The organism is Corynebacterium evansiae (assembly GCF_027570065.1).
Classification (GTDB): domain Bacteria; phylum Actinomycetota; class Actinomycetes; order Mycobacteriales; family Mycobacteriaceae; genus Corynebacterium; species Corynebacterium evansiae.
Map to the genome: position 1 here is coordinate 56,224 of NZ_JAKMUT010000002.1, position 115,343 is coordinate 171,566.

General features: G+C 64.9%; 104 protein-coding genes and 1 tRNA gene (2 of these 105 only partly in view). 28 read left to right on the top strand and 77 right to left on the bottom strand.

Annotation, left to right across the window (positions count from 1 at the left end):
* The 7 genes in view from L8V00_RS02210 to L8V00_RS02240 are tightly spaced (at most 13 nt apart) and all read right to left on the bottom strand, a layout consistent with a single transcriptional unit that may run on beyond the window.
* Positions 1–495 carry the 5' portion of a WYL domain-containing transcriptional regulator gene (locus tag L8V00_RS02210; protein WP_269944111.1) on the bottom strand. The gene continues 474 nt to the left of window position 1, outside the view, so the window shows 495 of its 969 coding nt (coding positions 1–495); the start codon lies at positions 493–495; the stop codon falls past the left edge of the window.
* Positions 492–1,427, bottom strand: coding sequence for a helix-turn-helix transcriptional regulator (locus L8V00_RS02215; RefSeq protein ID WP_269944112.1), 936 nt, complete (start codon positions 1,425–1,427; stop codon positions 492–494). The genes L8V00_RS02210 and L8V00_RS02215 overlap by 4 nt, the downstream gene beginning before the upstream one ends.
* A complete protein-coding gene (gene pafA / locus L8V00_RS02220) occupies positions 1,424–2,827 on the bottom strand; it encodes a Pup--protein ligase (RefSeq protein ID WP_269944113.1) in 1,404 nt (467 codons plus the stop codon). Before pafA ends, L8V00_RS02215 begins: the two co-directional genes overlap by 4 nt.
* Positions 2,824–3,018: a ubiquitin-like protein Pup gene (locus L8V00_RS02225; protein ID WP_005294680.1), complete on the bottom strand. Its 195-nt coding sequence runs from the start codon at positions 3,016–3,018 to the stop codon at positions 2,824–2,826. The genes pafA and L8V00_RS02225 overlap by 4 nt, the downstream gene beginning before the upstream one ends.
* Before the next feature lie 2 nt (positions 3,019–3,020).
* Complete coding sequence (gene dop, locus L8V00_RS02230; RefSeq protein WP_269944114.1) at positions 3,021–4,544, bottom strand: depupylase/deamidase Dop; 1,524 nt, start codon at positions 4,542–4,544, stop codon at positions 3,021–3,023.
* Positions 4,545–4,557: 13 nt separating this feature from the next.
* Positions 4,558–6,102: a proteasome ATPase gene (gene arc, locus L8V00_RS02235; protein WP_269944115.1), complete on the bottom strand. Its 1,545-nt coding sequence runs from the start codon at positions 6,100–6,102 to the stop codon at positions 4,558–4,560.
* A 13-nt stretch (positions 6,103–6,115) separates the two neighbouring features.
* Positions 6,116–6,949 (bottom strand): tRNA (adenine-N1)-methyltransferase, encoded by an 834-nt coding sequence (locus tag L8V00_RS02240; protein ID WP_269944116.1) that lies wholly within the window; start codon positions 6,947–6,949, stop codon positions 6,116–6,118.
* A 54-nt stretch (positions 6,950–7,003) separates the two neighbouring features.
* Between L8V00_RS02240 and L8V00_RS02245 the strand changes: the two genes are divergently transcribed.
* Complete coding sequence (locus L8V00_RS02245; protein ID WP_269944117.1) at positions 7,004–7,804, top strand: RecB family exonuclease; 801 nt, start codon at positions 7,004–7,006, stop codon at positions 7,802–7,804.
* Here L8V00_RS02245 and aspA read toward each other — a convergent pair.
* Genes aspA through L8V00_RS02260 form a run of 3 tightly spaced genes read right to left on the bottom strand, consistent with a single transcriptional unit; the run spans position 7,777 to position 11,277 of the window.
* Positions 7,777–9,336, bottom strand: a complete 1,560-nt coding sequence (gene aspA / locus L8V00_RS02250; RefSeq protein WP_080722686.1) for an aspartate ammonia-lyase — start codon at positions 9,334–9,336, stop codon at positions 7,777–7,779. The two genes, L8V00_RS02245 and aspA, sit on opposite strands and share 28 nt — an antisense overlap.
* 57 nt (positions 9,337–9,393) lie before the next feature.
* Entirely contained in the window at positions 9,394–10,239 is an 846-nt protein-coding gene (gene hisG, locus L8V00_RS02255; RefSeq protein WP_034987593.1) for an ATP phosphoribosyltransferase, read from the bottom strand.
* Between the two features lie 39 nt (positions 10,240–10,278).
* Positions 10,279–11,277, bottom strand: a complete 999-nt coding sequence (locus tag L8V00_RS02260) for a phosphoribosyl-ATP diphosphatase (RefSeq protein ID WP_035003953.1) — start codon at positions 11,275–11,277, stop codon at positions 10,279–10,281.
* Positions 11,278–11,369: 92 nt separating this feature from the next.
* Here L8V00_RS02260 and L8V00_RS02265 point away from each other — a divergent pair, with 92 nt between their 5' ends.
* Complete coding sequence (locus L8V00_RS02265; RefSeq protein WP_035003951.1) at positions 11,370–12,215, top strand: thioesterase family protein; 846 nt, start codon at positions 11,370–11,372, stop codon at positions 12,213–12,215.
* Here the strand turns inward: L8V00_RS02265 and L8V00_RS02270 are convergent.
* Genes L8V00_RS02270 through L8V00_RS02280 form a run of 3 tightly spaced genes read right to left on the bottom strand, consistent with a single transcriptional unit; the run spans position 12,212 to position 14,844 of the window.
* The gene (locus L8V00_RS02270; RefSeq protein ID WP_070487483.1) at positions 12,212–12,688 is read right to left on the bottom strand and encodes a hypothetical protein; all 477 of its coding nucleotides are present in this window, start codon (positions 12,686–12,688) and stop codon (positions 12,212–12,214) included. The genes L8V00_RS02265 and L8V00_RS02270 overlap by 4 nt on opposite strands.
* A gap of 24 nt (positions 12,689–12,712) precedes the next feature.
* Positions 12,713–13,960, bottom strand: coding sequence for a cysteine--1-D-myo-inosityl 2-amino-2-deoxy-alpha-D-glucopyranoside ligase (gene mshC, locus L8V00_RS02275; protein WP_269944118.1), 1,248 nt, complete (start codon positions 13,958–13,960; stop codon positions 12,713–12,715).
* Positions 13,961–13,971: 11 nt separating this feature from the next.
* The gene (locus L8V00_RS02280) at positions 13,972–14,844 is read right to left on the bottom strand and encodes an undecaprenyl-diphosphate phosphatase (RefSeq protein ID WP_035003944.1); all 873 of its coding nucleotides are present in this window, start codon (positions 14,842–14,844) and stop codon (positions 13,972–13,974) included.
* Positions 14,845–14,914: 70 nt separating this feature from the next.
* Here L8V00_RS02280 and L8V00_RS02285 point away from each other — a divergent pair, with 70 nt between their 5' ends.
* The gene (locus L8V00_RS02285) at positions 14,915–16,036 is read left to right on the top strand and encodes a YncE family protein (RefSeq protein ID WP_269944119.1); all 1,122 of its coding nucleotides are present in this window, start codon (positions 14,915–14,917) and stop codon (positions 16,034–16,036) included.
* 13 nt (positions 16,037–16,049) lie between these two features.
* Positions 16,050–17,153: a quinone-dependent dihydroorotate dehydrogenase gene (locus tag L8V00_RS02290; RefSeq protein WP_269944120.1), complete on the top strand. Its 1,104-nt coding sequence runs from the start codon at positions 16,050–16,052 to the stop codon at positions 17,151–17,153.
* A 1-nt stretch (position 17,154) separates the two neighbouring features.
* On the opposite strand, the gene L8V00_RS02295 is transcribed toward L8V00_RS02290, so the two are convergent.
* The gene (locus L8V00_RS02295; RefSeq protein WP_035003939.1) at positions 17,155–17,712 is read right to left on the bottom strand and encodes a YbhB/YbcL family Raf kinase inhibitor-like protein; all 558 of its coding nucleotides are present in this window, start codon (positions 17,710–17,712) and stop codon (positions 17,155–17,157) included.
* A 151-nt stretch (positions 17,713–17,863) separates the two neighbouring features.
* Between L8V00_RS02295 and L8V00_RS02300 the strand changes: the two genes are divergently transcribed.
* The 3 genes from L8V00_RS02300 (at position 17,864) to L8V00_RS02310 (ending at position 19,284) form a co-directional block, all read left to right on the top strand.
* Positions 17,864–17,949 (top strand) — tRNA-Leu (locus tag L8V00_RS02300).
* Between the two features lie 85 nt (positions 17,950–18,034).
* Positions 18,035–18,661, top strand: coding sequence for a TVP38/TMEM64 family protein (locus L8V00_RS02305; protein WP_269944121.1), 627 nt, complete (start codon positions 18,035–18,037; stop codon positions 18,659–18,661).
* Between the two features lie 2 nt (positions 18,662–18,663).
* Positions 18,664–19,284 carry a hypothetical protein gene (locus L8V00_RS02310; protein ID WP_005294724.1) on the top strand — a complete coding sequence of 207 codons (621 nt, stop codon included), beginning with the start codon at positions 18,664–18,666 and terminating at the stop codon, positions 19,282–19,284.
* On the opposite strand, the gene L8V00_RS02315 is transcribed toward L8V00_RS02310, so the two are convergent.
* Genes L8V00_RS02315 through L8V00_RS02325 form a run of 3 tightly spaced genes read right to left on the bottom strand, consistent with a single transcriptional unit; the run spans position 19,281 to position 21,715 of the window.
* Positions 19,281–20,408, bottom strand: a complete 1,128-nt coding sequence (locus tag L8V00_RS02315; protein WP_035003937.1) for an SPFH domain-containing protein — start codon at positions 20,406–20,408, stop codon at positions 19,281–19,283. The genes L8V00_RS02310 and L8V00_RS02315 overlap by 4 nt on opposite strands.
* 13 nt (positions 20,409–20,421) lie before the next feature.
* Positions 20,422–20,862, bottom strand: a complete 441-nt coding sequence (locus L8V00_RS02320) for an NfeD family protein (RefSeq protein WP_035003935.1) — start codon at positions 20,860–20,862, stop codon at positions 20,422–20,424.
* 22 nt (positions 20,863–20,884) lie between these two features.
* The gene (locus L8V00_RS02325; protein WP_269944122.1) at positions 20,885–21,715 is read right to left on the bottom strand and encodes a DUF3097 domain-containing protein; all 831 of its coding nucleotides are present in this window, start codon (positions 21,713–21,715) and stop codon (positions 20,885–20,887) included.
* 25 nt (positions 21,716–21,740) lie between these two features.
* Between L8V00_RS02325 and L8V00_RS02330 the strand changes: the two genes are divergently transcribed.
* On the top strand, positions 21,741–22,517 hold the full coding sequence (locus tag L8V00_RS02330) for a hypothetical protein (protein ID WP_035012320.1): 777 nt from the start codon (positions 21,741–21,743) through the stop codon (positions 22,515–22,517).
* 4 nt (positions 22,518–22,521) lie between these two features.
* Here the strand turns inward: L8V00_RS02330 and L8V00_RS02335 are convergent, their stop codons facing one another.
* Positions 22,522–24,372, bottom strand: a complete 1,851-nt coding sequence (locus L8V00_RS02335; protein WP_269944123.1) for a DIP1281 family NlpC/P60 protein — start codon at positions 24,370–24,372, stop codon at positions 22,522–22,524.
* 401 nt (positions 24,373–24,773) lie between these two features.
* Entirely contained in the window at positions 24,774–25,301 is a 528-nt protein-coding gene (locus tag L8V00_RS02340; RefSeq protein WP_035003927.1) for an Rv1476 family membrane protein, read from the bottom strand.
* A gap of 225 nt (positions 25,302–25,526) precedes the next feature.
* Here L8V00_RS02340 and L8V00_RS02345 point away from each other — a divergent pair, with 225 nt between their 5' ends.
* From L8V00_RS02345 to L8V00_RS02365, 5 genes are all read left to right on the top strand, one after another.
* Complete coding sequence (locus tag L8V00_RS02345) at positions 25,527–28,337, top strand: aconitate hydratase (RefSeq protein WP_269944124.1); 2,811 nt, start codon at positions 25,527–25,529, stop codon at positions 28,335–28,337.
* A gap of 117 nt (positions 28,338–28,454) precedes the next feature.
* Positions 28,455–29,024 (top strand): TetR/AcrR family transcriptional regulator, encoded by a 570-nt coding sequence (locus tag L8V00_RS02350; protein ID WP_269944125.1) that lies wholly within the window; start codon positions 28,455–28,457, stop codon positions 29,022–29,024.
* A gap of 31 nt (positions 29,025–29,055) precedes the next feature.
* Positions 29,056–29,325 carry an ACT domain-containing protein gene (locus tag L8V00_RS02355; protein ID WP_005294749.1) on the top strand — a complete coding sequence of 90 codons (270 nt, stop codon included), beginning with the start codon at positions 29,056–29,058 and terminating at the stop codon, positions 29,323–29,325.
* 20 nt (positions 29,326–29,345) lie between these two features.
* The gene (locus tag L8V00_RS02360) at positions 29,346–30,719 is read left to right on the top strand and encodes a PFL family protein (RefSeq protein ID WP_035003923.1); all 1,374 of its coding nucleotides are present in this window, start codon (positions 29,346–29,348) and stop codon (positions 30,717–30,719) included.
* An 18-nt stretch (positions 30,720–30,737) separates the two neighbouring features.
* Positions 30,738–31,496, top strand: a complete 759-nt coding sequence (locus L8V00_RS02365; protein ID WP_070487490.1) for a hypothetical protein — start codon at positions 30,738–30,740, stop codon at positions 31,494–31,496.
* On the opposite strand, the gene L8V00_RS02370 is transcribed toward L8V00_RS02365, so the two are convergent.
* Positions 31,473–31,952, bottom strand: coding sequence for an Lrp/AsnC family transcriptional regulator (locus L8V00_RS02370; protein WP_035003921.1), 480 nt, complete (start codon positions 31,950–31,952; stop codon positions 31,473–31,475). The two genes, L8V00_RS02365 and L8V00_RS02370, sit on opposite strands and share 24 nt — an antisense overlap.
* Before the next feature lie 241 nt (positions 31,953–32,193).
* Here L8V00_RS02370 and L8V00_RS02375 point away from each other — a divergent pair, with 241 nt between their 5' ends.
* Together L8V00_RS02375 and L8V00_RS02380 are read left to right on the top strand one after the other, a co-directional pair.
* Positions 32,194–35,592 carry a DUF6537 domain-containing protein gene (locus L8V00_RS02375; protein ID WP_269944126.1) on the top strand — a complete coding sequence of 1,133 codons (3,399 nt, stop codon included), beginning with the start codon at positions 32,194–32,196 and terminating at the stop codon, positions 35,590–35,592.
* A gap of 34 nt (positions 35,593–35,626) precedes the next feature.
* Positions 35,627–36,370, top strand: a complete 744-nt coding sequence (locus tag L8V00_RS02380; protein ID WP_269944127.1) for a glutamine amidotransferase — start codon at positions 35,627–35,629, stop codon at positions 36,368–36,370.
* 9 nt (positions 36,371–36,379) lie between these two features.
* Here the strand turns inward: L8V00_RS02380 and L8V00_RS02385 are convergent, their stop codons facing one another.
* Positions 36,380–38,011, bottom strand: coding sequence for an ABC-F family ATP-binding cassette domain-containing protein (locus L8V00_RS02385; RefSeq protein WP_269944128.1), 1,632 nt, complete (start codon positions 38,009–38,011; stop codon positions 36,380–36,382).
* 400 nt (positions 38,012–38,411) lie between these two features.
* On the opposite strand from L8V00_RS02385, the gene L8V00_RS02390 reads away from it, so the two are divergent.
* Positions 38,412–39,485, top strand: coding sequence for a lycopene cyclase family protein (locus tag L8V00_RS02390; protein WP_269944129.1), 1,074 nt, complete (start codon positions 38,412–38,414; stop codon positions 39,483–39,485).
* A 12-nt stretch (positions 39,486–39,497) separates the two neighbouring features.
* Here the strand turns inward: L8V00_RS02390 and L8V00_RS02395 are convergent, their stop codons facing one another.
* The 7 genes from L8V00_RS02395 to L8V00_RS02425 all read right to left on the bottom strand — a co-directional run bounded on the left by L8V00_RS02395 (position 39,498) and on the right by L8V00_RS02425 (position 45,928).
* Positions 39,498–39,905, bottom strand: a complete 408-nt coding sequence (locus tag L8V00_RS02395; protein WP_011273558.1) for a metal-sulfur cluster assembly factor — start codon at positions 39,903–39,905, stop codon at positions 39,498–39,500.
* A 10-nt stretch (positions 39,906–39,915) separates the two neighbouring features.
* A complete protein-coding gene (sufU, locus tag L8V00_RS02400; RefSeq protein WP_011273559.1) occupies positions 39,916–40,377 on the bottom strand; it encodes a Fe-S cluster assembly sulfur transfer protein SufU in 462 nt (153 codons plus the stop codon).
* Between the two features lie 67 nt (positions 40,378–40,444).
* Positions 40,445–41,698 (bottom strand): cysteine desulfurase, encoded by a 1,254-nt coding sequence (locus tag L8V00_RS02405; RefSeq protein ID WP_269944130.1) that lies wholly within the window; start codon positions 41,696–41,698, stop codon positions 40,445–40,447.
* An 82-nt stretch (positions 41,699–41,780) separates the two neighbouring features.
* The gene (gene sufC, locus L8V00_RS02410) at positions 41,781–42,536 is read right to left on the bottom strand and encodes a Fe-S cluster assembly ATPase SufC (protein ID WP_011273561.1); all 756 of its coding nucleotides are present in this window, start codon (positions 42,534–42,536) and stop codon (positions 41,781–41,783) included.
* Positions 42,537–42,581: 45 nt separating this feature from the next.
* Positions 42,582–43,793, bottom strand: coding sequence for a Fe-S cluster assembly protein SufD (sufD, locus tag L8V00_RS02415; RefSeq protein ID WP_269944131.1), 1,212 nt, complete (start codon positions 43,791–43,793; stop codon positions 42,582–42,584).
* Between the two features lie 5 nt (positions 43,794–43,798).
* On the bottom strand, positions 43,799–45,241 hold the full coding sequence (gene sufB / locus L8V00_RS02420) for a Fe-S cluster assembly protein SufB (RefSeq protein ID WP_034987621.1): 1,443 nt from the start codon (positions 45,239–45,241) through the stop codon (positions 43,799–43,801).
* 3 nt (positions 45,242–45,244) lie between these two features.
* A complete protein-coding gene (locus L8V00_RS02425) occupies positions 45,245–45,928 on the bottom strand; it encodes a MarR family transcriptional regulator (protein ID WP_049049969.1) in 684 nt (227 codons plus the stop codon).
* A gap of 213 nt (positions 45,929–46,141) precedes the next feature.
* Here L8V00_RS02425 and mptB point away from each other — a divergent pair, with 213 nt between their 5' ends.
* From mptB to L8V00_RS02450, 5 genes are all read left to right on the top strand, one after another.
* Positions 46,142–47,893 carry a polyprenol phosphomannose-dependent alpha 1,6 mannosyltransferase MptB gene (mptB, locus tag L8V00_RS02430; protein ID WP_269944132.1) on the top strand — a complete coding sequence of 584 codons (1,752 nt, stop codon included), beginning with the start codon at positions 46,142–46,144 and terminating at the stop codon, positions 47,891–47,893.
* Positions 47,894–47,923: 30 nt separating this feature from the next.
* Complete coding sequence (locus L8V00_RS02435; protein ID WP_035003903.1) at positions 47,924–48,922, top strand: ABC transporter ATP-binding protein; 999 nt, start codon at positions 47,924–47,926, stop codon at positions 48,920–48,922.
* Positions 48,919–49,710: an ABC transporter permease gene (locus L8V00_RS02440; protein WP_035003901.1), complete on the top strand. Its 792-nt coding sequence runs from the start codon at positions 48,919–48,921 to the stop codon at positions 49,708–49,710. Before L8V00_RS02435 ends, L8V00_RS02440 begins: the two co-directional genes overlap by 4 nt.
* A gap of 71 nt (positions 49,711–49,781) precedes the next feature.
* Entirely contained in the window at positions 49,782–50,843 is a 1,062-nt protein-coding gene (locus L8V00_RS02445; RefSeq protein WP_269944133.1) for a COX15/CtaA family protein, read from the top strand.
* Between the two features lie 20 nt (positions 50,844–50,863).
* Positions 50,864–51,574 (top strand): hypothetical protein, encoded by a 711-nt coding sequence (locus L8V00_RS02450; protein WP_269944134.1) that lies wholly within the window; start codon positions 50,864–50,866, stop codon positions 51,572–51,574.
* Positions 51,575–51,588: 14 nt separating this feature from the next.
* Here L8V00_RS02450 and L8V00_RS02455 read toward each other — a convergent pair whose 3' ends face one another.
* On the bottom strand, positions 51,589–52,527 hold the full coding sequence (locus tag L8V00_RS02455) for a heme o synthase (RefSeq protein ID WP_035003895.1): 939 nt from the start codon (positions 52,525–52,527) through the stop codon (positions 51,589–51,591).
* Positions 52,528–52,784: 257 nt separating this feature from the next.
* On the opposite strand from L8V00_RS02455, the gene tkt reads away from it, so the two are divergent.
* From tkt to pgl, 5 genes are all read left to right on the top strand, one after another.
* Positions 52,785–54,875 carry a transketolase gene (gene tkt / locus L8V00_RS02460; RefSeq protein ID WP_269944135.1) on the top strand — a complete coding sequence of 697 codons (2,091 nt, stop codon included), beginning with the start codon at positions 52,785–52,787 and terminating at the stop codon, positions 54,873–54,875.
* A gap of 47 nt (positions 54,876–54,922) precedes the next feature.
* Positions 54,923–56,035, top strand: a complete 1,113-nt coding sequence (tal, locus tag L8V00_RS02465) for a transaldolase (protein ID WP_269944136.1) — start codon at positions 54,923–54,925, stop codon at positions 56,033–56,035.
* A 67-nt stretch (positions 56,036–56,102) separates the two neighbouring features.
* A complete protein-coding gene (gene zwf / locus L8V00_RS02470; RefSeq protein WP_035003887.1) occupies positions 56,103–57,665 on the top strand; it encodes a glucose-6-phosphate dehydrogenase in 1,563 nt (520 codons plus the stop codon).
* A gap of 60 nt (positions 57,666–57,725) precedes the next feature.
* Positions 57,726–58,802 carry a glucose-6-phosphate dehydrogenase assembly protein OpcA gene (locus L8V00_RS02475; RefSeq protein WP_035003885.1) on the top strand — a complete coding sequence of 359 codons (1,077 nt, stop codon included), beginning with the start codon at positions 57,726–57,728 and terminating at the stop codon, positions 58,800–58,802.
* The gene (gene pgl, locus L8V00_RS02480) at positions 58,799–59,632 is read left to right on the top strand and encodes a 6-phosphogluconolactonase (RefSeq protein WP_035003883.1); all 834 of its coding nucleotides are present in this window, start codon (positions 58,799–58,801) and stop codon (positions 59,630–59,632) included. The genes L8V00_RS02475 and pgl overlap by 4 nt, the downstream gene beginning before the upstream one ends.
* 21 nt (positions 59,633–59,653) lie before the next feature.
* On the opposite strand, the gene secG is transcribed toward pgl, so the two are convergent.
* The 45 genes from secG to aspS form a co-directional block, all read right to left on the bottom strand.
* Complete coding sequence (secG, locus tag L8V00_RS02485; RefSeq protein ID WP_035003882.1) at positions 59,654–59,893, bottom strand: preprotein translocase subunit SecG; 240 nt, start codon at positions 59,891–59,893, stop codon at positions 59,654–59,656.
* 113 nt (positions 59,894–60,006) lie between these two features.
* A complete protein-coding gene (gene ppc, locus L8V00_RS02490) occupies positions 60,007–62,853 on the bottom strand; it encodes a phosphoenolpyruvate carboxylase (protein ID WP_269944137.1) in 2,847 nt (948 codons plus the stop codon).
* A 12-nt stretch (positions 62,854–62,865) separates the two neighbouring features.
* A complete protein-coding gene (tpiA, locus tag L8V00_RS02495) occupies positions 62,866–63,651 on the bottom strand; it encodes a triose-phosphate isomerase (RefSeq protein WP_269944138.1) in 786 nt (261 codons plus the stop codon).
* Positions 63,652–63,744: 93 nt separating this feature from the next.
* The gene (locus L8V00_RS02500; RefSeq protein ID WP_269944139.1) at positions 63,745–64,956 is read right to left on the bottom strand and encodes a phosphoglycerate kinase; all 1,212 of its coding nucleotides are present in this window, start codon (positions 64,954–64,956) and stop codon (positions 63,745–63,747) included.
* A gap of 174 nt (positions 64,957–65,130) precedes the next feature.
* Complete coding sequence (gene gap / locus L8V00_RS02505) at positions 65,131–66,138, bottom strand: type I glyceraldehyde-3-phosphate dehydrogenase (protein WP_005294824.1); 1,008 nt, start codon at positions 66,136–66,138, stop codon at positions 65,131–65,133.
* A gap of 159 nt (positions 66,139–66,297) precedes the next feature.
* The gene (gene whiA / locus L8V00_RS02510; protein ID WP_035003872.1) at positions 66,298–67,284 is read right to left on the bottom strand and encodes a DNA-binding protein WhiA; all 987 of its coding nucleotides are present in this window, start codon (positions 67,282–67,284) and stop codon (positions 66,298–66,300) included.
* A gap of 79 nt (positions 67,285–67,363) precedes the next feature.
* Positions 67,364–68,371, bottom strand: coding sequence for a gluconeogenesis factor YvcK family protein (locus L8V00_RS02515; RefSeq protein WP_269944140.1), 1,008 nt, complete (start codon positions 68,369–68,371; stop codon positions 67,364–67,366).
* Between the two features lie 21 nt (positions 68,372–68,392).
* Complete coding sequence (gene rapZ / locus L8V00_RS02520) at positions 68,393–69,268, bottom strand: RNase adapter RapZ (RefSeq protein ID WP_035003866.1); 876 nt, start codon at positions 69,266–69,268, stop codon at positions 68,393–68,395.
* Positions 69,269–69,278: 10 nt separating this feature from the next.
* A complete protein-coding gene (gene uvrC, locus L8V00_RS02525) occupies positions 69,279–71,351 on the bottom strand; it encodes an excinuclease ABC subunit UvrC (RefSeq protein WP_269944141.1) in 2,073 nt (690 codons plus the stop codon).
* Positions 71,344–71,799, bottom strand: coding sequence for a PH domain-containing protein (locus tag L8V00_RS02530; protein WP_011273578.1), 456 nt, complete (start codon positions 71,797–71,799; stop codon positions 71,344–71,346). The genes uvrC and L8V00_RS02530 overlap by 8 nt, the downstream gene beginning before the upstream one ends.
* 35 nt (positions 71,800–71,834) lie before the next feature.
* On the bottom strand, positions 71,835–72,263 hold the full coding sequence (gene ribH, locus L8V00_RS02535; protein ID WP_080561529.1) for a 6,7-dimethyl-8-ribityllumazine synthase: 429 nt from the start codon (positions 72,261–72,263) through the stop codon (positions 71,835–71,837).
* 87 nt (positions 72,264–72,350) lie between these two features.
* Positions 72,351–73,622 carry a bifunctional 3,4-dihydroxy-2-butanone-4-phosphate synthase/GTP cyclohydrolase II gene (locus tag L8V00_RS02540; RefSeq protein WP_070487518.1) on the bottom strand — a complete coding sequence of 424 codons (1,272 nt, stop codon included), beginning with the start codon at positions 73,620–73,622 and terminating at the stop codon, positions 72,351–72,353.
* Between the two features lie 18 nt (positions 73,623–73,640).
* Complete coding sequence (locus tag L8V00_RS02545) at positions 73,641–74,282, bottom strand: riboflavin synthase (RefSeq protein ID WP_070487520.1); 642 nt, start codon at positions 74,280–74,282, stop codon at positions 73,641–73,643.
* Positions 74,283–74,348: 66 nt separating this feature from the next.
* A complete protein-coding gene (gene ribD / locus L8V00_RS02550; protein WP_070487522.1) occupies positions 74,349–75,413 on the bottom strand; it encodes a bifunctional diaminohydroxyphosphoribosylaminopyrimidine deaminase/5-amino-6-(5-phosphoribosylamino)uracil reductase RibD in 1,065 nt (354 codons plus the stop codon).
* Positions 75,414–75,417: 4 nt separating this feature from the next.
* Positions 75,418–76,086, bottom strand: coding sequence for a ribulose-phosphate 3-epimerase (rpe, locus tag L8V00_RS02555; RefSeq protein WP_070487524.1), 669 nt, complete (start codon positions 76,084–76,086; stop codon positions 75,418–75,420).
* A gap of 13 nt (positions 76,087–76,099) precedes the next feature.
* Positions 76,100–77,629 carry an RsmB/NOP family class I SAM-dependent RNA methyltransferase gene (locus tag L8V00_RS02560; protein ID WP_269944142.1) on the bottom strand — a complete coding sequence of 510 codons (1,530 nt, stop codon included), beginning with the start codon at positions 77,627–77,629 and terminating at the stop codon, positions 76,100–76,102.
* Positions 77,630–77,633: 4 nt separating this feature from the next.
* Positions 77,634–78,617, bottom strand: coding sequence for a methionyl-tRNA formyltransferase (gene fmt / locus L8V00_RS02565; RefSeq protein ID WP_269944143.1), 984 nt, complete (start codon positions 78,615–78,617; stop codon positions 77,634–77,636).
* Complete coding sequence (def, locus tag L8V00_RS02570; RefSeq protein WP_049049953.1) at positions 78,614–79,120, bottom strand: peptide deformylase; 507 nt, start codon at positions 79,118–79,120, stop codon at positions 78,614–78,616. The genes fmt and def overlap by 4 nt, the downstream gene beginning before the upstream one ends.
* A gap of 11 nt (positions 79,121–79,131) precedes the next feature.
* Positions 79,132–81,195, bottom strand: coding sequence for a primosomal protein N' (locus L8V00_RS02575; protein ID WP_049049952.1), 2,064 nt, complete (start codon positions 81,193–81,195; stop codon positions 79,132–79,134).
* Positions 81,196–81,207: 12 nt separating this feature from the next.
* Positions 81,208–82,443, bottom strand: a complete 1,236-nt coding sequence (gene metK, locus L8V00_RS02580) for a methionine adenosyltransferase (RefSeq protein ID WP_269944144.1) — start codon at positions 82,441–82,443, stop codon at positions 81,208–81,210.
* A gap of 93 nt (positions 82,444–82,536) precedes the next feature.
* A complete protein-coding gene (gene coaBC, locus L8V00_RS02585) occupies positions 82,537–83,793 on the bottom strand; it encodes a bifunctional phosphopantothenoylcysteine decarboxylase/phosphopantothenate--cysteine ligase CoaBC (RefSeq protein WP_070487534.1) in 1,257 nt (418 codons plus the stop codon).
* 20 nt (positions 83,794–83,813) lie between these two features.
* The gene (gene rpoZ / locus L8V00_RS02590; protein ID WP_034988049.1) at positions 83,814–84,095 is read right to left on the bottom strand and encodes a DNA-directed RNA polymerase subunit omega; all 282 of its coding nucleotides are present in this window, start codon (positions 84,093–84,095) and stop codon (positions 83,814–83,816) included.
* A 114-nt stretch (positions 84,096–84,209) separates the two neighbouring features.
* Positions 84,210–84,776, bottom strand: a complete 567-nt coding sequence (gene gmk, locus L8V00_RS02595) for a guanylate kinase (protein WP_070487536.1) — start codon at positions 84,774–84,776, stop codon at positions 84,210–84,212.
* Positions 84,777–84,778: 2 nt separating this feature from the next.
* Positions 84,779–85,099, bottom strand: a complete 321-nt coding sequence (mihF, locus tag L8V00_RS02600; RefSeq protein ID WP_005294871.1) for an integration host factor, actinobacterial type — start codon at positions 85,097–85,099, stop codon at positions 84,779–84,781.
* A 291-nt stretch (positions 85,100–85,390) separates the two neighbouring features.
* Positions 85,391–86,245, bottom strand: a complete 855-nt coding sequence (gene pyrF / locus L8V00_RS02605; RefSeq protein WP_035003847.1) for an orotidine-5'-phosphate decarboxylase — start codon at positions 86,243–86,245, stop codon at positions 85,391–85,393.
* A complete protein-coding gene (gene carB, locus L8V00_RS02610) occupies positions 86,242–89,607 on the bottom strand; it encodes a carbamoyl-phosphate synthase large subunit (protein ID WP_269944145.1) in 3,366 nt (1,121 codons plus the stop codon). The genes pyrF and carB overlap by 4 nt, the downstream gene beginning before the upstream one ends.
* 63 nt (positions 89,608–89,670) lie before the next feature.
* Complete coding sequence (gene carA / locus L8V00_RS02615) at positions 89,671–90,807, bottom strand: glutamine-hydrolyzing carbamoyl-phosphate synthase small subunit (protein WP_070487540.1); 1,137 nt, start codon at positions 90,805–90,807, stop codon at positions 89,671–89,673.
* A gap of 67 nt (positions 90,808–90,874) precedes the next feature.
* Positions 90,875–92,275: a dihydroorotase gene (locus L8V00_RS02620; RefSeq protein WP_420840018.1), complete on the bottom strand. Its 1,401-nt coding sequence runs from the start codon at positions 92,273–92,275 to the stop codon at positions 90,875–90,877.
* Between the two features lie 6 nt (positions 92,276–92,281).
* Entirely contained in the window at positions 92,282–93,217 is a 936-nt protein-coding gene (locus tag L8V00_RS02625; RefSeq protein ID WP_011273596.1) for an aspartate carbamoyltransferase catalytic subunit, read from the bottom strand.
* A 3-nt stretch (positions 93,218–93,220) separates the two neighbouring features.
* Complete coding sequence (gene pyrR / locus L8V00_RS02630) at positions 93,221–93,808, bottom strand: bifunctional pyr operon transcriptional regulator/uracil phosphoribosyltransferase PyrR (RefSeq protein WP_035003843.1); 588 nt, start codon at positions 93,806–93,808, stop codon at positions 93,221–93,223.
* 69 nt (positions 93,809–93,877) lie between these two features.
* Positions 93,878–94,480 carry a transcription antitermination factor NusB gene (gene nusB, locus L8V00_RS02635; protein WP_269944146.1) on the bottom strand — a complete coding sequence of 201 codons (603 nt, stop codon included), beginning with the start codon at positions 94,478–94,480 and terminating at the stop codon, positions 93,878–93,880.
* Positions 94,481–94,501: 21 nt separating this feature from the next.
* Positions 94,502–95,065 carry an elongation factor P gene (gene efp, locus L8V00_RS02640; protein ID WP_034987927.1) on the bottom strand — a complete coding sequence of 188 codons (564 nt, stop codon included), beginning with the start codon at positions 95,063–95,065 and terminating at the stop codon, positions 94,502–94,504.
* A gap of 77 nt (positions 95,066–95,142) precedes the next feature.
* Positions 95,143–96,219: a M24 family metallopeptidase gene (locus L8V00_RS02645; RefSeq protein ID WP_269944147.1), complete on the bottom strand. Its 1,077-nt coding sequence runs from the start codon at positions 96,217–96,219 to the stop codon at positions 95,143–95,145.
* Between the two features lie 38 nt (positions 96,220–96,257).
* Entirely contained in the window at positions 96,258–96,710 is a 453-nt protein-coding gene (aroQ, locus tag L8V00_RS02650) for a type II 3-dehydroquinate dehydratase (protein ID WP_070487546.1), read from the bottom strand.
* 46 nt (positions 96,711–96,756) lie between these two features.
* On the bottom strand, positions 96,757–97,863 hold the full coding sequence (gene aroB / locus L8V00_RS02655; protein WP_269944148.1) for a 3-dehydroquinate synthase: 1,107 nt from the start codon (positions 97,861–97,863) through the stop codon (positions 96,757–96,759).
* A 57-nt stretch (positions 97,864–97,920) separates the two neighbouring features.
* A complete protein-coding gene (locus L8V00_RS02660) occupies positions 97,921–98,478 on the bottom strand; it encodes a shikimate kinase (protein ID WP_269944149.1) in 558 nt (185 codons plus the stop codon).
* Positions 98,475–99,734 carry a chorismate synthase gene (gene aroC, locus L8V00_RS02665; protein ID WP_269944150.1) on the bottom strand — a complete coding sequence of 420 codons (1,260 nt, stop codon included), beginning with the start codon at positions 99,732–99,734 and terminating at the stop codon, positions 98,475–98,477. Before aroC ends, L8V00_RS02660 begins: the two co-directional genes overlap by 4 nt.
* A 54-nt stretch (positions 99,735–99,788) precedes the next feature.
* Positions 99,789–100,244: a prepilin peptidase gene (locus tag L8V00_RS02670; protein WP_049049940.1), complete on the bottom strand. Its 456-nt coding sequence runs from the start codon at positions 100,242–100,244 to the stop codon at positions 99,789–99,791.
* 101 nt (positions 100,245–100,345) lie between these two features.
* Positions 100,346–101,230, bottom strand: a complete 885-nt coding sequence (locus tag L8V00_RS02675; protein WP_269944151.1) for a shikimate dehydrogenase — start codon at positions 101,228–101,230, stop codon at positions 100,346–100,348.
* Positions 101,231–101,279: 49 nt separating this feature from the next.
* Positions 101,280–102,434 (bottom strand): endolytic transglycosylase MltG, encoded by a 1,155-nt coding sequence (mltG, locus tag L8V00_RS02680; RefSeq protein WP_241476829.1) that lies wholly within the window; start codon positions 102,432–102,434, stop codon positions 101,280–101,282.
* 129 nt (positions 102,435–102,563) lie between these two features.
* Positions 102,564–103,031, bottom strand: a complete 468-nt coding sequence (gene ruvX, locus L8V00_RS02685; RefSeq protein WP_049049937.1) for a Holliday junction resolvase RuvX — start codon at positions 103,029–103,031, stop codon at positions 102,564–102,566.
* Between the two features lie 21 nt (positions 103,032–103,052).
* The gene (gene alaS, locus L8V00_RS02690; protein WP_269944152.1) at positions 103,053–105,716 is read right to left on the bottom strand and encodes an alanine--tRNA ligase; all 2,664 of its coding nucleotides are present in this window, start codon (positions 105,714–105,716) and stop codon (positions 103,053–103,055) included.
* A gap of 53 nt (positions 105,717–105,769) precedes the next feature.
* Positions 105,770–107,146 carry a replication-associated recombination protein A gene (locus L8V00_RS02695; RefSeq protein ID WP_049049935.1) on the bottom strand — a complete coding sequence of 459 codons (1,377 nt, stop codon included), beginning with the start codon at positions 107,144–107,146 and terminating at the stop codon, positions 105,770–105,772.
* A gap of 19 nt (positions 107,147–107,165) precedes the next feature.
* Complete coding sequence (locus L8V00_RS02700) at positions 107,166–108,428, bottom strand: phosphotransferase (RefSeq protein WP_049049934.1); 1,263 nt, start codon at positions 108,426–108,428, stop codon at positions 107,166–107,168.
* Positions 108,429–108,438: 10 nt separating this feature from the next.
* Positions 108,439–110,241, bottom strand: a complete 1,803-nt coding sequence (gene aspS / locus L8V00_RS02705) for an aspartate--tRNA ligase (RefSeq protein WP_239315980.1) — start codon at positions 110,239–110,241, stop codon at positions 108,439–108,441.
* Positions 110,242–110,341: 100 nt separating this feature from the next.
* On the opposite strand from aspS, the gene ypfJ reads away from it, so the two are divergent.
* Positions 110,342–111,301 carry a KPN_02809 family neutral zinc metallopeptidase gene (ypfJ, locus tag L8V00_RS02710; RefSeq protein WP_269944153.1) on the top strand — a complete coding sequence of 320 codons (960 nt, stop codon included), beginning with the start codon at positions 110,342–110,344 and terminating at the stop codon, positions 111,299–111,301.
* A gap of 94 nt (positions 111,302–111,395) precedes the next feature.
* Here ypfJ and hisS read toward each other — a convergent pair whose 3' ends face one another.
* Complete coding sequence (hisS, locus tag L8V00_RS02715; RefSeq protein WP_269944154.1) at positions 111,396–112,736, bottom strand: histidine--tRNA ligase; 1,341 nt, start codon at positions 112,734–112,736, stop codon at positions 111,396–111,398.
* A 22-nt stretch (positions 112,737–112,758) separates the two neighbouring features.
* On the bottom strand, positions 112,759–113,433 hold the full coding sequence (locus tag L8V00_RS02720; protein WP_269944155.1) for an MBL fold metallo-hydrolase: 675 nt from the start codon (positions 113,431–113,433) through the stop codon (positions 112,759–112,761).
* A 113-nt stretch (positions 113,434–113,546) separates the two neighbouring features.
* Between L8V00_RS02720 and L8V00_RS02725 the strand changes: the two genes are divergently transcribed.
* Positions 113,547–114,413, top strand: coding sequence for a peptidylprolyl isomerase (locus L8V00_RS02725; protein WP_269944156.1), 867 nt, complete (start codon positions 113,547–113,549; stop codon positions 114,411–114,413).
* A 21-nt stretch (positions 114,414–114,434) separates the two neighbouring features.
* Here L8V00_RS02725 and L8V00_RS02730 read toward each other — a convergent pair whose 3' ends face one another.
* Positions 114,435–115,343 carry the final stretch of a RelA/SpoT family protein gene (locus L8V00_RS02730; RefSeq protein WP_070487562.1) on the bottom strand. The gene runs 1,359 nt beyond the window's last position, so only the last 909 of its 2,268 coding nucleotides appear in the window; the start codon falls outside the window, past its right edge; the stop codon is at positions 114,435–114,437.

Sequence of the window (115,343 nt, forward strand, 5' to 3'; positions counted from 1 at the left end):
AAAGGTGACCTGGCGGCGCGACTGGATGGCCTCCGAGAGCTGTCGGCGCAGCTGCACATGGGCGGGGGCTGAGGGCGCCGTTTCGGGGGTGAAGGAATCCGTGTACCCGCGCCGGGAGCGTAACAGAGCCTGAATCTTCTCGCTGGCGGAGTCGATGTCCGCCTGCGCCTCCGCCGGTGCGGTGGAGCGCAGCGCCTGCAGGTTTAGCAGCAACACTCCGGCCTCCATCGCGGTCAGGGCGAGTGGGCGGTCCAGGCCCGCGGAGAACTCCACGGAGGCGCGCATGCGATCCACGGTGACCTCCACGGGCATGTCGAGGATGCTGGCGGGCACGCGGCACTGAGACACCTGGCCCAGCTCGTGGGCGATCTGCGCGGTGGATAGATCCAGCGCACGCGAGGCCGCCATCAGGCTGCTATCCGGGTGAGAACGGAACCAGGCGAGGACGGACAGGGTACGGAGGAATTGTTCGGCATTGGAACGAGGGAGCGTCATGAAGCAGCCTCCTTGAGAACGGCAACAACATCGGTGACGACATCCGGCGGCGAGGTGACGATTACGTGGGGCGCGTAGGCCGCGGCGGTGCGGACGAACCAGTCGCGCTCCACGGGGCCGATCTGGCCATCCTCGTTGGCCAGGCGGCGCAGCTCCCAGGCGCCGGGCTCCGGGAACTCCACGGTGGCGGTGACCATCTGGCGGCTGCTCAAAAGCCCCTGCTGGATCAGCTGCTGTGGAGTGCCTTCTGGGCGCGGGTGCTGGGCGAATTCGGGCAAAGCGGTGACGGAATCGATGCGCGCTAAGCGGAACGTGCGCTGGGCCGTACGGTCCGGGTCGAAGCCCGTGACGTAGACCAAGCCATCCTTGGCTCCATAAGCCCAGGGCTCCAGGCGGCGCTGTTGGGGAGTATCGACCAGCGAAGGATAGTAGTTGAAGCTCAAGACCAGGCCGTTATCGAGGGCGCGGAAGATCGCGTCGAGGGAATCGCCGTCCAGGGCGGTGTGGTCCGGGACGCTGGGGACGGCGACCTCGCCGGTGGAAACGCGGTGCTGCATGCCCGCGGCGGCCAGCTTGGTGTAGGCGGAGCGGGCGGCGTGCTGCATCTCCCCCGACTGCGCCCACCGGCTGGCGGCTGCGAGGACAGTGGCCTCGCCGTCGGTGAACTCGATGTCCGGCAGGAAGGTCTGGGCGGGGTCGAGGGTGAGCATGTCCTCGCCCGTGATGCGCACGCCCAGCTCGGCGAGGTCCTGGCGGTCGCGGCCGAGCTGCTTGCGGGCGGAGCCATCGTTGGCGTGCTGGTAGCCCTCGACGTTGGTGAGCACCCACTCGATGGAGCGCGGGCCATCGGAGTTCAGCAGCGCGATCACCAGGTTAAACAGGCGCGTAGCGCCTGGAATCCAGTGAGTCTCGACGGGGCGGTTGCGGTTCATCGGGCTTCCAGGGTCTCGATGATGCGGTCGACGTCCTCGCTGGTGTTGGCAAAGGGGTCGGCCAGCAGGGCTTCCGCCCCGTTCTCGCCGTTGACCTTCACGCGCATCCAATCCACCGTGTAGGACAGCTCCGGGTGGGCGCGCACCGCCGCGATGAAGCGGCCGCGTACCGCCGCGCGGGTTGTCGGCGGAGCCTGGCGTACAGCCTGCTCGATCGCCTCCGGAGCCAGCAGCGTGCGCGCCAGGCCGCGGCGAGCCAGCACGTTAAACAGGCCGCGGGTGGGGTGAATGTCGTGATACATCAGGTCGATCTGCGCCAGGCGAGGGTCGATGGGATCCAGGCCCCGGGCGGCGGCCATGCGATCCAGCAGGGACTTCTTGATCACCCAGTCGATCTCCGTGGAGACCGGCGAGAAGTCGCCCGTGTCGAAGCAGTCCAGCACGCGGCCCCACAGATCCACCACGGGGGTGAGCTCCGCGTTGGGAGTGCCCTGCTCCGGGTCTTCACGCGAGGCGAGGTAGGCGCAGGCGGCGTCATAAAAAGCGCGCTGGATCTCCAGCGGCGTGGCAGTCGACCCGCTGCGCAGAGCGATGTCCACCTGGCCGGTGAAGTCGCGGGAGATCTCGCGGATAGAGCGGATCTCGTTGGCCATCTCGAAATCCGGGAGGGCCACGCCGGCCTCGATCATCTCCAGCACCAGCAGCGTGGAGCCGACCTTCAGAGCCGTGGTGACCTCCGACATGTTCGAATCGCCAACGATGACGTGCAGGCGGCGATACTTGGAAGAATCGGCGTGCGGCTCGTCGCGCGTATTGATGATGGGGCGCGAGCGGGTCGTCGCGCTGGACACGCCCTCCCAGACGTGGTCGGCGCGCTGGCTCATGGTGTAGCCCGGGCCGAAGTTCTCGTTCGGCGCGCCGGGATAAGGGATAGCAAGCTTGCCCGCGCCGCAAATCAGCTGGCGGGTAACCAGGAACGGCAGCAGCTGCTTGCTGAGACCCTTCAGGGGAATATCGCGGCTGACCAGGTAGTTCTCGTGGCAGCCATAGGAGTTTCCCAGGGAGTCCGTGTTGTTCTTCAGCAGGTATACCTTGCCGCCGACGGCCTGCTCGGCGCGGTCGGCCAGCTCGTGAAACAACAGGTCGCCAGAGCGGTCATAGGCGATCAGCTGGTGCAGGCTATCGCACTCCGCGGTAGCGAACTCCGGGTGCGCGCCGACGTCTAGGTAGAGGCGCGAGGCGTTCTCGGTGTAGATGTTCGAGCTGCGGTGCTCCTCCACCACGGGGGCGAAGAGCTTGCGGGCAATCTCGTCGGGGCCCAGGCGCCGGGAGGAATCCTGCATGTTCGCAATTCCATACTCCGTCTCCAGGCCCATAATGCGGCGGCGGATGGCGGTCACTGGCCGCCCTTTTGTACGTAGGAGCGGACGAACTCCTCCGCGTTGTTCTCCAGCAGTCCGTCGATCTCGTCCAGCAGATCGTCGGTACCGGTGACGTTCACCTGCTGGGTGCCCGCGCCGGAGGTCTGCTCGATGGGTTCGTCGTCGTCGCGCCGACCGCCGCCGGCGCTGACCTGTCCGCCCTGTGCCATGATTAATCTTCCTTTCTGCCAACCCCGGAAATCTTGTCCGGGTTGATTTCCTTCAAGCCTGCCACGAGCTCCCCGATGCCGGGGCGCGGTTGCGCTTCCAGCAGCGCGCGTAGCTCCAACTGGTTGAACCCGCGGGGGTCATCCATAGTGATCTGCACCGCGCCGTCCGGGGTGTCCACGATGACGCTATCCCAATTCGCTGAGAGGATGTCGGCGGAGTAGTTCGCCACCAGGTGCCCGCGCAGCCACGCGCGCGTGGCCTGTGGCGGGGAGTCCACCGCGGCCTCGATCTCCGCCGGGTCCAGCAGGGTTTGCATCCGGCCCTTGCGCACCAGCGCGTGGTAGAGCCCGCGGCGCGGGTCGATGTCCGAGTACTGCAGGTCCACCAGGGCCAGGCGCGGGTCGGTCCACTCCAGGCCGCGCGCCCGGTAGGCGTTCATCAGCTGCAACTTGGCCGTCCAGTCCAACCGATCGGCGGTGGACAACGGATCGGACTCCAGGTCGTCGAGGATCTTGCCCCACAGCTCGAAGACCTCCAGGTTGTCGCCGCGCAGCTCCATGATCTCCCACACGCGCTTGCGGATCTCCCGCTGGGTCTCGATGGCGGTGCGTTCCGCCTGGCCGTAGAAGCGCAGGCGGTAGGTGCAGTCCAGATCCCGGGAGACGCGCTGGACGTCCGCCACCGGCTCCAGCAGACGCAGGTCGCCGAAGTAAGCGCCCTCGGCTACCGCCGCCAGCACCAGCGCAGTGGTGCCGAACTTCAGGTAGTTGGAGAACTCGCTCAAGTTCGCATCCCCGATGATCACGTGCAGGCGGCGCCACTTGTCGGCCTCCGCGTGCGGCTCGTCGCGGGTATTCACGATGCCGCGGTTCAGCGTGGTCTCCAGCGAGACCTCCGTCTCGATGTAGTCGGCGCGCTGGCTGATCTGGAAGCCCGGTTGCTCCCCCTGCTGCCCCAGCCCGATGCGGCCGGCGCCGCAGTAGACCTGCCGGGTGACGAAATGCGGGATTAAAGCCGCCTGCACGTCCTCGACGTCCAGGTCGCGCGGGTACAGGTAGTTCTCGTGCGAGCCGTAGCTGGCGCCCTTGCCGTCCACGTTGTTCTTGTAGATCTTCAGCTCCGGCTCGGCGGCCTCGGCGGCGCGGTGCATGATGATGTCCCCGGCCTTGTCCCACACCACCGCGTCGCGGGCAGTCGTGGTCTCCGGGGAGGAATACTCCGGGTGCGCGTGATCCACATAGAAGCGCGCGCCGTTGGCGGTGATGACGTTCGCCGCGCCGAGGGCATTCGGATCCAGCACCGGGGCGGCACCCCGACGGTAGCGGCGCAGGTCGAAGCCGCGGATGTCACGCAGAGGGGATTCGTTCTCGTAGTCCCACCGGGTGCGGCGGTTCACCCCCTGGCCGCTGTGCTCTGCATAGGCCACGACGGCCTGGGTGGAGGTGTGAATCGGGCTGGCCGACGGATCGTCCACGGCGACGATGCCGTACTCCGTCTCCGAGCCAATGATGTGCGGGCCAAACAAACTTGTATCCTCCCTAGACCTTGTGCACGTCGATGTCCACGACGCGCTTCGTGCCGTGGCCGTAGATGCGCGCCCACTCCGCGGGGTTGGTGGTATCCGGCAGATCCTCGGAATCCCCCACCTCGGCCAGAACGGCCGCGTGCACGTGCTCCGGGCGCAGGCCGTCGGTGCCGTTGTGCAGTGCGTCCTTGATGGCCAGGGTCTTCGCCCGGTCCACGATATTCGCCAGCATCGCGCCGGAAACGAAGTCCGCCCAGTACAGATCCTCGCGGCTGCCGTCGGCGTAGTGGAGCGTGACATAGCGGTGCGCCTCGTCCCGAGTAAACAGCTCGTCGACGATGCTCTGCCGCAGGGCCTCCGCTGCCGCTTCGTTGGAGCCGGCAGCGGCGGAGAAGTCGGCGTCAATAGGTAGAGAAGCATCGAGGTGCTTCGACAGGATGGCGGCCGCACCGTCAGCGTCGGGCCGGGCGATACGAATCTTCACGTCCAGGCGGCCGGGGCGCAGGATGGCCGGGTCGATGAGCTCCTCGCGGTTCGAGGCGCCGATGACGATGACGTTGCCCGCGGCCTCCACGCCATCGAGCTCGGCGAGCAGCTGTGGGACGACGGTGGACTCCATGTCGGAGCTCACACCCGTACCGCGCGTGCGGAACAGCGCCTCCATCTCGTCGAAGAAGACGATGACGGGGCGGCCGGAGCTGGCCACGCGGCGGGCCTGCTCGAAGATCGCGCGGATCTGGCGCTCGGTCTCGCCCACGAACTTGTTCAGCAGCTCAGGGCCTTTGATGTTCAGGAAGTACGGGGAATCCGACTGCGCCAGGGAGTTCGCCACAGCCTTCGCAATCAGGGTCTTACCGTTGCCGGGCGGGCCGTAGAGCAACACACCCTTCGGCGGGCGCAGGCCGTAGCGGGTGTAGATCTCGGGGTGCAGGAAAGGCAGCTCGACCGCGTCGCGGATCTGCGTGATCTGCTGGCCCAGGCCGCCGATGTCGTCGTAAGTGACGTCCGGGACTTCCTCCAGGATGAGGTTGTTCGTCTCCGCGCGCGGCACGGCCTCGAAGGCCCAGCCGGATTTGCGGTCCACGATCACGGAGTCCCCAGTGACCACATCGCCTGCCAGGTCGCCGGCGGCCTTGACCACGTACTCCTCACCCACCTTGTCGGCGATGATCAGCCGGTCGCCGGTAACCTCCACGACCTGTGCGATGTCGCCGAAGTCTGGCTGGCCGGTGACCTCCACGACCTGCTGGCCCTCCCCCAGGCGCACCATCGCGCCGGGTACCAGCTCGTGCTGCGGGACGTGCGGCGAGACCATCAGGCGCATCCGGCGGCCGGCCGTGAAGACCTCGGCGGTGAAGTCCCGGTTGGCCTGCAGCAGCGTGCCGTAGGTGCTCGGCGGTTCGGCCAGCGCTTCCAGCCGACCGTTGATCTCCTCCAGCTTCGTGCGGCTGGCCTGCAGCAGCTCCACGAGCTTCGCGTTGCGCGCGCCGAGCTGTCGGTTCGCGATCTGCAACTCGCGCAGAGTCTGTGGCCCTTCCGCTGATGTGTTCTCGGTCATACTGACCAGTCTACTAACGGCGCGCGCGGCGTTGCGGTCGAGGTGCGGTGACGCCATCAGCCAGCCTGCGCGCCAGGATCAGAAATGCCGTGTGCGCGTTCATCCGGTGCTCGGGGCGGGTGGCCAGGCCATCGACCTTCCACTCACGCACCAGGGATTCCCAGGCCTTCGGTTCGGTGAAGCAGCCGGTCTCGCGGATGCCCTCCATGACCTTCATCAGCTGCGGGACAGTGGCGACGTACGTCATGAACACCCCGCCGGGGATCAGCACGTCCTTGACGGTATCTAGCATCTCCCAGGGCTCCAACATGTCCAGCAGTACGCGGTCGACGTCGCCGACATCCTCCTTGGTGACGGTCTTCAGGTCTCCCAAGCGCAGGTCCCAGTTGTCGGGGTGGCCGTCGAAGTAGTCCTCTACGTTTTCCTTGGCGTAGGCCAAGTGATCCTCGCGGACCTCGTAGCTGATGACCTTGCCCTTCGGCCCCACGGCCCGCAGCAGCCAGGTGCTCATGGCTCCGGAGCCCGCGCCGGCCTCCAGCACCGTGGCGCCCGGGAAGATGTCGCCCTCCACGAGGATCTGGGCGGCGTCCTTCGGGTAGATAACCGCCGCACCGCGGGGCATGGAGAGCACGTGATCGACCAGCAAGTGGCGGAAGCACAGGTACTCGGCGGCCCCGGAGGACTTGACCACGGTGCCCTCGTGCTGGCCGATGATGTCGTCGTGGCGGATTTCGCCCTTGTGGGTGAAGAAGCTCTCGCCCTTGGCCAGGGTGATGGTGAAGTGGCGGCGCTTGGCGTCTGTGAGCTGCACGCGGTCGCCTTCGGTGAAACGGCCGGAATATGCCATGTGGTCTTCCTTCCTGCTTTAAGAGATCCGGTTCATTTTACTAGGGTGGGTCGGGTGACTACGAAACTAGCTCTCTCCCCTTCCCGCGCCAACGACTACAAGCAGTGCCCGCTGCTGTACCGCTTTCGGGCCATCGACAAGTTGGAGGAGCCGAACACGATCGCACAGGTGAAGGGCACGCTCGTGCATGCGGTGTTGGAGAACCTGCACCAGCTGCCACGCGGCAGCCGCACCTATCCGGCGGCGGTGAAGATGATCCGCCCGGAGTGGGAGAAGATGCTGGCCAAGGACCCGGATCTTTCGGAGCTGGTGCCCGAGCAGTCCACCGTGGAGTTCTGGGAGGAGTGTCGCGAGCTGGTGAAGGGCTACTTCCAGATGGAAAACCCGGATGGTTTTGACGCCCACGAGTGCGAGCAATTCGTGAATCTAACGCTGCCCAACGATGTGCCGGTGCGCGGTTTCATCGACCGGGTGGACATCGCGGAGACCGGTCAGGTGCGCGTGGTGGACTACAAGACGGGCAAGAAGCCCGCGCCCCGCTTCGCGGACTCGGCCCGCTTCCAGATGATGTTCTACGCCCTGGTGTGGTGGCGCATGACGGGCGAGCTGCCCACCCAGTTGCGGCTGATGTATCTGAAGGTCAGCGACGACATGGTGCTGCGCCCCTCCGCCACCGAGCTGGCTGCCTTCGAGCGCGAGCTGGGCGAGCTATGGGCGCGCATCCTGGCGGATGTGCGCAGCGGAAACTTCCAGCCGCGCACCACCAAGTTGTGCGGGTGGTGCCACTTCCAGGACCTCTGCCCCGCCTTCGGTGGCACCCCGCCGGACTATCCCTTGGAGGTTTCCTCTTCGTAGTCCGTGTAGAGCTTGCCCTGGAACGTCGGGTTCAGCAGGTTCTCCGGGCTCAAGACCTCGTCGAGGGTTTCTTCGTCCAACAGGCCCTTTTCCAGAACCAGGTCGCGCACGGGCTTGCCGGTGCGGGCGGCCTCCTTGCCCACCAGGTCGCCGTTGTGGTGGCCAATCAGCGGGTTCAGGTAGGTGATGATGCCGATGGAGTTCTCCACGTAGCGGCGGCACACGTCGGCGTTGGCCGTGATGTCCACGACGCACAGGGCGCGCAGCGTGGTGCAGGCGCGGGCCAGGAAACGCACGGACTCGAACACGCACTGGGCGATGACCGGTTCCATGACATTGAGCTGCAGCTGGCCGGCCTCGGCGGCCATGGAGACCGTCTGGTCGTTGCCGAAGACCTTGAAGCAGATCTGGTTCACGACCTCGGGGATGACCGGGTTCACCTTGGCCGGCATGATCGACGAACCGGCCTGGCGCTCCGGCAGGTTGATCTCGTTCAGTCCGGCGCGCGGGCCGGAGGACAGCAGGCGCAGGTCGTTACAGATCTTCGACAGCTTCATGGCCACGCGCTTCACGGCGGCGTGGGCGTTGACGTAGGCGCCGGTATCACTGGTGGCCTCGATGAGGTCGCGGGACGGCTCGATCTTCAGGCCGCTGACCTCGCTGAGCGCGCGGATGACCGCGCTCTGGTAGCCGGGCGGGGTGTTCACGCCGGTGCCGATGGCGGTGGCGCCGAGGTTCACCTCGCGCAGCTGCGCCTGGGAACGCTCCAGCTGCAGGCGCTCCTCGGCGATGTTGTAACCGAAGGCGCGGAACTCCTGACCCAGGGACATGGGCACTGCGTCCTGGAGCTGGGTGCGTCCCATCTTCAGGATGTTGCGGAACTCGTGGCCCTTGGCCAGGAACGCGCGCTCGAGGGCGTCGAGGTGCTTGATCAGCTGATCGATTGCGAAGTGCAACCCCAGGCGGAAGCCGGTGGGGTAAGCGTCGTTGGTGGACTGGGACATGTTGACGTCATCGTTTGGGTTGATGATGTCGTAGGAGCCCTTCGGGTGCCCCAGGTACTCCAAGGCGAGGTTGGCGATCACCTCGTTGGTGTTCATGTTCACACTGGTGCCCGCGCCGCCCTGGAAGACGTCGATTGGGAACTGATCCATGCAGCGGTACTCTTCCAGCACCTGGTCGCAGGCCCAGATGATGGCCTTGGCCTTCTCATCGGGCAGGGCGAAAACCTCGTTGTTGGCGATGGCGGTGGCCTTCTTGACCATCACCATGCCGCGGATGAACTCCGGGATCTGGTTGATCGTGGTGCGCGAGACCTGGAAGTTGTCCACCGCGCGGAGGGTGTGCACGCCGTAGTAGGCGTGGTCGGGCACCTCCATGGTGCCCAGCAGATCCTCTTCGGTACGGAAACTCTTTGCAGCACGCGCCAACTGGGAGTGTGTTTCAGCCGACGTGATGATGTCAGTGGAGCTCACGACTGCATCGCCGTGAACCTCTGCCGCTGCCTTTGACGGAATTGGTTTATCGGTCACTATTCGTCCTCTGGTTGGGGAACAACTTTCTGTTCCCCCACCCTAACGAAATTGGACCTAGATGCGCGCGATCCTTATGTCGGTAGCCAGAATTGCCTCCGCACCGAGGGCGGAAAGCTCGTCCATCAGGGAGTTGGCCTGGGTCTTCGGCACCATAGCGCGGACGGCCACCCAGCTGTCGTTGGCCAGCGGGGAGACGGTCGGGGCGGACAGCCCCGGCGTGATGGCGGCGACCTTGTCCAGGTTCTCGCGGGCCACGTTGTAGTCCAGCATCACGTAGTTGTGGGCGTGCAGGATGCCCTGGATGCGCTTGATGAGCACCCGCTGCTCGGCGGTCACCTCCGCGCCTTTGCGGCCGACGATCACGGCCTCGGAGACGCACAGCGGCTCGCCGAAGGGCTTCAGGCCCTGCTGGCGCAGCGTCCGGCCGGTGGAGACCACGTCGGCGATGACGTCGGCTACACCTAGGCGGATGGAGATCTCCACCGCGCCGTCCAGGCGAATCACCTGTGCCTCCAGTCCCCGGTTGGCGAGGTCCTTGCGCACCAGGTTCGGGTAGCTGGTGGCGATGCGCTTGCCAGCGAGCTGCTCGACGGTCCAGTCCTCGTCCTTCGGAGCGGCATAGCGGAAGGTGGAAGCGCCGAAGCCCAGGGGTAGCAGCTCGTCGACCTCCTCGCGCGTGTCCGCGGCCAGGTCGCGGCCGGTGATGCCGATGTCCAGGTGGCCGGAGGCGATGTAAATCGCGATGTCCTTGGGGCGCAGGAAGTAGAACTCTACCCCGTTGTCCTCGTCGGCGATAGTCAGAGACTTCGAATCGCCGCGGGTGGCGTAGCCGGCCTCCTTCAGGATCGAGGTGGCTGTCTCGGACAGGGAACCCTTGTTGGGGACTGCGACGCGCAGCATGATCGTGGTGGCTGCCTTTCTCGGGTTTGCTTTTGTGGTTTAGAGGTACTTGTAAACGTCAGCGGGGGTCAGGCCACGGCCAACCATCACGACCTGCAGCCAGTACAGCAGTTGGGAGATCTCCTCGGCCAGCTCCTCGTCTGACTCGTACTCCGCGGCCAGCCACACCTCGCCGGCCTCTTCGACGATCTTCTTGCCCTGGAAATGCACCCCGGCATCCAGAGCCTTGACCGTGCCGGAGCCCTCGGGGCGCTCCTTGGCGCGGGAAGACAACTCGGCGAAAAGGGAATCGAAGGTCTTGAGTTCTTGTTCGTTCACGCCTTCCATTGTGGCAGATCGCACATCGGCCGGCGCAGTGCGCCCCAGCTCTGCGTAAATTCGGCGCAGATCCTCCAATGCGTAGCCTCTCAAGTCCTGGGCTCCCCCGCGCAGTTCAGCCAGGGTGCGCACTCCTTGCGGGATCGCGGTCTCCGGGTCGGTGGGGGCGCCCAGCACGCGGCAGCCCGCGTCGCGGGCGGCGGTCATGCCCGTGGTGGAATCCTCCACCACCAGGCACTCGTCGGGGGCGAAACCAAAGCGCGCGGCGGCGGTGGCGTAGATATCCGGGGCGGGCTTGCCGTTCGGCACCTCGTCGCCGCACAGGGTGAAGTCGAAGAATTCGCGGCCAATGGAATTCAGAGAAACCTCGGTCAGGGCACGGTTCGTGTTTGTCACCAGCGCCATCGGGAACCCGGCGGCCTTGGCTTCGGAAAGAATCTCCCTAATGCCGGGGCGGAATTCTAGCTGCCCCGCAAGGAGCTCCTCGACGCGCGTGTACATGAAGTTCAGCCATTCGGCCTTGGCGGCGTCATCAAGAACCAACCCCGCATGTGCCGCGCAGATCTCAACGGTGGTGGGGGTGGTCGCGCCGACGGTCTTCTCCCGCACTTCCGCGGTCAGCGGGCGCCCCATCTTCTCGCCCATCTCGAAGGTTGCGATGCCCCACAGCGGTTCGGTATCGACCAGGGTGCCGTCCATGTCCCAAAGTATTGCTTTCATGATGACGTTCAGTTTAGGTCAATTGCGCTTCCCACCGGCGCCCCTGTGTCATAGTTAGTGACGTAGGACACACCCCAGGAGTAAGGAGCACGATGAGCGAGCAGTCGGCATACTTCGTCCCCGGCAAGGTCACGGAGGAGGAAGGCCAGATCTACCGCAACTACCACCCCACCCAGCACACCGAAAGCCCCTGGGGGCCGGGCTTCCAGCACGGCTCCCCGCCCGCCGCGCTGGTAGCCACGGTGCTGGAAGACGGCGCGCGCGATGCCGGGCTGTCCCTGGAGGAAGGCCGTTTTAGCCGAATGACCGTCGAGATCCTGGGCGCTGTGCCGCTCAGCGAGCTGCGCACCCACGCGCGGGTGGTGCGCCCCGGAAAGCGCATCAGCTTCCTGGAGGCCATCGTCACCGACGAATCCGGCCGCGAGTTTATCCGCGGCTCCGGCTGGTGGATCCGCCGCGGGGATACAAAGGAGATCGAGCGCACCGTCGGCGAGCCGATGCCTGGCCCGGCCGGCGCCGGGGATGGCAGCGACTTCCTCGAACGCTGGGCCAGTGGTTACATCAACTCCATCGAGGCCCGCCGTGCCGACCTGGACGAGCGCCACCTGAACGTCGACGAATCCCGCAACCCCGCGATCTACTGGTCGCGCACCGACCTGCCCGCCGTCGAGGGTAAGGAAGATTCCACGTGGGTGCGCCTGATGAAGACGGTGGACATCGCCAACGGCCTGAACAACCTGCTGGATACGGACAAGTGGACGTACATGAACGTCGACACCACCGTCTACCTGCACCACGAGATGCGCGGAGAGTGGCTGGGCCTATCCGCGGAGGCCAACTACGGCACCGACGGCATCGGCACCACCGTCACGCGGATCTACGACGAGCAGGGGCTCATCGGCACCTGCAACCAGGGGATCATGCTGGCCCCGCGCTAGGCCTCGCAGACGGCCTCGGCCTGGGTGGTCACGAACATATCGTCGGCATCCAGGTCTACGGCCAGCTTCTCCACCAGGGCGAGCAGGTCCTTGATCTCCTCGTCCTCCAGCAGCGCGTCCTCGTGGCGGGCGGAGAGCTCCTTGAGCTTTTCGATGTGCTGGTTGATCACGGCGGTGATCGCGAGGGTGGTTGCGGTGGGCTGCTCGTCGGCGCTTTCCTCGGTGTTCTGCAGGTGCAGAGAGGCCGCGATCTTCTTCAGCTCCGCTTCGCTGCTGGCGGCCACGGACTGCGCAGCCTGCAGCATGCCGTCGACGATGGCCTGTGCGTCGTCCACCGCCGACTCCGGGTACGGGGCCTCCCAAAACTCGCGATCCTCGTCGCGCAGGTAGCTGCCTGTCGCCATTTGGCGCAGGTTGTCGAGGAACTCTTCGCGGGCAGACGTGGTGGCTGTGCTCAGCTGTGTGGTGCTCATAAGAGACAGTTTGCCCTGTGTGAGCTAGAGTCGCACGCCCAGCAGCGCATCGATTGCGGTTTTTATTTCTGACGCCGCAGCCTCGTCCCCTGCCGCCCCAGCCTTGGTGGCCGCGGCCCAGTGGTCGAGCGCCTCCAGAGCGGCGGCCGTGTCGAGGTCATTGGCCAGGTGGCCGCGCACGGTGGCTACCAGCTCGCGGGCCTTGTCGGTCGTGGTGGAGCCTGCGACCAGGGCCGCCCGCCAGGTGGCCAGGCGATGCTCGGCGTGAGCCAGCACTTCCTTGGTCCAGTCGCGGTCCTGCCGATAGTGGCCCGCGTACACGCCCAGGCGGATGGCCGCGGGCTCGTGGCCGGCTGCGGTGAGCTTGGAGACGAAGACGAGGTTGCCCAGCGACTTGCTCATCTTGGTGCCGTCCAGCCCGATCATGCCGGTGTGGACGTAGTGGTGGGCCATGCGGTCCACCCCGTGGGCGGCCTCGGCGTGGGTGGCGGAGAACTCGTGGTGCGGAAAGCGCAGGTCGCTGCCGCCACCTTGGATTGCGAAGGGGGCGCCCAGGCGGTTGACGGCAATGGCCGAGCATTCGATGTGCCAGCCAGGGCGGCCGGCGCCAAAGGGAGACTCCCACTTCGGCTCGTCGTCGCGGTGGGCGCGCCACAGCAGCGCGTCCAGCGGGTGCCGCTTGCCGGGGCGCTCCGGGTCTCCCCCGCGCTCGGCGAAAAACTCCGCCATCTGCTCCTCGTTGTAGCGGGACTCGTAGCCGAACTGCGGCAGGAAGGTGTAGTCGGCGTAGATGTCCGGGTACTCGTCGCCTTCCAGCTGGTAGGCAGCGCCGACTTCCAGGAGCTTGGCCACCATCTCGATGACCTCGTCGATGGATTCCATCGCGCCGATGTAGTCGCGCGGCGGGATGACCGCCAGGTCCTCCATGTCGGAGCGGAACAGGTCGATCTGGCTAGTGCCCAGATCCTGCCAATCCACCCCGTCCCGTTCGGCGCGCTCAAACAGCGGATCGTCCACGTCGGTGATGTTCTGCACGTAGTGCACGCCGTGCCCGCCCGCGCGCAGGTAGCGGTGGATCAGGTCGAAGGTCAGGTAGGTGGCTGCGTGGCCCAGGTGGGTGGAGTCGTACGGGGTAATGCCGCAGACGTACATCCCCACCTCCCCGGCGGGAATCTCGACGGGCTTAACTGCGTCGTCGGCGGTGTCGTACAGGCGAAGCTGCGGGGCTTCACCCGGCAGCTGTGGGACTTCCGGTTCGGGCCAAGAGTGCATGGGTTTCGATTCTAGGCTGGCAGTACCCCGAATGCGAGCAGGGCCATGACCGCCAGGCCCAGCGGGATGCGCCACAGCGCGAACCAGGCAAAGGAGTGGTTGGCAACGAACTTCAGCAGCCAGGCGATAGACGCATAGCCCACCGCAAAGGCAATTGCGGTGCCCACGAACAACTGGGCGCCCGAGGCGGCCTGTCCGGCGTCGGGGCTAAAGGCGTCAGGAAGCGAAAAAAGCCCCGAGGCCAGCACGGCAGGGATGGCGAGCAGGAAGGAGTAACGGGTGGCGACCTCGCGATCCAGGTTCAAGAACAGGCCAGCCGAGACCGTGCCGCCGGAGCGGGATACACCCGGGATGAGCGCCAGGCACTGCGCGAAGCCCATGATCACCGAATCGCGCATGGTCAGCTGGTTGAAGCTGCGCTCGTGGCGGCCCATGCGCTCAGCGAGGATGAAGACGAAGGAGAACAGCACCAGCATCGTGGCAGTGATCCAGAGGTTGCGCAGGTTGTCGCGGATCAGGTCCTTGCCCAGGTACCCCAGGACAGCCACGGGCAGGGTACCGACGATGACCATCCAGCCCATCCGGTAGTCGAAGCTCTGGCGGTGAATGCGGCGGCCGTGCTTTCCGGTGAGGTCGGTGAGCCACTCCCACACGCCCTTGCACCAGGCGCTGGCGATGTTCCATATGTCCTTGGCGAAGAACACCAGCACCGCCAGCTCTGTGCCCAGCTGGATGACGGCCGTGAACGACGCGCCGGCATCCTCGCCCCACAACAGGGTGGAGAAGATGCGCAGGTGGCCGGACGAAGACACAGGTAGGAACTCCGTCAGACCCTGGATAAGCGACAGAATGATCGTCTGCGCCCAAGTCATATCTGTAGTCATGGGGATTGAGCCTAGTCCTTCTCCCCCGTCGTGAAAGAGTGACGTGGCCGGGCTGGTAGCGTTAGAAGTTGTGAATGTGCACGTCAATCGCTTTAGCCGAACCCTCTGCGTGACCGCCGCTGCCGCCCTGGCCCTGGGGTCACTTTCCGCCTGTGGATCCGAAGAGCCGGAAGAAAACGCGCCCGTTGCGGGTGAGCCCGCGCAGCCGCAGGATTCCCCCGATGATTCGTCCGGTCTGGGCGAGCAGATCGAGCTGGGGGAATCCACCCTGGGAGCCGCGCGCGTGGGCCTTTCTGCCGACGAGAACGCGCCGGGAGCGAACCTGGTTGCGGTGCTTACGAAGGGCAAGGTGCACTTTATTGACGCCACCAGTCCCAAGGACGAGCCGAGCCAGGTAGATGTCGACGATTCCTGCGACAACATCTCCACTACCGCGACGGGCGTGGCGGTGGCCTGCCAGGACAAGGCCATCGAACTGGGCCCGGACGGCAAGGAGACCCGCAGCCTGGACGTGGACGGCAAGGTGACCACCGTGACCTTCCTGGATAATGGCAAGGCCGTGCTGGGCAAGGCGGGCGAGGACAAGGCGCGCTTCTACGACAAGGACGGCAACGAGACCGGCGATGCGATCGTGAGCCGGAGCCTAGACGAAGCCGTGCTGGTCAAGCCGCATGGCCGCGGGCAGCGCGCTGCGCTCATCGACCGGGGCCAGACCAGCATCAACGACGTGGACGTGGACGATGGTTCTCTGAACGCCTCCCTGCGCATCGGCCAGGGCGTGGGCCAGGTGGCCACCGGGCGCGGCGACGACGGCGTGGTGGTTGCCAGCGACGCGCGTCAGGATCAGATGCTTATTTACACCATGAACGACGTCGTACGCCTGCACCAGGCGATCCCCACGAAGGCCTCCCCGTGGGGCGTGGCGTGGGATGCGAAGCGCCAGCTGGCCTGGGTGAGCTCGGCCGGGGAAAACAAGCTGACGTCCTTCCTCATCGACAGCGGCGCGCCTGTGAAGGTTGCCGAGGTCGAGGCTCCGAGCAAGGTGCGCGAGGTTTTGGACGCCGCCAATGGTGCGTTGGTGCTGGTCACAGAGGACGGAAAAGTCAGTGTGTACGGCACACAGAGCGTGGACGACGCGGTGAAGGACAAGCAGACGACGCCGGAAGACGAGTACCCGGCGGAGAAGGAATAAAAGGGGATCAGAAATGCTGAAGAAGATTCGCCACGGCGCCTACCAGGTGGCGCTGAAGGGGATGTTTACCCTGCGCCCGGAGCGCATCCACGGGCTGATGTCCCGCGGGTTGCAGCAGGTTGCAGGATCCAGGGCGGCCCTGTCCGCGATGGACGGCGCACTGGCAGTGCACGATGACGCGCTGAGCCAGCAGATCGCCGGTCTCACCTTCCCACGTCCGCTCGGCCTAGCCGCGGGATTCGACAAGGATGCCAAGGAGGTCGACGCCTGGGGCCCGCTAGGATTCGGTTTCGCAGAGATCGGCACCGTCACCGCCCTAGCGCAGCCGGGCAACCCCACCCCGCGCTTGTTCCGCCTGCCGCAGGACAAGGCCATCCTCAACCGTATGGGCTTCAACAATGAGGGGTCGCGTGCGGCGGCGATGCGCTTGGCGAAGCGCAGCACGGACATCCCGGTGGGCGCGAACCTGGGCAAGTCCAAGCTGGTGGCCGCCGAGATTGCGGACCGCGACTACCGCGAGTCCGCGAAAGCCATCGGCGGGGTGGCCGACTACCTGGTTATCAACGTCTCCTCCCCCAACACCCCGGGGCTGCGCGATCTGCAGGCGGTGGAATCTTTGCGGCCGATCATCCGCGCGGTGCAGGAGGAAAGCACCCGCCCGCTGTTCGTGAAGATCGCCCCGGACCTGAGCGATGAGGACATTGACAAGGTCTGCGACCTGGCCATCGAGATGGGCGTGACGGGGCTGATCGCCACGAACACCACCATCAGCCGCGAGGGCCTGAAGACCCCGGCACACGAGGTGGAGGCCATGGGCACGGGCGGAATTTCCGGCGCCCCGGTGGCAGCCCGCGCGCTGGAGGTGCTGCGCCGCCTGGCGGCCCGCGCCGACGGGAAGCTGGTTTTGATCGGCGTGGGCGGAATCGACTCCCCGCGGGCCGCGTGGGAGCGCATCGCCGCTGGTGCCAGCCTGATCCAGGGCTACACACCGTTCATCTACGGCGGCCCGGACTGGATCCGCGAGATCCACCAGGGTCTGTCCGCACAGCTGAAAGCCCACGGCCTGGAGAACATCTCGCAGGCCGTGGGCAGCGGGTTGCCGTGGGTGGAGGCCTAAACTAGTTTTCTGCCCATCCCCAGAGGATGCCGCGGGCGGTCGCCTTGAAATTCAGGTTAAAGCCCAGGACGGTCGGGGTTTGGCGGTCATCGATGTCCAGCTCCTCGCCCACCGCGTGGACGGCGAACAAGTAGCGGTGCGGGCCGTGGCCAGCCGGCGGGTTGGCGCCGTAGTAGCCCCAGGAACGGCTGTCGCCGCGTAGCGCCACCGCCCCCTCGGGCAGGCCGCTCAGGTCCTCGTTGCCAGCGCCCAGTGGCAGGGAGGTTACGTCCGCCGGAATGTTAAAGACGGCCCAGTGCCAAAAGCCGCTGGCCGTAGGGGCGTCCGGATCAAAACAGGTAACCGCGTAAGTCTTCGTGCCCTCCGGGCCTTTAGACCAGCTCAGCTGGGGCGAGACGTCGTTGCCTCCCAGCTGATCCTCGGGCAGGCGATCGCCGTCGGCGAAGGTCTCGCTGGTGACCTCCAGTGCGGGCAGGTCCGTCAGCGGCGCGTACGGGTCCGGGCCGGGGAAACGGTCATCGATGTAAGTGGGCTGGTGCTGTGCATTGTTTTCGGACATAGCACCACGCTAGTCAAAGCTTTCGACGAGCGCACTAAAGTGCTTATCCATATACAAGTAACTCCCTGTGACCTGCGTATTTGTGTAAATCACTGGCTTGGCATTAAAGTGACGGGAGTTGCCACCACTTCTCGTGGTGTGCGCAACCCAAGTCCGGGTGGCGGAATGGCAGACGCGCTAGCTTGAGGTGCTAGTGTCCTATTAACGGACGTGGGGGTTCAAGTCCCCCTCCGGACACAACATGAAAATCCCACGCTTTGTAGGCCACGCCTTTAGCGCGTGGTGGGGGCTAAAGCTGCGGTACCGATTCCTAAGCGTCCTCGTGCCCATCCTGCTGGTCGCTTTCGTCTACTTCGTCCCGAAACCCGCGGTCGAGGATATTCGCACCTGGGTGGCCTCCACGGGCGCGTGGGCGCCGTTGACTTTTGTGGTGCTGTTGGTCGCCTTCACCCAGCTGCCGCTCCCCCGCACCATCTGGACCATTGCCGCAGGAGTGATGTTCGGGTCCCTGTGGGGTTCAGTGCTGGCGCTGGTGGGCGTGGGCGCCTCTGCCGCGCTGTCGCTGATCCTGGTGCATGCCGTCGGTGGCAAGTGGGTGGAAAAGAAGACCCGCGATGCCCAGCGCATCCAGTTTCTGCAGGAAAGGATCGCCGAGCGCGGCTGGATCGCCGTGCTGGGGCTGCGCATGGTTCCGGCCATACCCTTTTCGCTGCTGAACTACGCCTGTGGGCTGAGCCGCATCCCGTTTGTGCCCTATGTGCTGGCCACAATCGTGGGTTCCGCGCCGAACACCATCGCCACGGCCATGGCCTCCGACGCGCTCGCAACGGGCGGTCAGCCGTGGATCTTGCTACTCAGCGTTGTGGTGGTGTGCACCGGATTCGCGCTCGCCGCTAACGAGATTCGACTCTGGCGCCAGCTGCGCAAAGCCAATGAAGTAGGTTTATAAACATGTTTGCCGTGTATGCCGCTTACCGGGGCCGTTCGCAACGCCGTGGAGAGTACGTCCGCGACGTCGCGGCGGCGCTGGAGCGATCCTCGATGGTCGAGTCCGTGGAGATGAAGGGCATCGAGGACTTCGTCTGCATCGCGCCAGGCCCCGACGAGGCCGGCGGTCTGGTGATGTCTTTGCTGCAGGCGGGTGACTTCGCGCTCGGCATTGGCTCGGTGGTTGCGGAGGTTGATGGTGACGCCCCGTCGTCCGTGGAAGAGACCATCGGTGCAGCCACCCGTGCGGTGACCCGCTCGCAGCGTGCGGGTGCGGTATCGGTGCGGATTGAAAAGCCAGGCCCGGGCGGTGTGATCGCCCCGGGGCGGGCGGCCGAAGTTGCCCAGGACATCGCGGCGGCCTTCACCCTGCTGGCCCACGTGCTGGCGCGGCGCACAAAGGAGGGCCGCGAGGCCACTGCCCTGCTGCGCGCTGGGCACTTGCAGGCCGAGGCGGCGGAGATTGTGGGCATCAGCAAGCAGGCGATGAGCCAGCGGCTGGCCGCAGCGGGCTGGCATGCGGAGCAGGCCGGCTGGACCCTGGCCGTGCACATGCTGGCCAGGGCAGACGAGCTAAAGAACTAGCGTTCGTTGTAGGGATTATCAAGCGCCGCTTCGTCGACGGGCTTGTTCGCCACGGCGTTGGCGGCGGCAACTGCCTCGGCGATCTCGGGTGAGGAGGCGGTGTTGAACCAATCCTCGGAGCTCGACTCGTTGGCCTGCTCGCGAGTGGCATCGTCCACCGGCTTCGGCTCGTAACGGAATACTCCCTCGTCGTCCTTCTTGGCCAGGGCCTTGGCGAACTGCTCCAGGGAGTCGCCGAACTGCATTGGGATCATCCAGGTCTTGTTGGCAGAGCCCTTCGCCATCTCCGGCAGCTTCTCCAGGTACTGGTAGGCCAGCACCTCTGGCGTGACCTGGGCGGACTTGATGGCCGCGTTGACCTTCTGGATGGCCTTGGCCTCACCCTGGGCCTCCAGGTAGCGGGCAGCGCGGGTACCCTCCGCGCGCAGGATGGCTGCCTGGCGCTCGGCCTCTGCGGCCAGGATGTGCGCGTGCTTTTCACCCTCGGCGGCCAGGATGCGGGCCTGCTTCTCACCCTCGGCGGTCTTGATGTCCGACTCACGGCGACCCTCGGCGGTAAGAATCATGGCGCGCTTCTCGCGGTCCGCCTTCATCTGCATCTCCATCGACTGCTGGATGGATGCCGGCGGATCGATGGCCTTCAGCTCCACGCGGGAGATGCGCAGGCCCCACTTGGTGGTGGCCGCGTCCAACTCGCCGCGCAGGCGGCGGTTGATGACCTCACGGGAAGTCAGGGTCTCCTCCAGCGTCATACCACCAACCACATCGCGCAGCGTGGCGACGGAAATCTGCTCCACGCCGACGATGTAGTTGTTCACGCCGTAGATGGCGCGGGCCGGATCGTTGATCTGGAAGGTAACCACCGTATCGATGGCGACGGTCAGGTTATCCTGCGTGATCACGGCCTGGGGCGGGAAGCTCACGACCTGCTCACGGGTATCGACCTTGTCGCGGATACGGTCGACGAACGGAACGAGGATCGTCAGGCCGCCAGAAACAGTGCGGGTGTACGTACCCAAGCGTTCGATGACTGCCGCCTCACCCTGCGGGATGAGGGCGACCATCTTGATGATGATCGTCGCAATGATGACCAGTAAGACCACCAAGAAAATTGTGAAGCTCATGTTTTAAGCCCTTCTAATTGTTTCGCCACACGACCGCCGTCGTGCCGTCGATGTCTATCACTTGCACGGACTCTCCTTGGGGGTAAGTATCCCCCAAGTTTGCCGAGCGGGCTGACCACAGCTCGCCGGCGATGCGCACCATGCCACCGCTTTGCACATCGTCGGTGACAGCCTCTACTACCTCAGCGGTCTTGCCGGTCAGCTCGGCGTAGTCAAACGTGCGCGTCGGAGTCGTCTGCAGGAAGCGTTTCCGTAGGATGGGCCGGATCGCCAGGGTGGTCGCTAGCGAAGCCACGCCGAAAACCACAATCTCCGCCCACACCGGAATATCCGCCAGCGAAACTCCGGCGGTAATCAACGCGGCCGCGCTGAGCATGAGCAAGGACATGTCCGCTACCAGGAGCTCGCCGAGAGCCAGCACTCCTGCCGCGATTAACCAAATGATCGGACCCATAGTCAGGATCCTAGTTGGTGGTTCAGTACTCCGGTGGGACAGTAACGAAATCGATCAACCTTTCCACCGCACCAATCAAAGTGGAGTCCAGATCGCGGAAGGTCTTGGATGCGGACGCTACCCGGCGCCAGCCGTCCTGCGGGCTGCCCCAGCCGAGCTCTTGGCACACGCCTGTTTTCCAATCGATGCCGCGCGGGATCTTCGGCCACGCGCGGATGCCAACGCTTTGCGGCTTCACGGCCTCCCAGATGTCGATGTACGGGTGGCCGGTGACCATCACGTGTGGGCCTAAGGATGCGGTCAAACGCGCCTCTTTCGTTCCCTCGACGAGGTGGTCCGCGAGCACGCCCACACGGCGGGTCGCGGAGGGCTGGAACTCGGCGAGCCGCTCCGGCAGATTGTCGAGGCCCTCCAGGTACTCGACGACCACGCCTTCCACGCGCAAGTCATGCCCCCAGACTTGTTCGACAATTGCGGCATCGTGAATGCCTTCCACCCAAATGCGGGAGGGCGCCGCGACCTTCGCTTGTACGTTTTCTACGCGGCGCGAGCCTGAGTTGGAGTTGCGCTGCTTCGGTGGCAGCATCCTGGGATCTACATAACGAGTCAAGGTAATAGGCTTGCCCTCAAGTAGAAATGCGCCCTCGCGAAGCTTGAACAGGCGCGTTTTTCCGTAGCGATCCTCCAGGCGAATGAAATCGCCGTCGGCAGTCTTCTCTCCGCCCACCACGGCGCCGACGAAGTCGTCGGCAATGACCTCCACCACCATGCCCAGCTCCGGCGCGACGCGCGGAATGCTGGGTTTCTGGTTGCGGGAATGACCCTTCATGATGTCACCGTAATTGAAGCTCATGGGCAACCAGCTTAGGCTAGGAAAAATGACTGATCCGGTACCGACGTGGCTTGGGGCGCAACTCTGGTCGCCCGTGCAGAACACCTCCCTGTGGCTGGCCTGGTGGCTGCACGGGCTTATCGGGGCGGATGAAGTAATCGACGCCTTCCACGCCACCCAGGGCAAGCACCACCGCCTGGAGCCCGACGGCGGCGGACTCGTGGAGATGCTCGGCCAGATCCGCTCCGTGGCGGACGAGGCGCCAGTCGGGTTGGACGAACGTCCCCTGATCCAACTGGCACTCTCCGGCCCCGGCGACGCGACCGTGTTGCCGGTCGGCCCGGAGGGGGCGTCACTAATCCTTGCCGACCGCGACCCCTTGGTCAGTCACGTGCTTAGCCCTCGTGTTATTGACGCCCACCTGGTCAGCTGGTCGTGGGATCAGGTGGAGGGCCCGGTTCCGCCGCTGCCGGTCTACTCGCCGGGCGAGGCGGATCAGCTGCTGCGTGAGGCTGCGGATAATGCAACGAGGATGGTGCGGAACGCGGGGCACGTGCCGAGAGGTGGGGCGGCGTTTCAACGCGCCGAGCTGGCGGTGGGGGCACTGAACGATGCCTTTGGACTGCCCGGGATGCCGCCGGGAGTGCCCAGTCGCGCCGCCAAGCTGATGGCCAGGGCCGATCAGGTGGCGGCGATTGTGGAGGTCACTAAGCGCTCCGAGGTGGGTGCGAGCCTGGACCCCCATCTAATGCCAATGCTCCGGGCGGTAAGAACCGCCCGGATGGTGGCTGTGGATTATGCGCAGCGGGAGCTACTGCGTTAGATCATCACTCGATCATGCGGACTGCCATGGGCTGCATGCCGCCCCAGCGCACGTCGGAGATCTTGACGACATCGCCGGACTGCGGGGCCTCGATCATCTTGCCATCGCCCAGGTACAGGGCGACGTGGCCCGGCCAGAACAGCATGTCGCCACGCTTGGCTTGCGAGGAAGGAACCTGCTTGCCGGCCGTGTACTGGTAGCCGGAGTAGTGCTGTAGCTCGATGCCCACGCCGTAAAAGGCGTACATCATCAGGCCGGAGCAGTCGAAGCCGACCTTGTTGTAGTCGCCGTGCGCGTCGGCTACACCGCCGTCGCGGATGCCCTTGGTCGGGCCGTGGAAGTTACCGCCGCCCCATGCGTAGGGCAGGCCCAGCTGGCTTTCGGCGCGCTTAATGACGCGCTCGATCTTCTCCTCGGCGGTGCCGGAGGTATCGGGGCTACTCGGGTCCAGTGCATCGGCGATGGCCTCAGCTGGGTTTTCAGGGGTCTCCCGGGTCTCCGGAGTAACGGCCTCGTCCGGAGTTTCGGGAGTCTCTCGAGTTTCAGGGGTCTCCTGAGCTTCGGTTGCTTCCTCGGTTTCCGGAGCCGTGGGGGTCTCCTGCGCCGCCGGTGCGGTGCTGGTGCCGCCGCCCATGGCGCGGTCATACTCCTGGCCTGCGGTTTCGCGGCCCGCACGCGCGGCGGCAGCCACGGCACCATCCGGGTTGCCGGACAGTGCGGTGGTGAAGCCAGCCATCAGTGCGGACTCGCCGGCCTTGCGCAGGCCGTCGAGGGCTGCCTGGCGCTGGTCATCGCCGCTGGCGTTCAGATCGTAGGAGGACTGCAGCTCTGCCGGGAGCTCCGGCAGACCTGCCGGGTTGCCGAGGGAGCCCTGTGCCGGGGACTCGTCGGACTGGTCGGACTCGGTGGTCTCAGTGGTCTCAGTGGTCTCAGTGGTCTCGTTAGCCGCGGCCGGCTGAGCGTCCTCAGTGTTCTCTGTGTTTTCAGTGTTCTCGGTGTTCTCGGTGGAGTCCTCAGTGGACTGAGTCTCCTCCGCCTTTTCATCGGCCTTCTCGACCTTGGCTCCCGCGTTCTCGGCTGCCTTCTCGGCGACCTTGCGCTTGTCCCAGCTAGAAGCCTCCGGGTGGGTGTTGGTGAAGGTCTCCACGGCGGCGCGAGCCTCGCGGAGCGCCTTCTCCGCCTTTGACTTCTCATCGAGCAGGCGCTTGTATTCCTTCTGCTTCTCGGTGAGGGTCTTCTGGGAGTTGTTCAGGGTGTCGCGCGCGGTGTTGTACTTGCTTACCGCGTCGTCGACGGCGGAGTTCGCCTTATCGCGGGAGTCGCGTAGCGAGGACTCCTCGTTGGCGTTCTGGGTACGCGCCAGGTCGAGGCGGTCGACCTCGTCCTTCTGCTTCTTGGAGGCTGCGTCGATGTAGGAGGAGCGATCGAGCGTGTCACCAACTGCGTCGCTGCCGCCGGCAGCCAGGTTCACGGCGGAGGCGTCGCCGCCCTGGGCGTAGGCGGAACGCGCGATGTCGTTCAGCTTCGACTGTGCCTTGGTTACCTCGGTGTCGGAATCCTTGAGGCGTCCGCGTGCGTCCACGACCTTGTCCTGGGCCGTTTGGGCGGCGGACTGGCTGTTGACGAGGTCGACGCGGGCCTTGTTGGCATCTTCTCGCAGCGATCCCATGAGCGTCTCCATCTCGGAGACCTGGGACTTGGCGCGAGAAACCTGGCCGACGAGGTCGGCCAGGAAGCTTTCAACGGTGCGCTTGTCGTCGGCCTGGGCGACCATAGTCGTCGACTGCAGCGTCACTCCGGCGGTCACTGCGACGGCCAACACCGTTCGCTTACGGCTTTGTGGTCGTGGTGTCACGATCGATTCTCCTGGTGTTTATACAACTGGCTTTGAAGCGAGCGAAACCCTCGGTCCAGCTGGCCGCACTTCCCCATGCGATCAGTACAGGTCCCGTCGGGTGACTCTCAAAAATCACTTCGAGATCAACTCGTTTCAAAAGTTGACACTGGGAACCCTAGAGCACACGAGTCAAGGCCGTAAACTTTTTCACCATGAATCCCATGAATCGCACTAGTCACATAAGTAACGGCAATTGCCTTGACCTGCGAATAGTAACGGAAAAGTTACAAGTGTGATTTATGTCACATTTATGAGCGTGTAGGCGTGTCGTATTGCACTACCTGTAGAAAGCCCCCGTTTTTCTAGATTCACCCTTAAGGTTAGTCAATCCCCCAGGCTTGACTATTTTAAACCGTTACCTATTTCTGCTTGGTCCACGGCTTTGATAACGAAGCGATTACGGCCGCCACGGCCACTGCTAGGAACACTCCCACGTTGGCCAGGCCTGTGGGAGTTTCGTACCCCGCCGCCTGGTTGAGGAACTCCTGTGTCACCTCCGGATGACTGTTGGCGCCAGAGAGAACCTTGTAGTTCGATTCGATGGCATAGCGCGACAGATTCTCCGACACTGCCGTCGCCTGGCTCGGGGACTTCAGGATCACCGTGTCCGCGTCCGTGCCGTCCAGCACTTTCTGCGCCACGTCGCGCAGACTGTTGTGGCGCTCCCCGTCCTGGTTGATGTAGCCGATCTTTAGGGTGCCTATTTTGGACGCCGACTCTCCCCTCTCGGTCGCCTCAACCACATCGTTGAGGCTCTTGGATAGGCCGGCCGATCCAGACTCCACCTCGGTTGGGAAATCTTCGGCGACGAAGACTGGGGCGTCATTAAGAGAGGCAATGAGCTGCGCAACGTCGTCCGAAGGGGCGGGGTTAGGCGTATCGGTCATGGGATGTTTTTAGCACCGAAAGAGGGGTGGGGGTATCGGCGACACGCTTAAACTCGCAGGATTCGCAGCAGGACAATCGTACTGTTAAAATTTTTAGTGACGTCGCGGCAAGAATGCTGCCACAATGGTAAGCAGAGCCTCCGCCGCGGGCGGCTGTCCCGTGCGTGGCGGCGACCACATCGACGACGACATTTCGACTAAGAGAAGAGATTAAAGGAGCTCACTGTGGCTGAAAGCATCAACTCCTTCGATTCCAAGAGCACTCTGCAGGTCGGCGAGAAGTCCTATGACTACTTCGCGCTGGATGCTGTGCCGGGAATGGAGAAGCTTCCCTACTCCCTGAAGGTTCTCGGCGAGAACCTGCTGCGCAACGAGGATGGCAAGAACATCACTCGCGAGCACATCGAGGCCATCGCCAACTGGGATCCTTCCGCAGAGCCCAACTTCGAGATCCAGTTCACCCCGGCCCGCGTTATCATGCAGGACTTCACCGGCGTGGCCTGCATCGTTGACCTGGCTACCATTCGTGACGCCGTGGTTGCCCTGGGCGGCAACGCAGACGACGTTAACCCGCTGAACCCGGCTGAGATGGTCATCGACCACTCCGTGATCATCGAGGCATTTGGTAACGCCGACGCTCTGGAGAAGAACGTCGAGATCGAGTACCAGCGCAACGACGAGCGCTACAAGTTCCTGCGTTGGGGCACCGGCGCCTTCGAGAACTTCCGCGTTGTTCCTCCGGGAACCGGCATCGTCCACCAGGTGAACATCGAGTACCTGGCCCGCTCCGTCTTCGACAACAACGGCCTGGCATACCCGGACACCTGTGTTGGTACTGACTCCCACACCACCATGGAAAACGGCCTGGGCATCCTGGGCTGGGGTGTCGGCGGCATCGAGGCTGAGGCTGCAATGCTCGGCCAGCCGATCTCCATGCTGATCCCGCGCGTCGTTGGCTTCAAGCTGACCGGCGAGATCCCGGCTAGCGTTACCGCCACCGACGTCGTTCTGACCATCACCGACATGCTGCGCCAGCACGGCGTGGTCGGCAAGTTCGTCGAGTTCTACGGCAAGGGCGTTGGCGAGCTGCCGCTGGCCAACCGCGCAACCATCGGCAACATGTCTCCGGAGTTCGGCTCCACCGCGGCTATGTTCCCGATCGACGAAGAGACCGTGAAGTACCTGGAGCTGACCGGCCGCGACCAGGAGACCCTGGACCGCGTCGAGGCTTACGCCAAGGCACAGGGCATGTGGCTGGACCCGGAGAAGGAAGTCGAGTACTCCGAGTACCTCGAGCTGGATCTGTCCACCGTCGTTCCTTCCATCGCTGGCCCGAAGCGTCCGCAGGACCGCATCGAGCTGAACGACTCCAAGGCACAGTTCCGCAAGGACCTGCACAACTACGTCGACGCCGACGCTTCTGCCTCTACCCCGGACTTCGACGCAGAGGGTCCGGCTACCGAGGACACTTCTGCCCAGGCTGCCGGCACCCCGGCATCCGCTGCTGATGCGAAGGGCAACATTCCTTCCGCAGCTGCAGGCGCAGAGGGCCGCCCGTCCAACCCGGTCACCGTCAACTACAACGGCGAGGACATCGAGCTGGACCACGGTATGGTCGCCATCGCTTCCATCACCTCTTGCACCAACACCTCCAACCCGTCCGTCATGGTCGGCGCTGGCCTGCTGGCACGCAATGCTGCTGCCAAGGGTCTGAAGTCCGCACCGTGGGTTAAGACCTCCATGGCGCCGGGTTCCCAGGTTGTTAACGGCTACTACGAGAAGGCGGGCCTGTGGAAGGACCTGGAGGCCATGGGCTTCTACCTGGTCGGCTACGGCTGCACCACCTGTATCGGTAACTCTGGTCCGCTGCCGGAGGAGATCTCCGCAGGCATCAACGAGGGCGACCTGGCCGCCACCGCTGTCCTGTCCGGTAACCGTAACTTCGAGGGGCGCATCAACCCGGACGTCAAGATGAACTACTTGGCCTCCCCGATCCTGGTTATCGCCTACGCGATCGCCGGCACGATGGACTTCGACTTCGAGAACCAGCCGCTGGGCCAGGACCAGGATGGCAACGATGTCTTCCTGAAGGACATCTGGCCGTCCACCGAGGACATCGAGGAAGTTATCGCTTCCTCCATCACCAAGGACCTGTACGCCGAGGACTACGCAAACGTCTTCGAGGGCGACGAGCGCTGGCGCTCCCTGGAGGTTCCTTCCGGCAAGACCTTCGACTGGGATCCGAAGTCCACCTACATCCGCAAGGCTCCGTACTTCGACGGTATGAGCAAGGAGCCGGAGGCTGTCAATGACGTCAAGGGCGCTCGCGTCCTGGCTCTGCTGGGCGACTCCGTGACCACCGACCACATCTCCCCTGCTTCCACCATTAAGCCGGGCACCCCGGCTGCTCAGTACCTGGATGCAAACGGTGTGGAGCGCAAGGACTACAACTCCCTGGGCGCACGTCGTGGTAACCACGAGGTCATGGTTCGCGGTACCTTCGCTAACATCCGCCTGCAGAACCAGCTGCTCGACGGTGTTTCCGGTGGCTACACCCGCGACTTCACCCAGGAGGGCGGCCCGCAGTCCTTCATCTACGACGCTGCTATGAACTACCAGAAGGAGAACACTCCGCTGGTCGTTCTGGGTGGTAAGGAGTACGGCACCGGCTCCTCCCGCGACTGGGCTGCTAAGGGCACCCTGCTGCTGGGCGTGAAGGCCGTCATCGCCGAGTCCTTCGAGCGTATCCACCGCTCCAACCTGATCGGCATGGGCGTTGTCCCGCTGCAGTTCCCGGAGGGCGAGTCCTGGAAGTCCCTGGGCATCGAGGGCACCGAGACCTTCGACATCGAGGGCATCGAGGAGCTCAACAACGGCTCCACCCCGAAGACCGTCAAGGTAACTGCCACCAAGGAGAACGGCGAGAAGATTGAGTTCGACGCCGTGACCCGCATCGATACCCCCGGTGAGGCAGACTACTACCGCAACGGCGGCATCCTGCAGTTCGTTCTGCGCAACATGATGTCCGGCAAGTAAGGAATAACTCCTTATAAGCCTGGCATGAGGCGGTGACCGGCGCCCTCTTCCCCTAAGGGGAGAGAAGCGCGGGTCACCGCCTTTGTGCTCCCATACAACTCAACGAGGTTTAAGCAGATGCCCAAAGTAAGCGACACGGACCTGGCAGAGCGGAAGGTCGAGATCCTGTCCGGTGCGCGCCACTGCTTCGCTACCTACGGCTACGACGGCGCGACCGTCGCCCGGTTGGAAGAAACCATCGGCAAGTCCCGCGGGGCGATTTTCCACCATTACGGCAACAAGGATCAGCTGTTTCTCGAGGTTGCCCACGAGGACATGCGCAAGATGGCCGAACTAGCGGCCGACGAGGGTCTCATCGGCGCCATTCGTGCGCTCGTCAAGTCAAAAGACTTGACTGACTGGTGGGGTATGCGTGTGGAGATCACCCGCCGGGTGAACATCGACCCCTGCTTCGCGGCCAAGTGGGAGCTGGATCAGCTGGCGCTGCGCGAAACCGTGCGCACCCGCCTGCGGGAACAGCGCTCCGGCGGGCGGATCCGCAAGGATGTGGAGATCGAGACGATCGCCCAGACGCTGGAGTTGGTGCTCGAGGGGGTGCTTGGGCGGCTTGCCCAGCGGCAGGGCACCGAGGGCCTGTCCGACGCGCTGGACTTCGTAGAAAGCGCGCTGCGTTCCCCCGGACAATAGGCTGTCCAACCCGGTGAGTAGCATGTAGTGCATGATCGCAATCATGACCGTCACCGGGCTGGACCACACCGGGATCATCGCCGCCGTGTCCACCGCCCTGGCCGAGCTAGACGTCAACATCCTCAACGTCTCCCAGACCATCATGGACGACTACTTCACCATGATCCTGCACGTTCGTATCGACGACTCCCAGCACGGGATCGCCGACGTGCAGGACCGCATGGCGGAGGTCGAAAAACAGGAGAAGCTCGTCATCCGAGTGCAGTCGGAGGCCATTTTCTCCGCCATGCACGACGTATAAGGGTTCTGGAGGCTTAAAGAATGAATCCACGTCGTGGCGTCACAAACCAAAGCAACAACATCCTAGAAACCATCGAGATGATCGAGAAGTACCGTCTCGACATCCGAACGGTAACGATGGGCATCAACCTCATGCCCTGCATCCGCGAAACGATGGAGGCCACCGCCGAGGCGGTGTTCGAGCGCGTGGTGGACTACGCGCGGAACCTCGTGCCGGTGGCTCAGGAGATCGAGCGGGAGCTGGGCATCCCCATCGTAAACAAGCGCATCTCCGTGACCCCGGTTGGCATCCTCGCCTCCGCGGTAGAGGGCAACCCGGTGCGTATTGCCGAAGCGCTGGATCGCGCGGCCACCGAGGTGGGCGTGAACTTCATCGGCGGCTACTCGGCCCTGGTGGACAAGGGGGCCACGCGCGGCGAGCTGGACCTGATCCGCTCGCTGCCCGAGGCGCTGAACGAAACTAATGTCGTCTGCGCGTCCGTGAACGTCGGCAGCTCGAAGGCCGGCATCAACATGAATGCGGTCCGCGAGATGGGGCACGTCATCAAGGATGCCTCCACTTATGGGCCGGGCGGCACGCTGGCCTGCGCGAAGCTGGTCGTGTTTGCCAACTCCGTCTCCGACAACCCGTTTATGGCTGGCGCCTACCACGGGGTGGAAGAGCAGGATTGTGTGATCAACGTGGGTGTTTCCGGCCCCGGCGTGGTCGACCGCGCGGTTGCCGGAATGGAAGGCGCAACACTCAACGAGGTCTCCGAGGAGATCAAGCGCGCGGCGTTTAAGATCACCCGCACCGGTCAGCTGGTCGGCGTGATGGCCGCCCAAAGGTTGGGCGTGCCCTTCGGCATCGTGGACCTGTCCCTGGCGCCCACCGCGGAACTCGGCGATTCCGTGGCGCACATTCTGGAGCACATGGGGCTCGGCCAGGTGGGCACCCACGGCACCACCGCTGCCCTGGCGCTGCTGAACGATGCGGTGAAGAAGGGCGGCATGATGGCCTGCTCGCGCGTCGGCGGCCTCTCGGGTTCGTTTATCCCGGTCTCCGAGGACAAAGGGATGATCGACGCTGTGCGCAGCGGCGCCATTAGCATCGACAAGCTGGAGGCCATGACGGCCATCTGTTCCGTCGGCCTGGACATGATCGCCATCCCGGGTGACACCCCTGCGGAGTCGATTGCTGGAATGATCGCCGACGAGGCCGCCATCGGCGTGATGAACCATAAGACCACCGCCGTGCGCGTGATCCCCGCCGTCGGTACAAAGGTGGGCGACGATGTGGACTTCGGTGGCCTGCTGGGCTACGCACCGGTGATCGGCGTGAACCGTGCAAGCAGCGCCGAGTTCATCAACCGCGGTGGCTTCATCCCCGCCCCGCTGCATGGCTACCGCAACTAGGAAGGATTACTCGCTCGCATGGTGCAGGTCTTCAAGTACGGTCGCTCCTCGGTTGTCATCGACGATCCGCTCGACGGGCTCGTGCGGGGCGACCAGTCGGGCACATTCGATCAGCGGTGCACCCTCCCCGCCGGGTCGGTCGCGCTGAACGCGGCGCTGTCGAACAACGGCCGCATGCCCGTTGCCGGCAACACCGCGGGCTTTAGCGTGGTGCAGACGGTGGTGCTGACAATCGGCGTGGTGCTGTTTGGCCTGGGTGGCTTCCTGGCCGCCCGCGGAGGCACCCAGACTCTGGTCATTGGCCTGGTGATCGGGGCCATTGGCCTGCTGATGGCGGGCGTTGCACTCTATAGCGCCTCCAAGCGTCGCGGTCGGCTGCGGATCCTGGGCAAGGCCTGGGGAAATGGCTGGTTGCGATTTGCGCCCGCCCGCGTGGGCGGCGTGTGGATAACGCGGGTGTCTACCCACAACGACAACGGGGAGCGCATGAACACGGAGCGCCGCTATTACTACAAGGCCATGGTGCAGGCCTACCCCACCGACGGCACCGAGCCGTTCACGTTCCGCACCAGCGAGTTCAACGCCCCGGCCAACTGGGAGGGGCGCCCCTATAACCTGCACATGGCGGACGGCCCCATGGACGTGCTGGAGCCCGAGTTCACCAACGGCTGGACCATTTGCCGGTACATCGCGGGCCAGCCGGAAACGGCCACTATTTCTACCGACCTGTCGGCCAAGCAGGTCAAGGCGGCGCTAGAGGTTTCGCAGATCCACTAACGCCCGCAGCAGCTGGCCGTGCCGGGCGGGGATGCGGGAGCGCAGGATGATTTCCGTCCGCGTGCGCTGCACGCCCTCGACCTCCTGCAGTTTGAGGGTGATGTGCTCCAGGTGCTCGTGATCGCGCGCCACCACCCGGCACGATAGGTCGTAAGGCCCGGCGATAGAATGCGCCTCCGTGATCCACGGGATGTTCAGGATCGCCGCCGTCGCCTGGTCGAGCGCCCGCTGGTCCAGTGTGACGTGCACGAAAGCGCCTAGCGGGAAGCCGAGTGCGCCGGGGTCGAAATGAGGGGCGAAGCTGCCTATCACTCCCCTTTCCACGAGCTTGTCTATGCGGCTGCTCACCGTCGCTCGCGCCACCCCGAGTACCCGCGCATACTCGCGCACCCCGGCCTTGGGCCTTTCGTTGAGTAGCATGCAGAGCTCGATGTCTGTCCGGTCGAGGTCCCTCATTCTTCTGACCTTTCTTTGTGACGCCCCTTCACGGCCTGTTGGCAAGAAACATCTACTTTTGTGTGCAAATCTGTTGTTGCTTGGGTGGGATTTTAGGCCATTGGCCTAGGTTTCAGGTCTGGAATCTAAAAAACCTTTGCTAAGTGAACTATTTTCCCGTAGGTGCTACCGAGTGCGGTTCGCTGTCACTTAATGTGATTCAAACCACAAACTGACAGCTCGCACGAAAGGGTGAACAGCGATGACCTCCACCTTCATCCCCGACTCAATTTCCCCCGTCCAGGATCTCCCCGACTACACCCAGTCGCGCTATCGGGAGAAGACCGGGCACATCCACTTAACCGGCATTCAGGCGCTCGTGCGCACCGTGCTGGATCGCGCGGAGGCGGACCGTGAAATTGGGCTGCAGACCTCCAGCTTCGTTTCCGGCTACGAGGGCTCCCCGCTGGGCGGGTACGACCTCGAGCTGGGGCGCCGCAAGTCGCTGCTCGGCCAGTTTGATGTGCAGCACTTCCCTGCCGTCAATGAGGAGTTGGGCGTCACCGCCGTTGCGGGATCGCAGATGACGGATCGGGCGACGGTCAAGGATGGCATCGACGGCGTAGTCGGCTACTGGTACGGGAAGGCGCCGGGGTTGGATAGGGCGGCCGATGCACTGCGGCACGCGAACATGACCGGCACCAGCGGCACGGGCGGCGCAGTGGCCTTCGTGGGCGACGACCCGACGGCGAAATCCTCGACGATCCCCTCGGCCTCCGGGCGAATCCTGGCGGATCTCGGATTGCCGACCCTCGTGCCGGCGGACGCTGGCGACGTGCTGCGCCTCGGCACGCACGCAGCGTGGATGTCGCGCTACAGCGGCCTGTGGACAGCGCTGCGCATCACCACTCCCGTGGCTGACGGCTCCGCCAGCGTGGATCTGGAGGCCATCCGCGAGGCCACGACGGCCCGCGGTCTGGAGCGCGGCGGCGAGCATGTGCCCGAAGCTCGCCTGCTGGGCAAGCGACTGCTGGACCTGGAGGACACCCGCGTGGGCGAGCGCCTGCAGCGGGCTCTGGAGTACGCCCGCGAGCACCGACTGAACCGCTGGTGGGGCGCGCGGGACGGCGACCGCGTGGGCGTGATCTGCGCGGGCAACACTTCCCTGGAGGTCGCGGAGGTCGTGGGCGAGGCGAACGTGCGCGTGCTGCAGTTGGCGATGACTTACCCGCTGGACCCGCAGGAGCTGGAGAGCTTCTGCGAGGGGCTGGATACGCTCGTGGTGGCCGAGGAGCTCGGTACTCACCTGCTGGAATCCGTCCGCGCCTGCCTCTACGACCTCCCGGTGCGCCCCGCGATCGAGCACGTGAACGACCCGCTGAAGCAACTGCCCAAACTCCTGCGCAACGAGGGTATCGAGGTCGCCGGCGTGACGAGCGGTCCCACTCGGATCTCCCTGCCGCTGGCGGTGCCTAACCGCGTGCCGCACTTCTGCTCCGGCTGCCCGCACAACCTCTCCACCCGTGCGGACGAGGACACGCTGGTCGGAGCCGGAATCGGCTGCCACGCCATGGTGATGCTGATGGACGACAAGCGCGTGGGCAAGATCATGGGCACCGCGCAGATGGGCGGCGAGGGCGCACACTGGATCGGGATGCACAGCTTCGTGTCCGAGGAGCACTTCGTGCAGAACATGGGCGACGGGACGTTCCTGCATTCGGGATCGCTGGCGCTGCGGGCAATGGTGGCGTCCAAGGTAAACGCAACCCTCAAGCTGCTGCACAACGGCACGGTGGCGATGACGGGCGGCCAGGACCCCGTGGGGCAGCCGAGCCTGGCGGGGCTGGTCGACATGGTGCGGGCCGAGAACCCGGCCAGGATCGTCGTGACCAGCGACGATGTGCGGCGCACGCGGCGCGCCCTGCGGGGTTCCGGTGTGCAGGTGCGCCCGCGCGAGGATCTCGCCGAGGTGCAAAAGGAGCTGGAGGTGCTGCAGGGTGTCTCCGTACTGATCCACGACCAGGAGTGCGCCGCTGAGAAGCGCCGCGCCCGCAACCGCAACCAGCGCGCCCAGGCGACTGAAAAGATCGTGATCAACGAGCGCATCTGCGAAGGCTGCGGCGACTGTGGCGAAAAGTCCGGCTGCCTGTCCCTGCAGCCGGTGGACACGCAGTTCGGGCGCAAGACCCGCGTGGACCAGACCAGCTGCAACACCGACCGCTCGTGCTTGTCCGGTGATTGCCCGGCCTTCACGACCGTCGTTGCGGTCGAGGAGAAGCGCGAGGTGCCGCCTATTGACGCCACCGCGCTTGACCCGGTGCCGGAGAGCGCGCTGGACAGCAAGCACCCGTGGAACATCCGCATCTCGGGTGTGGGCGGCACGGGCGTGATGACGGCCTCGGCCGTGATCGCCACCGCCGCACACCTCGATGGACTTGCGGTGCGCGGCACGGACATGACGGGCCTGGCGCAGAAGGGCGGGTCGGTGGTCTCCGACCTGCGGATCTCTAGGAGCATTGGCCAGCACACAGGCACGGTGCCGCGCGGCGGCGCGGACCTGCTGATCGCGCTGGACGGCGTGACGGGTGCGGAAGACGCCAGCACCTCGGTACTCAACGCGGCGCGGACGGTTGCGGTGCTGTCGAACTCCGCGACCCCCACGGGCCAGATGTGCACGGACGTCAAGGCCACCCGCCCCGATGGCGTGCAGGTCACCGGTGCGCTGGGGCATGCGGCGAAGCGGGCGATCATCACCGACGCGATTCGGGTGTCCACCAAGCTCTTCGGTGAGTCCACGTTCCAGATCATGCTGCTGATCGGCGCTGCGGTGCAGGCTGGTGCGCTGCCGGTGACCCCGGAGTCGATGGAAAAGGCCCTGCGGATCAACGGCAAGAAGGCCGAGGCCAACATTCAGGCCTTCCGCCGCGGCCGCCAGCTGGTGAGCCGCCCGGAGGCGCTGATCGAGCTGATGGGCGTGGAGCCCGACTACTCCCAGTACCAGGAAGTTCAGCCCCTTGACCGCACCCGGTCCAAGATCGAGGAGGTGCTGGAGCCGAGCCTGGTGGACGAGGTTGCGGTGTACTTCGACGAGATGCGCCGCTGGGGCTCCGAGCAGGACGCCCAGGATTACCTGACCGACGTACGCGCGGTGCACGCCCACGAGCGGCGCGTGAACCCGGACGGCCCGGCAGAGCTGACCCGCGCCTTCGCCGCCGGACTGCACAAGCTATCCGCCTATAAGGACGAGTACGAGGTCGCCCGCCTGGCGCTGGATCCCGGATTCGCGGAGGCACAGAAGGGTGGCAAGGTTACGGTGCAGTTCCAGCCGCCGCTGCTGCGCGCGCTGGGGCTGAACCGCAAGATCGGCCTTGGCCCGCGGATGCGCCCAGTTCTCAGTGCGCTGGCGAAGGCCAAGGGGCTGCGTGGCACGCGCCTGGACATCTTCGGCTACGCGGAGGTGCGCAAGCTGGAGCGCAAGCTCGTGAACGCCTACCGGGAAGAGATCCTGAGCCGGGCGCGGAACCTCCACGCACCCGAGCAGGTGGCGGAGCTGGCCTCGCTGGCCGCCGCAGCCGACGGGGTCCGGGGATTCGAGGACAAGAAGATCGACAGTGCGCAGGAGTTGCTGCAGAAGTTGGGGCGCGCGGGCGTCAAAAAATAGTAAATAGACCAAGCGGTCTGTTACAGTAACGAATGTGACTTTCGTACTGCTATGCCCCCGCAGCGGCGCCGAGGTGCTCGCCGCGGAATACGCCGACTTCCTCAGCTACAGCGGCCTCACCCCCGCCGAGCTCGAACAGCGACCGCTGGATAACCCCAGCGCCGACCTGGGAAGCTTCGACGGCGTGGAGGGCGTGTTCATCGGCGGCTCGCCGTTTACGATCACCCGTCCGGTCGACGTGGAATGGCAGGAAGCGATCTCGCAGAAGCTGGTGGATTTCATCCAGGTCGAATCGGAGCGGCAGCGCTTCGGCATCTTCTCCACCTGCTACGGTACCTCCATGCTGGCGCACTACCTAGACGGCGAGGTCAACAGTAAGTACTCGGAATCGGCGGGTACCAGCGAGGTTTCTCTTACTGACGCCGGGCGCGTCGACCCCATCACGGGTGCGCTCCCCGACCGCTTCACCGCGCTGACGGGCCACAAGGATTCCGTGGTGCGCGTGCCCGAGGAAGCCACGCTGCTGGCCACCGGCGAAACTTGCCCGGTGCAGATCTACCGCTACCGCGAAAACGTCTGGACCAGCCAATTCCATCCGGAGATGGATGCTGCCGGTATCACCCGGCGACTCAGCTTCTACGAGGACGAGGGCTACTGCGACCCAGCGGAGATCGCGGAGACTTACGCACGCTTCGAGGGGCAGGATACGGCGGCGGCGAATTCGTTGCTGCGGCGCTTTGTGGAGCACTCCCGCAGCTCGCTGGGGATGGTGAGCTAGCTGGCTGGGCTAGGCCAGCTCGACGATCTCCATGTACTCATCGCTCCACAGGTCTTCCACGCCGTCGGGGAGCACGATCACCCGCTCGGGCTCCAGGGCCTTCACCGCGCCCGGGTCGTGGGTGACTAGCACTACCGCACCGGTGTAGGTTCGCAGCGCGTCGAGCACCTGCTCGCGGGACTGCGGATCCAAGTTATTGGTTGGCTCGTCCAGCAGCAGCACGTTCGCCCGGGAGCTCACGAGGGTGGCCAGAGCCAAGCGGGTCTTCTCGCCGCCGGACAGGGTGCCGGCAGGCTGCTCCAGCTGCTCGCCGGAGAACATGAAGGCACCCAGCAGGCCGCGCAGGTCCTGCTCGCCGGCATCGGGGCAGGCTTCGACGGCGTTTTCCCAGACGGACTTGTCCGGGTCGATCGTGTCGTGCTCCTGGGCGAAGTAGCCCACCTTCAGGCCGTGGCCGGTGACTATGCCGCCCTCGCCGTCGGTGCGTTCCACCCCAGCCAGCAGCTTCAGCAGTGTGGTCTTTCCCGCGCCGTTGAAGCCGAGTACCACCACGCGGGAGCCCTTGTCGATGGCCAGGTCCACCCCGGCGAAGACCTCCAGGGAGCCGTACATCTTGGTCAGCCCCTTGGCGTTCATGGGGGTCTTGCCGCATGGGGCGGGCTCCGGGAAGCTGATGTTGGCCACGCGATCCTCGACGCGGATCTCGTCCAGGTTGCCCAGCATCTTTTCCGCGCGGGCGGCCATCTGCTTGGCGGCCTTCGCCTTGGTGGCCTTGGCTCCCAGCTTCTCGGCCTGTTGCTTCAGCGCGCTGGCCTTCTTCTCGGCATTGGCCTTCTCACGGCGGCGGCGCGCCTCATCGGTGGCGCGGGCGTCCTTGTACTTGGTCCAGCCCATGTTGTAGACGTCGGCCTCGCCGCGCACAGCGTCCAGGAACCAGATCTTGTTGCAGACGTCGTCCAGTAGTTCCACGTCGTGGCTGATCATGATCAGCCCGCCCTCGTGCTTGGCCAAAAAGCCGCGCAGCCAGGTGATGGAGTCCGCGTCCAGGTGGTTAGTCGGCTCGTCCAAAAGAAGTGTCGTCTGCGAACGGCCGGAGCCGGCGGTGGCTGCAAAGAGGATCTGCGCTAGCTCCACGCGGCGGCGCTGGCCGCCGGAGAGGGTCTTCAGTGGCTGGTCCAGCACCCGTTCGGGCAGCCCCAGTGAGTCGCAGATCTGCGCGGCTTCACTGTCGGCCTCGTAGCCGCCGAGGGCGTGGTACTTCTCCTCCAGGCGGCTGTACTTGAGGATCGCGGCATCGCGCTGGCCGGCGGATTCGCTGGTCTCCATGATTTCCTGCTGGCGCTCCATGGAGTGCCGGATGCGGTCCAGGCCACGCGCGGAAAGCACGCGGTCGCGCGCGCTCTGCTCGATGTCGCCTTCTTTGGAGTCCTGCGGCAGGTAGCCCATCTCGCCGCTGCGTGTGACGGTGCCACCGTAGGGCTCGCCCTCGCCCGCCAGGATGCGCATGGTGGTGGTCTTGCCCGCACCGTTTCGCCCGACCAGGCCGATGCGATCGCCGGGCTGCACTCGTAGGTGCTGTCCGGGGGCGTTCAGCAGGGTTCGGGCCCCCACCCGAACCTCGAGGTCATTAGTAACAATCACAAGGAAGAAGCCTATCAGCCATCCCCGTCGGTGACCCTTCCCACCCCATGAACACCGGAGTCGCGTTGCCCGGGTCCCCCACAGTCCCGAGTCGCATCCGGTGTGTGTCACCGACGGGGTTGTCTTCTTTTCGTGCCCCACCTTTCGGTATGTTCGTACCGAGTAGGACAACGTTCATGTTAGAAACTGTGTTTGGCGCCCGCAGGCTAAGCGTTACACCCGATTTTGGCCTGTCCCCCAAACCTTGAACTTAAACCTGAGCTTGCGAAGCTTCTTATTCTATTAGGCACTTCTTATACCTGTAGCTAATGCATTAAGCCGCAAAAATTTCCTAAAGAAGTGATGAGTAAAACACGGCTGTGTAAGTTCGGGGGTAAGAATCCTGAATCGGAGGTTTCAAGTGACCCAGCGGCTCGCGCTTAAAGGCCTCGGTCCAGCCGGAGCGCTCCTGGCCATTCGAGCTGCACAGCGCGGTTTCCACGTCACCGCCTATGATCCGGCCTTCGACGTCACCAGCCCCACTCCGTTCCCCGGCACCTACGGCGTGTTTTCCACGCAGATCCCCACCTGGGCCGATCCCCTATTTAGTGCACCGGAACCCCTGGACGTCGTCGCGGGCACTCCCCTCACCCGCCGCACGCTGGGGTTTAGCTATCGGATGCTGAACCAGGAGGCGGTCGCGGAGGCCCTGCGCAGCTCGAGCGTGCGCATCAAACCTGAGCCGCTTCCCAATGGCATGGAGGCGATCGACTGCACCGGCGCCCCACGGACGGACGCCGCACTGTGGCAACTGGCCGTCGGGTGGTTCCTACCCTTTACTGACGCCCCTTCAGGGTCCACCCCCACCTTCATGGATTGGACCGGGACGGTTGCCCAGGCCGGGGATTGCCCACCCAGCTTCTGCTATGTCCAGCGCACGGACGAGGGCTGGCTGTACGAGGAGACGATCCTCGCGGCGCACTGCAGCGCCGATGCGGCGAAACAGGAGGAAGTTTTCGAGGTTCTACGGGCGCGCCTGGCAGACCGCATAGGGGCCCAAACTGTAGTGCGCGAAGAACGGGTCGCGATCCCGATGGGGACTAGGCGGCGTCACAAAGAAAGAAAGTTCGGCGCCGCGGCGGGGTTTATCAATCCCGCGACGGGCTACTCGCTGGGGCACGCACTGGAGGCCGCCGACGACTTCCTGGACGGCAAACGCGCCGACGGGTGGCTGGCGTATGTGCTGCGGCAGGTCGGCGGGGAGCTCATCGCCCGGGCGGATGGTGCGACGCTGCAGGACTTCTTCGGGCACTTCTTTGCTCTGGATACGCGGGCGCAGCTTGCGTACCTGAGCGGGCGCGACGGGCTGGAAGTGGCACGCACGATGTGGGCGCTAAGGGAGGGAACCGGGCTGCGCCACGAGTTCCTCCGTCCCCTATTCCGCCGCCCCTGGTCGGTGGGCCGGGCGGTGTGGCAGAGGATGTACTCGGCCTAGACCGTGAAACCCCTAGACCGTGAAGCCGAGGAAACGCAGCTGCTCGCGGCCTTCTTCGTTGATCATGTGCGGGCCCCAGGCCGGGGTCCACACCCAGTTGATCTGCAGGTCGGAAACCTCGTCGACGTTGTTGATCACAGCATCGCGCGCCTGGTCCTCCAGCACGTCCTGCAGCGGGCAGGCCGGGGAGGTCAGAGTCATGTTCAGCACCGCGGTCTTGTCCTCGATCCAGATGTCGTAGACCAGGCCCAGGTCGATGACGTTGATGCCGAGCTCCGGGTCGATAACGTCCAGCAGGTGCTCCTCGACCTTCCCGGCCAGCGCCATGTCCTCCGGGCTGCGCTCGGACGGACCCTCCGGGGCCTTGTCCAGCGGCGAGGGATCCATCTCCGGGGCGGTGGGTTCTGCGTTCTCAGTCATGGTGTGTTCCTTACTCTGTGTTGGTGTTAGCGCTCACGCCGGCCTCGGTGGCAGCGGCCTCGAAGGCCTTCCAGCCCAGCAGGGCACACTTCACGCGGGCGGGGTACTTGGAGACACCCGCGAAGGCAATGCCGTCGCCGATGATCTCGTCGTCGCCTTCGATCTTGCCGCGGGAGGTGACCATGCGCTCGAACTCCGCCAGCTTGGCGAAGGCTTCCGCGACGGGGCGACCGACCAGCTCCTCGGCCATGACGGACGTGGAGGCCTGGCTAATGGAGCAGCCCACAGCGTCGTAGGAGATGTCCTCGACCGTCTGGTTGTCCTCGCTGAGGTGCAGGCGCAGCGTGAGCTCGTCGCCGCACGAAGTGTTTACGTGGTGCACCTCGGCCTCGAAGGGCTCGCGCAAGCCCGCGTGCTGCGGGTGCTTGTAGTGGTCCAGGATGACTTCCTGGTACATCTGCTCAAGTTTCATAGGGCCCTAGTATCCTCTAGTACTTTCCTCAATCGCCGTTTCTGCGCTGCTTCTTCGCCGTTGCTTTCTATGTCGTGCCGAAGAACTCTTGCGCCTTGCGGATGGCGGCGACCAGCGCGTCGACTTCCGAAAGGTCATTGTAGATGTAGAAGCTGGCGCGGGCGGTAGCCTGCACATCCATGCACGTGTGCACCGGCCACGCGCAGTGATGGCCTACGCGGATGCACACGCCCTGATCGTCGACTACCTGGCCGAGATCGTGCGGGTGGATCCCCTCCACGACGAAGCTCAGGGCACTGCCGCGATCCTGCGAGTCGGTGGGACCGATGATGCGCAAGCCCTCGATGGTTTGCAGCTGCTCCAGGGCGTACTCCGTCAGCTCCGCTTCGTGGGCGGAAACCTTGTCCATACCCAGCTCGCTCAGGTACTTCACGGCAGCGCCCAGACCCACGACCTGGGAAGTCATTTGCGTTCCAGCCTCGAAACGCTGTGGAGCTTCAGTGAATGTCGTGCGCTCCATAGTGACCTTCTCCACCATCGAGCCGCCGGTCAGGAAAGGAGGTAGCTGGTCGAGGTGCTGGGTCTTGCCATAAAGGACGCCGACGCCGTTAGGTCCCAACATCTTGTGGCCGGAGAACGCGGCGAAGTCCACGTCCAGCTCGTGGAAGTCCACGGGCATGTGCGGCACGGATTGGCAGGCGTCCAGGACGAAGATCGCCCCGACTGCGCGGGCGCGGCGTACGGCCTCCTTGACGTCCAGCACGGCGCCGGTGACGTTCGACTGGTGCGTCAGCGCAACGACCTTAGTGCGCTCGCTGAGCTCCAGGCTCTCCAGGTCGATGCGGCCATCCGGAGTAGCGGAGTACCACTTCAGGGTCGCACCGGTGCGCTGGGCGAGCTCCTGCCACGGCACCAGGTTGGCGTGGTGCTCCAGCTCGGAGACTACGATCTCGTCGCCTTCTGTGACCTGCAGCTCCCCCGCCCGGGCGTCGCCCAGAATGTAGGCGACCTCGTTGAGCGCTTCGGTGGCGTTCTTGGCGAAGGCGATCTCCCGGTCCTCGGCGCCGACGAAGGCGGCGATGGCCTCACGGGCGGACTCGTAGGACTCGGTGGCCTCCTCCGCGATCTCGTAGGCACCGCGGTGCACCGGAGCGTTATGGGTGGTCAGGAACTCCCGCTCCGCATCCAACACCTGCATTGGCCGCTGGGCGGTAGCTCCGGAATCCAGATACACCAGCTTCTTCCCGTCGCGCACGGTGCGCGAGAGAATCGGGAAGTCGCTGCGGATCTTCGCGGTGTCCAGGGAACTGGTTGAACTCACAAGTTCACACTTTCTGCCCAGCTAGGGCTGGGCCGAGCGAGGTTGGTAGGAAGTAAACGGATGGGAGGGGTGACGCGCAGGCTTAGATGAACTTCTCGTAGCCCTCGGACTCGAGCTGCTCAGCCAGCTCCGGGCCGCCGGACTCTACGATGCGGCCGTCGGCGAAGACGTGCACGTGGTCGGGCTTCACGTAGTTCAGGATGCGCTGGTAGTGCGTAATCATTACCACGCCGCCGTTCTCACGCTCCTGGTAGCGGTTGATGCCATCGGAGACGACACGCAGCGCGTCAACGTCGAGGCCGGAGTCGGTCTCGTCCAGGATGGCGAACTTCGGCTTCAGCAGACCCAGCTGCAGGATCTCGTGGCGCTTCTTCTCGCCACCGGAGAAGCCCTCATTGATGGAGCGCTCGGAGAACGACGGGTCGATCGCCAGCTCTTCCATCGCACCGCGGGCCTCCTTGACCCACTCGCGGATCTTCGGTGCCTCGCCGCGCACGGCGGTGGCGGAAGAACGCAGGAAGTTGGCCATGGAAACGCCCGGCACCTCGGTCGGGTACTGCATGGCCAGGAACAGGCCCGCACGGGCGCGCTCGTCGACCTCCATATCCAGCAGATTCTCGCCGTCCAGCAGTACCTCGCCCTCAGTGATCTCGTAGCGCGGGTGGCCTGCGATGGCGTACGACAGGGTGGACTTGCCGGAGCCGTTGGGGCCCATGATGGCGTGGGTCTCACCGGAGTTGATGGTCAGGTTCACGCCGTGCAGGATCGGCTTCGGATCCTCGTTCTCGTCGGCGGGGACGACCTGCGCGTGCAGGTTCTTGATTTCCAGAGTGCTCATGGTGTGTAAAAAGCTTTCTTTGGGTGTTTGACAGGGGGAATGAAATTAAAGAACCGTGTGCTGCAGCTCGGCCTCGACCTTGTCCTCCAGCAGCTCGCGGATGGACTCTTCCGGGATGCGCTTGATGACGTCGGTGAAGAAACCGCGGACGATCAGCATCTTCGCGCTGGCCGGGTCGATGCCACGGGACTGTAGGTAGAACATGTGCTCGTCGTCGAAGCGACCGACGGTTGCGGCGTGACCCGCGCCGACGATCTCGCCGGTCTGAATCTCCAGGTTTGGCACTGCATCTGCCCGTGCGCCGGAGGTCAGCAGCAGGTTGTTGTTCTTCTCATAAGTGTCGGTGTCCGTGGCATCCGGGCGGATCAGCACATCGCCGATCCATGCCGTGCGTGCCTCGCGGGCATCCTTGCCCTTCTCCGGCTCGCCCTGCAGCGCACCCTTGTACAGCACGTTGGAGCGGCAGTTACGGATCGAGTGGTCCACCAGCAGGCGCTGTTCGAAGTACTGACCCGCATCCGCGAAGTACAGTCCCAGCAGCTCAGCATCGCCGCCGGTGTCCGTGTAGCGCACGTGCGGCACGGAGCGCACCACGTGGCCACCGAAGGCCGCGTAGTAGTGGCGCACGGTTGCATCGCGGCCAACCTGGATGTGCGAGTTCGACAGGTGCACCGCATCGTCGTTCCAGTCCTCGAAGACCACGGTGGTCAGCTTCGCTCCGGTGCCAACGACGAACTCGACGTTGTCGGAGTGCGCGCCGGAGCCCTCATAGCGGACAAACACCACGGCCTCAGCGTGGGGCTCGAGCTCCACGACCAGGGTGCCGTAGGAGACCTCGTCCTCCCCCGGGCCGTCGACGGTGATGGTCACCGGAGCCTTCAGCGCCGCATCCTTAGAGACGCGCACGTAGTCCGCGGACTCGGTGTTTTCCCACGCCTGGGCTGCCGCACGATCCACGGGAGCACCCGCGCGACCGAGGCGCTCGTCGCCTGGCTCCAACTGCTCGACGGTCACGCTGGGGGCGTCATCATCAGAAACACCGACGGCGACGGCAGCACGCTTGCCAGCTACGGCCGAGCCATCGTGCAGGCCGCGCAGCTCGCGCAGCGGGGTGAAGCGCCAATCCTCATCCTTACCGCGCGGCACGGAGAAGTCCGCGGCCGAGAAAGAGGTGAAACGGTCACCCTTGGTCTGGTGATCCGTACCAGCCTGAACCGGTGTGATAGTCGCTTCGGTTTCGTTGAGTGAGGTGGTCATTTGGTTTAACCCACCGATCCTTCCATCTGCAGTTCGATTAGACGGTTGAGCTCCAGGGCGTACTCCATAGGCAGCTCCTTGGCGATGGGCTCCACGAAGCCGCGGACGATCATCGCCATTGCCTCTTCCTCCTCGATGCCGCGGGACATCAGGTAGAACAGCTGATCCTCGGAGACCTGGGAGACGGTGGCCTCGTGGCCCAGCGTCACGTGGTCGTTACGAATGTCGTTGTACGGGTATGTGTCCGATCGCGAGATGGAGTCGACCAGCAGCGCGTCACACTCGACGTTCGATGCGGAGTGGTGCGCATCCTTGTTCACCTGCACCAGGCCGCGGTAGGCAGCGCGGCCACCGGCGCGGGCGACGGACTTGGAGACGATGTTCGAGCTCGTGTGTGGAGCCATGTGCACCATCTTCGCGCCCGTGTCCTGGAACTGACCCTCGCCAGCGAAAGCCACGGAGAGCACCTCGCCCTTCGCGTGCGGGCCGGTCATCCACACGGCCGGGTACTTCATGGTCACCTTGGAGCCGATGTTGCCGTCGACCCACTCCATCGTTCCGCCCTCTTCGCACTTGGTGCGCTTGGTGACGAGGTTGTAGACGTTGTTCGACCAGTTCTGGATCGTGGTGTAACGGCAGCGGCCGCCCTTCTTCACGATGATCTCGACCACTGCGGAGTGGAGGGAGTCGGTCTTGTAGATCGGTGCGGTGCAGCCCTCGACGTAGTGGACGTAAGCGTCCTCGTCGACGATGATCAGCGTGCGCTCGAACTGACCCATGTTCTCGGTGTTAATGCGGAAGTACGCCTGCAGCGGAATGTCCACGTGCACGCCCTTTGGCACGTAAATGAAGGAACCACCGGACCAGACGGCCGTGTTCAGCGCGGAGAACTTGTTGTCGCCGGCCGGGATCACGGTGCCGAAGTACTCCTCGAACAGCTCGGGGTACTCGCGCAGTCCGGTATCGGTATCGACGAAGATCACGCCCTGCTTCTCCAGGTCCTCGCGGATCTGGTGGTACACAACCTCGGACTCGTACTGGGCGGCCACGCCAGCGACCAGGCGCTGCTTCTCGGCCTCCGGGATGCCCAGCTTGTCGTAGGTGTTCTTGATGTCCTCCGGCAGGTCCTCCCAGGTCTGAGCCTGCTTCTCGGTGGAGCGGACGAAGTACTTGATGTTGTCGAAGTCGATATCGCTGAGGTCCGCGCCCCACGTCGGCAGTGGCTTCTTGTCGAAGATGTCCAGAGCCTTCAGGCGACGCTTCAGCATCCACTCCGGCTCGTTCTTCTTCGCGGAGATGTCGCGGACGACGTCCTCGTTAAGGCCACGGCGGGCAGAGGCGCCGGCGACATCGGAATCGTGCCAGCCGTAGCCGTACGCGCCGATGGAATCGATAATCTCTTCGTCGGTCTGGGGTTTAGTTTCAGGTGTTTGTGCAGCTTGAGTCATGGTTTAACTTTCCTTCTTGGGGGAAGGGTCAATGGTTCTAAGCGGAATATAGGTGGTGCAGACACCGTTGCCGTCGGCGATTGTCGCCAAAGGTTGGGTGTGCTGTCCCAGCAGCTCTGCAACCACCCGGTGCTCCGCCGCGCACAGTTCTGGGAACTCGTGAGCGACATCTTGGATCGGGCAGTGATGACGGCAAATCTGTACGCCACCGCCTGCGTGGCCGACAGTGGCAGCGTAGCCCCTCTCGGTCAATGCGTCGGCAATGGCCTGGGCCTTGGCGGCTACGTCTGCGTCGGAGTCGGAGACGTCCTGCAGCAGATCGTTGATGCGCTGAGCGGCGAAGTCCTCCACCGCTTCCTCGCCTCCTGCAGAGCGAAGAGCACGCAGAGCCAGCAAGGCGAGCGTGTCGTAATCATGTCCAAACTCCGCCCGGCCTTCGTCGGTCAGCCTGAAGAGCTTGGCGGGCCGTCCACGTTGCCCGGAACGAGGTGCCTCGACGACCTCGGCGAGGCCGTCGGAGACGATGTTGTCTAAGTGACGCCGAACGCCGGCGGCGCTTAGCCCAAATGCCTCGCTAATGTCCGATGCGCTCACCGGACCGTGGCGCAGCACGTGCAGAAGAATGCGGTGCCGCGTGTCGTGCTCTGGAGTGGGCTGGGTTGCCCGCTCCTCAGATGTCCGTGCCACGCTAGTACCTCCTTTAGCTTCTGTTCGAGTGCGCCTGTGCAACTTAAAGTTGTGCCTACATGATTAGACAACAAAAGTGTGTCGTAAATATTCCCGCTTGTCTACTAAGGTAACCCTGCCTAACTCGCGGCCATCCTTGGAGCTATCTCTGTGGCGCTGGTCACGGCCATGGCTGAAGAAGATTGCTTGCGACATTCGGTAGTATCTGCACCTATGACTACCCCCACCTCAGCCACCCCGAGAGCCACCCCGAGCTCGTCTCGGGGGTCGCGTCTCTTGGCGCCCTGGCGGAGGTTCCAGGAGCAATTGCCCCACCTGGGTCTGGCGGGGTCGCGATCGGCACAGCTGCACTCGGAATCCGAGGGCGACAATGTGCCGGAAAGCTCCCTGCAGCTCCAGCCCCTGAGTCGCGCGCTTTCCATGCGGCTTTACGCTGCGGTATTCCTGGGAGCCCTCGGCACCATGCTGATCACGGTCGGCGGCCTGGGCGCCGGTGCGTTCCCCGTGATCCACAACCCCTATTGGGACTTCCCCGGCGTGAACACGCTGGCGCGGATGCTGCACTCCACCACCGTTTTGGTCTTCGTTGGCATCGGCTTCTTGGTCTACGGCTGGTTGCTTCTGTCTACCTTTGCTGTCTCCGCGCCCGGCAGGCCCAACCACCCTATCCCGGTGCGAACTTATTGGCGCACATTCTTCGTGTGGGTCACCCCGCTCATGGTCACTCCGCCACTGTTTACCCAGGACATCTACTCCTACCTGGCGCAGGGAGCGATCGCCGCGAAGGGCTGGGACCCCTACAGCGCCGGCCCCGTAGACCTGCTGGGTATCGACGACCCCCTGGCCCGTTCCGTGCCCCTGATGTGGGCGCACTCCCCTGCACCCTATGGGCCGGTGGCGCTGGGTTATGGCGAGGTTATTTCCATGCTGACTGACAACTCCATCATCCTGGGCATCGTGCTGCACCGGTTGGTGGCCATCCTGGGGCTGGCCTTAAGCGGCTGGGCTCTCGTACGTCTTGCACGGCGCTGTGGCGTGTCGAGTGGAGCTGCCTTGTGGCTGGGCGTATTGAACCCGTTGGCGATCCTGCACCTGGTCGGCGGCATTCACAACGAGGCCGCCCTGATCGGCCTTCTGCTCGCAGGCATGGAGTTGGTGCTGCGCGGCGTGGATAACGAAGAGCGCCCCCTCACCAGCCGCTGGATACTAATCATCGGCGGTTTCGGCCTGATCACAATGGCCGGCCTGGTCAAAGTCACGGCTTTCATCGGCCTGGGCTTCGCCGGTGCCGCACTCGCCCGCTGGTTCGGCGGGCGCCTGCTGGATCTCTGCTCCGCCGCGGGTGTCGCCGTAGCCGTCGCGGTCGTAACGTCCGTCGCATTCTCCCTATTCACCGGTGTCGGTTTCGGCTGGATCACCTCCCAGGGTGGCGCTGCGGAGATCATCTCCTGGATGTCGATCACCACCTCCCTTGGGCTGTCCTCCGGGGCGCTCGGTGCCCTTCTGGGGCTGGGCGATCACACCGATTCGGCGCTGATCATCTTCCGCACCCTCGGACTGCTCGTGGGTGCGTTCTGGGTGGTTCGCATGCTGTGGGCCTCCTTCCGCGGCCGTATCCACCCCGTAGGCGGGCTGGGCGTGGCCACCCTCATCCTGGTGCTTTTCTTCCCCGTCGTGCACCCCTGGTACCTTCTGTGGGCGATCCTCCCCCTTGCGGCCTGGGCGAACAGGCGCGCGTTCCACCTCACCGCCGTTATCTATTCGGTGGTGTTCAGCTTCTTCATCCTCCCCCGCGGACTTTCCCTGCCAACCTCCACGGTGATCTACATCTATGCGATAAGTCTCGTGTTCTTCCTGGTAGCGCTGGTGGCTCTGCGGGCTATGGCGGCCCACAACGCAGATCTGGCCGAGGCCCTGTCGTTTCGCTCCGATAAACTCCGGCGGGCAGTAGCCGCTGCTACGTAAAACGCTGCCAGGGGGCTAGACTTTCACATCATGACCACAAGACCTGAAACCCAGGCAACCCAAGCAGCCCCAGCACGGGCGAGCTCTCCCGTGCTTCAGCTCCGCGACGTAGTCAAGACCTACGGCGAGCGCCGCGCCGTCGACGGGCTGAGCCTCGAGTTGTCCGCCGGCCAGGTGCTCGCTCTCCTCGGCCCGAACGGCGCTGGCAAGACCACGACCGTCGAAATGTGCGAGGGCTTCATCCGTCCCACCGAGGGCACCATCCGCGTGTTCGGCAAGGATCCGGCCGTCGAGTCGGACGAGGTGCGCAGTCGCATCGGGGTAATGCTGCAAGGTGGCGGCGCGTACCCCGGAATCCGCGTGGGCGAGATGTTACGGCTGGTGGCGTCATACTCGAAAAACCCCTTGGATCCCGACTGGCTGCTCGAGACCGTCGGGCTGACCGGCCACGAAAAGACTCCCTACCGGCGCCTATCGGGTGGCCAACAGCAGCGCCTGAGCCTGGCCTGCGCGCTGGTGGGGCGCCCCGAGCTGGTGTTCCTGGACGAGCCGACCGCCGGCCTGGACGCCCAGTCCCGCCTGGCGGTGTGGGATCTGGTGGCCTCGCTGAAGCGCGACGGCGTGGCGGTGGTGCTGACCACCCACCTGATGGACGAGGCCGAGGCGCTGGCCGACCAGGTGGTCATCATTGACTCCGGTCGCGTGGTCGCTTCTGGCACGCCCGAGGAGATGATGTCGAGCCGCGACCCGAACTCCACCGGTGCGTGGCTTGCGGTGCAGGTTGATTCCGACGCCGCACTCCCCGATGTCTCCGCGGCCATTGCCAAGCGCGCGGAGGTGCCGGTGACGGTGGACGAGCTGCGCCCCCGCCACTTCAGGATCGAGGCTGAGGAGCTGAGCCCGCAGTTGGTTGCAGCGGTGGCCGAGGCTTTCGCCGATGAGTCCGTGATGATCAGCCAGCTCGAGGTCAACAGGCAGTCGCTGGAGGACGTCTTCCTCTCTATCACCGGAAAGGACATCCGCTCATGAGTACCACCAGCCGCTTCGAGCCAGGGCTCTTTGCCCCCGCACCTCAGCAGGCGAAGTCCGGCGACATCGTAAAGGCCCAGGCCAAGATCGAATCGCTGTTGTTCTTGCGCCACGGGGAGCAGCAATTGCTCTCTATGGTCATCCCGTTGGGGCTGCTTATTGGTCTGACGCTTGTTCCCGGCGATGACGCATCCCACGCAGTCAGCCGCATCTTCCCCATGGCTTTGGCGATTGCGCTGATGGGTGCGGGCTTTACGGGCCAGGCCATCGCGGTGGCCTTCGACCGCCGCTATGGGGCGTTGAAGCGCATCGGTGCGGCGGGTGTGCCCACCTGGGCGCTGATCGCGGGCAAGGTTGTCGCAGTGTGCATCGTGGTGCTGCTGCAGGTGTTGGTGCTATCCATCGCCTCATTCGCGCTGGGATGGCGCCCGGACATCGTGGGGTTGCCTGCGGCCCTGGTGACGGCGGTACTGGGGGTTGCGGCCTTCACCAGCCTGGGGCTGCTGCTGGGCGGCACCCTGAGCTCGGAGCTGGTGCTGGCGCTGGGCAACACGATCTGGTTCGTTTTGCTAGGTGCGGCTGTGTTCGCCACCATGGCAACCCCGGCCGGTGAAAACGTCAGTGCTTTCCTCATGGCCGTGCCCTCGGTGGCGCTAATGGAAGGCTTCCACACCGCAGTGGTTGCCGGTGGATTCAACTGGTTGGCGCTGCTGAGCCTGGCCGTGTGGGCCGTGATCGGCTCGGTCCTCGCGCTAAAGCTTTTCCGCTTCACCATGGAGAGCGACTAACGCAAGGACGGCTAGCGGCAATTAGCCCCGCCACGTGGGCTTCCGATAGTCTTAAAGGCGTGCTTGAGACTATGAAACAACGCGCCGCGGAGGAGAGCAATCCCTTCGTCAGAGCGCTGCTGAAGCTGTACGCCTTTGCACATGCAGTCGACCGCAGGTTTGGCTTCCCTCGGCCCGTTACCGCCCCGACTATCCGGCGCCAGCGGCTCTTCGCCATCATCCTGTTGGCCTGCCAGACGGGAATTACCTTCACCGGTTCTTTGGTGCGCGTTACGGGCTCCGGTTTGGGCTGCGACACGTGGCCGCAGTGCCACCCGGGCTCCCTGTTCCCGGTTGCTGGCTCCGCGCCGTGGATTCACCAATTGATTGAGTTCGGTAACCGCACCCTGACCTTTGTGCTGATCATCGCCGCCCTGGTGTGCTTCATTTCCGTGGTGCGCGCCGCGCGCCGCTCTACGATTCTCCACCTGGCCTTCATCCAGGGCATCGGCATTATCGTCCAGGCCGTTCTGGGTGGCATCACCGTGCACATGGATTTGATGTGGTGGACCGTTGCCCTGCACTTCCTGCCCAGCATGCTGCTGGTCTTCCTGGCCGCGAAGCTGGTGGTGCGCATCGGTGAGCCCGACGATGGCGAGATGCAACCCCTGATGCCACGTCCCCTGCGCATTCTCACCGACGGATCCGCGCTGAGCCTGGCGATCGTCCTGATTACCGGCACCCTGGTGACCGGTGCCGGTCCGCACGCGGGCGACGAGGCGATTCTTCCGGAGCACCGTCTGCAGGTTCCGCTGATTGACATGGCGCACATCCACGCTGGCTTCATGTACCTCTACCTGGGCCTGACCGTTGGCTTGCTGGCAGGCGTGTTCGCACTGAACCTGGAGCACCGCATAAAAATGGCCTCCTACTGGGTGATCGCCGCGATCATTCTGCAGGCCATCGTCGGCATCATGCAGTACTGGCTGGGTGTCCCCCGCTGGTCGGTGCCGATTCACGTTATCGGCTCCGGGCTTACTACCGCGGCCACCGGCTTCCTCTGGGCTCTGAAGTACCGCTACAGCGGCGGCAACGCCAGCCTGACGGGCACGACGGCCGGTGACTGCCAGCGTCAGGAGACTGTCGACGCCTAAGACGGCTAAGATGCCGAATTATGACTCAGCCGACGCGCATGCCGCGCACCACCCTGAAATTCAACTCGGGGGTGGACACTCCATTGGTGCCCGGTCGGGGCGAACACTACTACTCCACTCCTAACCCGATGCGGGATAGCAGCGGATGCTTTCAAGCCGTGAGCGCGGCGGGTCCTCCGCCGTACTCACAGGAAATGCCATTACGTATTTCTATCCTCGTGGCAGCTGGACTCGTCGGTGTTGTCTTTACAGTCATCGCCCTCATGATGCCATTCGGTAGTGCACGCGGCGCGGACTCCACGGGCGACAGTCTTAGTTTCATGAACGCCTTCTTCTTTTTTGCTGGAATCGCCTTCGTCATGGCCGTGGGCTTTCTGATCAACAGCACGCTTTCGCGGCGCAGGAGAATAGCTACTGCCTGGAAGAATGGCTGGATCGACTACTACCGGGCACCTCTCCAAGTGCTCTACCCGGATGGCTCGTTCCGGCAGATGCAGTCTTTTGAATTCGAGATGAAGGCCAGGCCCGACTGGTATCGCATGCGTTGCAATATGGCCTCATCGGCGAAAACCGCTGTCGCGAATGGTTGGAACAATAACGGATGGGCAATCGTCGGCGTAAGTCGCCTTCCTGGGCAGACGCATGCCGAACTCGACCCCGGACTCACGCACCAACAGTGCGAAGCCATATTCAACCTCGCTGAACGCTACTGGCTCAGGACGGCTTGGTGATCTTAGTCGTGATGCTAGCCGAGCACAGCCTCGGCGAGCGTCTGCCACCCCAGCACCGCGTCCACGGAGAGCGCGACGAAGAGGATAGACAGGTAGTTGTTCGATAGGAAGAACAGCTGCATCGGCTTCACCGGCGTACCATTCTTCACTCCCTGGTGCAGCATGTGAGCCTTGATGATGAACCAGCCGCCGGAAATCAGTGCGGCAGCCAGGTAGATCCAGCTAGCCGCCGGAACCAGCAGGAGCGAAGTGATCACGGTCGCCCAGGTGTAGCCCAGGATCTGGCGCGTTACCTGCAGCGGAGGCTTGACCACGGGCATCATGGGCACGCCCGCGGCCTCGTAGTCTTCGCGGTAGCGCATTCCCAGAGCCCAGGTATGCGGCGGCGTCCAAAAGAAAATAATCATGAACAAAATGAGCGCCTGAACCCACGAGGACCACCCGGCGTGGAACGCACCGCCGTTGTTATCAGTGATGACGGCCCAGCCAACAATCACCGGCATGCAGCCAGCAGCGCCGCCCCAGATGACGTTCTGCCAGGTACGGCGCTTGAGCCACTTGGTGTAGACGAAAACATAGAACCAGTTCGTCAGCACGATAAATCCGGCGGCCAGCCAGGAGTGGCACAAGAAGCCCAGCCACAGCACAGAGGCAATCAGCAGCACCCAGGCGAAGACGCGGGCCTCCCCGACGGAGACGGTCTGGCGGGCAGTCGGACGGCGACGGGTGCGGCGCATCAGCTGGTCGATGTCGTGATCGACCACGTTGTTGAACGTGTTGGCCGCGCCAGCTCCCATCCAGCCGCCGATGAGAGTCAGGAGGATAAGGCCGAAGTTCACTTCGCCGCGCGCTGCCTGCAACATCGCAGGGATCGTGGCCACCAGCAACAATTCAATGACCCTGGGTTTGGTCAGTGCTAGATATGCCTTGGCCGTCTCAGCGAATGTCTTCACCGGCTGCCTCGCCTCCACCTTCTCGAAAATTTTCCGAATCGCGTCTAACGCTACCCGAGCGCAGGGTGCAGGCCGAAACAGAGCCTGCACTCGCCCATCTACATATGGTCGTACGGGAGCTCCAAATAGTTCCCGCGGAGTGCAAAAAATTTTTGCCGCGAAAATCCGGCCTGCAACTGCGCCCACTAGCCACGGCGAACGTTTACGACCATTAGTATGTATGGGGTATTCGGCTTGATGAAGAAAGGCAACTGACAGTGACTCTCTCCCCAGAACAGCAGGCACTCACGGTGCGCAACTACCCGGCGGACTGGACGGAGACCGACACGCGCGCGGTCGACCTTGCCCGCGTACTGGCCGCAGACGCCGTGGAGAACTGCGGCTCGGGCCACCCCGGCACGGCAATGAGCCTGGCGCCGCTGGCATACACCCTGTACCAGCGCGTGCTGCGCCACGACCCGCAGGAAGTGCACTGGGTAGGCAGGGATCGCTTCGTCCTCTCGGCTGGCCACTCCTCCCTGACCCAATACATCCAGCTGTACCTGGGCGGCTTCGGCCTGGAACTGGAGGACCTGCAGGCGCTGCGCACCTGGGACTCCAAGACACCGGGCCACCCGGAGGTGCACCACACCGACGGCGTGGAGATCACCACCGGCCCGCTGGGCCAGGGCCTGGCGTCCGCGGTGGGTATGGCGATGGCTTCCCGCCGCGAGCGCGCCCTGTTCGACCCGCAGGCTCCGGCCGGCGAGTCCCCCTTCGACCACTTCATCTACGTCATCGCTTCTGACGGCGACGTGCAGGAGGGCGTGACCTCCGAGGCTTCCTCCCTGGCAGGCACCCAGCAGCTGGGCAACCTCATTGTTTTCTGGGACGACAACGGGATCTCCATCGAGGACCAGACCGAGATCGCCTTCACCGAAGATGTCTCCGCCCGCTACGCCGCCTACGGTTGGCAGACCCTCGAGGTCACCGGCGAGGATGTCGAGGGCATCCTGGACGCAGTCGAGCGCGCCAAGGCCGAGACTTCCCGCCCCACCTTCATCCGCCTGCGCAGCGTCATCGCCTACCCCGCCCCGACGAAGATGGATACCGGCGCTTCCCACGGCGCTGCCCTCGGCGCGGAGGAGATCACGGGCATCAAGCAGGCCCTGGACTTCCCGGACGAGCCGTTCCCGGTCGAGGACAACGTAATCGCCCACACCCGCGGTCTGATCGATCGTGGCGCGGAGGCGCACAAGCAGTGGCAGGTTCTTTTTGACGCCTGGGCGGAGAACAACCCGGAGAACAAGGCTCTGTTCGACCGTCTGTACTCCCGCGAACTTCCGGAGGACTTCGACGCCGAGGTTCCCAGCTGGGAGGCCGGCGAGTCCCTGGCTACCCGCAAGGCTTCGGAGGCCACCCTGCAGGCTCTGGGTAAGACCCTGCCGGAGCTGTGGGGCGGTTCCGCTGACCTGGCTGGCTCCACCAACACCATCATCAAGGGCTCCCCGAGCTTCGGCCCGGAGGCCATCAGCACCCGCAACTTCACCGCGGAACCGGGCGGCCGCAACCTGCACTTCGGTATCCGCGAACACGGCATGGTCGCCATCCTGAACGGCATCGCCCTGCACGGCCCGACGCGCCCTTATGGTGCGACGTTCCTGCAGTTCTCCGACTACGCCCGCGGTGCGGTGCGCCTGGGCGCACTGATGAAGTCGGATGTTTACCACGTGTGGACGCACGACTCCATCGGCCTGGGTGAGGACGGCCCCACCCACCAGCCGGTCGAGCACCTGGCCTCCCTCCGCGCCATCCCCCACCTGGCGGTTATCCGCCCGGCGGACGCTAACGAAACCGCTGCCGGCTGGGTGGCTGCCCTGCAGGCCGAGGAGTCCCCGAAGGCTCTGGTCTTGACCCGCCAGAACGTCCCCGTGTTGGAGGGAACCCAGGACAAGGCTGCCAAGGGCGTGGCTCGCGGTGCCTACGTGCTGGTCGAGGAATCGACGGACACCCCGGAGGTCATCCTGCTGGCCACCGGCTCCGAAGTACAGCTGGCCGTGGAGGCCGCCAAGGAGCTGGAGAGCCAGGGCGTGGGCACCCGCGTGGTTTCCATGCCGGTCATGGAGTGGTTCCTCGAGCAGGATGCCGAGTACCAGGAGCAGGTCCTGCCAAGCAGCGTGACGGCTCGCGTCTCCGTCGAGGCTGGCATCTCCATGCCGTGGCACCGCTTCGTCGGCCTGAACGGCCGCACGGTCTCCCTGGAGCACTACGGCGCTTCGGCGGACTACCAGACGCTCTACCGCGAGTTCGGCATCACTTCCGAGGCAGTCGTCGCCGCTGCGCACGACTCCATCGCGGCGAACAAGTAAACCCCACAACCCCACCCCCACCCCCACAGCAAGGACTGATTCCTTATATGAGCACCCCCGCCAACATCGACGCACTTGCACAAGCCGGCACCTCTGTGTGGCTGGACGACCTGTCCCGCGACCGCCTGCGCACCGGCAACCTCGCCGAGGTCATTGAGAACAAGGGCGTGGTCGGCGTGACCACGAACCCGGCCATCTTCGCCAACGCGATGTCCCAGGGCACGGCTTACGACGAACAGCTCCGCGAGCTCGCCGCCGCTGGCACCCCGGCCGACAGCGCGGTGTTCGAGATGGCGGCGGACGACGTGGCGGCCGCCTGCGACGTCTTCCTGCCCATCTACGAGAAGACCGATGGGGTGGATGGCCGAGTCTCCCTCGAGGTGGATCCGCGCCTGGCCAACGAGCGCGAGGCCACCGTCACCCAGGCCAAGGAGCTGGCTGCGAAGGTGGGGCGCGAGAACCTGATGATCAAGATCCCCGCCACGCAGGAATGCCTGCCCGCCATCACCGACGTGCTGGCCGAGGGCATCAGCGTGAACGTGACCCTGATCTTCTCCGTCAGCCGCTACATCCAGGTGATGGAGGCATTCATCGCCGGTATTGCCCGCGCCGCCGAAGCCGGCAAGGACCTCACCAAGATCCACTCCGTGGCCAGCTTCTTCGTCTCCCGCGTGGACACCGAAATCGACAAGCGCCTGGATGGCATCGGCACCGACGAGGCCAAGCAGATCAAGGGCAAGGCCGGCGTGGCCAACGCGCAGCTGGCCTACGCCGCCTTCGAGGAGCGCCTGCTCAACAACCCCGACTGGACCGCGCTTGCCGATAAGGGAGCGCACGTTCAGCGACCACTGTGGGCGTCCACCTCAGTAAAGAACCCCGAGTACCCAGACACCCTGTACGTGACCGAGCTGGCCGGACCGCGCACCGTGAACACGATGCCGGAGAACACTTTGGACGCAACGATCGACCACGGCGAGATCCGTGGCGATTCGCTCAGCGGCACGGCGGAGGATGCACGCGAAGTGTTCGCTCGCCTGGACGCGGTGGGCGTAAACCTGGCCGAGGTGTGGGCCGTGCTGGAGGACGAGGGCGTGGAGAAGTTCGTGGCCTCCTGGAACGAGCTGCTGGGCACTCTCTCCGCGCAGCTAGAAGCCAAGTAGCTCAGCGAGCGCAGCACCCACCCCTACCAACTAAAGAAAAGACTAAAGAAAATAGGACTTTAGACAAGTGCAACTTCCCTTTTCCGCCGAGGAATGGCGCAACCCGTTGCGCGACGAACTGGATAAGCGCCTGCCGCGCATCGCCGGCCCCTGCGGCCTGGTGATCTTCGGCGTGACCGGCGACCTGGCGCGCAAGAAGCTGCTGCCCGCCGTCTACGACCTGGCGAACCGCGGCCTGCTGCCACCCGGCTTCAGCCTGATCGGCTACGGCCGCCGCGACTGGTCGAAGGAGCAGTTCGAGGAGCAAGTCCTGGAGTGCGTCAAGGATCGCGCGCGCACCCCGTGGCGCCAGAACGTCTGGGATCGCCTCGCCGAAGGCATCTTCTTCGTCACCGGTGACTTCACCACCGATTCTGCTTTTGACGCCCTCGCGGAGAAGACCCGGGAGATCGACAACGCGCGCGGTACCGCTGGCAACTGGGCTTATTACCTGTCCGTCCCGCCGGACCACTTCCCCAGCGTGTGTCACCAACTCGAGCGCTCGGGGCTGGCCAAGCCGGATCCAGAGCTGGGAGAGCTGCACAACGGCTGGCGCCGCGTGGTCATCGAGAAGCCCTTCGGTCACGACGAGCAGTCGGCCCACGAGCTCAATGAGATCGTGAACAGCGTGTTCCCGGAATCCAGTGTGTTCCGCATCGACCACTACCTGGGCAAGGAGACGGTGCAGAACATCCTGGCGCTGCGCTTCGCCAACCAGCTGTTCGACCCGATGTTCAACGCGCACTACGTGGACCACGTGCAGATCACCATGGCCGAGGACATCGGCCTGGGCGGACGCGCTGGCTACTACGACGGCATCGGTGCGGCCCGCGACGTGATCCAGAACCACCTGCTGCAGCTGCTGGCGCTGATCGCCATGGAGGAGCCGGTGACGTTCAACCCGGAGGAGCTGCAGGCAGAAAAGGTGAAGGTGCTGCGCGCGACCACCCCGGTCGGGCCTTTCGCACAAACCACGGCCCGCGGGCAGTACACCTCTGGCTGGCAGGGCTCGATCCCGGTCAAGGGGCTGCGCCAAGAGGACGGCTTCGACCCGGAGTCCACCACGGAGACCTACGCTGCGGCGACCTTCGAGATCTCCTCCCGCCGCTGGGCCGGGGTGCCGTTCTACCTGCGCACCGGCAAGCGCCTGGGGCGCCGCGTGACGGAGATCGCCATCGTGTTCAAGGAGGCTCCGCACCTGCCGTTCGGCCCGGGCCAGACCACGGCCCAGGGCAACAACATGCTGGTCATCCGCGTGCAGCCCGAGGAGGGCGTGCTGGTGCGCTTCGGCTCCAAGGTGCCGGGCTCGGCCATGGAAGTTCGCGACGTGAACATGGACTTCAGCTACTCCGAGTCCTTCACCGAGGAATCCCCCGAGGCCTACGAGCGACTGATCCTGGATGCCCTGCTGGACGAGGCGAGCCTGTTCCCCACCAACGAGGAAGTGGAGCTCTCCTGGAAGATCCTGGATCCGATCCTGGAGCACTGGGCCCTCCACGGGCGCCCGGAAGACTACCCCGCCGGCACGTGGGGGCCGAAGGGTGCCGAAGAGATCCTGTCCCGGTCCGGGCGGCAGTGGCGTCGCCCCTAAAACCTTTTTCGTTCCCCCACCTACCCCTCCGACCGCGCGAGGAGCGCTCACTAAACGCCCATGATCATCGACCTTCCGAACACCAAGACCAAAGACATCGAGCGGCGCATCCGCGCGCTGCGTGAGGAACGCGGCGACGTCACGAGCGGGCGCGTGCTCACCCTCATCGTCGTCACCAGTGAGGATGACGATCTCGACCGCATCATCAGCTCCACCCACGACGCTTCCCGCGAGCACCCCGCCCGCGTGATCGTGCTGGTCACGCACCGCAGCGAGGAGTCTTTGCTGGACGCGCAGCTGCGCATTGGTGGCGATGCCGGGGCCTCCGAGATCATCATCATGCACCTGCACGGCGAGCTGTCCGCCAACCGCTCCTCCGTCGTGACTCCCCTGCTGCTGCCCGATACCCCGATCGTGGCCTGGTGGCCTGGCACTGGCCCGCGCAACCCGGCCTCCGACCCTATCGGCGCGCTGGCGACCCGCCGTATCACCGACTCGCTGACGGACGAGGACGAGGATGCCCTCTACCGCCGCCGCATGACGTACACTCGCGGAGATTCGGACATGGTGTGGAGCCGCATCACACTGTGGCGCGGTCTGCTAGCCTCCGCGCTGGATCAGCCGCCGCACCACCCGATCGTGTCCGCCGAGGTGTGGGGGCCGAAGCACGACCCGTCCGTGGACATCGCCGCCGGCTGGCTGGCGGAGCGCCTGGATGTGCCTTTGACCAGGCACGTTACGGTCGATGGTCGCTATGGCGAGGACGCGGAAGGCAATCGCCTGATCTCTATCGAGAAGGCGGTGCTGTACCGCCAGGTGGGAGCCATTGAGGTTGAGGTTGTTGACGCCAACACGGTTTCGCTGACCGTCGGCGATCAGAAGTCCATGGTCACCCTCGGCAGGCGTGCACTGGCCGATTGCCTGGCCGAAGAGCTGCGCCACCTGGACCCGGACTACGCCTTCGGGCATGCCCTCCGCGGCCTGGTGCGCGTGAACCGTCCGGACCGCGGTCCCCGCACTTCCCAGTATCGTGGCGTGCAAACCCCTGGGCCGCAGGAGGACAAGCTGGACCGCTGGACCTCCCGCGATGCCCGCGAAACCTATAACACTTTTGATGGTCAGGAGTCTCTACGATGAAGCCCACGCAGAATAGCCGTCGCGCTGCCGTTGTCAGCGACAAAACCGGGGTGGAGCTGCGCCCCCGCGACAACAAGCAGGACCTGGCAACCGCCGCGGCCCGTGAGTTCATCAACACGGTGGCGGAATTGCAGCGTACCGGGGATACCGTGACGGGCGACGGCATCGTCCGCGTGGTGCTGACCGGAGGCGGCGCAGGCATCGCCACCCTGGCGGAGATCGCCGCCCTGGACCACGCAGCGCAGCAGACGGCGGAGGACTTCCCCGTCACCGCGATTGACTGGTCCCAGGTGTATGTCTTCTTCGGCGACGAGCGTTTCCTGGCCGCCGGTGACCCGGAGCGAAACGACAAGCAGGCCTTCGATGTCCTGCTGCGCCACGTGAACATCTCCTCGCTAAACGTGTTCCGTGTTCCGGCCCTGGCCGCCGGCGAGGAGCCCGACGGCCCGGCGCTGGACGCCGCCGCGGAGTTCTACGGCAAGACGGTGGACCAGGTGGCTCCCGAGGGCTTCGACATTCACCTGCTGGGAATGGGGCCGGAAGGGCATATCAACTCGCTGTTCCCGCACACCGACGCGCTACTGCATGCCGAGGGGCCGGTGGTTGCGGTGCGCGAGTGCCCGAAGCCTCCAGCGGAGCGCATTAGCCTGACCATGCAGGCGGTGAACCGCTCCCGGCAGGTGTGGCTGCTGGTCAGCGGCGAGGAAAAGAAAGAAGCTGCGGGTCAGGTGTTTAACGGCGGCAATGGCGCCGAATGGCCCGCAGCTTTGGCCTCCGGTACGAAGGCGACGCTGCTGTGGGTTGACGAAGCCGCCAACCCGCTGCTTTAAGTTGTGTAAGCGGTCTGGCTTTTAGGCCAGGCCGTAGTGCAGAACCAGGTTCAGGCCGATCAGGGCGAGCAGCCAGATCACTGCGGTGCCCACGGTCAGGCGATCCAGGTTCTTCTCCGCCACGGTGGAACCGGACAGGTTGGACTGCATGCCGCCACCGAACAGGCTGGACAGGCCGCCGCCCTTACCCTTGTGCAGCAACACGGAAAGGCCCATCAGCAAGCTGGTGACAACCAGGATGATCTGCAGCGTTAGGATCAATGCCCTACCCTCAACTCTTCTGTAGAAATCGACTAACTAAAACTTTCAATTAACACCACGAATTTACCCGCTGTAGCCCCCGCGTGACAACCTGCCACGCGGGGTGTGGCGTTCTAACCCGAGTTCCGCAGCGCGGTGGCCAGACCGTTCATCGTCAGCTGGATGCCGGAGCGCACACTATCGGAATCGTCGCCAGCGCGGAAGCGGCGCAGCAGCTCCACCTGCAGCAGGTTCAGCGGCACCAGGTACGGGAAGCGGTTGCGCACGGAGCTGACCAGCTCCGGGTTGTCCGCCAGCAGGGTTTCCCGCTCGGTGATCTGCAAGAACATCTCAACGGTAAGCTTGTACTCCTCGACGATCACGCCGAAGATCCGCTCCGCCGCCTCCCTATCGCCCACCAGCTCGGAGTACAGCTGCGCGATGGAAAGGTCCGCCTTCGACATCACCTGGGCCATATTAGAAAGCACCGAGTCGAAGAAAGGCCAGCGCCTGTGGAGCTCCCGCAGGTAGTTGAGGCGCGAGGTGGCGTCACCAGAAACAGAAGAACCATCCTCGATCCAGCGCTTCAGGGCGCTGCCCACACCGAACCAACCGGGCAGCATCACGCGCGACTGCGACCAGCTGAGCACCCACGGGATGGCGCGCAGATCCGAGACCGCGGTGGTCTGCTTGCGCGAGGAGGGGCGGGAGCCGATGTTCAGGCTGCCGATCTCCGCCAGCGGCGTGGAGGTGGTGAAGTACTCGATGAAACCCGGATCCTCGTGCATCAGCGCGGAGTAGGCTTTCCTAGACTCCTCCGCGATCTGCCGCATGGTCTCGAAGGCGACGTCCGGGTCGTCGAGGTCGTCGACGGGCAGCAGGCTGGCCTCCAAGGTCGCGGCAACGAGAGCCTCCAGGTTGCGGGAGGCGTTGGCGGGGTCGCCGTACTTGGCGGAGATGATCTCGCCCTGCTCGGTGATGCGCACCGCACCCTGCACCGCGCCCTTCGGCTGCGCCAGGATCGCGTCGTAGGAAGGACCGCCGCCGCGGCCGACGGTGCCGCCACGCCCGTGGAACAGGCGCAGGAACAGCCCGGCCTCGCGGGAGGCTTCGACCAGCGCCAACTCCGCGTCGTAGAGCGCCCAGTTGGCGGCGAAGTAACCCCCGTCCTTGTTGGAATCGGAATAGCCCAGCATGATCTCCTGGATATCTCCGCGCCCGGCTACGTAGTTGCGGTACAGCGGCAACTGCCAGAGCTGGCGCATGATGTCCGCACCACCAGCGAGGTCGTCGATGGTTTCGAAAAGCGGGATGATGTCCACGGATCCCTGCGGGTGCTCGCCGTTCGCCTGGATCAGCCCGACTTCCTTGAGCAGGATCATCGGCTCGATCACGTCGGAGACGGACGAGGCCATCGAGATGATGCAGTGCGGCACCACCTCCGCGCCGAACTTCTTGGCAGCCTTCGCGGCCGCGCGGAAGATGCCGAGCTCGCGGGCGGTCTCTTCAGACCATTCGGCCTCCGGGTCGGAAAGCGGTCGCGGGCTGGCCAGCTCTGTCAGCAGCAGCTCCACCTTCACGTCCTCGTCCAACTCGGCATAGTTCTCCGCCACGCCCGCGCGGGCGAAGACTTCCGTCAGCACGTTCTCGAAGCTCTCGGAGTTCTGGCGCAGGTCCAGCGAGTACAGGTTGAAGCCGAAGGTCTCCACGGCTTCCCGCAGATCCGCCAGGGTGTGATCGGCCAGCAGGTCGTCCATGGAATGGCGCAGGGCCTGATCCACCGTGTCGATGTCCGCCAGCAGTTCCGTCGGGTTGGCATAGGGCTCGTGGCCCTTGTGGATGCCTCCGGAGACCACCGGCTCTCCCAGGGTGTGCTTGGCCGTGGCCGCCACGCGCCCACGCATACCGTGGAGGGCACGGCGGAACGGCTCGTCCACGCGGGAGGGCACATCGTTGCGCCCACGGTCCGCCAGCTGCTCCAGCGCTTCGGTCGTGTCGATGAACTTGGAGGACAGGCTGAGCTCGTGCTCCAGCGCGTAGATGGTCTTCTGGTAGTGGTCGAAGATGGTGCGCGCCGCGAAGGTCGTGGCGATGCCCACCGTTTCCGCCGTCACGTACGGGTTGCCGTCGTGGTCACCGCCGATCCACGAGCCGGGGCGCACAACCGCGGTGCGGGGCACCGCGTCTCCGTACTGCTCCTTCATGTGCTCGTTCACGCGGCGGTTGATGGCCGGGATCTCGCTGAGCAGGCTGATGCCGTAGTAGCGCAGCCCCACCTTGATTTCGTCCTCGATGCGCGGACGCACGCTGCGGATCAGGGAGGTCTGCCACAACAGCGTCATTCGGCGGCGGATCACCAGCTCGATCTCGGCCAGCTGGCGGGCAGAACGTACCGAATCGGGGTTGAGCTTCAGCTCCTTGAGCACACGTGCGCGCCGCCGCATCATCTTCATGATGTCGGTCTGCACGTCAAACACGGTCCGGCGGCGGGTTTCCGTCGGGTGCGCCGTCAAAACGGGCGCAACCAGCGCGTTCGCCATCGTCTCGGCGACCTTCTCCCCCGGCACCTCGCGGTTGTGCAGCTCCTGCCAGGTGTAGGCCAGCGTGGAGCGCGGCGCGGTGTTACCGCGGTCCTCCTCGAGGTCGCGCACCCGCTCGACGTACAGGTCTTCCGCCAGGTTGGCCATCAACGCGAAGTGCGAGAACGCGCGGATGACCGGCAGTGCCTTTTCAGTCGGCAGCTTGTTGAACTGCTCGGCGAGCTCCTCGATAGGCATTTCGCCGTAACGCAGGTCGAAAGCCGCGCTGCGGGTGTTTTCGATGAGGTTGAAGGTGTAGTCGCCCTCCTGCTCGCGGATCACCTCGCCCAAGATGCGCCCCAGGTAGCGGGTATCGTCCCGCACCGTTGGGCTGATCTCGGGGTGGGCGATCTCTTCGGGAGCGACGGGAATTGCGGTGCCGCGGATCGTGTCTTTGCTCATCTCTATCGCTTCTTAAGCGGTTGCCTTAGCCGCTGCGGCGGCCAGACGGGCAAAGTCTTCGCCGTCTAGTGACGCCCCGCCGACCAGACCGCCATCGACGTCAGGCTGGCTGACCAGCTCTCCGACGGAGTCGGTCTTCACGGAACCGCCGTATAGGATGCGGATACCACCGGCAACCTCCTCGCCCGCCAGCTCCGCGACGAGCTCGCGGATGGCGTGGCAGACTTCCTGCGCGTCCTCGGCGGAGGCCACCTTGCCGGTGCCGATCGCCCAGACCGGCTCGTAGGCGATGACCGTCTTGGCCAAATCCTCCGCGGACAGGCCGGCCAGGGAGGCCTTAGTCTGCTCCTTGACGAACTCGACGTGCTCGCCCTTCTCGCGGACGTCCAGCTGCTCGCCGACGCACACGATCGGCTGCAGCTCGTTGTCCAATGCGGCGCGTGCCTTGGCGGCCACTACCTCGTCGGTCTCCCCGTGGTACTGGCGGCGCTCCGAGTGGCCGACGATGGCCCAGGTGCAGCCGAGCTTCTTCAGCATCGCGCCGGAAACCTCGCCGGTATAGGCGCCGGAGGCGTGCTGGGAGACGTCCTGGCCGCCGTAGGTGATGGCCAGCTTGTCCCCGTCCACCAGGGTCTGCACGGAGCGGATGTCGGTAAAGGGCGGGATGAAGGCCACGTCAACGGCCTCGTAGTATTCCTTCGGCAATGCGAAGACGAACTTCTGGACGACCTGCATGGCCTCCAGGTGGTTCAGGTTCATCTTCCAGTTGCCGGCAATCAGGGGCTTGCGTGCGGTCATGAAAGTCTATGCCTCTCTAGTTCTTTCTAGATCTGGTTCTTTCTAGATGGTTGCTGCGTGAGCAGCTTGTTCTTGTTGCAAACGTTAGGCTGCTTAGCTTTCCAGCACGGAAACGCCGGGCAGCTCCTTGCCCTCCAGGAACTCCAGGGAGGCGCCGCCGCCGGTGGAGATGTGAGAGAAGCCCTCCTCGTCCAGCCCCAGGGTGCGTACAGCTGCAGCAGAGTCGCCGCCGCCCACGACCGAGAATGCACCGGCAGCGGTGGCGTCAATAATCGCCTGAGCAACACCGCGCGTACCCTCAGCGAACGCAGGGAACTCGAATACGCCCATCGGGCCGTTCCAGAAGACGGTCTTGGAGTTGGAGAGGACTTCGGCGAAGGCCTTGACGGACTCCGGGCCGATGTCCAGACCCATCCAGCCCGCCGGGATGGAGTTCAGGTCGACGGTGCGGTGTTCAGCGTCCTTGTCGAAGCGCTCTGCGACCACAACGTCGGTGGGCAGCGCGATGACGTCGCCGAAGCGCTCCAGCAGATCCTTGCAGGTGTCGATCATGTCTTCCTGCAGCAGGGAGCCGCCGACCTCGTAGCCCTTGGCAGCGAGGAAGGTGAAGCACATGCCGCCGCCGATGATGAGGTTGTCCACGCGCGGGGCGAGGGCCTCGATGACGCCCAGCTTGTCAGAGACCTTGGAGCCACCCAGCACGACGGCGTAGGGCTTCTCCGGAGCTTCCGATACCTTGCGCAACACGTTCAGCTCGGCCTCCACCAGGCCGCCGGCATAGTGCGGCAGCTTCTTGGCCACGTCGTACACGGAGGCCTGCTTGCGGTGAACCACGCCGAAGCCGTCGGAGACGAAGGCACCGTTGTCGCCGGTCAGGGCTGCCAGCTCGGCGGCGAACTCGGTGCGCTCGGCCTCATCCTTGGAGGTCTCGCGGGCGTCGAAGCGGACGTTTTCCAGCAGCAGGATGTCACCGTCGTCCAGGCCGTTGGCGCGCTCGTGGGCATCCTCGCCGGTGACGTCGGTGGCCAGCGGTACCCACTGGTCCAGGCGCTCGGCGAGAGCCTCGGCGACAGGAGCCAGGGAGAACTCCTCCTTGAACTCGCCCTTCGGGCGGCCCAGGTGGGCGGAGACGACGACGCGGGCGCCGGCTTCCAGCAGAGCCTTCAGCGTCGGGACGGAGGCATCGATGCGACCCGGGTCGGTGATGTTGCCGTCGGACAGCGGGACGTTCAGGTCAGCGCGGACCAGGACGTGGCGGCCCTGTACGCCCTCGTTGATCAGATCTTGAACGGTCTTGATGGCCATGGGAAGCTCCTTAGATTTTCTGCTGGGGTTGATTCTTATGGGGTTAAAGCGGGTTTGTATGAATAAGAGAAAACGGGTCGACTCGATCGGCGCGACGCGCTAACGTGCGGCGATCGGAGCCGAACCCGTCATTGTCCTAAATCGTCCTAAAGGGACTTTCGGCCGGTAAGCGTCTTAGAGGCGCTCGCCGACGTAGGTGGCCAGGTCGACCAGGCGGCAGGAGTAGCCCCACTCGTTGTCGTACCAGGAGACAACCTTGACCTGGTTGTCGATGACCTTGGTCAGGCCGGAGTCGAAGACGGAGGAGTGCGGGTCGCCGACGATGTCGGTGGAGACCAGCGGAGCGTCGTCGGAGTACTTAGCGATGCCCTTCAGCTCGTTCTCGGCAGCCTTCTTCAGCGCAGCGTTCACGGCCTCGACGGTGACCGGCTTCTCAGCCTCGAAGGTCAGGTCGGTCAGGGAGCCGGTGATAACCGGAACGCGGACTGCGTAACCGTCCAGCTTGCCCTTCAGCTGCGGCAGAACCAGGGAGACGGCCTTTGCAGCACCGGTGGAGGTCGGAACCAGGTTCACGGCTGCGGCGCGGGCGCGGCGCAGGTCCTTGTGCGGAGCGTCGTGCAGGCGCTGGTCACCGGTGTAAGCGTGGACGGTGGTCATCAGGCCCTTGACGATGCCGAATTCCTCGTCCAGGGTCTTGGCCAGCGGAGCCAGGCAGTTGGTGGTGCAGGATGCGTTGGAGATGATGTGGTGGTTCTCCGGGTCGTAATCGGTGTGGTTAACACCGACGACGAAGGTAGCGTCCTCGTTCTTCGCCGGGGCGGAGATGATGACCTTCTTGGCGCCGGCTTCGATGTGAGCCTTGGCAGCCTCAGCGTCGGTGAAGAAGCCGGTGGACTCGATGACGATGTCCGCGCCCAGCTCGCCCCACTTCAGGTTCTTCGGCTCACGCTCAGCGGAAACGGCGATGCGCTTGCCGTCGACGGTGATGGACTCGTCGTCGTACTCGACCTCTGCGTCCAGGCGACCCATCACGGAGTCGTTCTTCAGCAGCACGGACAGGGTCTTGTTGTCGGTCAGGTCGTTGATGCCGACGACCTCGATGTCAGCGCCCTGGGAACGGATAGCGCGGAAGAAGTTGCGGCCGATGCGGCCAAAGCCGTTAATGCCAACACGGATAGTCATAAGTTGATCTCCTAAACAGAGCGTCTACATTTACTTCGATCTAGACGCCAAGGCCCACGGCTCAATAAACCAAGCCCTCGACCCTCACGCCGACACTTCCGAGAGTACCTGCGCCCCACCAGCTTCGCAGGGATTACTAACCCTTTTGGGACGGGGGTACTAGTCCACGTCGTTAAACAGTTCAGAGGTCACCGCGGAGTGTGTATCCGGCAGCCCCAGCTCCTCCGCGCGCTTGTCCGCCATAGACAGCAGGCGGCGGATGCGGCCCGCCACCGCGTCCTTCGTCATCGGCGGTTCCGCCAGGCGGCCGAGCTCCTCCAAGGAAGCCTCCTTGTGCTCCACGCGCAGCTGGCCGGCCTGGGCCAGGTGCTGAGGCACGTCGTTCTCCAGGATCTCCAGGGCGCGCTCTACGCGGGCCGCGGCGGCCACGGCGGCACGCGCGCTGCGGCGCAGGTTGGCGTCGTCGAAGTTGGCCAGTCGGTTGGCCTTCGCCCGATTCTCCCGGGTACGGCGCTGCTTCTCCCAAACCTCGCGGGTCTCCTGGGCGCCCATCAACATCAGCAGCCGTCCGATGGAATCGCCGTCGCGGATGACCACGCGATTGACTCCCCGAGCCTCCTTCGTCTTGGCCGTCACGTCGATGCGGCGGGCGGTTCCCACCAGCGCCAGTGCGGCTTCGTTGGAGGGCGTCTGTACCTCCAGCGCCGAGGAGCGCCCCGGGTCGGTGATGTAGCCGTGAGCCAGGAAGGCGCCGCGCCAGGCCGCCACGCACTGTTCCGAGGTGCCGCCGATGATGAAGCGCGGCAGGCCACGAACGGGCCGGCCCACGCGGTCGATCAGTTCGGTGCGGCGGGCCAGCTCCATGCCGCCCTCGGTCCAGCGCAGAACGTGGCGCGGTCGGCGGCGTAGGTTGCCGGCGCCGATGATCTGGTGCTCCGGCTCGATCTTGTACAGCTGCTCGACCATGTCGGTCAGGCGCCGGGCGGTCTCTGCCGAGTCGACCTCGGATTCCACCACGATCTTCTTGCCCACCAGGTGCAGGGCGGCCGTGTAGCGCAGCAGGCTGGCGACCTCGGCGGTCATCTCGTCGTGGCGGGTCACCAGAACTCGGTTTAGCTCTGCCTTCACATCGGCCGTCAGTGCCACGGGCTTCCTTTCTTGTGTCTCTTGTCCCGATTGGTCGTATGCAATCAGTGCTCAAAGCATCTGATTATAGCCGGGAAAACTATTCCCGCTCGGGCAGGTCCTTCACGCCCCCTGATACCTCGCGCAACACGGCCGCCAGCTTCTGCGGGTTGTGTCGGTCGGTCCAGCGCCCCCGGTTGTCGTCCTCTCGCACGTCGCGGTAGATGACTTTGGCGCCGAGTGCCGCTGCGGCTCTATCGATATGACGCCGAGTGCTGGCCACTGGCATCGTTGACAGATCGACGATGACAACGTCAATCTGCAGGCTTGGGCAGTGCTGCCGCACCATGTGGATATGGTGCTCCAAGGACATGCCTGCGGTCTCCCCCGGTTCCGGGACCAGGTTGAGCACCAGCGCCTTGACGGCCTTCGTCTGGTTCAGCGCGTCCACGATCTCCGGCACCAGCAGGTGCGGGATGACGCTAGAGAACCAGGATCCCGGACCCATGGAAACCAGGTCGGCGTTCAGGATCGCCTCCACGGCCTCCTTCGATGCCGGCGGGTTTTCCGGGTACAGCTTCACGCGGCGCACCTCGCCGAGGGTGGAGGCAACGGCCACCTGGCCACGGACGGCCACGACCTCGCGGGGATCCTCTTCGAGCCCCAGCACTTCTGCCTCGAGATCCAGCGGCTCGTTGCTCATGGGGATCACGCGCCCCTCGATGCCCAGCAGGCGCCCGATCTCGTCGAGGGCTTCCATTTCGCTGCCCATCACCTGCGCCAGGCCTGTGATGAGGAAGTTGCCGAGCGCGTGGCCCTTCAGCGCGCCGGAGCCGCCGAAGCGGTGCTGGAGGACTTCCTCCCACATGCGACCGCGCTCGTTGTCCTTGGTCAAAGCCGCCAGCGCCATGCGCAGATCGCCCGGCGGAAGCGAGCCCAGCTCGCGGCGGATGCGGCCGGAAGATCCGCCGTCGTCGGCAACTGTCACGATGGCGGAAACGTAGTCGGCGATGGTGCGCGCCGAACGCAGCGTGTTAAACAGCCCGTGCCCGCCGCCGAGGCAGGCGATGTTCGCAATGGGCTTGCCGGGCTTCTCGGAAGTACTCATGGTTGGTCTCCAGCCCCTTTCCTAACGTTCCAGGTCCCGGTGGGACAGGTTCACCAGCACGCCGTCGTCGGCCAGGCGGCGCGTCAGCTCTTCGACAATTGCCACGCTGCGGTGGTGGCCACCCGTACAGCCGATGGCCACGGATACGAAGAACTTGCCCTCTTTGCGGTAGCCCGGCAGCACAGAATGGATGAGCCCGACGATGTGGTCGAGGAACGTTTGCGCGCCTGGCTGAGACAGCACAAAGTCGGAGACGGGGGCGTCAATACCTCTAAAAGGCCGCAGCTCCGGATCCCAATAAGGGTTCGGCAAGAAGCGAGCATCCAGCAACATGTCGATGTCCTTCGGCGGACCGTGCTTAAAGCCGAAGCTCTGGACGTTGATGCGCACGCTCGAGTGGTCGGCGGCGGCGAAGAACTTCTCCAGCTCGCGGCGCAGATCGTGGATGCTGCGGTTGGTCGTGTCCAACACAATGTCGGCGCGTTCGCGGATGCTGGTCAGCATCTCGCGCTCGCGGTCAATGCCGTCCTGCAGCGTGCCCTTCTGCTGCAGCGGGTGGGTGCGGCGCACCGCGTCGAAGCGGGCGATCAGCGCCTCGTCGGTGGCATCCAGGTACAGCACCGTCGGGCGCCGGCCCCCGGTGTGCAGGTCATGCAGCACGCTGGTCAGGTTGCCGGCGAAGTCGCGGGAGCGCACGTCGGTGACGATCGCCAGTTTCTCGATCGGCGAATCCTCAGAGAAACTGAGCTCGACCATGCGCACAATGAGCTCGGGCGGAAGGTTGTCTGCGACGTACCACCCGAGCTCCTCCAGGGCTGCGGCAGTGGCTCGACGCCCCGCCCCAGACATGCCCGTAATAAGGATCAAACTGGGCTCTTGCTGCGTTGATGCGCTCATGTCCCCGATCCTACCCAGCATTCAGCGCGTCGTGAATGAGTTGCGCCAACTTGGGGCCAAAGCCCGGCAGCGCGGCAATGTCCTCCACGCTGGCTTCCTTGACCCTCGCCACCGAGCCAAACTCCTTGACCAGCTGCTTGCGGCGCTTCGGTCCCAGCCCTGGAATATCGTCCAGTTTGCTGCGGCGCATGCGGGCGCTGCGCTGCTGGCGGTGGAACGTGATGGCGAAGCGGTGCGCCTCGTCGCGCAGGTTCTGCACCAGGTATAGCGCGGGAGAGTTGCGGGGCACGATGATCGGATACTCCTCCCCCGGCACCCAGATCTCTTCCAGGCGCTTGGCGATGCCCACCAGGGTGACGTCGTTCACGCCTAACTCGTCGAGCACCTCCTGGGCGGCGTTTACCTGCGGCAGGCCGCCGTCCACGATGAACAGCTGCGGCGGGTAGGCGAACTTGCGCTTCTCGGCTGCTGGCTCCGTGCCTTCCGGGGCGCTGTCTTCCAGCTCCGTCTCACCTTCCAGCAGATCGCCCGCATCATCGCCCGCGGGCACCGCGGACTTATCCTGCTTATAGCGCTTGAAGCGGCGGCGCACGATTTCCGCGATGCTGGCGACGTCGTCGGAGTGCCCATCGCCCGCCGCGTCGCGGATCTTGTACCGGCGGTAGTCGGCCTTCTTTGGCAGGCCGTCCTCGAAGACCACCAGGCTGGCCACCACGTCGGTGCCCTGGATGTGCGAGATGTCGGTGCACTCGATGCGCAGCGGGGATTCGTCCATCCACAGCGCCTCCTGCAACTCCTTCAGCGCCGCCGAGCGTGCCGTGATGTCGCCCGCACGCTTCAACTTGTGCTGCGCCAGGGCCTGCGTGGCGTTGGTCTCCGCGGTGGTCATCAGCGCCTTCTTGTCGCCCCGCTGCGGCACGCGGATCTGCACGTTGGAGCCGCGCAGGCTCGTCAGCCACGCCGCCAGGTCCTCGGAATCCTCCGGCATCGCGTGAACCAGGATCTCGCGGGGCACGGGCGTGACCTGCACGTCGCCCACCAGGTCGCCCAGGTCCTGTGCGGCGGCCGGGTTGATGGCGCGCGCCAGGTCCCGGTCCACCTCCGGGCCGGAGGCGCCGCCCACCTGGGTTTCCGTCGCCTTCGCCAGCTCCGCCGTCTCGCCGTAGAACTGGGTGATGAAGTCCGCGACCAGCTTCTCCTCGCTCAAGTCTTCGCGCTCGACCACCCAGCCTCGCTGGCCGTGAATGCGGCCGCCGCGGACGTGGAAAATCTGCACCGCGGCCTCTAGCTCGTCGGCCACGAAGGCGATGAGGTCGGCATCCGTGTTGTCGGAGAACACCACCGCCTGCCGCTCCATGGATTTCTGCATGGCCTGCAGCTGGTCGCGTAAGGACGCGGCGCGTTCAAAGTCCAGGTTTTCGCTGGCCTGTTCCATCTCCTTGCGCACCCTGCGCAGCACGGGTTCCGTGTTGCCCGCCAGGAAGCTGGAGAACTGATCCACCAGCGCGCGGTGACCCTCCGGGGTGATCTTGTCCACGCAAGGGGCACTGCAGCGATCGATGTAGCCCAGTAGGCAGGGTCTTCCCAATGCTTCGTGACGCCTATACACCCCAGCCGAGCACGTTCTGATCGGAAACACGCGCGTCAGCGACTCGAGGGTCTCCCGGATCGCCCACGCCTTGGGGTATGGACCGAAGTAACGCACGCCCTTGCGCCGGGGCCCGCGGTACATGAATGCGCGCGGGATCTGCTCCTTCACGCTGATCGCCAGCATGGGATAGGTCTTGTCATCCCGATACATCACGTTGAACCGGGGGTTGAAGCGCTTGATCCAGGTGTACTCCAGGTTCAGGGCCTCGAGCTCGCTGGAGACCACCGTCCACTGCACGTGGTTGGCGGACTGCACCATCGCGCGGGTGCGCGGGTGCAGCTGGTCGAGGTCCTGGAAGTAGTTAGACAGCCGGGCGCGTAGGTTCTTGGCCTTGCCGACATAAATGACGCGCTCGTGGGCGTCCCGAAAGGTATAAACCCCCGGGTCGGTGGGGATGCTGCCGGGCTCGGGGCGGTAGGAAACGCTAGTCATCGAAAGGCATGTAGCGGTCCTCCAGCTGGCGGAAGTCCTCTACACGCTGGGCGATCAGCTGCTTGTCGTAAATGTTCAGCGCCATCATCGGCACGAACTCGAAGTCGGGCAGTTCCAGGCGCGCCCACTTGGCCTCCTGCGGGAAGGACAGCCCGTGGATGATCTCCCACGGGTAGAACTGTCCGTTCACGATGTTGCGCACCTCCACGCCCTCACTGTTCACCTTGACGTGCGGGCGGAGCAGGGAGAGCGCCACGAAGGAGAAGACCAGGCCGATGCCGATGAACCCCCATTGGTCGGCCTTCGTCACCGTCACACCGGTATCTCCCACGGCCACGACGATGGCCATGAAGATGTGCACCGCCATGATCAGCACGACCAGGATCCACGCCAGCTTCTTCAAGAAGGGCGAGGATACTTCCAGCTCCCAATTCTCCTTATCGCTCACGGCAATCCACCCTACTCTGTTCGGGGTGGTAGCCCCTAAACGCCACGCTCGATCTGGCGTAGCACCAGCGCGGTGTGGATCGCGGCGACCGCTGCGTCGCGCCCCTTGTCCTCTTTCGCATCGACGCCACCCGCACGGTCCACCGCCTGCTCATGGGTATCGACGGTCAGCACGCCGTTGCCGACGGGCGTGCCCGAGTCCATGCCCGCGCGCGTCAGACCGTAGGTGACCGCATCGCAGACCACGCGGAAGTGCTCGGTCTCCCCCTGGATTACGCAGCCGTTCGCCACTACGGCGTCAAAACGCTTGCATGCCGCGGCGACGGCAACCGGCAGCTCCAGTGCCCCGGCGACCCGCCACTCCGAGACCTGCGCGCCGGCTTCCTTGGCGGCGGCGATCGAGTGCTCGTGCAGCTGGTCGGTGATGTCGGCGTTCCAGGATGCGCTGATGACGGCCACGGTCATGCCATAGGCAGAACCGGCCTTGAGCTGGACGTCGGCGACTCCGTTGTGTGCCACGGTTGCGGGGCTCCTTCTTTCTTTTAGTGGGTTCTAGTCCAGGGTATCGAGTTGGTGGCCCATGCGGTCGCGTTTCGTGCGCAGGTACACCACATTGTCCTCGTTGGCGTTCAGCTCCACCGGGATGCGCTTGGTCACGTTCACGCCGTGGCTGGCCAGGTCGTGGATCTTGTCCGGGTTGTTGGAGATCAGTGCGACCGACTGAACCTGCAGGTCCTTGAGGATCTGCGCGGCGGCGCTGTACTCGCGGGCATCCACCGGAAGTCCCTGCTCCAGGTTTGCGTCGACGGTATCGAGACCCTCGTCCTGCAGCACGTAGGCGCGTAGCTTCGGCAGCAGGCCGATGCCCCGGCCCTCGTGGCCACGCAGGTAGATGACCACACCCCGACCCTTGGCCTCGATGTAGTCCAGGGCGGCGGAAAGCTGGTCCCCGCAGTCGCAGCGGCGGGAACCGAAGACGTCGCCGGTCAGGCACTCGGAGTGTACGCGCACCGGAACCGGCTCCTCGTTAGCGGTGCTGCCAGTGCTGCCGGCGCTCACATCGCCCTTGACCAGAGCCACGTGCTCCGTGCCGTCGATGATGTTGACGTAGCCGATGGCCCGGAAGTTGCCGTGGACGGTCGGCAGGCGGGTTTCCACGGCGCGCTCGAGGGTCTGGGTGTGGTGGCGGCGCCAGTCCTGCAGCTGCTCGATGCTGATCAGGGCCAGGTCGTGCTCGTCGGCGAAGCGGCGCAGCTCCGGCAGGCGGGCCATGGTCGTGGGATCTTCCTCAGAGACGATCTCGCACAGTGCGCCGGCGGGCGCCAGGTTCGCCGCGCGGGCCAGGTCCACCGCTGCTTCCGTGTGCCCCTGTCGCACGAGCACGCCTCCGCGCTTTGCACGCAGCGGCACCACGTGGCCGGGGCGGTTAAAGGTGGCGACGGTGGACTTGGGATCAGCCAGCAGACGCACGGTGCGGGCGCGGTCGGTGGCGCTGATGCCGGTATCCACGCCCTCGGCGGCGTCCACAGTCACGGTGTAGGCCGTGCCGCGCACATCCTCGTTGCGGGCCACCATCGGCGGCAGACCCAGACGGTCGCAGTCGGCGCTATCCATACCCACGCACACATAGCCGGAGCTGTGGCGCACCATGAAGGCCATCAGCTCCGGGGTGGCCAGCTCCGCGGCGAAGATGAGGTCGCCCTCGTTCTCCCGGTCCTCGTCGTCGACGACCACCACGGCCTTGCCCGCCGCGATGTCGGCGATGGCGCGCTCTACGGAATCCAGTTTGATGTCTTGGGGTTCGCTAGTTTCGCTCGTGCTCATTGGTGCCCTTTATGCCTTTTACTGATTATCCTGCGCGCCGTGCTGTGCCAGCCGCTCGACGTACTTCGCCAGTACGTCGCATTCCACATTCACCGTATCGCCCGGGTTCAGATCGCCCAGCATCGTGTCCGCCAGGGTGGTCGGGATCAGGGAGACCTCGAACCACGCCTCGGTCGAGCCAGTGCCGCCTGCTTCGGCTACCTCCGCCACCTCGGCAGCCGTTAGCGACGTGCCGTTGATCGCCACGGATCCCTTCTTGGCCACGTAGCGGGCCAATTGGGGATCCTCCAGCTGGAAGCGGAACACCTCCCAGTGCTCCGAGGGGCGGCGCTGCTGCAAGGTCGCGGTGCCGTCCACGTGCCCCTGCACGATGTGTCCGTCGAAGCGTTGGCCGCTGGCCATGGCGCGTTCCACGTTCACCCGGTCGCCGACGGAAACGCTGCCCAGCGCGCTGTATTCCAGCGTCACCTGCATCACATCGGCAGTGAATTCCTCGGGCGAAAGCTCGGCCACGGTCAGGCACACGCCGTTGATGGCGATGGAATCGCCGCGCTTGGCGTCCTCCAGCACACCCGGCGCCGTGAAGCGCATCCTTAAAGAATCCCCGGCTTCTTCGATCGCGGCTACCCGCCCGACCTCCTCGATGATCCCGGTGAACATACGCGCTCCTTAAATTTTGTGTATGTGATTACATACACATTATCCCACTGTGGGTTGATCCCAGTATCAGGGGGTGCGCCCGGGCGCGGTGAGCGTCCAGCGCAGGTCTTGGCCGAAAACCTGCAGCTCACGCGGGACGAAGCGGCGGATGTCCCCGATCGTTTGGCCGAGGCGGTTCTCGCTATCGCTTAGTGACGCCACCCCCGCCCCCAATACCGCCGGGGCCGCGTAGTACTGAACCTCGTCCACCACGTCGGCTTTCATGAAGGCTGCGGCTACTTGAGCTCCGCCTTCCACCAGCAGGGTGCGTACCTCGCGCTTCCAGAGCTCCGCCAGCACTTCGTGCACGTCGCGGGTCTGCAGGTGGAGGGCGCGCCCGGGCGTGGCGAACACCGCCGCGTCCGCGGTAATGTCGCTGGTGCCCATGATGACTCGCAGCGGCTGCAACTCCTCGGCGAAGGGCTGGCCGTCGGCATCGCGGGCGGTCAGCCGCGGGTTATCCGCCGCAATGGTTCCGGTGCCCACCAGGATCGCGTCGCGGCGGGTTCTATCCTCGTGCACCGCCACGCGCGCTGGCTCGCCGGTGATCCACTGGCTGCTTCCATCCACGGCTGCCACCCGTCCATCCAGCGTGGAGGCCATCTTCAGGCACACGTGCGGGCGCTGCCGGGCCTCGGAAATCAGCCAGGGCTCCACGCTGTACATCGCCGACCACGCGGGCAGCTTTGCTTCGTCGCTGGCCGTCGGATGCGGCAAATAGGGGCCGTGAACCTCCACGCCCGCGGCGCGGAGCGTGGCGGCGCCACCTTCGGCGGTGGGGTTTGGGTCCGCGAAGAGGAAATCCACCCGCCGGATACCAGCGCGGATAAGCGCCTCTGCACACGGGCCGGTACGGCCGGTGTGGTTGCAGGGCTCCAGGGTGACGATCGCCCTGCCGCCCCGGACCTTCTCCCCGGCCTGACGCAGGGCGACGACCTCCGCATGCGCGCCGCCGGGGGCCTGCGTGTACCCGCGCCCCACCACCTGCCCGGAGGAATCCTCGATCACCGCGCCGACCGGCGGGTTCGGGCTGGCTAGCTGGGCCGCTTGCCAGCCGAGACTGTGGGCGTCAGAAAAAAGAGAAAGATCCATAGAGCTACTTGGCGCTGGCGCGGATCTCATCGACCGCCGCGGCGGGGTCCGGCTTGCCAAACACGCTGGAACCAGCGACGAACACGTCCACGCCCGCTGCGGCGGACTCGGCGGCGGTCTCAGCCCCAATGCCACCGTCGATCTCGATGAGGGTATCCAGGCCGTCGGCATCGATTCGGCTGCGCAGCGCGCGGACCTTATCCAGCACCTCCGGCATGAACTTCTGGCCGCCGAAGCCGGGCTCCACGCTCATGACGAGCACGAGGTCGAAGCGATCCAGGTGGTCCAGCAGCGGTTCCACCGGGGTGTTGGGCTTGATGGAGATGCCCGCCATCGTGCCGTGACCGCGCAGCTTATCGGCCAGAGCGATGGCGGTATCGACGTCCGCAACGGCCTCCAAGTGGAAAGTCACGGACTGGAAGTCGTCGGCGTAGTCCTCCGCCCACTTCTCCGGGTTCTCGATCATCAGGTGGACGTCCAGGTGCTGGTCCGTGTGCGGCAGCAGGGACTTGGCCACGGGCAGGCCGAAGGAGAGGTTCGGGACGAAGTGATTGTCCATCACGTCGATGTGCAACCAGTCGGCGTTTGGCACGCGGGCAACCTCTTGGGCCAGATTGGCGAAGTCGGCGGCGAGGATGGACGGGGCGATCAGCGGGGTGCGGGAATCGGACATGGGTTGGGCTTCCTCACTCTTGGCTAGTGCTTGTGCTCGTGTTTGTGCTGGCGGGGCGCAGGGCGGCGAAGAACATCGCGTCCGTGCCGTGGATGTGTGGCCAGAGCTGCACGAACGGTGCGGTCTGGGCGGTGTTCGTCTCTGCCAGTTCGGGTAGAAACTCGGTGACATCCAGGATCTCCGCGCCCGTGCGGGCGGCGACGGAGCGGACGACCTCCGAGGTTTCCTTGGGGTGCGGCGAGCAGGTGGAGTAGATCACCACGCCGCCGGGGGCGGTGGCTGCAAGGCCGCTGACCAGCAGCTCTCGCTGCAGCGTGACCAGCGGGGCGATGTCCTGCGGATCCTTGGTCCAGCGGGCCTCCGGGCGGCGGCGCAGCGCGCCCAGTCCGGAGCACGGCGCGTCGATGAGCACGCGCGCAAAGCCGCCCTCCGGGGCATTCAGGCCGCCGATGGCCTCCAGCTTCCGGCCGTCGCCGACGTGCACGCGCACGGGCAGGTCGCGGGTCGTCTGCTCAATCAGCTTGGCGCGGTGGTCTGCGATCTCGATTGCATCCACGGTGGCCTGCTCCGACATGGCCACCGAGGCGATGAATGCGGTCTTGCCGCCGGGGCCGGCGCACAGGTCCAGCCAACGGGCGGGCAGGTTGTCGGCGACGGGAACGCGCGTGGTCGCCAGGCCGATCAGCTGGGAGCCTTCGTCCTGCACGCTGGCCATCCCCTCGCGTACAGGGGCGATTTCGCCTGGGGCGCCCTCGTCCAGGTACACCGCATAGGGAGAGAACTTGCCCTCCGTGCCGCCGGTGATCAGCGCCAGTTCCTCGCCGCTGATCTGTCCGGGGCGGGCGGCCAGGTGCACGATCGGGCGGGCGTCGTCGGCCGCCAGGGCGCCCTCGAGCTCGGCGCGGCCGGCATCAGTCGCGGGATCCACGCCCAGCGCTTCCGCGAAGACCTCGGCGATCCACTCGGGGTGCGCGTTGCGCAGAGCTAGGTCGGCCAGGCTGTCGCTGGGAGCTACGCGCTCGATCCACGTCTCCGGCTTCTTACGCGTCAGCGCGCGCAGCACGCCATTGACGAACCCGGAGGCCTGGCCTGCTCCGAAGGCCTTCACCAACTCCACCGAGGTGTTCACCGCGGCGTGGTTTTCCACCCGCGTGCGCAGGATCTGGTAGGCGCCCAGCCTCAGAGCATCCAGGGCCACGGAATCGATCTTCTCGATCTTGCGCCCGGCCGCGTCTTCGATGATCGCGTCGAGCAACCCCCGCGCCCGCAGCGTGCCATAGGTTAGCTCGGTCGCAAATGCGGCGTCACGACCCTTGATGCCCGCCTCCCGCAGCGCCTTAGGTAGCGCGAGGTTGCCGAAGGCACCGTCCACCGTTACATCGCGCAGCACGCCGAAAACCACGTCGCGCACCTTGTCGCCGGAGCCGCGCGACCTGCTCTTTCGCTGCTTGTGCTCGGGGCGGCGCTGCTGGTAGCCCGTCGCCTTCTTGCGCTGTCCCTCGCCGCTGCGGGCGGATTCGGAACGAGACCTGAAGCCTCCCATGGCCTTACTCCCCCGTCTCCCGCGCGCTGAACGTCGGGCGGCCAGCCAGCAGTTCTTGCTGCCCGCGCGCCCACGCCGCGGCTTCCATCATCTTCTTGCCCGGCGGCTGGATGCGGGTGATCTCTAGTGGGTCGGTGCCGGTGCCGACGAAAACCTTCTTTGGTGACGCCACCACTTCGCCGACGCCAAGCCCAGTGACCTCTTCTGTGTTACCAGGCAGCAGCATGCCGATCTTGTATCGCTGGCCGTCCAGCAAAGTCCACGCCCCGGGTGCCGGGGTGTGGGCGCGGGCAACGCGCTGGATTACCTCGGCAGGTTGGGACCAGTCGATCTGCGCGTCCGCGGGGTGAATCTTCGGTGCGTGGGTGGCCTGCGCGTCGTCCTGCGGGGAAAGCTCGGCCGTGCCTTCGTCCATGGCGACGAGCGTATCGGCCAGCAGTTCGCGGCCGGCGTAGGTCAGGCTGGCCAGCAGGTCGTCGGCGGTGTCCTCTAGGCCGATCGTCCGTGTCAGCTGGGCGGCGACGGGGCCGGTGTCCAGGCCTTCCTCGATGCGGAAGATGGAGGCGCCGGTGGTCTCGTCGCCCGCCGCCAGGGCGGCCTGCACGGGCGCGGCGCCGCGCCAGCGTGGGAGCAGCGAGTAGTGCAGGTTCACCCAGCCGTGCTCAAAGACGTCGAGGATGTCCTTGGGGATCAGGTTTCCGTAGGCTACGACGGCGGATGCGGTTACCCCCTGCGCTGCGAGGTCGCTCAAAACGGCCCGGGCCTCGTCACCAGATTCAGTTCCGGCCTTGAGGCTCGGCCACTTGTAGGTCGGGATGGCGGCCTCCTCGGCGACCTCCGCGACCTTCGATGGGCGCAGGCTACGGCCGCGTCCCCGCTTGGCGTCCGGCTGGGTAACCACCGCAACCACCTCGATGCACTCATCGGCGATGAGGTGCTCAAGGGCCACGGCGGCTGGTTCCGGGGTTCCGGCAAAGACGATCTTCACTGCTTAAACCACTCCGATTCGCGGATCTGCTTCATTGCTTCGCGGCGCTGCTCAGCCGAGAGGTGCTGAATGAACAGAACGCCGTCCAGGTGGTCGGTTTCGTGCTGCACGCAACGGGCCATAAGGTCCGTGACCTCCCGATCCACCTGCTCACCGTCCACGGTTACCCCGCGCAGGCGCACGCGCTGGGCGCGGGTGACGTCCCCGTGGACGTCGGGGATGGAAAGGCAGCCCTCGCCGCCGGTCTGTGTCTCCTCGCCCACGGCCTCCCAGGTGGGGTTGATCACGTGGCCGCGGTCGCCGTCGCAGTCGAAAACGAAGATGCGACGGGTGATGCCGATCTGGTTGGCGGCCAGGCCCACTCCCCCGTAGTGATCCATGGTCTCCAGCATGTCCTCGACCAGCCGCCGGGTTCCGGCATCCTGGATCTGTTCTGGCTTGACGGGGTCCGCCACGGTCTTGAGAACCGGGTCCCCGAAGTAGCGCATGTTAAGCACGGTCATGGTTACTAACCCTAACCGATGCGCACGGGATCCATGACAACCCGCAAGGCCTCCGGTTGGGCCGCCCGTGAGCCCCGATGGATGGTCCGCACCGATTGGGCGCTGCGCAGGGCCTGGCCAAGCGCAATCCGCTGCTCGGCGGGCACGCGCACCAGCAGCCGGCGCGCGGACTTTCTGGCCTGTGGATCGTGGGAATCGATGCCCGCGGGCAGGCGCACGCCGGGAGGCAGCTCCACTGGTCCCAGGGTCTCCGCACCTTCCGGTAACTCCCACGCCGCCTCGAGCGCTTCGATGGCAGAAGTGGTGCCGTCGATGGCGGCCACGCTAAAGGCAGGCGGGAAGGCGGCCTCGGCCCGGTGCGCCAGCTCCGCGCGCGCAGATCCGACGGGATCCCAGCGGATCAGTTGCTGAGCCGTCGGCAGGTTCGCTGCCCCGGCGAAGACCACCTTGCCGCCCTGGCTCCGTGGGGCGACGAGGGCGGCAGCCTCCATCCAGTGGCGCAGCGCAGTCTCCGCGGCACGGAGGTCCTGCCTTCCCAGCAGGATCCACGGATCCACCAGGATCGCCGCGCCGTACAGGCCGCCCTCGACGGTGGGTTCCGCCCCAGGCGTGGCCACGACGATGCTCTTGCGCAGCCGCACGCTATCCACCACGTGTTTGCCGCCGCTGGCGATGATCGGCACTCCGGGGAATGCCCGCCCCAGCTCCTCCACCGTCCGGTCGTGGCCGATTACGGACAGCCGTACGCTGTGGTTGCCGCAGGCGGAACAAGTAAATAGCCCGGCGGTCAGCCCGCACCAGCGGCAGCGCGGCGGGGCGGCCTCAGCACTCGTGGGCAACTCCAAAGGGCCGTTGCAGTGCCGGCAGCGGGCGGGCGTGCGGCATTTCGCACACGCCAGCGCGGGTGCGTATCCCCGCCGCGGAACCTGCACCAACGCGGGCACGCCGTTATCCACGCACTCGCGTAGCGCCTCGAAGCCCATGGAGGGGATGCGCGCCCCGGGCGCGTGGAGCTCCCGCTCTGTCGCGCTGTCGGTCTCCCCCATGCCGCGGATCCACGGCATGGCATCGTGCAGTACCTCCCGCGTGGGCAGCAGCGGATACACTAGCCCGCTATCCACCCACTGCTGCACCTCGGCCGAGCGGTGCACCCCGACGATCAGCAGCCCCGCTCCGGTGCGCTGCGCGTGCAACGCCAGCGCCTCCCGCGCGTGGATGTACGGGGCGCGCGGGTCCACCAGGTTGTCGTCGGCCTCGCCCACCAGCACCATCAGGCGGGGTGCGACGACGGGCAGCAGTGCCGCAGAGCGCGTGCCCACCACCACGCGCGCCTGGCCCGCGAGCACCGAAAGGTAGCGGCGATAGCGCGCATTCGGTCCCACCTGTGCCGTCAGTTCCATCACCTGTGCGGGGTTCATGTGCTCCTTCAACCCCGCCACCAGTCGATCCACCAGACGTTGGTTGGGAGCCACCACCAGCACGCTCCCCTGCGTATTCCAGGCCACGGCGGCGGTGATGGCCGAGATGAGGGTGGAGATGTCGCGGCCTGGGGGCGTCAATAAACAAGCACGCGCAGCCTTGCCCTCGACGAGCGCGGACAGGTACGCCGCGCCGTGAGTGTAGGGCGCCAAAGCCTCCTCGGCGGCGGCGTAGGAATCGGTGGCGGCCTGCTCGACAGACTGCAGCTTGGCTCCGAGGTCCTCCCAGGCCGCGCCGTCGGCGAACAAACCGGCGTTCTCCGCCGAGGCGTGGCGGGAGGGCACGACGGAGCGCAGAATGTCCGAACGCACGCCAGCGTAGCGCTCGGCGAGCGTGTTCACGAGCTCCCACAGGGGCTTCGGCAGAACCTGAATGGGGCTGATCACGCGCTCCAGCTGGCGCAGCTCGCCGGGGTGGTCGCTTCGGCGGCGGCGCTCGATGACGAACGCATCGACCAACCGGCCGGAGAAACGAACGCGGACGCGCACACCCGGCTGGGCATGCGCGTCCATGTCTGCGGGCACCGCGTAGTCGAAAAGCCGGTCGAGGTGTGGCACGCCGAGCATCGGCAGTACGCGGGCGACGGGCTGGTCCACGGTGCTTTAAACCTACTGGGACTGCTGGGCGGCGGCGACGGCCTTCTGTAGCGCTTCCACGCGGTCGGTGCGCTCCCACGGCAGGTCCAAGTCGGTGCGGCCGAAGTGGCCATAGGCGCTGGTCTGGGCGTAGATCGGGCGCTTCAGGTCCAGCTCCTGCAGGATCGCGGCCGGGCGCAGGTCGAACACCTGGCGAACGGCATCCTGGATGGCCTCGACCGGTGCCTTCTCGGTGCCGAAGGTCTCCACGTACAGGCCCACCGGGGTCGCTCGCCCGATGGCGTAGGCCACCTGCACCTCCGCGCGGTCGGCCAGGCCGGCGGCGACGATGTTCTTGGCAACCCAGCGCATGGCGTAGGCGCCGGAGCGGTCCACCTTGCTCGGGTCCTTGCCGGAGAACGCTCCGCCACCGTGGCGAGCCATACCGCCATAGGTGTCGACGATGATCTTGCGGCCGGTCAGGCCGGCATCGCCCATCGGGCCGCCCAGCACGAAGGAGCCGGAGGGGTTCACCAGCAGCGTGTAGTCGGTGTCCGCCAGGTTGCCGCTTAAGCCAGCCTCGTCCAGTACGTGCTGGACAACGTGGGTGTGGATCTGCTCGTGCAGCCACTCCTGCTCGATGCCGGCGTCGTGCTGTGTGGAGACCACGACGGTATCCAGACGCACCGGGGCGCCTTCCGTGTCGTAGGCGAAGGTCACCTGGGTCTTGCCGTCGGGGCGCAGGTGCGGGACGATGCCCTTCTTGCGCACCTCCGTCAGGCGGCGGGACAGGCGGTGTGCCAGCGCGATCGGCAGCGGCATGTACTCCGGGGTCTCGTTGGTGGCGTAGCCGAACATCAGGCCCTGGTCGCCGGCGCCGAGGCGGTCGATCTCGTCCAGCTCGGTGCCGCCTTCCGCGTCGTGCGAGCGGTGCTCGAGGGCGGTATCGACACCCTGGGCGATCTCCTGGGACTGCTCGCCGATGGCCACGCTAACACCACAGGTGGAGCCGTCGAAGCCCATGTCGGAGCTGTTGAAGCCGATCTCCAGCAGGGTCTTGCGCACCAGCGCGGGGATCTCTACGTAGGTGGTGGTGCGGATTTCGCCGACGACGTGCACCAGGCCGGTGGTCACGACGGTCTCAACGGCCACGCGCGCCTCGGGGTCCTTGGCAATCAGCGCGTCGAGGATCTTGTCGGAGATCGCGTCGCAGATCTTGTCGGGGTGCCCTTCGGTGACGGACTCGCTACTAAACAGGCGCAAAGACACGTGGATTTTCCTTTTATACGTTTGAATTACTGAAGACTTTTAAGTCGATGGACACATACTAGACTAAGCTGTCTGTATTTGTCACGTAGCTGCCTAGAGAGTCTCGCACACGGCCTTCCAGATAGCGGCAGCGACCCCGGTCTTGGGCCCTTGCGGCACCTCGGTGACCTCACCGTCCGGGCGCAGGATCCAGCCCGAGCTATCCGGCTGTCCGAAGACCTTGCCGTCGCCCACTGCGTTGCACATCAGCAGGTCGCAGCCCTTCTTCTCGAGCTTCTTGCGGGCGAAGTCGAGCGGGGTGCTGTTATCGTCGCCGGTTTCTGCCGCGAAGCCCACGATCTTTGTTGTGGACGCCACGTCTCCCTGCCTGCGCGCCTCAACCACGCCCGCGAGGATGTCTGGGTTCTCGGTCAGCTGGATGGTGGACAGGTCGGCCTCCGAGCCCTTCTTCATCTTTGAGCCTGCCACCTCTGCGGGACGGTAGTCGGCAACGGCCGCGGCCATGACCACGACGTCGGCGGTAGGCGCGTGCTCCATGACGGCCTGCTGCATCTCGCGGGCGGTCTTCACCCGCACTACCTCAGCGCCGATGGGAGTGGGCAGGTTCTCGGTCACACCCGCAACAAGGGTGACCTCGGCGCCGCGCTGGGCGGCAACCTCTGCTAGCGCGTAGCCCTGGCGGCCGGAGGATGCGTTGCCGAGGTAGCGAACGGGATCCAGGGGCTCGTGCGTACCACCGGCACTGATGACGACCTTCTTGCCCTCCAGGTCGCGGGTGAAGGCCTCGCGGTCTGCTAGGACGGTGAGCGCCAGCTCGCCGATCTGCTCCGGCTCCGGCAACCGCCCGGCGCCGGTATCTTTGCCCGTGAGCCGCCCGTGCGCGGGATCCAGCACCGTCAGGCCGTGGCGGCGCAGCGTGGCCACGTTGTCCACGGTCGCCGGGTTCAGCCACATCTCGGTGTGCATCGCCGGAGCCAGCACCACGGGGCACGTGGCAACCAGGCAGCTAGCTGTAAGCAGATCGTCGGCACGCCCATGGGCGATCCGGGCCATCAGGTCTGCAGTGGCCGGGGCCACGACGATGAGGTCGGCCTCCTGCCCCAGGCGGACGTGCTGCACCTCGTCCACGGCGTCAAAAACATCGGTGGCCACCGGCTGGCCCGAGAGAGCCTCGAAGGTGGCGGCACCCACGAAGTTCAGCGCAGAGCGGGTGGGAATCACCCGCACCTGGTGGCCGCGCTCGGTGAAGTAGCGGACCAGATGAGCGGCCTTATACGCAGCAATGCCGCCCCCTACGCCGATGACGACGCGGAGCGGCTTGGTGTTCAATTCAGCTGATGCAACGTTCACAACGAATCAGCCTAGCTGGTTTAACCCTCGGTGTGTTCCAACAGATCCCGGTTAATCTCGCGCAGGGCGATGGACAGCGGCTTCTCGTGAACATCCGGGGTCACCAGAGGTCCGACGAACTCGAAGACGCCCTCGTCGACCGTCTGGAAGTAGTCGTTGATCTGACGTGCGCGCTTAGCGGCGAAGATGACCAAGGCGTACTTGGAGGAGACCTTCGTCAGCAGCTCGTCGATCGGTGGATTGGTGATGCCTACAGGAGGATCGAACACGCTATCGTTCGCATTCACGTCCTGGTTTTCCACGGTATTCACCTTTTCTTTGGTGGGTTGTTTGATTATTTATTTAGTTCTTCAAAGCGCGGGACTGAAAGAGTGCGCCGCTGGAGCTTCTGTGCCTGCCGTGTCCTAAGCGCCCAATTAGCGAAGGATCTCGCTGATGGCCGCCACTGCCCGATCCACGTCGTCGTTCACAACCACGTGATCAAACTCGGACTGCGAGGCCATCTCGACCTTCGCGGTCTGCAGGCGGCGCTCTATGACGTCCTGCGTCTCGGTTCCGCGACCGGTCAGACGGTCAACCAGTACCTCCCACGACGGCGGAGCCAGGAAGACGGTCTGCACCTGGGGCAGCATCTTCTTGACGTTGCGCGCGCCCTCGAGGTCTACCTCGACGAGTACCGGACGGGATTCAGCCAGCGCCTTTTCGATGGGTTCGCGCGGCGTGCCGGAAAGCTGTAGGCCTCCGTGGATCTCCGCCCATTCGAGCATCTTGTCTGCCGCAATGTTCTGTTCGAACTGTTCGCGGGTGACGTAGATGTAGTCCTCGCCATCGACCTCGCCGGGACGCGGGTCGCGGGTGGTCATGGACACACTGAAAAACAGGTTCGGAACGTCTGTGCGCAGGCGCCGCACGACGGTGGACTTACCCACCGCAGAAGGGCCCGCCAGTACGACGATCCGTCCGCTATTCAGGTCCTGGCTCAAGACTATTCCTCGAAACCGAAGTGCTCCAGCAGGGCGCGGCGCTGACGGTCGCCCAGGCCGCGGATGCGACGGGTCTCAGCGATCTCCAGCTGCTCCATGATCTCCTTGGCCTTCACCTTGCCAACCTTCGGCAGGGAAACCAGCAGGGCGGAAACCTTCATCTTGCCCAGGGTCTCGTCGGTCTCGGCGTCCTTCAGGACCTGCTTCAGGTCGGTGCCGCCACGCTTCAGCTTCTCGCGCAGTTCTGCGCGTGCCTTGCGTGCCTCGGCTGCCTTCTTCAGCGCTGCTGCGCGCTGCTCATCGGTCAACTGGGGAAGTGCCACGGGTGCCTCCGTTAAATTTTTCTCGTCTTAAAGGATGGAAAGTTTTTCTGGTCTGTAACCAGCATGCTGTAGAGACCAAACGGTATTCCAAGCAACGCTGGATATTAAATCCTCTCGGTGGAAAATGCCAAGCTGACACACCGAGATTCATTTTTCGGATTCATGTTCTCGACTACTGTACACGCTTCGCCCGAACCGCCTATATGTGCAGGCGTGGCGCCACGCGACCAGGTTTCAAACAATGAGTAACAGTGTAACACCTGAATCCATGAAGAACAGCAAAAGCCCCTGCTAGAGCCGTAGAGTTGCCGCCTGCTCGGCCACTGCGTTTCGCAGATCCGCAACCACAGGCCCTGCGCGCAGTACGCCGCGGGAAACGTTGGGCGATACTAGTGACGCCGTCTGGTCTCCCCCGGCGATACGTCGCACATCGTCCATGGTGCCTCCCTGGGCGCCGACTCCCGGCATCAGAACCATGCCGCCCACCTCGTCCAAGCGCGGCGGCTCCGCCAGAGTCGCGCCGACTACTACGCCGAGGTTGCCAGCCCCAGGATGCTGGGAGTTTTCCGCGGCCACGCGGTCCACAATGTACTGGGCCAAGTTCGTGTCTGTGCCGTCGAAGTAGGAGCGTTGCAGACCCCGCGCCTCCGGGTTAGATGTGGCGGCCAGGACGATCACACCTCTGCCGTGCTGCTCACCCAAGTCGATAACAGGGCGCAGGGAGTCGAAGCCCAACCACGGGGATACGGTCACAGCGTCGCTGCACAGCGGAGATTCCGGATCCAACCACGCCCGTGCGTACCCGGCCATGGTCGAGCCAATGTCGCCCCGTTTGGCGTCGGCAATAACCAACACCCCGGCCTTCCGCAGCTCCGCGATCGATCGCTCCAGCACGGTCAAGCCGGCCGAGCCGAACTGCTCGTAGAAGGCCACCTGGGGCTTGACCACACAGGCGACGTCCGCGAAGGCCTCCACGCAGGTCTTGCTGAAGGCCTCCAGTCCGGCCACGTCGGCCTTTAAGCCCCAGTCCTCCAGGATGCCCACGTGCGGATCCATGCCCACACAGAGCTGCCCGTGGTCCTGGGAACGCTCCAGGAACCGCTCGCCGAAGGTTGGGCGGCCTACCGAACTCGCACTCGCGGTCACGAGTGATCGACCTCCTGAATGGCGCGCACGGTCGGCTCGGCGCCCTGCAAGGCCTCGATGCCCTGGACGGCTGCCACGGCTCCCTGGACGGTAGTCACGCACGGCACGCCCATGTTCACCGCAGCAGAGCGGATGTCGTAACCATCGTGACGCGCCCCGGCGGAGCCAGCCGGCGTGTTCAGGATCAGGTCGACGTCGCCATCCTTGATCCAGTCGCCCACGGTGCGCAGTGGCTCGCCGTTAGCATCGACCAGCGGGGTGTTCTCCGCGGCGGCGCGGCGCTCGTCGGAGATCTTGGCCACGACCTCGCACTCCACGCCGTTGCGGCGCAGCATGGCGGCGGTGCCCTGGGTGGCCAGGATCTTAAAGCCCAGCGAGTACAGGCGCTGGATTGGCAGGAGCACCGTGCGCTTGTCGCGGTTGGCCACCGAGACGAAGACGGTGCCCTCGGTCGGCAGGTCGCCGGTGGCTTCCTGGGACTTTGCGAAGGCGGTACCGAAGTCGTCGTCCAGGCCCATGACCTCACCGGTGGACTTCATCTCCGGGCTCAGCAGGGAGTCCAGCACGTGGCCCTCCGGGCTGCGGAAGCGGTTGAAGGGCATAACAGCCTCCTTCACAGCGATCGGGTGGCCCTGCGGCAGGGAGCCGCCGTCGCGGTCGTGCGGCAGGATGCCCTCCTCGATCAGGTCCGGGATGCTGGTGCCCAGCATGATGCGCGCGGCGGCCTTGGACAGCTGCACGCCCGTGGCCTTAGAGACGAAGGGCACGGTACGGGAGGCGCGCGGGTTGGCCTCGATGACGTAGAGGATGTCGTCCTTCAGTGCGAACTGAACATTCATCAGACCCTTCACGCCGATGCCGTGAGCCAGCTTGGCGGTGGCCTTGCGCACCTTGTCGATGTCCTCCGCGCCCAGGGTCATCGGCGGGATCGCACAGGCGGAGTCGCCGGAGTGGATGCCGGCCTCCTCGATGTGCTCCATCACGCCGGCCAGGTACACGTGCTCGCCGTCGCACAGTGCATCCACGTCGATCTCGATTGCGGAGTCCAGGAAGCGGTCCACCAGAACCGGGTGGTCGTTGGTGATCTCAGTGGCTCGCTGGATGTAGTTGGACAGGCTCTCGTCGTCGTAGACGATCTCCATGCCGCGTCCGCCCAGCACGTAGGACGGGCGAACCAGCACCGGGAAGCCGATGCGGGCGGCCACGTCGTGTGCCTCCTCCACGCTAGTGGCGGTGCCGAACTCCGGGGCCGGCAGGGCAGCCTGCTCCAGCACCTTGCCGAACTCGCCACGATCCTCGGCCAGGTTGATGGCCTCCGGGGAGGTGCCAACAACCGGCACGCCAGCGTCCGCCAGACGCTGCGCCAGGCCCAGCGGGGTCTGGCCACCCAGCTGCACGATCACGCCTGCGATCTCGCCGGATTCGGCCTCTGCGTGGTAGACCTCCATGACGTCCTCGAAGGTCAGCGGCTCGAAGTACAGGCGGTCGGCGGTGTCGTAGTCCGTGGAGACAGTCTCCGGGTTGCAGTTGACCATGACGGTCTCATAGCCCACGCGAGACAGCTCCAGGGCGGCGTGCACGCAGGAGTAGTCGAACTCGATGCCCTGGCCAATGCGGTTCGGGCCGGAGCCCAGGATCAGCACCTTCTTCTTGTCCGGCTGCGGGGCAACCTCGGACTCGGCGGCCGGATCCAGCTCGTAGGAGCTGTAGTGGTACGGGGTCTTCGCCTCGAACTCCGCGGCGCAGGTGTCCACAGTCTTGAAGACCGGGCGGATGCCCTGGGCCCAGCGAAGGGCGCGCACGCCGTCCTCGCCCGCCAGCTCCGGGCGCAGTGCTGCAATCTGCTTGTCCGACAGACCCATGTACTTCGCCTCGCGGAGAAGGTCGACGTCCAAGACTGGGGCGTCAATAAGACGGCTGCGGAACTCCACCAGACCGGCGAGCTCGTGCAGGAACCAGGGGTCAATGCCGGAGGCCGCGTAGACCTCCTCGACGGTGGCGCCGAGGCGCAGGGCCAGCTCCACGTCGTACATGCGGCCCTCGGTCGGGCGCTTCAGGTCCTCCAGCACGGCCTGCTTGTCGGTGGCGCGCTCGCCGGCGAACTCCTCGTCCGGCACGGTCCAGAATCCGGCCTGCTTGGTCTCCAGGGAACGCATGACCTTGTTCAGGCCCGTGATGTAGTTGCGGCCGACGGCCATGGCCTCGCCGACGGACTTCATGGTGGTGGTCAGCGTGTCGTCGGCACCCGGGAACTTCTCGAAGGCGAAACGCGGGGCCTTGACGATCACGTAGTCCAGGGTCGGCTCGAAGGCGGCTGGGGTGACCTCGGTGATGTCGTTGCGGACCTCATCCAAGGTGTAGCCGATGGCCAGCTTGGCGGCCAGCTTCGCAATCGGGAAGCCGGTGGCCTTGGAGGCCAGGGCCGAAGAGCGGGACACGCGCGGGTTCATCTCGATGGTGATGATGCGCCCGTCCTTCGGGTTCACGGCGAACTGGATGTTACAGCCGCCGGTATCCACGCCGACCTCGCGCAGGATGGCGATGCCCTGGTCGCGCATCACCTGGTACTCGCGGTCGGTCAGGGTCATGCTCGGGGCGACGGTCATGGAGTCGCCGGTGTGCACGCCCAGCGCGTCCACGTTCTCAATGGAGCAGACGATCACGACGTTATCCTTGCCGTCGCGCATCAGCTCTAGCTCGAACTCCTTCCAACCGAGGATGGACTCCTCGATCAGAACGTTGGCCTCCGGGGAGGCAGCCAGGCCACCGCCGGCGATGCGCTCCAGGTCCTTCTCGTTGAAGGCCAGGCCGGAACCCAGGCCACCCATGGTGAACGACGGGCGCACGACGACCGGCAGGCCCAGCTCGGCGACCGTCTCGTGAACCTCGTCCATGTTGTGGCACACGCGGGAGCGGGCGGAATCGCCGCCGATCTTCGCCACGATGTCCTTGAACTTCTGGCGATCCTCACCGCGCTCGATGGCGTCGATGTCCGCGCCGATCAGCTCCACGCCGTACTTGTCGAGGATGCCCAGTCGGTCCAACTGGATCGCAGCGTTCAGTGCGGTCTGGCCGCCCAGAGTCGCCAGGACCGCGTCGACCTTGTGGCCGGCGGCCCGCTGCTCCTGGAAGATCTTCTCGATGTACTTCGGGGCGATCGGTTCGATGTAGGTGTTATCGGCAAACTCCGGGTCGGTCATGATGGTCGCCGGGTTGGAGTTGATCAGCGTAACGCGCAGGCCCTCTTCCTTCAGGACTCGGCAGGCCTGAGTACCGGAGTAGTCGAACTCGCAGGCCTGGCCGATGACGATCGGGCCGGAGCCGATGACGAGTACGTGGTTGATGTCTTCGCGACGTGGCATTGGTTTTCCCTTTAATTCGGTGTTACTAGCTTTTGCTTGGCTCTGTTGCTTTGCTCTGTTGCGTTAGCTGTTCTTCTCGAGATTCGCGAAGAACTTATCGAACAGCGGGTTTGCGTCGTGCGGGCCGGCTGCCGATTCCGGGTGGTATTGGACGGAGAATGCGCTGCCGTCCAGCAGTGCCACGCCCTCGACCACGTCGTCGTTCAGGCAGGTGTGCGTCACCTGCGCCTCGCCGAACGGGGTGTCGAACTTCTCCAGCGCCTTGCCCTTCAGGGCGAAGCCGTGGTTCTGCGCGGTGATGTCGATCCGACCGGTCTGGTGATCCAGGACCGGCACGTTGGTGCCACGGTGGCCGAACTTCAGCTTGTAGGTCTCCATGCCCAGCGCACGGCCGAGCAGCTGGTTGCCGAAGCAGATGCCGAAGAAAGGAATCTTGGCCTCCAGGATCTTCCTCAGCTCCTCCACCGTCGCGTCGGCCGTCGCCGGGTCGCCCGGGCCGTTCGAGATGAACACGCCGGTGGCGTTGTACTCGGCCATCAGCTTCTGCACCTCCTCGAAGGTGGTGTTGGAAGGCACGACCACGCTGCGCACGCCGCGCTTGGAGAACTCGCGCGGGGTGTTCGTCTTAATACCCATGTCGTAGGCGATGACGGTGTGCTTGGTCTCCCCTTCCGGCTCCACCACGTACAGCTCGTCGGTGCTGACGTCGGCGGAAAGATCCGCACCCGCCATGGAGGGCTGGGCCTGCACCTGGCTGAGCATATCCTCGTCGGAGGTGAGGGCGTCACCGCTAAAAATGCCCGCCGCGACGGAGCCCTTGTCGCGCAGGTGGCGCACGATGGCACGGGTGTCGACGTTCTGGATGCCAATGATTCCCTGGGCTTCCATCTCGTCGGTCAGGCTGCGGTCGGCGCGCCAGTTGCTCACGGAGCGGGACAGGTCTCGGATAACCAGGCCGGCGACCCAGATCTTGTCGCCGCGAGACTCGGAATCCTCGTCGTTCCAACCCGTGTTGCCGATCTGCGGGGCCGTCGCCACCACGATCTGACGGTGGTAGGAGGGGTCGGTCATGGTCTCCTGGTAGCCGGTCATGGCGGTGGTGAACACCGCCTCGCCCAGGGTGCGGCCCGTCGCGCCGAATGCGCGGCCGCGGAAGATCTTTCCGTCGGCGAGAACCAGTGCTGCTGGCGTGTAGCTCATTGTGCTTGTTTCCTTAACTCTTAGCTGTTGTGTTTGGTTCTTTTTAGTGACGCCCACTCGTGGGTGCTTACTTCACCGCTGATCCGTTCTTGCAGGTCACCTTGCCTCGCAACAGCGTGGTGGTCACCTTGACCGGCATCTCCATGCCCTCGTACGGGGTGTTGTTGGCCTTGGAGGCCATGTCCTTTCCGTGCGCCGTCCACTTCTGGTTCAGGTCCACCGCGCACAGGTTCGCCGGCTCCCCTACCGCGATCGGGCGTCCGTGGCCGGGCAGCTTGGTGATCTCCGCCGGGCGCTCGGACATGACCTTGGCGACGAAGCGCCAGTCCTCGTCGCCGTCGATGACGAAGATCTTGGCGATCAGCGCCAGCGAGGTCTCGATGCCCAGCATGCCGGGGCGTGCCTGGTCGAACTCGCAGCACTTGTCCTCGGAGCCGTGCGGGGCGTGGTCGGTGGCCACGCAGTCGACGGTACCGTCGATCAGGGCGGCGCGTAGGGCCTCCACGTCGCGCTGCTCGCGCAGCGGCGGGTTCACGCGGTTCACGCCGTCGTAGGTCTCCAGCCGCGCGTCGGTGAGAAGCAGGTGGTGCGGGGTGACTTCCGCGGAGAGCGGGATGTCCTGGTTCTTAGCCCAGCGCAGGAGCTCCACAGTTCCCTCGGTGGAGGCGTGGCAAATGTGCAGGCGGCCACCGTAGTCGCGGGCCATGATTGCATCGCGGGCGACGATGGATTCCTCGGCCACGCGCGGCCAGCCACCCAGCCCCAGGCGGGCGGCGGTCTCGCCCTCGTGGGCCACGGCGCCCTCCGTCAGGCGGGGCTCCTCACAGTGCTGAGCCAGCAGCACGTCCATGCCCTTGGAGTATTCGATGGCGCGGCGCATAAGGCGGGGGTCGTCGACGCACTTGCCATCGTCGGAGAACATGCGCACCTTCGCATCGGAATCGGCCATCATGCCGAATTCCGTGAGCTCCTTGCCCTCCAGCCCCTTGGAGATCGAGCCGACCGGGTGCACATCGCACAGGTTCGTGTTCTGGCCCTTGAACCACACCATCTCCGCGATGGCGGGGTTGTCGGTGACCGGTGCCGTGTTCGCCATGGTGAACACAGCCGTGAAGCCGCCCTGGGCGGCGGCCGCGGAGCCGGTGGCAATGGTCTCGGTATCCTCGCGGCCCGGCTCGCGCAGGTGAACGTGCATGTCCACCAGGCCAGGCAGCAGCACCTGGCCGTCCAGGTCCAGCACCTCCGCGCCCTGTGGAGCCGAGTCGGCCAGGTCAGCGCCGATCTCGGCGATCACGCCGTCCTGGATCAGCACGTCCTGCTTCTCCCCCTCGCCGTAGAGCAAAACGCCACGCAGCAGCACTGCGTTCTCGGCGCCGGTGGGGTGGCCCGCCAGCTCGCCGGTGGCCGGGTACTCGGAGGTCATCGTCAAAGCTCCTTTATCGAAAGTATTCTTATCCGTCTGTGCCATGTGCGCCTAGCCCTCTTCCCCAACCAGCAGGGTGAACAGCACCGCCATGCGCACGTGCACGCCCGCGGTTACCTGGTTCAACACCACGGTCTGCGGGGCGTCCGCAACGTCGTAGTTGATCTCCATGCCGCGCAACATCGGGCCCGGGTGCATGATGATCGCGCCTTCCTTCATACGCTCCGCGCGTGCCTGGGAAAGGCCGTAGCGGGTGGCGTACTCGCGGTGCGAGGGGAAGAAGCCGCCGTGCATGCGCTCGGCCTGCACACGCAGCATCATCACCACGTCTGCATCGGCGATCTCGCTGTCGAAGTCGTAGCTCACGCGCACGCTGTCCGGTTCCGCACCCCAGTGCTCAATACCCAGCGGCACCAGCGTCGGGGGTGCCACGAACACCACCTCCGCTCCGAGGGTCGTGAGCAGCTGCGCATTCGAGCGGGCCACGCGGGAGTGCAGGATATCCCCGACGATCACTACCTTTTTGCCGCTAATCTCCCCGATGCGGTTGCGCATCGTGGTGGCGTCCAAAAGAGCCTGGGTGGGGTGCTGGTTGGAACCGTCACCTGCGTTGATGATGGCCGTATCGTCCAGCCAACCGGCTACCTGGCGAGCCGCGCCGGAGGACGGGTGGCGCATGATGATCGCGTCGGCGCCCACGGCCTTCAGGGTCAGCGCTGTATCGCGCAGTGACTCGCCCTTCTTCACCGACGAGCTGGAGGCGGATATGTTGATGACGTCCGCGCTCATCCACTTGCCCGCGGTCTCGAAGGAAGAGCGCGTACGAGTGGAGTTCTCGTAGAACAGGGTGAAGATTGTGCGGCCGCGCAGCGTGGGCAGCTTCTTCATCTCGCGGCCTTCGAGGGCCTCGGCGAAGCGGTCGGCCTCGTCCATCAGGCCTAAGATCTCGGACTTGTTCAGATCGGCAATGCTAATCAGGTGCTTCATGGCTTAGTTGCTCCCTTCCCCAGTGCCTGGCCTGCGGGTCAGAACCACGTTGTCTACCCCGTCCAGCTCCGCGAGGTTCACCGTCACGTCCTCGTCGGCGGCAGTCGGAATGTTCTTGCCCACGTAGTCCGCGCGGATCGGCAGCTTGCGGTGACCGCGATCGATCAGCACCGCCACCTGCACGGCATACGGCCGGCCGATGTCCGTGAGTGCATCGAGTGCCGCACGGATGGAACGGCCACTGTAGAGGACGTCGTCGACCAGGACGACGATGGCGTCATCAATCCCCTCCGCGGGAACCTTGGTGGGTTTCAGCGCGCGGTGGGTGGTGTTGCGCAGGTCGTCGCGGTACAGGGTGATGTCCAGGGAACCCTGGAACGCCTCTACCCCCGTGAAGTGCTGAATCTTCTCGGCCAGGCGGGCCGCAAGCGGCACTCCCCCCGATGGAATGCCGAGTAGAACTACGCGCCGGGAGTCTTCCCCATCCAGCGCCGTCTTTTCAATAATCTGGTGCGCGATGCGCGCGACAGTACGGGAAACTTGATCCGCGTCGAGTAAGGTGACGCCAGCTTCCCCAGCCGTCGAGTTCATCGTGACCTCCTTTCCCGCCTCTCTGTGCGGTCCGTTAAAGGATGTCTACTTTTGACGACTAGAAGTCTATCACGCTTCGCCGGATTCTTTGACGACCCCGTCGAGCAGTCCGTCCAACTCGTCGGACTGCTCGGCCCTCTGAGCGGCGGCCGCGTCGGCGATCTTCATGTCCGCCTGCAGTTGCAGTTCCTTATTGATGCCGTCCAGCACCGCGTGGATGTAGCTGGGCGCCTTGTCGTGGGAGTACTCGCTGGCCAGCTCCACTCCCTCAACCACGGCAACCTGCGGCGGCACGTCGTCGTTGAACTTCAGCTCCCACGCCGCCACCCGCAGCACCGCGCGGTCGACGGCGGGAAGGCGATCCAGCCGCCAATCGCTGGACAGGTGCAGCGCAATGGCCTCGTCGAGTGCGTCCAGGTTCGTCGCCACGCCGGGCACGATCTGCTGGGTGTACTCCGGCACGGGCTTGACCTGGTTCGCGGAATCCTTGGCCAGCGAGATGCGCTCCTCGACGATCTCCACCGGGTCGATGTCGCGGAACTCGGCCTCGAACAGGATGTCTACGGCGCGACGGCGGGCCTTGTAGCGCGAGCCGTGGCGCTTGAAGGAAGCCGCTTTAGCCGCCTTTGCTGCGTTAGCTGAGTTGCTTCCAGCTGTGTGTTCCTCAGTCATGGGTGAAAAACAGTCGCTGACCTAGTTGTTTACGCGGGACAGGTACTCGCCGGTGCGGGTGTCCACCTTAACGACGTTGCCGGTCTCGAGGAACAGCGGCACCTGAATCTCGGCGCCGGTCTCCAGGGTGGCGGGCTTGGAGCCGCCGGTGGAGCGGTCGCCCTGCAGGCCCGGGTCGGTGTGCTCGATCTTCAGCTCCACGGATACCGGCAGCTCAGCGAACAGCGGCTCGCCCTCGTGGAAGGAAACCTGGACGCTGGTGTTCTCCAGCAGGAACTTCGCGCCTTCGCCCATCAGGTGCGGAGCCAGCTCGATCTGGTCGTAGGTCTTCTCGTCCATCAGGACGAAGCTGGTGCCGTCGTTGTACAGGTAGGTCATGTCGCGGCGGTCAACGGTAGCGGTCTCTACCTTCACGCCTGCGTTCCAGGTCTTGTCGATGGTCTTTCCGGAGACGACATCCTTGAGCTTCGTGCGCACGAAAGCGGGGCCCTTGCCCGGCTTGACGTGCTGGAATTCGACGATCTGCTGCAGCTTGCCATCAACCTTGAGTACAAGGCCGTTCTTGAAGTCAGCGGTGGTTGCCACGAATGGTCTCCTTATTGAGATTGCGATTGCGAGTATTAAAAATTTTTTGGCTGCTACAGTCTAGCAGCCGGCCAAACCTAAACGACGATGAGTTCCGTCGGCGAGGCGTTGAAGCTACGCGCCCCGTCGTTGGTGATGACGTACGTGTTCTCGATGCGCAGGCCCGTCTTGCCGGGGATGTAGATGCCCGGCTCGACCGTTACCGTCATGCCTTCTACTAGCTCTTCTTCGGGATTGACGCCCGCCGCTGCCCGCGGGGCCTCATGCACATCAAGCCCCACGCCGTGTCCCGTGGAGTGCACGAAGAAGTCCCCATAGCCGGCCTCAGTAATGACGTCGCGGCAGGCTGCGTCCACGTTACGCAGCGCCACACCCGGGGCCAGGATCGCCTCACCGGCCTTCTGGGCGCGGTAGACCACGTCGTAGAGTTCGCGGGACAGCTCGTCGGGCTCGCCCACGCAGACCGTGCGGGTCTGGTCGGAGGCGTACCCGTCCAGGTACACGCCGAAGTCCACGGTGACCAGGCCGGGAACGATTCTGTCGCGGGAGACTCCCGCGTGCGGCTTGGTGGCGTTCAAGCCACTGGCCAGGATCGTGTCGAAGCTCAGCCCGTCGGCGCCGGCGGTGCGCAGCTGAAACTCCAACTCGGCCGCCGCCTGGATCTCCGTGATGCCCTCGCGGATTCCATCGTCCTCAATGAACGAGCGCCACACGCTATCGGCCAGCTCACCGGCGGCGGCCAAAGCCTCGACCTCCAGCTCGTCCTTGACCAGGCGCAGATCCTCCACCACCGAGGAAAGCACCGGCGGGTTCCCCAACGCCCGGGCCTGGCCGTAGCCCAGGCTGGGTTCTACGGCGAAGCCCTTCCCCGCAAACTCGGCCGCGCGGTCAAACAGCTTGCCGCCGATTTCGATGGTCACATCGTCCGGCTCGCCGGTCTCGACGCGGATCTGCGTATCGTAGCGCCCGTCCGTCAGCAGCAGGTGCTGGCCGTCCTCGCGGATCACCAGTAGTGCGTTCGATCCAGAAAAGCCGGTCAGGTAGCGGACATTCTTCAAGTCGCTGATCAGCAAGGCTGCGTGCTCGGAATCCTGGATCTTTGCGGTGGCCTTGTTGCGGCGGGTGCGGTAGGCGTCAAAAAATTTTTCAGACATGAACTCTCCAACTTCCCTTCAACAGTAACTAACGGTGACTACTGTGCGAAGAACCGCAGGGCGGCGACGTATCCGTAGATGCCCAGGCCGGCGATTACTCCGCTGGCCAGGGGGCTTAGGTAGCTGTGGTGGCGGAACTCCTCGCGCGCGTGCACGTTCGAGATGTGCACCTCCACGAAGCCCGCGCCGTCGGCGATCTCCGCCAGCGCGTCGCGCAGCGCGACGGATGTGTGGGTAAAGCCGCCGGGGTTGATGATTACCGCGGCGCCCTCGTCGGCAGCGCGGTGCACGCGATCCAACAGCTCGCCCTCGTGGTTGGACTGGAAGAAGTCGACCTCGATGCCCAGGGAGGCCGCCTCGCGGGCCAGCAGATCCTCTACGTCGGCCAGCGTGGTGGTGCCGTAGACCTCCGGCTGGCGCTTGCCCAGGCGGTTGAGGTTCGGGCCGTTGATCACGCACACCTTCGGCGCCTGCGGCTGTGCTGCATTCATCGCTGGATCCTCCTAGTTGGTTGTCTGTAGTTGGCTGTCGGCCCTTTTATGCTTCCACGCTAGCGGCGTAGGCCGCGCGCAGCAGCTCCTCGCTGGGGCCTTCCAGGCGGGTGGGCTTGCCGATCTGCTCGAGCACCACGAAGCGAATCTTGCCGCCCTTGTTCTTCTTGTCGCGCCCCATCGCCGCCAGCAGCTCGTCGAGCTCGGCGCCGTCATAGCTGGTCGCCAAGCCTACCGAGTTTAGGATGTCGCGGTGACGCCGAACGTCTGCCTCGCTCAGCAACCCAGCCGCCTTGGCCAGCTCCGCCTCGAAGATCATGCCCACGGCAACCGCCTGGCCGTGGCGCCAGCGGTAGTCCTCGTGGTGCTCGACCGCGTGGCCGTAGGTGTGGCCGTAGTTGAGAATCTCGCGCAGGCTGGATTCCTTCAGATCCACCGCCACCACGTCGGCCTTCACCTGGATGGCTCGGGCGATCAGCTCCGGCAGGCTGCCGTGCGGATCCAGTGCGGCCTGCGGGTCGGCCTCGTAGATGTCCAGGATTCCCGTGTCCGCAATAAAGCCGGCCTTGACGATCTCTGCCGAGCCGGCAACCATCTCGGCCTCCGGCAGGGTCTCCAGAACCTCCAGGTCAACGATGACCGCGCTGGGCTCGTGGAAAGCGCCCACCAGGTTCTTGCCTGCGGGAGTGTTGATTCCGGTCTTGCCACCGACGGCGGCATCCACCATGGCTAGCAAGGTGGTGGGATAGTGCACGACCTTGATTCCGCGCATCCAAGTGGCGGCGATGAAGCCGGCCAGGTCCGTGGCGGCGCCGCCGCCCAGGCCGATGATGGTATCGGCGCGGGTCAGGCCAACTTGCGCGCAAACATCCCAGCACTCGGCGGCGGACTGGGCCGTCTTCGCCGACTCGGCGTCCTCGATCTGGTGGGTGTGCGCGGCGAATCCAGCTGCGGTCAGTCGCTTGGACAGCTCGGTGGCGCGGTCTGTGAGCGCGGGCTGGTGAATGATCAGGTAGTTGGCGGTGGTCCCCGCGGCCTTTAGGATCTCCTCGGTGGCGAAGTCGATGCCGCGGTCGATGACCACCTCGTAGGGCGACTGGGAGGCCACCTTGATGCGCTGCTGCTGAAAGCCTGCGGACTGTGCGTTGGTCATGGTTGGAGAGGATCCTTATGTGAGTTCTGATTACGGGGCCGGAATATTGGACCCGGACTAAAGGGTCCGGGTTGGGTGGGAAGCATCGCGGTCGTTGAGGCGCTCCAGGCGCACCTCTTCGATGAACATCAGGATGTCGGTGACCACGCGGCGCGGCTCCTTGCCGTCGCAGCGCACCATGAAGTTGGAGACTTCCTCGTAGTACGCAGAGCGCTGCGCAAAGAGCTGTGCGTACTTGCTCCGCGGGTCGGCGACGTTCAGCAGCGGGCGGGTGTTAGAGCCGGACGTGCGCCGCACGCCCTCGTCGATGGAGACGTTGAGGTAGACCACCGTCTGGTCGGCGAGCAGTTCCCGGGTGCTTTCGGTGACCACTGCCCCGCCTCCGAGAGAGACGATTCCGTCGGTCTGCAGGGCTTCAGCCACCACGATGGCCTCTTGCTCGCGGAAACCCGGCTCCCCGAGCTCGCCCATGATCTGGTTACAGGTCTTGCCGAGCTTCTCCTCGAGCATGTGGTCGGTGTCCACGAGCTGCAGGTTTAGGGCGTTGGCCAGGCGCTTACCGATGGTTGTCTTGCCGGAGCCCGGCAGCCCCACCAGCACTGCGCGGGGGCTCATCGGATTTCTCCGTCCGCCACTTCCCCGTCGGCCACGTCGCTGGCCGCAGCGGACCAGTCGAGGCGGGTATCTACGTACTCCAGGTAGGACTGCACGTTGCGCTTAGTCTCCTCTACGGAGTCTCCGCCGAACTTCTTCAGCACGGCGCGGGCCAGCACCAGGGCGACCATGGTCTCGGCCACCACACCGGCAGCCGGCACGGCGCACACGTCGGAGCGCTGGTGGATGCCCGTAGCGGCCTCGCCAGTGGCCATATCCACTGTCTTCAGCGCGCGCGGGACTGTGCTGATCGGCTTCATGGCGGCGCGGACGCGCAACTCCTCGCCGTTGGTCATGCCGCCTTCCAGGCCACCGGCACGGTTGCTCAGGCGGTGTACGCCACCGCCTGCAGCCGCCTCCATCTCGTCGTGCGCCTCCGAGCCACGGCGGCGGGCCTCCTCGAAGCCATCGCCGATCTCCACACCCTTGATCGCCTGAATGCCCATGAGGGCGGCAGCCAGCTGGGCATCCAGTCGCTCGTCACCGGAGACGTGGGAGCCCAGGCCGATCGGCAGGCCCTTAACAACGACCTCGACGATGCCGCCGAGGGTATCGCCGGACTTCTTGGCGGCTTTGATCTCGTCGATCATGGACTCTTCCGCTGCGGAATCGAAGGCGCGCACCGGCGAGGCGTCGATGCCCTCCAGGTCGGAGAATGCCGGGCTCGGCCCCTCATAGGGCTCCGAGCGGCCGATGCTGATGACGTGCGAGAGGACCTCCACGCCCAGCACCTCGCGCAGCAGCGCGCGGGCAAAAGTTCCAGCGGCCACGCGGGCGGCGGTCTCGCGGGCGGAGGAGCGCTCCAGAATGGGGCGAGCCTCCTCGTGGTCGTACTTCACCATGCCAGAGAAATCGGCGTGGCCCGGTCGCGGGCGGGTCAGCTTCGCACCGCGACCGCTGGCCATCTCCTTGGCAACCTCCGGATCCGACTCGTCGATCGGGTCGGCGGACATGATCGTGGTCCACTTCGGCCACTCGGTGTTGCCGATCATCACGGCCACCGGGCTGCCGAGGGTCTTGCCGTGGCGCACGCCGCCGACGAAGGTCACTTCGTCGGCTTCGAACTTCATGCGAGCTCCGCGGCCGTAGCCCAGACGGCGGCGAGCCAGCTGATAAGAAACGTCTTCCCGAGTTACCGACAAACCGGCCGGGAGGTTCTCGATCATCGAAATGAGGGCCTGGCCGTGCGATTCACCTGCAGTAGTCCAACGAAGCATAAAGAGCATGATACAGGCCATATGCAGCCTTAGCTTCAATGACGTCCCGGATTATTAACGGAAGATTAATGACGCCACCACCACCGCCCCCGTCGCCACCAACATCGCCGGGCCGTGGGGGCTGGCCCTATCGCGGCCTGCTCTTTGCCCTCCGCGAAGGAAGCAGTGCATCACACCGCTCAATCCCAGCGCGGCCACGGCGCCCAACGGAGCCACAATAGCGGCCAGTGTTCCCGTCGTAAGCGCGAGCTTTGCATCCCCGCCACCCGCCATCAGCCGAGGGTGCAGCAGCGGAAGCCCGAAGGCCACCGCCCACCAGGCCACCCCGCCGAGTAGAGCCCAGTGGTTTGCGCCCGGTATGGCTAAGGGCACGAGCCCGGCAGCGGGTATGGCGGGAAGAGTCAAATAGTTCGGCAGGCGGGAGGTGCGGGCGTCAATAAGAAAAAGGGCGATAGCCCACGGCAGGAAAGGCAGCAGCGGCCACCAGGAAAGAAGCGAGGTTGCATTCACGCTTCAGAAGGTTAACCAGGCGCGCGGACAGGCCCCCGTGCGCGCGGCTTCGAGAAAGTCCGGCCTGTGGAGAGCGGAAAGTTATCCACAGGGGCGAGAAACTAGGCTTGCCCCTTGGCTCGCAGCACGGTATCTAGCATGAGTCCTTCCGGGGCAGGATGGCCCGTGAACAGGCGGAACTGTTCCTCGGCCTGGCCCGCCAACATGCGCAGACCGTCGGCGTGCGGGATCGACTTCGCCTGAGCCGCAGAAAGCAACGGCGTGGGATAAGGGTCGTAAATCACGTCCACGATGCCCGCGGCGGCGCACAGCCCCTCGGCCAAAACCTCGGCGGCGTGGGCTGGGATCGTGGAAATCACGGCGGCGGCATCGGCACAGATCCCAGCGATGTCGGCCTCCTCGAAGCGGGACCAAGAAAAATCCATGCCCAGGGTTTCCACCACGGCCTGCAGGTTCAGGGCGCGTTCGGAGCGAGCCAGCACCGTCACCTCGGTGACCCCGGCGGCCGCCAGTGCTGCAACGGCCGGGCGGGCAGTGCCTCCGTTGCCGACGATCACCGCTTTACCGTCCTGCAGAGCGGAAGTGTCTCCGCCGTAGAGGTGCTCCAGGCAGCGGGTCACGCCGTCCACGTCGGTATTGTCGGCCAGCCATTGGCCATCGCCCTGCGGCACCAACGTGTTGGCGGAGCCGATCTCCTGGGCTCGGTTCGTCGCCAAATCCGCCAACTCCAAGGCCGCCTGCTTGCCGGGCATCGTCACGGAGAAGCCGCGGACCTGATCGCCGGACTCGCTCAACAGACGGCGAATGTCGCGCGCTTCCCCCGCCTCCACGCGGTAGTAATCCATCTTCAGCCCCAGCGCGCCGTATCCGGCGTTGTGCAGTTGCGGGGACAGCGAGTGTTCGATCGGGCTGCCCAGCACCGCGCAGCGCATGCCGGGCGTTTCCAGGAACTCATCTACCGACAGCACGTGGCCTGCGGCGGACATACTAATTCACCCTTTGCTCTTAGGTTTGCTCTTGATCTTGGCTTAAGTTCTAGCGGTTCGAATCCAGCACACCGTTGCGGCGGGATTCCTCGATTGCCCGCTCGTGCGCGTCAAAGTCGCGGTTGAAGACGGTGCGGCCGTCGCGGTCTACGGTAACGAAGTACAGCCAGTCGCCTTCGGCTGGGTTCTCGATCGCGTGCAGAGCCTGCAGGCCAGGCGAGGAGATCGGGGTGTCCGGCAGCCCCTCCTTGGCATAAGTGTTCCACGGGGTCGGGCGCTTACGATCCTCGTCGGTGGTGGCGACCTCAACCTCGCTCAGGTCGTAGTTCACCGTCGAGTCAAACTCGAGCTTTTGGTTTACGTCCAGGCGGTTCAGGATCACGCGCGCAACCTTGTCGAAGTCGCCCTCCGGAGCCTCGCGCTCCACCAGGGAAGCCGCCACCAGCATGTCATAGGGGCTTAAGCCCACCTTCTCTGCAGAAGACAGCAGTCCGGTGTTCTCGTACTGCTCCTTGGAGGTCTTCAGCAGAGACTTCAGGATCTCCTCCGGACTACTGGTCGGGTCGAATAGGTGCACGCCCGGGGAAATCAGGCCCTCGATGCGCTTCGGGTCATCGCCGCGCGCGTTCACCTTGTCCAAAGCCCAGTCCGCGATCTCCAGCTGTTCCGGCGGGGTCTGGGCCGCGGCCTTCTGCAGGTCTTCGACAGACACACAGGTGTGCTCGTCCTGGCAGGTCTGCTCGGAGACCAGAGTGAAGATGCCCTTGCGGTTATCGCCGTCGACCACCTTGACGTCTTGGAGGGTCAGACCGTTGGGAATATCGACTACACCCCGGCGCCGGTCATCGCTGGACAGCCACTCCAGAGCCTTATCGGCAGACATCTGCTCTTGCAGTGGGTAGTAGCCCGCCTGCAGTTCGGGATCCTTGCGCTCCGCGGCTGACATCAGGGCGCGGCGGGAGCCCACCACGTCCTTTTCCACCAGCTGTTCGGCCAGGCTATCCACGGAGTCGCCCGGGCTCACGCGCACCATGACGACGTTGCCGTTGCCCTCCCCCTCGTAATCACGCACGGCCACAACGTCGCGCTGGTACCAGACGTAGGCGCAAGTGCCAACCAACAGAACGACCAGAGCGATAGCCAGCGCGGCCGCCATCTGACGGCGCCGTCTAAACTTCGGCTGCATGTTACGGGTCGATCCCATAGATCCGTGTGGCCTTTCGTACAGGGTTTAGTCTTGAGTGTGCTCTTGGGTTTGCTCTATAACGTCAAATACGAGCTGAGCCCAACGATGTTAAGCGTCGCCGGTCATTTTCTCACGAATTGGTAAATTTTAGGAAAGCGCGCGCCGCCGCGTGTCTAACCACCCCTGCAGAATATGTACTGCTGCTGCCTGGTCGATCTTTTTTCTGCCTTTTTTACTATTGACGCCGGAGGCGTGAAACGCATGCGTAGCGGCCATCGTAGACATTCTTTCGTCCACCATGCGCAGCGGAATATCCGGCAATTCTTCTTTAACTAAGCGGGCAAATTCCTCGGCATTAAGGGTGCTTTGTGTATGGTTCCCGCGCAGCGCGACCGGCAGACCAACTACGATCTCCACCACGAAATTCTCCCGGCAGATCTCCGCGACGCGCCGCACATCCGCGTCGTCTGCGGTGGCCTGGACGGTCTCCACCGGAGTGGCCAGGATGCAGTCCGGGTCCGAGATCGCCACCCCAATGCGCACGGTGCCCACGTCGAGGCCGAGCCTCCGGCCGCGGCCCGGGTCGGTGGCTGGGTCTGGTTTTTCGGTCTGCATCAGCGAAAACTCCCCGGCCGACTATCCGCGCAGCGCGCTCTTGACGGCCTCGATACCGGCGGAGATGCCGGCGGCGTCCGAACCAGAGCCCTGTGCCATGGCCGGCTTACCGCCACCGCGACCGGAGACCTTCTCCCCGAAGGCCTTGACGAGCTCGCCGGCCTTGATGCCCTTGTCCACAGCGGCATCGTTCGCAGCGGCGACGAAAGGAACCTTCGCGCCGTCCACGGAGGCGAATACCACGACGGCGGGCTCGGAGCCCAGACGGTTCTTCGCATCCATGGCGAGGGTGCGCAGGTCGCCTGCGGCCACGCCTTCCGGCAGCTGCTCGGCCAGGATCTTGACCTCGCCGATAGTCTCAGCCTTCTCCACCAGCTGGCCTACCTGCCCCTGCAGCTGCTGCGCACGCAGCTGCTGGATCTGCTTCTCGGCGGCCTTTAGCTTGGCGGTGAGCGCGTCGATGCGCTCCGGCAGTTCCTCGCTCGGGGTCTTCAGGCTGGTCGCCAGGCCGGCCACCAGAGACTTCTCGGTGCTGAGGAAGCGGAAGGAATCCATGCCGGTGTAGGCCTCGATGCGGCGCACGCCGGAGCCGACGGAGGACTCACCGAGCACGGAGATCGGGCCGACCTGGGAGGAGTGCTCCACGTGGATACCGCCACACAGCTCCATGGAGAACGGTCCGCCGATCTCCACGACGCGCACCTCGGAGCCGTAGTTCTCGCCGAACAGAGCCATGGCGCCCATCGCCTTGGCCTCCTCCAGGGAGGTCTCGATGGTGTTCACCTGGTAGTCGCTATCCACGGCGCCGTTGGCGATCTCCTCAATCTGGTTCAGCTGGTGCTCGGTCAGCTGCTCGCCGTAGTTGAAGTCGAAGCGCAGGTAGCCCGGCTTGTTCATGGAGCCCGCCTGGACGGCTGTCGGCCCCAGCACCTCGCGCAGGGCGGCGTGGATCAGGTGCGTGCCGGAGTGCGCCTGGCGTGCCTGGTGGCGCCACGCCTTGTCCACCGTGGCCTGCACCTTCTGCCCCACGGCCAGCTCGCCGCCACTGACGGTCACGTGGTGTACCCAGACCTTCTTGCCGACCTTCTGCACGTCCTCCACGCGGGCAGCGCCCGAGGTGGTGGTCATCTCGCCGCGATCGGCCATCTGGCCGCCGGCCTCAGCGTAGAACGGGGTGCGGTCCAAGATCACCTGAGCGGCAGCGCCCTCCGGGACAGTCTCCACCAGCGCGCCGTCGCGGATGATGCCCAGCACGGAGGCCTCGTCAGCCAGGTTCTCGTAGCCGGTGAACACGGTCGGGTGGTTATCCACGAACGGGCGGTAGATCGTCTGATCCACGTGGCCCAGCTTCTTGGCGTTGTTATCGGCCTTTGCACGAGCCTTCTGCTCCGCCATCAGGTCGTGGAAGCCGTCAATGTCCACCTTCAGGCCGGCCTCGGCGGCCATCTCCTGGGTCAGGTCGATCGGGAAGCCGTGGGTGTCGTGCAGGGAGAAAGCAACGTCGCCCGGGACGGTGCCCTCGCCGCGCTCCTTGGCGCCGTGGGCCCAGTTGTCGAACATCTGGGAGCCGGATTCCAGGGTCTTCAGGAAGGACTTCTCCTCGGCCAGAGCCACGGCGCGAATGCGCTCGTAGTTCTCGGCGATTTCTGGGTAGGAGGGCGTCATGGTCTCCCGCACGGTGTCCATGAACTTCTCTAGGGTCTCCCCCGTTGCGCCCAGCAGGCGGGCGGAGCGGATGATGCGGCGCAGCAGGCGGCGCAGAATGTAGCCGCGTCCCTCGTTGCCGGGGGTCACGCCGTCCAACATCAGCATCAAGCCGGTGCGGGAGTGGTCGGCGATCACGCGGAAGCGCACGTCGTTGGCCTGGTCTGCGCCGTACTTGGCGCCGGTGACCTCCTGGGCCACGTCAATGACGGGGCGCAGCAGGTCGGTCTCGTACACGTTGTCCACGTCCTGCAGGATGCAGGCGACACGCTCGATGCCCAGGCCGGTATCGATGTTCTTCTTCGGCAGCTTGCCGACGATCTCGAAGTTGCCCTTGCCCAGGCCCTCACCGCGCTCGTTCTCCATGAACACGAGGTTCCAGATCTCGATGTAGCGGGTGTCGTCGACGATCGGGCCGCCCTCCTGGCCGTGCTCCGGGCCGCGGTCGTAGTAGATCTCCGAGCAGGGTCCACACGGGCCGGGAATGCCCATGGACCAGTAGTTATCCTCCATGCCGAGGCGCTGGATCTTGTGCTCGGGTACGCCGATCTTCTTGTTCCAGATCTCCGCCGCCTCATCGTCGTCGGTAAAGACGGTGACCCACAGGCGCTCCGGATCCAGGCCCAGGCCGCCTTCTTCCACCGGGTCGGTCAGCAGCGTCCAAGCGTGCGTGATCGCGCCTTCCTTGAAGTACGCACCAAAGGAGAAGTTGCCCGCCATCTGGAAGAACGTGTTGTGGCGGGTGGTGATGCCGACCTCGTCGATGTCCAGGGTGCGCACGCACTTCTGGATGGAGGTCGCCGTGCCGTTTTCAAACGGTGGGTTCTGCTGGCCCAGGAAGTAGGGCTTGAACGGAACCATGCCGGCGTTCACGAACAGAAGGTTCGGGTCGTCCAGGATCAGCGATGCGCTGGGTACCTCGGTGTGCCCGGCCTTGGTGAAGTGCTCGATGAAGCGCTGGCGGATCTCATGCGTTTGCACGGTGGCTTTACCTCGTAGAGTTCTATGTCGACTGTAAATGGAATGCGTACATTCTACCCCCGGGTCAGGAAGGAGCGAACGATAGCCCTAAGGCTACTCAAGCGCGCGGCAATGGTCTTTTCGTGGCCGTGGGTTGTCGGCCGGTAGTACACCGCGTCCTTCAGATCGTCCGGCAGGTACTGCTGCGGCACCACGCCCTTGGGGTCATCGTGCGGATAGACGTATCCCACCGCGTTACCCAGCGCCTTCGCCCCTTGGTAGTGGCCGTCGCGCAGGTGAGCCGGCACTGCCCCGCCCTTGCCTGCCTGCACGTCCCCAATGGCGGAGTTGATCGCCGCGATCACCCCGTTGGACTTCGGCGCGGTCGCCAGGTGGATCGTGGCCTGCGCCAGGTTGAGCCGAGCCTCCGGCATGCCGATGAAGCTCACCGCGTGATACGCCGCCACCGCCACTTGCAGCGCCTGCGGGTCGGCCATGCCGATGTCCTCGCTGGCGTGGATCACCAGCCTGCGGGCGATGAAGCGCGGATCTTCGCCGCCTTCCAGCATGCGGGCTAGGTAGTGCAGCGCGGCGTCCGGATCCGAGCCGCGGATGGATTTAATGAAGGCACTGGTGATGTCGTAGTGCTGGTCGCCGTCGCGGTCGTATCGCGCCACTGCCTTGTTAAGGGACTTTTTTACTTGTGACGCCACCAGCTCCGCCACGCCGTCCTCCCCTTCCGGCTCGACTCCCTCGGCCGCGGCCTCCAGGTACGTCAGGCTACGGCGGGCGTCCCCTGCAGCCATGGCGACAAGCTGGTCCATGGCCTCGGGGGTCACCCGCAGTCGGCCAGCGTATCCGCGCTCGTCGTCGAGGGCGCGCTGCAGTACGGTGCGGATGTCGGCGTCACTAAGAGAAGAAAGTTGGACAAGCAACGACCGCGACAAGAGCGGCGAGACCACAGAGAACGAGGGGTTCTCGGTGGTGGCGGCGACCAGCAGCACGGTGCGGTTTTCGACGGCGGAGAGCAGCGCGTCCTGCTGGGTTTTGGAGAATCGGTGTACCTCGTCGATGAACAGCACGGTGTGCTCGCCCATGACCAGGCGCTTGCGGGCCTGCTCGATGATCGCGCGGACTTCCTTGACGCCGGAGTTCAGGGCGCTCAAGGCCTCGAAGCGGCGGCCGGAAGCCTGGGAGATGAGGCTGGCGATGGTGGTTTTTCCGGTGCCGGGCGGGCCATAGAGGATGACGGAGGTATCGCCGTGGCCTTCGATCAGGCGGCGCAGCGGCGAGCCCGGGCCGAGAACCTTGTCCTGCCCCACCACCTCATCGAGGCTGCGGGGGCGCATGCGAACCGCCAGTGGGGCGTGGGAGCCGGGGTGAAAATAGGCCTCAGCCGAGTGCGCGTCGGCGCCGCTGCCCTGCTGACCTTGAGAAAACAGATCGTCCATCGGCTTTAGGCTGTGGGCGCTACTCGTCGCGCTCGTTCGGGAAGGCTCCCAGCTGCGACAGCACCTTCAAAAGGACTCGGGCGAAGCCACCAATCGCCTCGAAGTCTTGGGAGTCGCGGCGGCGGGAGAAGCGCTCGATGGCCTCCACCGTCGTGGCCAGGTCCTCGAGCTGCTCCTCCGACATGTGGCGGATCGAGCGCGAAACCTCCTGGTTGTCGGATTCTTCACCGAAGACGAACGAGGAGTGCTTGGCCACGGAAAGCCGGCCGTAGTACATCATGATCAACGACAGGAATGCCCAGCCGATGAGGGCAGACATGACCCAGTCGTGGAAGACCTCGTCGTCGGAGATTGCAGGCCAGATCTGCTGGGCCTCCGCCCGCCAGGCGGCGAGGAACTCCGTGGTCTCCGGCTCGTCCAAAGCCGGGGTGGAATTGTCCTGGGGGAACCCCGCCACCACGCAGGCGACGTCGAAGGCCGCGTCCCGGAAACCGGCCCACTCGTAGTCCAGCAGCACGATGTTGTCCGTGAGCATGACGTTGTCGGGCGCCAGGTCGAAGGGGGTGAAGACCAGAAACTCGGACTTGTTCTGGCGCTCGACGGCCTTGGTGGCGTAGCGCTGTACCACCGGGTCGATGGTCAGGCCGTTGGAAATCATGAGGTCCACGCCCGACTGGATGAGCTCGCCGACGTTGATGTCGGACTCTTCGATCGCCTCGGGGCTGATGTGGTGGCGCTGGCACTGGCGGCGCATCAGGGTGGAGTAAGACTGCGCGCCACCGAACGTGGCGGCGTGCATTTTGCCCAGCGAACGGCCGAGCTTACGCAGGGCTCCGATGCGGGACTTGGAATCCTGGAGCGTAAGCACGTCGGTAAAGCTCGTGCCGTCGCCCGCGTCCGACAGAATCAGCAGGCGCTGGTCGATGTCATAAGCCAGCAGTACAGGGCCGGGGCGTACCGTCTCCGCCAGAGTATTGGTGTACTGGTAGGCCACGACCTCGCGGAGCATGCCGAGGGCATCCGGACCGAACTCCCCTGCATCGCCGGCACCGTCGCTGCCATCAGCGTTCGCGGCGGCCGCGTCCCCTTCGCTTTCCGGCGGCAGCTGCTTGATAACCACCGTGCGTTCCTGCAGGAAGGGGTCGGCGGAAATCCGGCAGCGCAGAACCATCGAGGAGCCACTGCCACCCAGATCCTGCGGATCGCTGAGTTCGGGTGAACCTCCGAAGCGGTTCGCCAAAACCTGGGTTGCCGCCTCGACAGTGGACTCGACTGATTGCACTACTACTCGCCTACTTTTCCTTCTGGCCCTTCTGGCCCTTCTTCGGCTTGAAATCGATACCGGATTCCTTACGCTGCTCCGCGGAGATCTCGCCCGGGGCGTCGGTCAGCGGATCCACGCCGCCGCCGGACTTCGGGAAGGCGATGACGTCGCGGATGGAATCGAAGCCGCCCAGCAGGGAGACGATGCGGTCCCAACCGAACGCGATACCACCGTGCGGCGGGGCACCGAAGGCAAACGCATCCAGCAGGAAGCCGAACTTCTCGCGGGCCTCCTCCTCGGTGATGCCCATGACCTTGAACACGCGCTCCTGCACATCCGGCTGGTGGATACGAATAGAACCGCCGCCGATCTCGTTGCCGTTACACACGATGTCGTAGGCGTAGGCCAGCGCCTCGCCCGGGTTCTCGTCGAAGTTATCCAGGTACTCCGGCTTCGGGGAGGTAAAGGCGTGGTGCACGGCAGTCCACGCGGAGTGGCCCAGGGCCACGTCGCCAGACGCGGCGGCATCCGCAGCCGGCTCGAACAGTGGGGCGTCAACAACCCAGGTGAAGGCCCAGTCTCCTTCCTTGATCAGGCCCAGCTTGTTAGCGATCTCGCCGCGGGCAGCACCCAGCAGGGCGCGGGACGGCTTGGTCTCGCCTGCGGCGAAGAAGATGCAGTCGCCCGGCTTGGCGCCGACGTGCTCGGCAATGCCCGCGCGCTCTTCGTCAGTAATGTTCTTGGCAACCGGGCCGGACAGCTCGCCGTCCTCGCCCACCAGAATGTAGGCCAGGCCCTTCGCACCGCGCTGCTTGGCCCACTCCTGCCAGGCATCCAGCTGGCGGCGGGGCTGGTCAGCGCCACCGTCCATGACCACGGCACCGACGTACTCGTTCTGGAATACGCGGAAGGTGGTGTTCTTGAAGAAGTCGGTGCACTCGGTGATCTGGATGTCGAAGCGCAGATCCGGCTTGTCGGAGCCGTAGTACTTCATGGCATCGGCGTAGGTCATGCGCGGGATCGGGGTGGAGATCTCGTAGCCGATCTCCTTCCAGATGGCCACCAGGATCTCCTCTGCCAGGGAGATCACGTCTTCCTGGTCCACGAAGGACATTTCGACGTCCAGCTGGGTGAACTCAGGCTGGCGGTCGGCGCGGAAGTCCTCGTCGCGGTAGCAGCGGGCGATCTGGTAGTAGCGCTCCATGCCAGCCACCATCAGCAGCTGCTTGAACAGCTGCGGGGACTGCGGCAGGGCGTAGAACGTGCCCGGGCGCAGGCGTGCGGGCACCAGGAAGTCGCGGGCGCCCTCCGGGGTGGAGCGGGTCAGCGTCGGGGTTTCGATCTCCGTGAAGTCGTGCTCGGCCAGAACCCCGCGGGCAGCCTGGTTAACACGGGAGCGGAGGCGCAGCGCATCGCCCTGGGTCTTGCGGCGCAGATCCAGGTAGCGGTACTTCAGGCGGGTTTCCTCGCCCACCTCGCCGGAGGAGGACGGATCGTCGATCTGGAACGGCAGCGCCGCCGCCTCGTTCAGAACCTCCAGGGCGGACACGTTGACCTCGATGCCGCCAGAGGCCAGGTTCGGGTTCTCGGATCCCTCCGGGCGAGCCTCGACCACGCCGGTTACCTTCAGGCAGTACTCGCTGCGCAGGTCGTGCGCACGCTCCGCCACCTCGGACTCGCGGAAGACGACTTGTGCCACGCCGCTGCGGTCGCGCAGGTCGATGAAAATGACGCCACCGTGGTCGCGTCGACGACCAACCCAGCCGGTCAGGGTCACTTCATCACCAATATTCTCTGGGCGCAGTTCGCCCGCCAGGTGTGTGCGCAGCACGTTCCTATAGTCCTTCCTCGATTTTTAGCCTTTTCGGCCTTACAGCTTACCTTGTCCGCAATGGGGTGTGTACGTCGCCCGGGTATGGCACGATTCACTTGTGACTTTTAACAACAATCTCAACAATTATTCCGACCGTGGACAGCGCGGAGGCACCGGCTCCGGCGGGGGCGGATTCGGCTTCGGCGGCGGGGGTGGCAATCAGGGTGGAGGCGGCGGCCTCTTTACGGGGCTGCTCTTTGGCGCTCTCGCCCGCCGCTTTGGCATTCCCGGAATCATCGTTGCCGCCATTCTCGTGTTCTTCTTCAACGGTGGAATGGGGATGTTGGGCGGAAACAACGGCGCCGATCAACGTGCGGGCGTCAATAGCAGTCAGGGCGGCGAGGGCTTCGAGCACTGCCAGACGGCCGAGGACGCCAACAACAACGACGATTGCCGTGTGCTGGCCACGGCGAAGTCGGTCGACCAGTTCTGGAACTCGGCACTGCCGGACGAGGCTGGGACCGATTACAGGGAGCCGGGGCTGGTGCTTGCCGAGGGGCAGACCAGCACCCGCTGTGGCTCCGCGAACCTAGCTAGCACCGGGCCGTTCTACTGCCCCGGCGACGAGACGGTCTACCTGTCCGTCCCGTTCTTCGACGAGCTGAAGCAGATGGGCGGATCCAACGGACCGTTCGCCCAGATGTACGTCACCGCCCACGAGTTCGGCCACCACATCCAGAACCTGGAAGGCAACCTGGGGTTGAGCGACTACGACAACCCGGGTGAGGATTCCAACGCGGTGAAGATGGAGGTCCAGGCCGATTGCTACGCCGGCGTATGGGCCCAGAACGCCGACAAGGGTGAGGACGCTCTGTTGGAGCCCCTAACCCAGGAGCAGGTCGAGCAGGCTATTGCGACTGCTCGTTCTATTGGCGATGACGCCATCCAGTCCAGCTCCGGACAGGAAGTAGATCCCGACAAGTGGACCCACGGGTCTTCCGAAATGCGCGTGGACTGGTTCATGCGCGGCTACCAGGGCGGCACCATGAAGTCCTGCCACCAGGACTTCCAGCGCTAAGCCCCGCGCAGGTAGCCCCGCGGTGCCCCGCCTGCAGCGCTCTTAACGCTGCGGCGGCAGGTATGGGCGCAGCCAGTTCGGCAAAGCCGTTCTACTAAGCGCCTGTCGTCCTCTCTGCCGGCTTCTCCGTCTTCTCCGCCAGCAGCTCTACGACGGCAGCCAGATCCACCTCGTGCTGTTCGTGAGCGCCGAGATCCTTCACCGTCACCGTGCCCTCAGCCAGCTCCTTATCCCCCAGCACCAGGGCATACAGTGCACCGGCACGGTCGGCGCCCTTCATGGCTCCCTTCAACCCGCGGTCGCCGTAGGACATATCGGCGGCGACCCCGCGCTCGCGCAGGTCGTCCACGATGCCCACCATGCGCCGCTTGGCCTCCGCGCCGAGTGCCACGCCGTAGACATCAACCCTTCTTCCTGTTGACGCCCTCTTCTCCTCCGCCTCGAGCGCCAGCAGTGCCCTATCAACTCCCAGCCCGAAGCCGATTCCGGAAAGATCCTGCCCGCCCAGCTGAGCCATCAGGCCGTCGTAGCGGCCACCGCCGCCGATGCCGGACTGCGCGCCCAGGCCGTCGTGGACGAACTCAAAGCAGGTCTTCGTGTAGTAGTCCAGGCCGCGCACCATCCGCGGGTTGATGGTGTAGCCCACGCCCAGGTCGTCCAGCAGCCCGGTCACGGTCTCGAAGTGCTCGCGGGAGGAATCGCTGAGGTGATCCAACATCAAGGGAGCCTCGGCCAGCATCTCCTGCATCTCGGGTCGCTTATCGTCCAGGACACGCAGCGGGTTCAGCTGCGCACGGCGCTGCGTCTCCTCGTCCAACGGTAGCGTGGCCAGGAAGTCCTGCAGCTTCTGCCGGTAGGCGGGGCGGTCGTCCCAGTCGCCCAGGCTGGTTAGCTCCAGGCGGAAACCATTCAACCCAATGGAGCTAAAGCAGCGGTGCGCCAGTGCGATAACCTCGGCGTCCAGCGCCGGATCGTCCACGCCGATGGCTTCCACGCCCACCTGCTGCAGCTGGCGGTAGCGGCCGGCCTGGGGGCGCTCGTAGCGGAAGAAGGGGCCGTTGTAGACCAGCTTGACGGGGAGCTGCCCGCGATCCAGGTTGTGCTCAATGACGGCACGCATGACGCCCGCCGTGCCCTCCGGCCGCAGGGTTACCGAACGGCCGCCCCGGTCGGCGAAGGTGTACATCTCCTTCGACACAACGTCGGTGGATTCGCCAACGCCACGGGCGAACAGAGAGGTCTCCTCGAAGATCGGCAGCTCCACGTGCTCGTAGCCTGCGGCGTGCGCGGCGGAGGTGAACGCATCCTTGACCGCCTTGAATTCCGGCGATGTTGGCGGCACGTAGTCCGGCACGCCCTTCGGCGCGCTTAGCGCCTTAAACTTCTCAGCCTTAGTCTTCTGGGACTTCTGTTGCTTCTTCTCGCTCTCAGTCACAAGTGAACAGTCTACTAAACGGCTATTGCACTGCCGCCAGGAAGCTATTGGTGCGTTTTTCTTCCCCGATGGTCGTGTGCGGGCCGTGGCCCGGCAGCACAATGTCCTCGTCGGCGAAGTCGGTGGTGAGCTTCTTAAGGCTCAGCATCATGTCCTCGGGCGAGCACCCCGGAAGGTCTGTGCGGCCCACTCCCCCGCGGAACAGCACATCCCCGCCGAAGATCAGCCCATTCACGCGGAACATGACATGCCCCGGCGAGTGGCCCGGCATGTGGTGAATCTCGAACTCCGCGCCACCGATGCTGATGGAATCCCCCAGGTGGCGAATGTCCTCAATCGCGGGCATGTTGGCCACGTCAAAAGGCTGCGCCAGCGGGCTGGCCGCCTGATCCATCTCCAGCATGAAGCGATCCAACTCGTGCACGTACACCGGCACTCCGAAGGCTCCCGCGTCGCGGATGTGGTCGATGTGCCCGTGAGTCAGAACGACCTTCTCTACGAAGAACTTGTGCTCCTCGGCGAGCCTCTGGATGTTCTCGAAGGCACCCATTCCCGGGTCTATAACGACCGCCGGGGAGTTTTCCCCGCTGGTGGCGTCAGAACCATCAATCACCACATAGCAATTGGTTTCGAAAGGACCGGCGGGAAAAGAAAGGATCTGCGTCGTATCCGGCAGGAGGGTTGCGTCTGTGCTCATGCCACTAAACCCTAGCGAAAACAGCAACGAGCCCGTGCCCCTTCACCCGAATCGGCCAGTATATAGGGCATAATGGATCTCCGTATCTAGCACAAGAAAGGTCCTAGAAAAACGTGTCTGACAACAACTACCCGAACGCGGCTCAGCGCGACCAGGCGCTGTCGGAGCTAGAGAAAGCTCTGAAGTCCCGCGAGCGCAAGGCCAAGATCGCACCGCTGGGCGTGGTCGCAGCAACCCTCGCCGTGCTGGTGGTCATCGTCGGCGGCATCTGGTTCGCCGCCACCTACACCTCCGACGAGGAAGAAGATCAGGTCGCCGAGAGCGAGCAGCAGCAGTCCGAAGAGCCGGATGTGAAGCCCGTGGCGCTGCCGGCAGGCCCCAAGGAGCCCTACGGTGACACGGTGAAGTGCGAGTACAAGAAGGATCCGGAAGGCGAGCTCAGCGACGCAGGACTGCCCAACGGCAAGGACGTGACCGCCAAGGGAACCGAGAAGGTCACCCTGACCATGAACGGCCAGAAGGTCGGCCTGGAGCTGGCCAACGACAAGTCCCCGTGCTCCACCAACTCCTTCAAGCACCTGGTGGAGAAGAAGTTCTACGACTCCACCAAGTGCCACCGTTCCGTGAAGTCCGATTCCATGACGATCCTGCAGTGCGGCGACCCCGAGGGCACCGGCGCAGGCGGCCCGGGCTACAGCTTCGCGGATGAGTTCCCGAGCAACGGCGTGGACGAAGGCCAGGCCGACGCCCCGGTCAACTACAAGCGCGGCACCCTGGCGATGGCCAACAGTGGCCCGGATACCAACGGCAGCCAGTTCTTCCTGGTCACCGGCGACACCACCCTGCCGCCGAGCTACAACGTCTTCGGCACCATCGACGAGGCCGGCCTGAAGGTGCTGGATAAGCTGATGGAAAAGGCGCCTGAGGGCGATGCCTCCCCGTCCGAGGACATCAACATCGAGTCCGCGGTGCTGGGCTAGTCTTCTGGGCTAGCCACGCAGCTAGCCGCCCGTCGTGACGCGGTAGACATCGTAGACGCCTTCGACGTTGCGCAGCTGGTTCATCATGTAGCCCAGCTGCTTCGTGTCCGACACCTCGAAGGTGAAGCGGATCGTCGCCACCCTATCGCCCGCGGTGTGCGAGTTCGTAGCGATGATCGGCACCTTCTGGTCAGAGACCACGCGCGTCACCTCAGAGAGCAAACCGTTGCGATCCAGACCCTCGATCTGGATCGTGACCATAAACACCGCATTGTGGAAGCTGCTGGCCCACGAGACCTCGATGATCCGCTGCGGCTCCTGGTGCAGCTTCTCAGAATTGGTGCAGTCCGTGCGGTGCACGCTTACTCCCCCGCCCTTGGTGATGAAGCCGAAGATCTTATCGCCCGGCACCGGGGTGCAGCACTTCGCCAGCTTCGCGGAGAAGTCGGCCTCCCCCTGCACCAGAATGCCGGAGCCATCGCCGCGGCCTTCCTGCGGGGTGTTCGCAATCTTCGAGGTCGCCGAACCCGACTGCAGGACGTCATCTGCCTCGGATTCCGGCTCCATCCCCTCAACCAGGCGGTGGCAGACGTGCCCGGCGGTGACCTCTCCCCGCCCAATGGCCGTATAGAGCGCCTCGACATCCTGGTAGTTCATGTCGCTGGCCAGCAGCCGCAGGGATTCATGCGTGAACAGGCGGTGCACCGCCAGGCCACCCCGCTGCGCTTCGGCAGCCAGCAGGTCGCGCCCCTTCTCCGCAGCTTCCTCGCGGCGCTCCTTGGCAAACCACTGCCGAATCTTCGCCTTCGCGCGCGGCGAAACGACGATATTCATCCAGTCCTTCGACGGCCCGGAGTTCTGGTCCTTGGAGGTAAAGACCTCCACCTTGTCGCCGGTATTCAGCTTGGATTCCAGTGCCACCAGCTTGCC

What these genes read in the sequence shown, in the direction of transcription:
- L8V00_RS02395 (WP_011273558.1), bottom strand. Translation starts at nt 39,905, where the DNA reads ATGACTGAGAACGCAGAACCCACCGCCCCGGAGATGGATCCCTCGCCG.
- L8V00_RS02295 (WP_035003939.1), bottom strand. Translation starts at nt 17,712, where the DNA reads ATGTCCGAAAACAATGCACAGCACCAGCCCACTTACATCGATGACCGT.
- rapZ (WP_035003866.1), bottom strand. Translation starts at nt 69,268, where the DNA reads ATGAGCGCATCAACGCAGCAAGAGCCCAGTTTGATCCTTATTACGGGC.
- aroC (WP_269944150.1), bottom strand. Translation starts at nt 99,734, where the DNA reads ATGCTTCGTTGGACTACTGCAGGTGAATCGCACGGCCAGGCCCTCATT.
- L8V00_RS02340 (WP_035003927.1), bottom strand. Translation starts at nt 25,301, where the DNA reads ATGACCGATACGCCTAACCCCGCCCCTTCGGACGACGTTGCGCAGCTC.
- gap (WP_005294824.1), bottom strand. Translation starts at nt 66,138, where the DNA reads ATGACTATCCGTGTTGGCATTAACGGCTTTGGCCGCATCGGCCGCAAC.
- L8V00_RS02515 (WP_269944140.1), bottom strand. Translation starts at nt 68,371, where the DNA reads ATGAGTACTTCCGAGAAGCCCGGCAAGCCCATTGCGAACATCGCCTGC.
- L8V00_RS02350 (WP_269944125.1), top strand. Translation starts at nt 28,455, where the DNA reads ATGCCCAAAGTAAGCGACACGGACCTGGCAGAGCGGAAGGTCGAGATC.
- L8V00_RS02560 (WP_269944142.1), bottom strand. Translation starts at nt 77,629, where the DNA reads ATGGGAGGCTTCAGGTCTCGTTCCGAATCCGCCCGCAGCGGCGAGGGA.
- rpe (WP_070487524.1), bottom strand. Translation starts at nt 76,086, where the DNA reads ATGTCCGATTCCCGCACCCCGCTGATCGCCCCGTCCATCCTCGCCGCC.
- pgl (WP_035003883.1), top strand. Translation starts at nt 58,799, where the DNA reads ATGAAGCCCACGCAGAATAGCCGTCGCGCTGCCGTTGTCAGCGACAAA.
- L8V00_RS02675 (WP_269944151.1), bottom strand. Translation starts at nt 101,230, where the DNA reads ATGTCCGCCGCAGGCCACGTGCTGTCGGTAGATGAGTTCCTGGAAACG.
- sufC (WP_011273561.1), bottom strand. Translation starts at nt 42,536, where the DNA reads ATGAGCACTCTGGAAATCAAGAACCTGCACGCGCAGGTCGTCCCCGCC.
- L8V00_RS02360 (WP_035003923.1), top strand. Translation starts at nt 29,346, where the DNA reads ATGAATCCACGTCGTGGCGTCACAAACCAAAGCAACAACATCCTAGAA.
- L8V00_RS02290 (WP_269944120.1), top strand. Translation starts at nt 16,050, where the DNA reads ATGCTGAAGAAGATTCGCCACGGCGCCTACCAGGTGGCGCTGAAGGGG.
- aroQ (WP_070487546.1), bottom strand. Translation starts at nt 96,710, where the DNA reads ATGAATGCAGCACAGCCGCAGGCGCCGAAGGTGTGCGTGATCAACGGC.
- L8V00_RS02695 (WP_049049935.1), bottom strand. Translation starts at nt 107,146, where the DNA reads ATGGACGATCTGTTTTCTCAAGGTCAGCAGGGCAGCGGCGCCGACGCG.
- L8V00_RS02445 (WP_269944133.1), top strand. Translation starts at nt 49,782, where the DNA reads ATGAAACAACGCGCCGCGGAGGAGAGCAATCCCTTCGTCAGAGCGCTG.
- L8V00_RS02240 (WP_269944116.1), bottom strand. Translation starts at nt 6,949, where the DNA reads ATGGCATATTCCGGCCGTTTCACCGAAGGCGACCGCGTGCAGCTCACA.
- L8V00_RS02215 (WP_269944112.1), bottom strand. Translation starts at nt 1,427, where the DNA reads ATGAACCGCAACCGCCCCGTCGAGACTCACTGGATTCCAGGCGCTACG.
- L8V00_RS02440 (WP_035003901.1), top strand. Translation starts at nt 48,919, where the DNA reads ATGAGTACCACCAGCCGCTTCGAGCCAGGGCTCTTTGCCCCCGCACCT.
- ribH (WP_080561529.1), bottom strand. Translation starts at nt 72,263, where the DNA reads ATGACCGTGGCCGTCATCAGCGCATCCTGGAACGCCGACATCACCGAC.
- L8V00_RS02625 (WP_011273596.1), bottom strand. Translation starts at nt 93,217, where the DNA reads ATGAAGCACCTGATTAGCATTGCCGATCTGAACAAGTCCGAGATCTTA.
- L8V00_RS02225 (WP_005294680.1), bottom strand. Translation starts at nt 3,018, where the DNA reads ATGGCACAGGGCGGACAGGTCAGCGCCGGCGGCGGTCGGCGCGACGAC.
- L8V00_RS02435 (WP_035003903.1), top strand. Translation starts at nt 47,924, where the DNA reads ATGACCACAAGACCTGAAACCCAGGCAACCCAAGCAGCCCCAGCACGG.
- aroB (WP_269944148.1), bottom strand. Translation starts at nt 97,863, where the DNA reads ATGACCAACGCACAGTCCGCAGGCTTTCAGCAGCAGCGCATCAAGGTG.
- hisG (WP_034987593.1), bottom strand. Translation starts at nt 10,239, where the DNA reads ATGCTGCGCGTCGCAGTCCCCAACAAGGGTTCCCTGTCCGAGACAGCC.
- ruvX (WP_049049937.1), bottom strand. Translation starts at nt 103,031, where the DNA reads ATGCAGACCGAAAAACCAGACCCAGCCACCGACCCGGGCCGCGGCCGG.
- mltG (WP_241476829.1), bottom strand. Translation starts at nt 102,434, where the DNA reads ATGGGATCGACCCGTAACATGCAGCCGAAGTTTAGACGGCGCCGTCAG.
- L8V00_RS02260 (WP_035003953.1), bottom strand. Translation starts at nt 11,277, where the DNA reads ATGAAAGCAATACTTTGGGACATGGACGGCACCCTGGTCGATACCGAA.
- arc (WP_269944115.1), bottom strand. Translation starts at nt 6,102, where the DNA reads ATGACCGAGAACACATCAGCGGAAGGGCCACAGACTCTGCGCGAGTTG.
- L8V00_RS02370 (WP_035003921.1), bottom strand. Translation starts at nt 31,952, where the DNA reads ATGAGGGACCTCGACCGGACAGACATCGAGCTCTGCATGCTACTCAAC.
- ppc (WP_269944137.1), bottom strand. Translation starts at nt 62,853, where the DNA reads ATGAGCAAAGACACGATCCGCGGCACCGCAATTCCCGTCGCTCCCGAA.
- L8V00_RS02355 (WP_005294749.1), top strand. Translation starts at nt 29,056, where the DNA reads ATGATCGCAATCATGACCGTCACCGGGCTGGACCACACCGGGATCATC.
- L8V00_RS02365 (WP_070487490.1), top strand. Translation starts at nt 30,738, where the DNA reads ATGGTGCAGGTCTTCAAGTACGGTCGCTCCTCGGTTGTCATCGACGAT.
- L8V00_RS02375 (WP_269944126.1), top strand. Translation starts at nt 32,194, where the DNA reads ATGACCTCCACCTTCATCCCCGACTCAATTTCCCCCGTCCAGGATCTC.
- L8V00_RS02645 (WP_269944147.1), bottom strand. Translation starts at nt 96,219, where the DNA reads ATGTCTGAAAAATTTTTTGACGCCTACCGCACCCGCCGCAACAAGGCC.
- L8V00_RS02330 (WP_035012320.1), top strand. Translation starts at nt 21,741, where the DNA reads ATGACTGATCCGGTACCGACGTGGCTTGGGGCGCAACTCTGGTCGCCC.
- mshC (WP_269944118.1), bottom strand. Translation starts at nt 13,960, where the DNA reads ATGCACTCTTGGCCCGAACCGGAAGTCCCACAGCTGCCGGGTGAAGCC.
- carB (WP_269944145.1), bottom strand. Translation starts at nt 89,607, where the DNA reads ATGCCACGTCGCGAAGACATCAACCACGTACTCGTCATCGGCTCCGGC.
- sufB (WP_034987621.1), bottom strand. Translation starts at nt 45,241, where the DNA reads ATGACTCAAGCTGCACAAACACCTGAAACTAAACCCCAGACCGACGAA.
- L8V00_RS02325 (WP_269944122.1), bottom strand. Translation starts at nt 21,715, where the DNA reads ATGAGCTTCAATTACGGTGACATCATGAAGGGTCATTCCCGCAACCAG.
- L8V00_RS02540 (WP_070487518.1), bottom strand. Translation starts at nt 73,622, where the DNA reads ATGAGCACGAGCGAAACTAGCGAACCCCAAGACATCAAACTGGATTCC.
- L8V00_RS02270 (WP_070487483.1), bottom strand. Translation starts at nt 12,688, where the DNA reads ATGAGCACCACACAGCTGAGCACAGCCACCACGTCTGCCCGCGAAGAG.
- pyrR (WP_035003843.1), bottom strand. Translation starts at nt 93,808, where the DNA reads ATGAACTCGACGGCTGGGGAAGCTGGCGTCACCTTACTCGACGCGGAT.
- ribD (WP_070487522.1), bottom strand. Translation starts at nt 75,413, where the DNA reads ATGGATCTTTCTCTTTTTTCTGACGCCCACAGTCTCGGCTGGCAAGCG.
- L8V00_RS02660 (WP_269944149.1), bottom strand. Translation starts at nt 98,478, where the DNA reads ATGAGCCCCCGCGCAGTGCTGGTGGGGCTGCCGGGCTCCGGCAAGACA.
- L8V00_RS02545 (WP_070487520.1), bottom strand. Translation starts at nt 74,282, where the DNA reads ATGTTCACCGGGATCATCGAGGAGGTCGGGCGGGTAGCCGCGATCGAA.
- sufD (WP_269944131.1), bottom strand. Translation starts at nt 43,793, where the DNA reads ATGACCACCTCACTCAACGAAACCGAAGCGACTATCACACCGGTTCAG.
- nusB (WP_269944146.1), bottom strand. Translation starts at nt 94,480, where the DNA reads ATGACTGAGGAACACACAGCTGGAAGCAACTCAGCTAACGCAGCAAAG.
- L8V00_RS02320 (WP_035003935.1), bottom strand. Translation starts at nt 20,862, where the DNA reads ATGGGTCCGATCATTTGGTTAATCGCGGCAGGAGTGCTGGCTCTCGGC.
- mptB (WP_269944132.1), top strand. Translation starts at nt 46,142, where the DNA reads ATGACTACCCCCACCTCAGCCACCCCGAGAGCCACCCCGAGCTCGTCT.
- L8V00_RS02265 (WP_035003951.1), top strand. Translation starts at nt 11,370, where the DNA reads ATGAGCGAGCAGTCGGCATACTTCGTCCCCGGCAAGGTCACGGAGGAG.
- L8V00_RS02475 (WP_035003885.1), top strand. Translation starts at nt 57,726, where the DNA reads ATGATCATCGACCTTCCGAACACCAAGACCAAAGACATCGAGCGGCGC.
- tal (WP_269944136.1), top strand. Translation starts at nt 54,923, where the DNA reads ATGAGCACCCCCGCCAACATCGACGCACTTGCACAAGCCGGCACCTCT.
- L8V00_RS02280 (WP_035003944.1), bottom strand. Translation starts at nt 14,844, where the DNA reads ATGACTACAGATATGACTTGGGCGCAGACGATCATTCTGTCGCTTATC.
- L8V00_RS02720 (WP_269944155.1), bottom strand. Translation starts at nt 113,433, where the DNA reads ATGAGCACAGACGCAACCCTCCTGCCGGATACGACGCAGATCCTTTCT.
- sufU (WP_011273559.1), bottom strand. Translation starts at nt 40,377, where the DNA reads ATGAAACTTGAGCAGATGTACCAGGAAGTCATCCTGGACCACTACAAG.
- carA (WP_070487540.1), bottom strand. Translation starts at nt 90,807, where the DNA reads ATGAGCTACACGCCAGCAGCACTGGTTCTCGCCGACGGAAAGATCTTC.
- L8V00_RS02500 (WP_269944139.1), bottom strand. Translation starts at nt 64,956, where the DNA reads ATGGCCATCAAGACCGTTCAAGATCTGATCAACGAGGGCGTACAGGGC.
- tpiA (WP_269944138.1), bottom strand. Translation starts at nt 63,651, where the DNA reads ATGACCGCACGCAAGCCCCTGATTGCCGGCAACTGGAAGATGAACCTG.
- def (WP_049049953.1), bottom strand. Translation starts at nt 79,120, where the DNA reads ATGACCGTGCTTAACATGCGCTACTTCGGGGACCCGGTTCTCAAGACC.
- L8V00_RS02310 (WP_005294724.1), top strand. Translation starts at nt 18,664, where the DNA reads ATGTTTGCCGTGTATGCCGCTTACCGGGGCCGTTCGCAACGCCGTGGA.
- L8V00_RS02620 (WP_420840018.1), bottom strand. Translation starts at nt 92,275, where the DNA reads ATGGCACAGACGGATAAGAATACTTTCGATAAAGGAGCTTTGACGATG.
- uvrC (WP_269944141.1), bottom strand. Translation starts at nt 71,351, where the DNA reads ATGACTAGCGTTTCCTACCGCCCCGAGCCCGGCAGCATCCCCACCGAC.
- L8V00_RS02450 (WP_269944134.1), top strand. Translation starts at nt 50,864, where the DNA reads ATGACTCAGCCGACGCGCATGCCGCGCACCACCCTGAAATTCAACTCG.
- L8V00_RS02315 (WP_035003937.1), bottom strand. Translation starts at nt 20,408, where the DNA reads ATGAGCTTCACAATTTTCTTGGTGGTCTTACTGGTCATCATTGCGACG.